General features: G+C 66.4%; 92 protein-coding genes and 3 pseudogenes. 51 read left to right on the forward strand and 44 right to left on the reverse strand.

The features are described 5' to 3' along the window. From CXZ05_RS23540 to CXZ05_RS23180, 3 genes and pseudogenes are all read left to right on the forward strand, one after another. Nucleotides 1-92 (forward strand): annotated as a pseudogene (locus CXZ05_RS23540) (gluconate 5-dehydrogenase); the annotation flags it as partial. Beyond that, on the forward strand, nt 92-1,201 hold the full coding sequence (locus CXZ05_RS19075; protein ID WP_102974091.1) for an L-idonate 5-dehydrogenase: 1,110 nt from the start codon (nt 92-94) through the stop codon (nt 1,199-1,201). The pseudogene CXZ05_RS23540 and the gene CXZ05_RS19075, both read left to right, overlap by 1 nt. Nucleotides 1,202-1,312: 111 nt before the next feature. Continuing rightward, entirely contained in the window at nt 1,313-1,450 is a 138-nt protein-coding gene (locus CXZ05_RS23180) for a hypothetical protein (RefSeq protein WP_180987463.1), read from the forward strand. Between the two features lie 2 nt (nt 1,451-1,452). On the opposite strand, the gene CXZ05_RS19085 is transcribed toward CXZ05_RS23180, so the two are convergent. The 9 genes from CXZ05_RS19085 to CXZ05_RS19125 all read right to left on the reverse strand — a co-directional run bounded on the left by CXZ05_RS19085 (nt 1,453) and on the right by CXZ05_RS19125 (nt 9,914). Next, complete coding sequence (locus tag CXZ05_RS19085; protein WP_102974092.1) at nt 1,453-1,905, reverse strand: hypothetical protein; 453 nt, start codon at nt 1,903-1,905, stop codon at nt 1,453-1,455. Between the two features lie 289 nt (nt 1,906-2,194). Further along, the gene (locus tag CXZ05_RS19090) at nt 2,195-3,094 is read right to left on the reverse strand and encodes a tagatose-bisphosphate aldolase (protein WP_102974093.1); all 900 of its coding nucleotides are present in this window, start codon (nt 3,092-3,094) and stop codon (nt 2,195-2,197) included. A 150-nt stretch (nt 3,095-3,244) separates the two neighbouring features. Then, the gene (locus tag CXZ05_RS19095; RefSeq protein ID WP_180987464.1) at nt 3,245-3,829 is read right to left on the reverse strand and encodes an ATP-binding protein; all 585 of its coding nucleotides are present in this window, start codon (nt 3,827-3,829) and stop codon (nt 3,245-3,247) included. Nucleotides 3,830-3,889: 60 nt separating this feature from the next. After that, a complete protein-coding gene (locus CXZ05_RS19100) occupies nt 3,890-4,666 on the reverse strand; it encodes an SDR family oxidoreductase (protein ID WP_219726567.1) in 777 nt (258 codons plus the stop codon). Next, entirely contained in the window at nt 4,663-6,162 is a 1,500-nt protein-coding gene (locus CXZ05_RS19105) for a mannitol dehydrogenase family protein (RefSeq protein WP_102974095.1), read from the reverse strand. Before CXZ05_RS19105 ends, CXZ05_RS19100 begins: the two co-directional genes overlap by 4 nt. A gap of 74 nt (nt 6,163-6,236) precedes the next feature. After that, the gene (locus CXZ05_RS19110; protein ID WP_102974096.1) at nt 6,237-7,217 is read right to left on the reverse strand and encodes an ABC transporter substrate-binding protein; all 981 of its coding nucleotides are present in this window, start codon (nt 7,215-7,217) and stop codon (nt 6,237-6,239) included. A gap of 48 nt (nt 7,218-7,265) precedes the next feature. Then, nucleotides 7,266-8,351, reverse strand: a complete 1,086-nt coding sequence (locus CXZ05_RS19115) for an ABC transporter permease (RefSeq protein WP_102974097.1) — start codon at nt 8,349-8,351, stop codon at nt 7,266-7,268. Beyond that, on the reverse strand, nt 8,348-9,112 hold the full coding sequence (locus CXZ05_RS19120) for an ATP-binding cassette domain-containing protein (protein ID WP_102974098.1): 765 nt from the start codon (nt 9,110-9,112) through the stop codon (nt 8,348-8,350). Before CXZ05_RS19120 ends, CXZ05_RS19115 begins: the two co-directional genes overlap by 4 nt. Before the next feature lie 97 nt (nt 9,113-9,209). Further along, nucleotides 9,210-9,914 (reverse strand): nucleoside/nucleotide kinase family protein, encoded by a 705-nt coding sequence (locus CXZ05_RS19125; RefSeq protein ID WP_102974099.1) that lies wholly within the window; start codon nt 9,912-9,914, stop codon nt 9,210-9,212. A gap of 351 nt (nt 9,915-10,265) precedes the next feature. Between CXZ05_RS19125 and CXZ05_RS19130 the strand changes: the two genes are divergently transcribed. Next, nucleotides 10,266-11,285: a LacI family DNA-binding transcriptional regulator gene (locus tag CXZ05_RS19130; protein ID WP_102974100.1), complete on the forward strand. Its 1,020-nt coding sequence runs from the start codon at nt 10,266-10,268 to the stop codon at nt 11,283-11,285. 49 nt (nt 11,286-11,334) lie between these two features. Further along, the gene (locus CXZ05_RS19135) at nt 11,335-12,531 is read left to right on the forward strand and encodes an AGE family epimerase/isomerase (RefSeq protein ID WP_180987465.1); all 1,197 of its coding nucleotides are present in this window, start codon (nt 11,335-11,337) and stop codon (nt 12,529-12,531) included. Between the two features lie 117 nt (nt 12,532-12,648). On the opposite strand, the gene CXZ05_RS19140 is transcribed toward CXZ05_RS19135, so the two are convergent. From CXZ05_RS19140 to CXZ05_RS19160, 5 genes are all read right to left on the reverse strand, one after another. Then, nucleotides 12,649-14,079 (reverse strand): DUF3100 domain-containing protein, encoded by a 1,431-nt coding sequence (locus tag CXZ05_RS19140; RefSeq protein ID WP_102974102.1) that lies wholly within the window; start codon nt 14,077-14,079, stop codon nt 12,649-12,651. Then, on the reverse strand, nt 14,076-15,308 hold the full coding sequence (locus CXZ05_RS19145) for an amidohydrolase (protein ID WP_374754677.1): 1,233 nt from the start codon (nt 15,306-15,308) through the stop codon (nt 14,076-14,078). Before CXZ05_RS19145 ends, CXZ05_RS19140 begins: the two co-directional genes overlap by 4 nt. A gap of 7 nt (nt 15,309-15,315) precedes the next feature. Continuing rightward, nucleotides 15,316-16,863 carry an aldehyde dehydrogenase gene (locus CXZ05_RS19150; protein WP_102974104.1) on the reverse strand — a complete coding sequence of 516 codons (1,548 nt, stop codon included), beginning with the start codon at nt 16,861-16,863 and terminating at the stop codon, nt 15,316-15,318. Between the two features lie 42 nt (nt 16,864-16,905). Beyond that, on the reverse strand, nt 16,906-17,841 hold the full coding sequence (locus CXZ05_RS19155) for an NAD(P)-dependent oxidoreductase (protein WP_102974105.1): 936 nt from the start codon (nt 17,839-17,841) through the stop codon (nt 16,906-16,908). Nucleotides 17,842-17,903: 62 nt separating this feature from the next. After that, nucleotides 17,904-18,776, reverse strand: a complete 873-nt coding sequence (locus CXZ05_RS19160; RefSeq protein ID WP_258006651.1) for a MurR/RpiR family transcriptional regulator — start codon at nt 18,774-18,776, stop codon at nt 17,904-17,906. A gap of 179 nt (nt 18,777-18,955) precedes the next feature. On the opposite strand from CXZ05_RS19160, the gene CXZ05_RS19165 reads away from it, so the two are divergent. The 4 genes from CXZ05_RS19165 (at nt 18,956) to CXZ05_RS19180 (ending at nt 23,992) form a co-directional block, all read left to right on the forward strand. Next, a complete protein-coding gene (locus CXZ05_RS19165) occupies nt 18,956-19,594 on the forward strand; it encodes a GPP34 family phosphoprotein (RefSeq protein WP_102974107.1) in 639 nt (212 codons plus the stop codon). A gap of 145 nt (nt 19,595-19,739) precedes the next feature. Further along, nucleotides 19,740-22,184: an EAL domain-containing protein gene (locus tag CXZ05_RS19170; RefSeq protein WP_258006644.1), complete on the forward strand. Its 2,445-nt coding sequence runs from the start codon at nt 19,740-19,742 to the stop codon at nt 22,182-22,184. Nucleotides 22,185-22,292: 108 nt separating this feature from the next. Beyond that, nucleotides 22,293-22,853, forward strand: coding sequence for a DM13 domain-containing protein (locus CXZ05_RS19175; RefSeq protein WP_102974109.1), 561 nt, complete (start codon nt 22,293-22,295; stop codon nt 22,851-22,853). A gap of 197 nt (nt 22,854-23,050) precedes the next feature. Continuing rightward, on the forward strand, nt 23,051-23,992 hold the full coding sequence (locus tag CXZ05_RS19180) for a sugar phosphate isomerase/epimerase (RefSeq protein WP_102974110.1): 942 nt from the start codon (nt 23,051-23,053) through the stop codon (nt 23,990-23,992). A gap of 146 nt (nt 23,993-24,138) precedes the next feature. On the opposite strand, the gene CXZ05_RS19185 is transcribed toward CXZ05_RS19180, so the two are convergent. The 5 genes from CXZ05_RS19185 to CXZ05_RS19205 all read right to left on the reverse strand — a co-directional run bounded on the left by CXZ05_RS19185 (nt 24,139) and on the right by CXZ05_RS19205 (nt 29,722). Continuing rightward, nucleotides 24,139-25,794 carry an FAD-dependent oxidoreductase gene (locus CXZ05_RS19185; RefSeq protein ID WP_219726568.1) on the reverse strand — a complete coding sequence of 552 codons (1,656 nt, stop codon included), beginning with the start codon at nt 25,792-25,794 and terminating at the stop codon, nt 24,139-24,141. A 14-nt stretch (nt 25,795-25,808) separates the two neighbouring features. Next, nucleotides 25,809-26,894 carry an alcohol dehydrogenase catalytic domain-containing protein gene (locus CXZ05_RS19190; protein ID WP_102974111.1) on the reverse strand — a complete coding sequence of 362 codons (1,086 nt, stop codon included), beginning with the start codon at nt 26,892-26,894 and terminating at the stop codon, nt 25,809-25,811. Between the two features lie 9 nt (nt 26,895-26,903). Continuing rightward, nucleotides 26,904-27,212 carry a YciI family protein gene (locus CXZ05_RS19195; protein ID WP_102974112.1) on the reverse strand — a complete coding sequence of 103 codons (309 nt, stop codon included), beginning with the start codon at nt 27,210-27,212 and terminating at the stop codon, nt 26,904-26,906. 174 nt (nt 27,213-27,386) lie between these two features. Further along, the gene (locus tag CXZ05_RS19200; RefSeq protein WP_102974113.1) at nt 27,387-28,283 is read right to left on the reverse strand and encodes a LysR family transcriptional regulator; all 897 of its coding nucleotides are present in this window, start codon (nt 28,281-28,283) and stop codon (nt 27,387-27,389) included. A 110-nt stretch (nt 28,284-28,393) separates the two neighbouring features. Beyond that, complete coding sequence (locus CXZ05_RS19205; protein ID WP_102974114.1) at nt 28,394-29,722, reverse strand: MFS transporter; 1,329 nt, start codon at nt 29,720-29,722, stop codon at nt 28,394-28,396. A gap of 242 nt (nt 29,723-29,964) precedes the next feature. Between CXZ05_RS19205 and CXZ05_RS19210 the strand changes: the two genes are divergently transcribed. The 10 genes from CXZ05_RS19210 to CXZ05_RS19255 all read left to right on the forward strand — a co-directional run bounded on the left by CXZ05_RS19210 (nt 29,965) and on the right by CXZ05_RS19255 (nt 40,919). Next, the gene (locus CXZ05_RS19210) at nt 29,965-30,750 is read left to right on the forward strand and encodes an IclR family transcriptional regulator C-terminal domain-containing protein (RefSeq protein WP_102974115.1); all 786 of its coding nucleotides are present in this window, start codon (nt 29,965-29,967) and stop codon (nt 30,748-30,750) included. After that, nucleotides 30,750-31,547, forward strand: coding sequence for an IclR family transcriptional regulator (locus CXZ05_RS19215; RefSeq protein ID WP_102974116.1), 798 nt, complete (start codon nt 30,750-30,752; stop codon nt 31,545-31,547). Before CXZ05_RS19210 ends, CXZ05_RS19215 begins: the two co-directional genes overlap by 1 nt. Nucleotides 31,548-31,738: 191 nt before the next feature. Beyond that, on the forward strand, nt 31,739-33,097 hold the full coding sequence (locus CXZ05_RS19220) for an MFS transporter (RefSeq protein ID WP_102974117.1): 1,359 nt from the start codon (nt 31,739-31,741) through the stop codon (nt 33,095-33,097). A 76-nt stretch (nt 33,098-33,173) separates the two neighbouring features. After that, nucleotides 33,174-34,337, forward strand: coding sequence for a Gfo/Idh/MocA family protein (locus CXZ05_RS19225; protein WP_102974175.1), 1,164 nt, complete (start codon nt 33,174-33,176; stop codon nt 34,335-34,337). A gap of 3 nt (nt 34,338-34,340) precedes the next feature. Further along, entirely contained in the window at nt 34,341-36,461 is a 2,121-nt protein-coding gene (locus CXZ05_RS19230; RefSeq protein WP_102974118.1) for an FAD-dependent oxidoreductase, read from the forward strand. Further along, nucleotides 36,458-37,306: a sugar phosphate isomerase/epimerase gene (locus tag CXZ05_RS19235; protein ID WP_102974119.1), complete on the forward strand. Its 849-nt coding sequence runs from the start codon at nt 36,458-36,460 to the stop codon at nt 37,304-37,306. The genes CXZ05_RS19230 and CXZ05_RS19235 overlap by 4 nt, the downstream gene beginning before the upstream one ends. Beyond that, nucleotides 37,303-38,178: an aldo/keto reductase gene (locus CXZ05_RS19240; RefSeq protein ID WP_180987466.1), complete on the forward strand. Its 876-nt coding sequence runs from the start codon at nt 37,303-37,305 to the stop codon at nt 38,176-38,178. The genes CXZ05_RS19235 and CXZ05_RS19240 overlap by 4 nt, the downstream gene beginning before the upstream one ends. Before the next feature lie 20 nt (nt 38,179-38,198). After that, entirely contained in the window at nt 38,199-40,019 is a 1,821-nt protein-coding gene (locus CXZ05_RS19245; RefSeq protein ID WP_102974120.1) for an FAD-dependent oxidoreductase, read from the forward strand. Between the two features lie 56 nt (nt 40,020-40,075). Then, entirely contained in the window at nt 40,076-40,408 is a 333-nt protein-coding gene (locus tag CXZ05_RS19250) for a metalloregulator ArsR/SmtB family transcription factor (protein WP_102974121.1), read from the forward strand. Between the two features lie 13 nt (nt 40,409-40,421). Continuing rightward, nucleotides 40,422-40,919 carry an SRPBCC domain-containing protein gene (locus CXZ05_RS19255; RefSeq protein WP_102974122.1) on the forward strand — a complete coding sequence of 166 codons (498 nt, stop codon included), beginning with the start codon at nt 40,422-40,424 and terminating at the stop codon, nt 40,917-40,919. Nucleotides 40,920-41,010: 91 nt separating this feature from the next. Here CXZ05_RS19255 and CXZ05_RS19260 read toward each other — a convergent pair whose 3' ends face one another. From CXZ05_RS19260 to CXZ05_RS19275, 4 genes are all read right to left on the reverse strand, one after another. Then, nucleotides 41,011-41,199 (reverse strand): hypothetical protein, encoded by a 189-nt coding sequence (locus CXZ05_RS19260; RefSeq protein ID WP_102974123.1) that lies wholly within the window; start codon nt 41,197-41,199, stop codon nt 41,011-41,013. Nucleotides 41,200-41,634: 435 nt separating this feature from the next. Beyond that, the gene (locus tag CXZ05_RS19265; protein ID WP_102974124.1) at nt 41,635-43,398 is read right to left on the reverse strand and encodes a biotin carboxylase N-terminal domain-containing protein; all 1,764 of its coding nucleotides are present in this window, start codon (nt 43,396-43,398) and stop codon (nt 41,635-41,637) included. After that, entirely contained in the window at nt 43,398-45,179 is a 1,782-nt protein-coding gene (locus tag CXZ05_RS19270; RefSeq protein WP_258006645.1) for a carboxyltransferase domain-containing protein, read from the reverse strand. Before CXZ05_RS19270 ends, CXZ05_RS19265 begins: the two co-directional genes overlap by 1 nt. A gap of 1 nt (nt 45,180) precedes the next feature. Continuing rightward, nucleotides 45,181-45,939, reverse strand: coding sequence for a LamB/YcsF family protein (locus tag CXZ05_RS19275; RefSeq protein ID WP_102974125.1), 759 nt, complete (start codon nt 45,937-45,939; stop codon nt 45,181-45,183). Nucleotides 45,940-46,043: 104 nt separating this feature from the next. On the opposite strand from CXZ05_RS19275, the gene CXZ05_RS19280 reads away from it, so the two are divergent. The 3 genes from CXZ05_RS19280 (at nt 46,044) to CXZ05_RS19290 (ending at nt 49,205) form a co-directional block, all read left to right on the forward strand. After that, nucleotides 46,044-46,718 carry a GntR family transcriptional regulator gene (locus CXZ05_RS19280; protein WP_102974126.1) on the forward strand — a complete coding sequence of 225 codons (675 nt, stop codon included), beginning with the start codon at nt 46,044-46,046 and terminating at the stop codon, nt 46,716-46,718. Nucleotides 46,719-47,049: 331 nt separating this feature from the next. Then, complete coding sequence (locus CXZ05_RS19285; RefSeq protein WP_102974127.1) at nt 47,050-48,411, forward strand: MFS transporter; 1,362 nt, start codon at nt 47,050-47,052, stop codon at nt 48,409-48,411. Continuing rightward, nucleotides 48,408-49,205 (forward strand): putative hydro-lyase, encoded by a 798-nt coding sequence (locus tag CXZ05_RS19290; protein WP_102974128.1) that lies wholly within the window; start codon nt 48,408-48,410, stop codon nt 49,203-49,205. Before CXZ05_RS19285 ends, CXZ05_RS19290 begins: the two co-directional genes overlap by 4 nt. A gap of 99 nt (nt 49,206-49,304) precedes the next feature. Here CXZ05_RS19290 and CXZ05_RS19295 read toward each other — a convergent pair whose 3' ends face one another. Further along, nucleotides 49,305-50,099 (reverse strand): carbon-nitrogen hydrolase family protein, encoded by a 795-nt coding sequence (locus CXZ05_RS19295; RefSeq protein ID WP_102974129.1) that lies wholly within the window; start codon nt 50,097-50,099, stop codon nt 49,305-49,307. A 32-nt stretch (nt 50,100-50,131) separates the two neighbouring features. Here CXZ05_RS19295 and CXZ05_RS19300 point away from each other — a divergent pair, with 32 nt between their 5' ends. Then, nucleotides 50,132-50,788, forward strand: a complete 657-nt coding sequence (locus CXZ05_RS19300) for a GntR family transcriptional regulator (protein ID WP_102974130.1) — start codon at nt 50,132-50,134, stop codon at nt 50,786-50,788. 82 nt (nt 50,789-50,870) lie between these two features. On the opposite strand, the gene CXZ05_RS19305 is transcribed toward CXZ05_RS19300, so the two are convergent. Next, nucleotides 50,871-52,265, reverse strand: a complete 1,395-nt coding sequence (locus tag CXZ05_RS19305) for an MFS transporter (RefSeq protein WP_258006646.1) — start codon at nt 52,263-52,265, stop codon at nt 50,871-50,873. Nucleotides 52,266-52,413: 148 nt separating this feature from the next. On the opposite strand from CXZ05_RS19305, the gene CXZ05_RS19310 reads away from it, so the two are divergent. Then, nucleotides 52,414-53,100: a DUF2848 domain-containing protein gene (locus tag CXZ05_RS19310; RefSeq protein ID WP_102974131.1), complete on the forward strand. Its 687-nt coding sequence runs from the start codon at nt 52,414-52,416 to the stop codon at nt 53,098-53,100. Between the two features lie 76 nt (nt 53,101-53,176). On the opposite strand, the gene CXZ05_RS19315 is transcribed toward CXZ05_RS19310, so the two are convergent. Beyond that, on the reverse strand, nt 53,177-54,094 hold the full coding sequence (locus tag CXZ05_RS19315; RefSeq protein WP_258006647.1) for a phosphatase PAP2 family protein: 918 nt from the start codon (nt 54,092-54,094) through the stop codon (nt 53,177-53,179). Nucleotides 54,095-54,218: 124 nt separating this feature from the next. After that, a complete protein-coding gene (locus tag CXZ05_RS19320; protein WP_102974132.1) occupies nt 54,219-55,496 on the reverse strand; it encodes a pyridoxal phosphate-dependent aminotransferase in 1,278 nt (425 codons plus the stop codon). 131 nt (nt 55,497-55,627) lie between these two features. Between CXZ05_RS19320 and CXZ05_RS19325 the strand changes: the two genes are divergently transcribed. From CXZ05_RS19325 to CXZ05_RS19340, 4 genes and pseudogenes are all read left to right on the forward strand, one after another. Further along, complete coding sequence (locus CXZ05_RS19325) at nt 55,628-56,095, forward strand: hypothetical protein (protein WP_102974133.1); 468 nt, start codon at nt 55,628-55,630, stop codon at nt 56,093-56,095. Then, entirely contained in the window at nt 56,096-56,983 is an 888-nt protein-coding gene (locus CXZ05_RS19330; protein WP_102974134.1) for an LssY C-terminal domain-containing protein, read from the forward strand. Between the two features lie 105 nt (nt 56,984-57,088). Next, a complete protein-coding gene (gene trxA, locus CXZ05_RS19335; protein ID WP_102974135.1) occupies nt 57,089-57,514 on the forward strand; it encodes a thioredoxin in 426 nt (141 codons plus the stop codon). Beyond that, nucleotides 57,511-58,021, forward strand: a pseudogene (locus tag CXZ05_RS19340) (ASCH domain-containing protein). The gene trxA and the pseudogene CXZ05_RS19340 overlap by 4 nt, the downstream one beginning before the upstream one ends. Nucleotides 58,022-58,048: 27 nt before the next feature. Here CXZ05_RS19340 and CXZ05_RS19345 read toward each other — a convergent pair. Beyond that, complete coding sequence (locus CXZ05_RS19345; protein WP_102974136.1) at nt 58,049-58,690, reverse strand: NADPH-dependent F420 reductase; 642 nt, start codon at nt 58,688-58,690, stop codon at nt 58,049-58,051. Nucleotides 58,691-59,087: 397 nt separating this feature from the next. On the opposite strand from CXZ05_RS19345, the gene CXZ05_RS19350 reads away from it, so the two are divergent. From CXZ05_RS19350 to CXZ05_RS19360, 3 genes are all read left to right on the forward strand, one after another. After that, nucleotides 59,088-59,279, forward strand: a complete 192-nt coding sequence (locus tag CXZ05_RS19350) for a hypothetical protein (RefSeq protein ID WP_102974137.1) — start codon at nt 59,088-59,090, stop codon at nt 59,277-59,279. A 128-nt stretch (nt 59,280-59,407) separates the two neighbouring features. Then, nucleotides 59,408-60,034: a DUF1992 domain-containing protein gene (locus CXZ05_RS19355; RefSeq protein ID WP_102974138.1), complete on the forward strand. Its 627-nt coding sequence runs from the start codon at nt 59,408-59,410 to the stop codon at nt 60,032-60,034. 27 nt (nt 60,035-60,061) lie between these two features. Further along, nucleotides 60,062-60,916: an HNH endonuclease gene (locus tag CXZ05_RS19360; protein WP_102974139.1), complete on the forward strand. Its 855-nt coding sequence runs from the start codon at nt 60,062-60,064 to the stop codon at nt 60,914-60,916. A 38-nt stretch (nt 60,917-60,954) separates the two neighbouring features. On the opposite strand, the gene CXZ05_RS19365 is transcribed toward CXZ05_RS19360, so the two are convergent. Genes CXZ05_RS19365 through CXZ05_RS19375 form a run of 3 tightly spaced genes read right to left on the reverse strand, consistent with a single transcriptional unit; the run spans nt 60,955 to nt 64,115 of the window. Continuing rightward, nucleotides 60,955-61,278: a DUF6221 family protein gene (locus CXZ05_RS19365; protein ID WP_258006648.1), complete on the reverse strand. Its 324-nt coding sequence runs from the start codon at nt 61,276-61,278 to the stop codon at nt 60,955-60,957. A gap of 39 nt (nt 61,279-61,317) precedes the next feature. Continuing rightward, the gene (locus CXZ05_RS19370; protein ID WP_102974141.1) at nt 61,318-62,277 is read right to left on the reverse strand and encodes an NUDIX hydrolase; all 960 of its coding nucleotides are present in this window, start codon (nt 62,275-62,277) and stop codon (nt 61,318-61,320) included. After that, the gene (locus CXZ05_RS19375) at nt 62,274-64,115 is read right to left on the reverse strand and encodes an ABC transporter ATP-binding protein (protein WP_102974142.1); all 1,842 of its coding nucleotides are present in this window, start codon (nt 64,113-64,115) and stop codon (nt 62,274-62,276) included. Before CXZ05_RS19375 ends, CXZ05_RS19370 begins: the two co-directional genes overlap by 4 nt. 266 nt (nt 64,116-64,381) lie before the next feature. Between CXZ05_RS19375 and CXZ05_RS19380 the strand changes: the two genes are divergently transcribed. Further along, a complete protein-coding gene (locus CXZ05_RS19380) occupies nt 64,382-64,741 on the forward strand; it encodes a hypothetical protein (RefSeq protein WP_102974143.1) in 360 nt (119 codons plus the stop codon). 23 nt (nt 64,742-64,764) lie between these two features. Here the strand turns inward: CXZ05_RS19380 and CXZ05_RS19385 are convergent, their stop codons facing one another. After that, nucleotides 64,765-66,630 carry a Na+/H+ antiporter gene (locus tag CXZ05_RS19385; protein ID WP_102974144.1) on the reverse strand — a complete coding sequence of 622 codons (1,866 nt, stop codon included), beginning with the start codon at nt 66,628-66,630 and terminating at the stop codon, nt 64,765-64,767. A 66-nt stretch (nt 66,631-66,696) separates the two neighbouring features. Beyond that, nucleotides 66,697-66,858, reverse strand: a complete 162-nt coding sequence (locus CXZ05_RS23185; protein WP_180987467.1) for a hypothetical protein — start codon at nt 66,856-66,858, stop codon at nt 66,697-66,699. Nucleotides 66,859-67,112: 254 nt separating this feature from the next. Between CXZ05_RS23185 and CXZ05_RS19390 the strand changes: the two genes are divergently transcribed. Next, on the forward strand, nt 67,113-67,724 hold the full coding sequence (locus CXZ05_RS19390; RefSeq protein ID WP_102974145.1) for an NADPH-dependent FMN reductase: 612 nt from the start codon (nt 67,113-67,115) through the stop codon (nt 67,722-67,724). Nucleotides 67,725-67,829: 105 nt separating this feature from the next. Here the strand turns inward: CXZ05_RS19390 and CXZ05_RS19395 are convergent, their stop codons facing one another. The 3 genes from CXZ05_RS19395 to CXZ05_RS19405 are packed head-to-tail and all read right to left on the reverse strand — an operon-like array spanning nt 67,830 to nt 72,056. Continuing rightward, nucleotides 67,830-69,353: a carboxyl transferase domain-containing protein gene (locus CXZ05_RS19395; protein WP_102974146.1), complete on the reverse strand. Its 1,524-nt coding sequence runs from the start codon at nt 69,351-69,353 to the stop codon at nt 67,830-67,832. Between the two features lie 20 nt (nt 69,354-69,373). Next, nucleotides 69,374-70,615 carry a CaiB/BaiF CoA-transferase family protein gene (locus CXZ05_RS19400; protein ID WP_102974147.1) on the reverse strand — a complete coding sequence of 414 codons (1,242 nt, stop codon included), beginning with the start codon at nt 70,613-70,615 and terminating at the stop codon, nt 69,374-69,376. A 52-nt stretch (nt 70,616-70,667) separates the two neighbouring features. Beyond that, nucleotides 70,668-72,056, reverse strand: coding sequence for an SLC13 family permease (locus tag CXZ05_RS19405; protein WP_102974148.1), 1,389 nt, complete (start codon nt 72,054-72,056; stop codon nt 70,668-70,670). A 128-nt stretch (nt 72,057-72,184) separates the two neighbouring features. Between CXZ05_RS19405 and CXZ05_RS19410 the strand changes: the two genes are divergently transcribed. The 5 genes from CXZ05_RS19410 (at nt 72,185) to CXZ05_RS19430 (ending at nt 78,118) form a co-directional block, all read left to right on the forward strand. Next, the gene (locus CXZ05_RS19410) at nt 72,185-72,886 is read left to right on the forward strand and encodes a FadR/GntR family transcriptional regulator (RefSeq protein ID WP_102974149.1); all 702 of its coding nucleotides are present in this window, start codon (nt 72,185-72,187) and stop codon (nt 72,884-72,886) included. 4 nt (nt 72,887-72,890) lie between these two features. Next, nucleotides 72,891-73,622 (forward strand): glutamine amidotransferase, encoded by a 732-nt coding sequence (locus tag CXZ05_RS19415; RefSeq protein WP_102974150.1) that lies wholly within the window; start codon nt 72,891-72,893, stop codon nt 73,620-73,622. A 333-nt stretch (nt 73,623-73,955) separates the two neighbouring features. After that, the gene (locus CXZ05_RS19420; RefSeq protein ID WP_102974151.1) at nt 73,956-74,354 is read left to right on the forward strand and encodes a cupin domain-containing protein; all 399 of its coding nucleotides are present in this window, start codon (nt 73,956-73,958) and stop codon (nt 74,352-74,354) included. Between the two features lie 176 nt (nt 74,355-74,530). Continuing rightward, on the forward strand, nt 74,531-75,547 hold the full coding sequence (locus tag CXZ05_RS19425) for a magnesium and cobalt transport protein CorA (RefSeq protein WP_102974152.1): 1,017 nt from the start codon (nt 74,531-74,533) through the stop codon (nt 75,545-75,547). 507 nt (nt 75,548-76,054) lie between these two features. Next, entirely contained in the window at nt 76,055-78,118 is a 2,064-nt protein-coding gene (locus CXZ05_RS19430; RefSeq protein WP_258006649.1) for an Ig-like domain-containing protein, read from the forward strand. A 96-nt stretch (nt 78,119-78,214) separates the two neighbouring features. On the opposite strand, the gene CXZ05_RS19435 is transcribed toward CXZ05_RS19430, so the two are convergent. Both CXZ05_RS19435 and CXZ05_RS19440 read right to left on the reverse strand, forming a co-directional pair. Further along, complete coding sequence (locus CXZ05_RS19435) at nt 78,215-78,754, reverse strand: hypothetical protein (protein WP_146033121.1); 540 nt, start codon at nt 78,752-78,754, stop codon at nt 78,215-78,217. A gap of 307 nt (nt 78,755-79,061) precedes the next feature. Next, the gene (locus CXZ05_RS19440) at nt 79,062-79,898 is read right to left on the reverse strand and encodes an alpha/beta fold hydrolase (protein WP_102974155.1); all 837 of its coding nucleotides are present in this window, start codon (nt 79,896-79,898) and stop codon (nt 79,062-79,064) included. A gap of 142 nt (nt 79,899-80,040) precedes the next feature. On the opposite strand from CXZ05_RS19440, the gene CXZ05_RS19445 reads away from it, so the two are divergent. The 3 genes from CXZ05_RS19445 to CXZ05_RS19455 are packed head-to-tail and all read left to right on the forward strand — an operon-like array spanning nt 80,041 to nt 81,718. Next, nucleotides 80,041-81,075 carry an LLM class flavin-dependent oxidoreductase gene (locus CXZ05_RS19445; RefSeq protein WP_102974156.1) on the forward strand — a complete coding sequence of 345 codons (1,035 nt, stop codon included), beginning with the start codon at nt 80,041-80,043 and terminating at the stop codon, nt 81,073-81,075. A 41-nt stretch (nt 81,076-81,116) separates the two neighbouring features. Beyond that, a complete protein-coding gene (locus CXZ05_RS19450) occupies nt 81,117-81,419 on the forward strand; it encodes a hypothetical protein (RefSeq protein ID WP_102974157.1) in 303 nt (100 codons plus the stop codon). Between the two features lie 53 nt (nt 81,420-81,472). Continuing rightward, entirely contained in the window at nt 81,473-81,718 is a 246-nt protein-coding gene (locus tag CXZ05_RS19455) for a hypothetical protein (protein ID WP_102974158.1), read from the forward strand. Here the strand turns inward: CXZ05_RS19455 and CXZ05_RS19460 are convergent, their stop codons facing one another. The 3 genes from CXZ05_RS19460 to CXZ05_RS19470 all read right to left on the reverse strand — a co-directional run bounded on the left by CXZ05_RS19460 (nt 81,719) and on the right by CXZ05_RS19470 (nt 83,300). Further along, a complete protein-coding gene (locus CXZ05_RS19460; RefSeq protein WP_102974159.1) occupies nt 81,719-82,384 on the reverse strand; it encodes a nucleoside/nucleotide kinase family protein in 666 nt (221 codons plus the stop codon). It abuts the gene before it with no gap. Nucleotides 82,385-82,436: 52 nt separating this feature from the next. Beyond that, on the reverse strand, nt 82,437-82,910 hold the full coding sequence (locus CXZ05_RS19465) for a sensor histidine kinase (RefSeq protein ID WP_102974160.1): 474 nt from the start codon (nt 82,908-82,910) through the stop codon (nt 82,437-82,439). 153 nt (nt 82,911-83,063) lie between these two features. Next, the gene (locus tag CXZ05_RS19470; RefSeq protein WP_102974161.1) at nt 83,064-83,300 is read right to left on the reverse strand and encodes a hypothetical protein; all 237 of its coding nucleotides are present in this window, start codon (nt 83,298-83,300) and stop codon (nt 83,064-83,066) included. 97 nt (nt 83,301-83,397) lie between these two features. On the opposite strand from CXZ05_RS19470, the gene CXZ05_RS19475 reads away from it, so the two are divergent. Then, a complete protein-coding gene (locus CXZ05_RS19475; RefSeq protein ID WP_102974162.1) occupies nt 83,398-84,012 on the forward strand; it encodes a TetR/AcrR family transcriptional regulator in 615 nt (204 codons plus the stop codon). Between the two features lie 50 nt (nt 84,013-84,062). Here CXZ05_RS19475 and CXZ05_RS19480 read toward each other — a convergent pair whose 3' ends face one another. Next, entirely contained in the window at nt 84,063-84,530 is a 468-nt protein-coding gene (locus CXZ05_RS19480; RefSeq protein WP_146033122.1) for a hypothetical protein, read from the reverse strand. Nucleotides 84,531-85,071: 541 nt separating this feature from the next. On the opposite strand from CXZ05_RS19480, the gene CXZ05_RS19485 reads away from it, so the two are divergent. Further along, nucleotides 85,072-85,578 (forward strand): Hsp20/alpha crystallin family protein, encoded by a 507-nt coding sequence (locus tag CXZ05_RS19485; RefSeq protein ID WP_102974164.1) that lies wholly within the window; start codon nt 85,072-85,074, stop codon nt 85,576-85,578. A 9-nt stretch (nt 85,579-85,587) separates the two neighbouring features. Here CXZ05_RS19485 and CXZ05_RS19490 read toward each other — a convergent pair whose 3' ends face one another. Then, nucleotides 85,588-86,331, reverse strand: coding sequence for a GAF and ANTAR domain-containing protein (locus CXZ05_RS19490; protein ID WP_102974165.1), 744 nt, complete (start codon nt 86,329-86,331; stop codon nt 85,588-85,590). 288 nt (nt 86,332-86,619) lie between these two features. Between CXZ05_RS19490 and CXZ05_RS19495 the strand changes: the two genes are divergently transcribed. Next, a complete protein-coding gene (locus CXZ05_RS19495) occupies nt 86,620-87,492 on the forward strand; it encodes an NAD(P)-dependent oxidoreductase (protein ID WP_102974166.1) in 873 nt (290 codons plus the stop codon). A 78-nt stretch (nt 87,493-87,570) separates the two neighbouring features. Here the strand turns inward: CXZ05_RS19495 and CXZ05_RS19500 are convergent, their stop codons facing one another. Then, nucleotides 87,571-88,338: a FadR/GntR family transcriptional regulator gene (locus CXZ05_RS19500; RefSeq protein ID WP_102974167.1), complete on the reverse strand. Its 768-nt coding sequence runs from the start codon at nt 88,336-88,338 to the stop codon at nt 87,571-87,573. 131 nt (nt 88,339-88,469) lie between these two features. On the opposite strand from CXZ05_RS19500, the gene CXZ05_RS19505 reads away from it, so the two are divergent. From CXZ05_RS19505 to CXZ05_RS19535, 7 genes and pseudogenes are all read left to right on the forward strand, one after another. Beyond that, nucleotides 88,470-89,756 carry an ABC transporter substrate-binding protein gene (locus tag CXZ05_RS19505; RefSeq protein WP_102974168.1) on the forward strand — a complete coding sequence of 429 codons (1,287 nt, stop codon included), beginning with the start codon at nt 88,470-88,472 and terminating at the stop codon, nt 89,754-89,756. 85 nt (nt 89,757-89,841) lie between these two features. Then, a complete protein-coding gene (locus tag CXZ05_RS19510; RefSeq protein ID WP_102974169.1) occupies nt 89,842-90,780 on the forward strand; it encodes a carbohydrate ABC transporter permease in 939 nt (312 codons plus the stop codon). Then, nucleotides 90,777-91,658, forward strand: coding sequence for a carbohydrate ABC transporter permease (locus tag CXZ05_RS19515; RefSeq protein ID WP_102974170.1), 882 nt, complete (start codon nt 90,777-90,779; stop codon nt 91,656-91,658). Before CXZ05_RS19510 ends, CXZ05_RS19515 begins: the two co-directional genes overlap by 4 nt. 10 nt (nt 91,659-91,668) lie before the next feature. Beyond that, nucleotides 91,669-92,817 (forward strand): galactonate dehydratase, encoded by a 1,149-nt coding sequence (dgoD, locus tag CXZ05_RS19520; protein WP_102974171.1) that lies wholly within the window; start codon nt 91,669-91,671, stop codon nt 92,815-92,817. 26 nt (nt 92,818-92,843) lie between these two features. Continuing rightward, a complete protein-coding gene (locus tag CXZ05_RS19525; RefSeq protein ID WP_180987469.1) occupies nt 92,844-93,503 on the forward strand; it encodes a bifunctional 4-hydroxy-2-oxoglutarate aldolase/2-dehydro-3-deoxy-phosphogluconate aldolase in 660 nt (219 codons plus the stop codon). Next, on the forward strand, nt 93,500-94,492 hold the full coding sequence (locus tag CXZ05_RS19530) for a sugar kinase (RefSeq protein ID WP_258006650.1): 993 nt from the start codon (nt 93,500-93,502) through the stop codon (nt 94,490-94,492). Before CXZ05_RS19525 ends, CXZ05_RS19530 begins: the two co-directional genes overlap by 4 nt. A gap of 70 nt (nt 94,493-94,562) precedes the next feature. After that, a pseudogene (locus tag CXZ05_RS19535) lies at nt 94,563-94,720 on the forward strand (bifunctional D-altronate/D-mannonate dehydratase); the annotation flags it as partial.

A 94,720-nucleotide genomic window follows, 5' to 3' on the forward strand; every position in this document is an offset into this window, starting at 1 on the left:
CCGGCCCGGCTGTGTGGCTGGCCTCGTCCGGGTCTGATTTTGTGAACGGGCAAACGATCTTTATCGACGGCGGAATGACGGTGGTGGTCTGATGACACACACAGAAACTTCAACAACGACAGCAGCAGCAACGGAATTGCCGGTGTCCGGTCCGGCGGTGGTCGCGCACGCGAAGGGGGACCTGCGGGTCGATGAGGTCCCGCTGCCGGCCCCGGCCCCGGATGAGGCCGTGATCGAGGTGCTGTACGGCGGGATTTGCGGGTCGGACCTGCATTACTGGCTGCACGGCGCGGCGGGCGAGTCGATCCTGAAGGCGCCCCTGGTGCTGGGACATGAGATTTCCGGCCGGGTGGTCAGGGCCGCGACGGACGGGACCGGCCCGGGAGCCGGGACCCCGGTGGCGGTGCACCCGGCCACCCCGGGACCGGGCACGGGCCCGGACGCGCCGCGGTACCCGGCGGAACGGCCGAACCTGTCCCCGGGCTGCACGTACCTGGGTTCCGCGGCGAGGTTCCCGCATACGGACGGGGCGTTCAGCCGGTACGTGAACCTGCCGGTCCGGATGCTCCGGGCCCTGCCCGAAAGCCTGGACCTGCGCACCGCGGCGTTGATTGAACCGGCGTCCGTGGCCTGGCATGCGGTGTCCAGGGCCGGGGACGTGGCCGGCAAAACCGTGCTCGTCATCGGGTCCGGCCCGATCGGGGCTTTGACGGTCGCGGTCCTCAAACGCGCCGGCGCGGCCCGGATCGTCGCGGTGGACATGCACGCCAAACCGTTGGAGATCGCGTCGGCGGTGGGCGCGGACGAGGTCCTCAACGCCGCCGACGCGGAGGCGATCGCCAAGGTGCAGGCCGACGTCGTGATTGAATCCTCCGGGAACCACCACGGCCTGGCCTCCGCGATCCAGGGCGCGGCCCGGGGCGGGACCGTGGTCATGGTCGGGCTGCTGCCCACCGGCCCGCAGCCGGTCCTGATCTCCCTGGCCATCACCCGGGAACTGGACCTGCGCGGCTCGTTCCGGTTCAACGACGAAATCGACGAGGTCATCACCGCCCTCGCCGACAGCACCCTGAACATCGAACCCGTCATCACCCACGACTACCCCGTCACCGACGCCCTCGCAGCCTTCGACATCGCCCGCAACTCCGCCCAATCCGGCAAAGTCCTCCTCAACTTCGCCGGCTTGCCTGCTCGGCGCTGAAGCGGAGCTTCCGGGACCTGCTGCGCAGCTACGCACCTGACCTGGTGTTCATCCACCTTTCCGGCGAGGCGCCACCATTCGGGCCGGATCAGCGGCCGGGCGCACGAATACATGCCCAGCAGCCTCCTGGCTTCGCAGCTTGCGACGCTGGAGCCGCTGGGAACCGATGAGGCGCATATTCCCGTAAATATCCTCGGTGATCCGGCATCGCTGGTGGACGGCATAGTCCGCGAGCTGGAAGATTCCTAGCCCTACCTCTGGGGCAGGATCCCGGAGGCCGTGCCCTTGGCGAGTTTCACCTCGGTGTTGATGATCTTTACGGAGCACTGAAACTGCGCGTTACAGCTTTGCAGAACGACGGTGGCCGCGGCCGTGCCTTCGTTGAATGCCATCACGTTGGGAACCACCCGGAGGGTGACGGTCTGGGCCTGCCTGGTGCAGCTGAGCTGTTCGTTTCCGATCCCGCCGGCTATCCGTCCGTCGCTGGCTCTTTGCGTGAGCTGGATGACGGGTACCGCGATGAGCAGGGTGGGATCGGTGTCGCAGACAAAGGTCACCGGAATATCGACGGCGGCGCCGTCGGCGACGAGGATTCCGGGTCCCGCGCTAACGAGCGTCGCGGGGGCTGCATGGGCGGGGGCGGCGATGCCCATGAGGCCGGCGGCGAGAGCGACGGCGGCGAGGCGGCTTGTGGTGCCTAACATCAGGTTCTCCCTTTATCGGAAGCGTGGCGTCCTGCGTCGCCCGTGGCCGTGCCACCGCGGTGAGCGGGCGCCTGGATTTACGGGGCCGTGATTGCGCGCGTCGTGGCCCCTGACGGCGGCGCCGTTTGGGGCGCCGCGCTGTACCGCCAGGCTTCCGGGACTGCCAATCATCCGGCGCGGCCGAAAGTCCGGCTGGCCGCACCATACTCACGTACCGGTTGCGCTGACAAGAGCCAAAACAAAGGAAGCGGACGACGGCGGGAGGGCCCGCCGTCGTCCGCTCCGATTCCTAGGAAGCTACCAGAGTGCGGTCCACTACGGCTTCGAGTTCCCGCAGGCGTGGGAGCGCCCTGGTGGTGAGGAGTTGCTCACGGATTTCTGCTGAGACGGCGAGACTGTCCTTCCACAGCGAGCGGCCGGCCATGGCGCCGCCGGCGCCGTTCGCAACCGCGGTTTCGACCTGTTTGATGAAGGTTTCGTGGTCAACGCCGGCGGACAGGACTGCCCAGGGAACGCCGGCGGCGGCCTCGGTGACGGCGGCGCTGGCCTCGGCGGATCCGGGGTACTGCAGTTTGAGCACCTTTGCGCCACACTCGACCGAGAGGCGTGCGGACTCGGCGACTAGACCGGGGAACGCGGCGGCGTAAACCTCCTCGCTTTCGTCTTCGAGGCGGTAGACCAGGATCTCGACGATGAGGAGGAGGCCCTCCTTGGAACATGCGTCGACGAGTTCGCGGATCTCGTCTGCAACGCGGGAACCGGCATCCTGAAGGTCCGGCCGCATGTACCAGAGCATCTTGGCGACGTCACCGCCGAGATCACGCACTTTTCGCGGTGACATTCCGGGGACGAACTTTGTGTAGCGCAGGCCGTCAACCGTCTCGAAGCCGGAAGCGTCGAGACCGACGACGAGCGCGGTGTCGCGTGAGAGAACGCCCTCATCTGCGATGCGGGGGAGGGCGATTTCGGGGTCGAGCAGAATCGCCGGGGCGGCGTTGCCAAGGTGACGGACCAGGTCCGCCTTTGCATCGGCGAGCTGGTCAGCGGTGATCGAGTTCGGGCCGTCGGGTGCGTCATTCATGACGGCCTTCATGCCATTGCGCTGGTCGGCGGCGACGATGAGCATTTTGCCGCCGGGGGTCGAGATCGCTGCCATACCGCGGCGTTCGAGGGTCGTAAGTTCGTTCATTAGGTTCTCCTTATTAATGGTTTGGTTTGGACGGCCCAGGCGGGCGAAAGTGGCGAAACGACGTGATCGAGGCAGGCTGGATCGCACCTCGACCCGGATATCGGAGGCGTTAGCGTGATTTGATGGGGGCGCGGCAGTTAGCCGCAAGACTCAGCTCACGGGTTGCCGCACACCAAAGTCCTGCAGGAAGTGTTCGATCTGCTGCCGCGGGGCCAGCAGGCCGTCGATCCGGATGTGCTCGACACCGGGCGCGCACGTCACGTCGGGCGAGAGGAAGCGTTCGGGGTCCTTCACTTTCTCGAGGTCGCGTGCAGCGCCGCGGAGCACCATGCGGTTCACTACTTCCTCGGGCGGAGTGTCCATCCAGGCGAGGTGGACCCGGCCGGCAGGGATGGCCAGCCGTTCAATCAGCCGGTCCCAGGCCTCCGGGAAGGTGCGTTCCGATGTGAAGGGGGCGACGACGATGACGCTGTTGCCGAGGGCGAGATTTTCCTTCGTGGTGTCGAAGAGGCAGGTGTAGCGGATATCGTTCACGCTCGCGCGGACCGGTGGTTGCGCCGTTGGCACGTCCACCAGGAACTCGCCTCCCATGTGCTCGAACAGCGGGTTCGTGAGTGTGTCGAGGTCAAGGAAGGTCCAGCGGAGTTCACGGGCCAGATCATGCGCGAACGTTGTCTTGCCGCTTGCGGGCACCCCGCAGACGATGATCGCCTGGGAGGTCAGTTCTTCGGTCATGTGCATTCTCATTCATTCCAGATGTGCGGTCGGTTCGCGGCATCCCCGGTAGGGAGAGCGTCAACGGTTGGAGTATCCGCCGTCGATGGGCAGGGAGACGCCAGTGATCATGGCCGAGGCGTCGCTGAGCAGGAAGACGATGGGTGCGGCGACGTCGTCGACTGTGGCCCAGCGTCCAAGGGGCATTTGCTCGAGGAAGGGTCCGCCGATATCGGGCCGTCCCCAATAGAAGTTGGACATGTCGGTCATGACCACGGTCGGATTGACGCTGTTGACGCGAATGTTGTGCTTGCCGAGTTCCAGCGCGGAGACCCTAGTGATGTTGTCCAGGGCTGCTTTGGATGAGCCGTAGGAGATGTGGCCGGTGAGCGCCACGAGGCTGGCCTGGCTGGAGACGTTGACGATGGCGCCTCCATTGCCTGCCCGGATCATGGCGGGCACGGCGTACTTGATGACCAGGAGCGCACCGCGGGCGTTGATGCTAATGACCTTGTCGAAGATGTCGATGTCGGTCTCCTGCGGGGTGGCGATCTCGCCGCCGAAGCCGCCGCAGTTCACGACGCCCCACAAGTCGAGGCCCTCGATGGCGTCCTTGATGCCTTCTTCATCGGTGAGGTCGAAGGCCACAGGTTGGGCGCCGGTTTCGTCGCACAGTGGGGCCAATGATTCGAGCGTGCGCGCGCTGGCGATCACCTTTGCTCCGGCGGAGGTGAGCTGCCGGACCGTGGCAGCACCGATGCCGCCGCTGGCCCCGGTGACGAGGATAGTGCGTCCGTTGAAATCGGTCATTGCTGATCGCGTCTCGATGTCTGTGCTAGTTGTCTCTGACTGGTTCATGAAGGCTTCCTTGCAGATAGGCATAGATTGGTGAGGTCTTGAACGGCTGCTCGTGCGCCCGAGCGCTTCAGGGCTTCCCGGGCCTGGCAGTAGGCAGCCACGAAGCGGGCGTTCTGGCCGAGGTCACCGAAGACTTCGGGGAGGTTCAGGAATGAGCCGGGATCGTCTTGGTCCGTGCGAACGGCTGCTTGGAGTGCCTCCAGGCGCCGGTCCGTGATTTCGATCGGTTGGCCTTCTTCGTCGGTCCCTTCGAGGAACCGTGACCAGGCTGCGACAACGAGGGCGGCCCGGTCGATGGGTCCGCTGAGTTCGAGTTGTTCGCGGATAACCGGCAGAACGAACTTGGGTATCCGATCGGAGGCGTCAACCATTTGGCGGGCGAGGGTGTCCTGAATCGCGGGATTGGAGAAGCGCCGGATGAGTTCGGTCCGGTAGGCGCTCAGATCAATGCCGGGTACCGGGCGAAGTGTTGGTGTCGCTTCCTCTGCCATGTAGCGGAGGACGAAGTCGACGAACTGTGGATCGGTGCAGACCTCGTGGACGTATCGGTGTCCGGCGAGGTAGCCAAGGTAGCTCATGACTTGGTGGCTGGCGTTGAGCAGCCGAAGCTTCATGAGTTCGTAGGGTTCGACGTCCTCGACGATTTGCACCCCGACGTCTTCCAAGCGTGGGCGACCGGCCGTGAACTTGTCTTCCAGGACCCACTGCTCGAAGGGCTCGGCGATGACGGGCCATGCGTCGGTGAGCCCATAGCTATGGGAGACCGCGGCCCGGTCGGCGTCGGTAGTGACGGGCGTGATGCGGTCGACCATTGAGTTTGGAAAGGCAACGTTTTCGCTGATCCAGTCGGCGAGGGTCGGGTCTTTGAGCCGGGCGAAGGACACAAGGGACTTGCGGGCCACGTTGCCGTTGCCCTGGATGTTGTCGCAGGACATGATGGTGAATGGCCTGAGGCCATCCCGACGACGTCGTTCGAGGGCGGCGGTGATGAAGCCGAACACGGACTGGGGAACCGTGTTGGGCTCCAGGTCATGGAGGATGTCCCGGGCCCGGGGATCGAATTCTCCGGTGCTGCCGTTGATGCTGTACCCGCCCTCAGTGACGGACAGGGATACGATGCGGGTGGCGGGGTCGGCCAGTTTGCCGATGACGGCGGCCGGATCGTCGGGAGCGTACAGGTACTCGTTGATCGAGCCAATGATTCTGGCGTCGTCGCCGCCTGCGTGGTTCTTAAGGACCAGGGTGTAGAGACCGTCCTGGGTTTGGAGGATGTCCCGCATACGGGCGTCGGAGGGAAGAACGCCGACGCCGCAGATTCCCCAATCATTGGAGCCCCCGCGGTTCAGGAGCCTGTCAATAAACATGGCTTCGTGGGAGCGGTGAAATCCTCCAACGCCGAAGTGGACGATGCCGGTGCTGACTGCTGAGCGGTCGTAATTCGGTACCGAGAGGCGGCCGGCCAGTTCTGGAAGGGCCGCATCATTCAGGGAGGTCATTTCTTCTCCTTCAGGGGAGGTTGATGGTGCTGCGCCCGTCTGGAAGGGCGGGCACAGCACCGACAGGCCAGCTGTTAGCAGGAAGACTTGTAGACGTACTGCGAACCTTCGCCGCTGATGTTGTCAGCGGTGATCTGCTTGAATCCCGTCTGAATTTCCTTCTGCGTGGTCTCGCCCTTGATGGCCTTGATTGCCTGTTCTACGCCCTGAGTGCCAATGGAGGCCGGCTCCTGGGCAATCAGCGCCTGAACGACGCCGTCCTTGAGCTGCTTGACCTGTGCCGGTCCAGCGTCGAACCCGACGATCTTCACCTGGTTCTGTTTTCCTGCCTGGCGGATGCCGGTCGCCGTTCCTTCTGCCGCGAAGGTGTTTGCTGCGAATACACCGACAATGTCGGGGTCTTTGGCCAGCGCCGCGGAAACGAGCTTGGCTGCTTCGGCCGGGTCATTGTGGCTGTACTGCACGCCGAGGTACTGGAATGCCGGATCAGCTTTGGCTCCCTCTTCGAAGCCCGCAACGCGGGCATCCGCCGTGGATACGCCCGGATCTGTGGAGATCACGAGCACTTTTCCGCCGTCGGGGTTGAGGTTCTTGATTGCCTTGAAGGCCTCAAGGCCGCCACCCTTGTTGTCAGACGCGACAGACGACGAGGCAAACGATGGGTCCTGGACCGTCGTGTCAACCAGGACGACCTTGATGCCGGCGGCAGTGGCTGCCTTCAAGGGGGCCTGCATGGCCGCCACGTCGGTTGGTGCGATGAGAATAGCGTCGGGCTTCGAAGCCACTATGGAATCCACGATGGGCTTCTGCAGCGTCGGGTCGAACTTGGCTGGCCCCTGAGTGTTGATGGTTGCTCCGGCCGCCTTGGCAGCGGCGTCGATCCCGCACTGCATGCTGACGTAGAACTCATCCCCGGCAACGCCTTGGATGAACGCGAGCTTGGGCTGTGAGCCGGCGGAGCTCCCGGCGGACGCGGTGCCCCCGGCGCAGGCCGTAAGGGACGTTGCGGCAAGCATGCCTGCAGTGAGCAGGGTGATCTTAGGGGTCAACTTCATTGTCTAGCTCCTCTTTTGCTTTGGTCTGTATCGGGGTGGTGGGGAGAATCAGCTGGATCGACGCGTGAAGAGCCTTTTCTTGCCCTCTTCTTTGGTTGAATGTCCTCGTGCCGCTGCTGCCCGGCGCCGCTGGTCGACGTACACGGCGGCGACGAGCACGGCGCCGACGGCGACCTGCTGCCAGAACGGCTGGACTCCGACGATCACGAAGCCGTTTTGCAGCACAGCGGGGATGAAGAGGCCGACGACGGTTCCGAAGATGGTGCCGACTCCGCCGAACAGCGAGGTTCCGCCGATCACGACGGCGGCGATCACGTTGAGATTGGTGGCCGACTGCCCGGCGATAGCCGTGGTGCCGTACTGAGACAGTGAAAGGATGCCTGCGACCCCCGCGAGCCCGCCGGAAAGTGCATAGATGGAAATGAGCTGGCGGTCGACTTTGACCCCCACCCGGCGGGCAGATTCCTCATTTGACCCGACGGCGAAGGTGTAAAGACCGAATTTGGTCCGGTGGAGCACGACCCCGAAGACCAGGATCAGGAGCATCGCAATCAAGGAAATCGTGGGCAGAGTTGTACCGGGAACGTTGCCATAACCGATGGTGTCCTGCAGCACGGCGGGAACTTCGCGGATGTCGACGCCTCCGGTAATTACCTGTGCCAGTCCCAAGGCTCCTCCAAGTGTGCCCAGGGTGACGATCAGCGGCGGCACTTTGGCTTTCGCGATGAGGATGCCATTGAGAAGGCCCCACGCGAGTCCGCAACCGACGGAAACGAAGATGCCAACAAGCGCCGTTCCCCAGCCTGCATCGCCCACAGCCTGCATGACCTTAGCGGCCACGACGCCCGAGAAGACGAGGTTGGATCCAACAGACAGATCAATGCCGGAGGTGACAATGACGAAGGTCATGCCGATACCCAAGACGCCCAGTATGGAGACATTCTGGATGATCTGGCGGACGTTGCCCCAAGTCGGGAAAACGTCCGGTGCCATGGCTGCGAAGATCAGAAAGATGACCAGCAGGACGAGCAGGATCTGGAACGACTGCACCCGCAGAACCTGGTGAAAGGAATAGGTGCGTGTAAGGATGCTGGCCGTCCCGGCGGTCCGGGGGGTTGCCTCTGTCGTGGTCATGATTGAGCTCCATCGAGTGCGCCGGTCATTGCGCCGACTAGTTCTTCCACAGTCGTTTTCTTTGCTTCATAAGTGGCCACGCGCCGTCCGAGTCGGAGTACCTGAACCCGATCGGCGACATCGATGACGTGCGGCATCGAGTGGCTGATGAATACAACGCCCACGCCCTTGTCGCGGACGCGGCGGATGGTGTCCAGCACGTTCCTTGTCTGTACGACGCCCAAGGCCGCTGTCGGTTCATCCAGGAAGATGACCCCCTTGGCCCAGGCAACGGCCCGTGCAATGGCGATCGCTTGCTTCTGGCCGCCCGACATGCTGCCGACGGGATCGGACAGGCTGCGTACAGTGGCGCCAAGTTCGTCAAAAGCTTCCCGGGACTTCAGCCGCATGGCCCTGTTGTCCATGAATCCCAGCCGGCCCTGGAGTCCGGGTTTGGAGATCTCACGGCCGAGAAACATGTTTTGGGCGGCGTTCAGGTGTGGTGCCAGGGCCAGGTCCTGATAAACGGTTTCGATGCCCAGCCTGCTGGCGTGGGTCGGGGAGGTGAGCTCGACCTCGCCGCCGGCGAAGAGGATCTGGCCCGAGTCGAGGGCGAGATTCCCCGAGAGCGCTTTTACGAGGGTGGATTTGCCAGCGCCGTTGTCACCAATGAGGGCAACGACTTCGCCTGCATTGACATCAAAGTCTGCCCCATCAAGGGCGCGGACGTTGCCGAAGCTGCGGGTCAGTCCGCGGGCTTCAAGAACCGGGATGGTTGTCATGGTGTGGCACCTGTCAGCTGGTGGGGGATGGTGTTCGCCGTCCCGGCCGGTTGGCCGGAGACACTTCGTTGTGCTGTCACTTCTGCCTTCCTGTTGTTCACACTCGCGCCTTGGTTACCGGCCTGCAGGTGCCGGTCAGGTTGATGATCAGATCCGCACGCTCACGGGTGGCTTCGACGATGTCGGCATTGCGTTGGTCGCTGCCCAGCGCCCAGGCTGTGGCTTCTGAAGGCGGTTTTCCAAACGCCTGATGGCGGCGCACCAGCCTCATCTGCCGTTCGTCATCCTTCGTTGCCAGGTACCAGACCTGGTCAATCAGTTGCCGGCCCGCCTGCCAGCCCTCACTGTCCAGAAGAAGGTAATTTCCTTCCGTGATGATCAGCGGGATGTCCCGGCCCACGGGAACAGCGCTGCCGATGGATTCCTCAAGTCCGCGGTCGAATACCGGGGCGTAAACTACCGGTGCGCGGTCGGACTTGAGCCGGTGCAAAAGATTCGCGTAACCCCAAGGATCAAACGTGTCCGGAGCGCCCTTGCGGTTGCGTGAACCCTGGGAGTCAAGGACCCTGTTTGCCAAGTGGAATGCGTCCATCCCGACCAGGGCCGCCTTGCCCTCCATGGCCCCGGCGATAGCCTCAGCCACGGTGGATTTGCCGGCGCCCGGTGCCCCCGTGATCCCCAGGATCCGCCGCGTCCCGGAAGCAGCGAGAGCGCGGGCCCGCTCCACCAGTTCGTCCAGCGTGCAGTTCAGCCGCTCGGCTCCCCGTCCCGGTGCTGATGCCAGATCTTCAGCGGTGTTCATCGGTGTCTCCTCCGTTGGTCATGCCACGGTGAAGAAGCCCTGCTGCCGCACCCTTGAAGCCCTGCCTAAGTGAATTGCTGGGCCTGAAACGGGGGACCCAACACCCTTCGTGAGAGTCCCTTGTGACCTGCCTTACAGCAATCTAGAGCCGCCATGTCATCGATGTCAAGGAAAGCGACGAAAATGATGTCATCGATGACATGTGAGTCCTTGAAGTTCCTGTAGACATGCGGCAGGATGGGGCCTGTGGGCGATTGTCACCGATGACATTAGGCTGGTGGAGTGTCGGTTCTCGGACCCGCTTAGTCGAGCCCCAAGGTTGTTTCCAGCAGACGGTGAAGGAGTCGAAGAATGACTACCATGCAGGACGTGGCCACCCGCGCTGGAGTGAGCGCCAAGACGGTTTCCAGGGTATTCAATGACGATCCGCACGTCACGGAAGACACCCGCGAACGTGTGCAGTCTGCCATGCGCGAACTCAAATACGTCCCGAACATGCTGGCGCGCACCTTTCGTGAAGGCAAGTCCGCCGTTATCGGCATTGCCGTTCCAGACGTCGCCGACCCCTTCTTTGCTGCGGTCACGAAGGAAATCGAGCAGGCAGCGCGTGAGCAGGACATGGCGATAGTCGTGACCAGCCTCGGAGATGATCCATCCCTGGAGCAGAGCATCATTGAAACGACGGTCCGCCACCAAATCGGAGGCCTCATCATTGCCCCGATATCTGCGGATCAGTCCTACCTCGCGCGCTGGCAGGACAGCTTCCCGATCGTGTTCATCGACCGTACGCCCCTGAAGCTCAGCGCAGACTACTTCGTGGAAGACGACTTCGGTGGGGCCTTCGAGGCGACTCAGCACCTGATTGCTCACGGGCACACTCGGATCGCGATCGTCGGGGATTCCACAGAGGTTCCTACCACGCGGCTGCGCCTGGAGGGTTACCTCGCCGCCTTGGACAACGCCGGCTTGAGGAGGGATGAGGAGTTGGTTGTGCTCGGTTCCCGCAACGCGGACGGCGCCGCGCAAGCCTGTAAGACCCTACTTGCGCTGCCCTGTCCGCCCACCGCCATTTTTTCTTCCAACGCCCGGTTCTCAATAGGCGTTTTCCCGGCCCTTCAGGCGTTGGACCGAACTGATATCGCCCTTATCAGTTATGGCGATTTCACCATGGCAGATGTACTGCGGCCCTCGGTCTCAGTTATTGATCAGAACCCGCGATTGGTCGGGCGGGTCGCGGCAGAACGTATCCTTGCCCGGATTGCGACGCCAACCAAGAGGTTTAGGCGAAAAAACGTTCTGCCCGTCAGGCTGATCGAACGGCAATCGTGCCAGTCCGTACCGGCTGTCCCTGAAGACCAGATGGTGTCGTAATGTCCAGTCATCGGGTGAAAGGCCACTCTTGTTGATCCATCCCGGCCCCTTGAACAGCACCAGTCATGATGAACTCAGCCGTCTGGTCCAGTTTGCTAAAGGAGCGATTGTTCCTGACGGGTTTGGGTTCCTGAGTCGCTTCGGGCTCGTAGAGAAGAGCCGTTCTCCTGCATGCTTTGTGACTGCACGAATGACATATTGCTTTAGTATCGCCTCTTTGCTCGGGCTGCCGGATGCTAGGGACTATGCCGCGCGAGGGGTTGAAAGCCTCTCAGGGGCATTCACGGATAAACATTTTGGGGGCTATGTGGCTTCCCTGGACGGATCGCCGGCGTCCCATCGGAAGCGTTCGTACGAAACAAGCTTTGTGGTCTTGGCGGCTTCCACTGCAGCAACCGCCGGAGTCCCCGGCGCTGGTGACTTGACGGCGAATGCCGCCGAAGTAATGCAAAGCAGATTCTGGTCGGATGAAGCCGGAGCGCTTATCGAATCCTGGGACCGGGAGTTTACCGAACCTGAGCCTTATTGGGGTGCAAATGCCAACATGCACGGGCTTGAATCCCTACTCGCGCTCTATGGCCACACACGCGATGAACGTTGGCGGGACCTTGCGCTGCGGATCGCCGGCACGTTCATCAATGTACGTGCCCGTTCGGAGAACTGGTGGCTTAGCGAGCACTACGGGCCGGACTGGACCCCGCTGCCTGACTTCAATGCTGATAATCCACGCGATGAGTTCCGCCCCTACGGGATGACGATCGGCCACCTGTTCGAATGGAGCCGCCTCCTGCTCCAGCTTGAGTCGACGTGGGAACTGCCCCCGTCGTGGCTAAGGGAAGCAGCCTCCGGCCTTTATGAAACGGCGGTGACGCATGGATGGGCCGTGGACGGCGAGGAGGGTTTCGTCTACACCGTGGACTGGGACGGCCTGCCGGTCATCCGCGACCGCCCGCACTGGGTGGCTGCGGAAGCTATTTCCGCCGCAGCCACCTGGACGAACCTCACGGGCGACCCGCGATACGCGAAGCAGCTTCATACATGGACTGCCTATGCGCAAAGCCGGTTCGTGGACAGGGAACATGGCAGCTGGCACCACCTTTTGGATTCAGATAACTGCCCTAGCTACACCATGTGGTCTGGAAAGCCGGACATTTACCATGCGCTTCAGGCAGTTATCCTGCCCGATCTGCCCGTCGCGGAGAGTACGGCGCAGGCGGTCATTACAGCGTCTCGCCGGCAACTCTAATGAAGTACAGCAAGAGACTGCGCATCGATCGGAATCTGGGGTAGAGCAGCCCTTAACGCAAGCGGTCGACGGCGGGAGGGCCCGCCGTCGTCCGCTTCCCTTTTGTGCGTTAGGGCGTTAGTGCCACAACCCGAGGGCGAACTCCGCAATCACCGTGGACAGCAGGAACGATGCGGTGACGGCGACCAGGCCCACCGGGATGATCTTCCAGCCGATGTTTTTCAGCAGCGGAATGTCCTTGCCCAGGGACAGGCCGGCGAGGGTCAGCATGACGGTGGCGATGGACAGGAAGTCGACCGACTTGATGGGCCCGGCGAGTGCTGCGGCGCCGAAGAACCACGGGCTGGAGATGTAGGCGCCGATGGTGGTGATGTAGACGATCGCCGAGATCTTCTTGGTGAGCTTGGCCAGGGCAATGCTGACCAGAACGAGGGCGAGCATGATGGCGTACCCGGCGACGATGGTCAGGCTGAATCCCTTGGCCGCGATCGAGGCCGTGCCGATGCCGAGGACCGTCAGGACCAAGAGCGACAGCCACAGCGGAAGGTGCATGGCCGCCGACGATTCGGCAACCCGTTCGCGGAAGCGGCGGTTTTCCTCCGCCTGGGCTGCTTCCCGGGCGGTGTCTGCGTCGCCGGGCTCCGTCGCAGCGCCGCTGCCTTGCGTGCCGGCTTCGCCACGCAGAGTGTCCGCGTGCTGTGGCGGGGTGCCGGCCGTGACTGCAGCCTCCTCGCGGGTCTGCCTGCGGGTGAGGACCCGGTAGAAACGGTCCGCCAGCGGCAGAGCGAGGTAGATGCCGACGTAGACGCCCAGGATGGTGGTGATCAGGTTGGAGATGGCCGCCATGCCGAGGATCGCCTCCTGGTCGCCGGGGTACGCGGCGATGATGCTGGCGGAGGACGCCGCCATCATGGACCCGGAACCCACGCCTGCGCCCATTGCCAGGGCCAGGGGATCGAAGATCTTCCAGTTGGACACTAGCGAGGTCAGCAGCGTGATGTAGACGGCGCCGAACAGGGTGCCGAAAACGTACATGGCCAGGACGCCGCGGTACTGGTCGGAGTCGGGGCCGTACTTTTCGGAGACCATGGCGAAGGACGGTTCGCGGTCAAGGGAGAACGTTGCCCCGACCGTGGCCTTGCCCATGCGGAGCAGCACGGCCAGCGGGAGGGCGAGTGCAATGGTGCCTAGCAGGTGGCCCACCTCCTGCAGCAGCAGCGCCGGCCCTGCCTTGAGCAGGGTGGGAAGGCTGGGCCCGATGTTGAACGCCAGCCTGGCCACCAGGAGCAGCACGGCAACACCGACCAGCGCGGCGGCGACCCGCTGCAGGCCCAGGCCCAGGGGCTTGAACTTCTGGACCGAGACCAACAGGCCGAGGATGAGGCCCCAGACCATGGGGAAGATGACGATCGCGCCGATGCCGACGTCGATCTTGGCCTGGCCGATCAGCTGGACCGCCAGGGCAATGACAAAGGCCAGTGCGGCGATGGGAAGGGTGAGCCGGGTACCAGCCCTGTCCGTCCGCGCGGGTGTTGTGCTGGTGCTCATGATGTGCCTTCCTGTGTGAGCGTCTGACGGAGGTAAGCCGCTTTGACCAGGCGTGCCCTTTCGGTGGGGTTGGTGGCCGCGGCGGCGACCGTCCAGGCCAGCGCGGTGGCGGCCTCGGACATCACGGCGTAGGCCGCGGGGGAGTCTGCAAGTGCTGCGAAGCTGTGCGAGTGGATGGGTACGTCCGCGCCGGGAATGCTGAGCCAGGGATGCAGGCTGGGGATGACTTGGGAGATGTTGCCCATGTCCGTGGAGCCGCCGCTGATGCCGGCCGAGGGGGAGATGTCCTTGCCAAACACCACCATGGCCTCGGTCCAGTGCGCCGCCAATGCGTCATCCTGGATCAGCGGCTCGTAGAGCGGTTCCGTGTCCTCGATGGCCAGCGTGGTGCCGGTGGCCAGGGCGGCCCCTTCGAAGCAGCGGCGGACACGCTCCAGCAGTGCCTCGTATTCCTTCAGTGTGAAGGCCCTGCATTCAAACTCCACCACTGCCCGTTCCGGAATGATGTTGGTGACGTGGCCGGCCTCTGCGACGTACATCGCGATGCGGTGGTCGCCGGGGATTTGCTGGCGCAGCAGCCCGACGGCCACCTGGCTCAGCACGGCGGCGTCCGCGGCGTTCACGCCCTGGTGCGGGGCTGCCGCCGCGTGGGCTGCCTGTCCGGTGAACGTCGCCCGGTACCGGCCCACGGCCTGGGCGCTGGTGCCCGCGGGGTTGTAAGTCACCCCGTCCTGGACCGGATGGACCATCAGGGCGAGGCTGACGCCGTCGAACGCGCCGCGTTCCAGCAACAGCGCCTTGCCGCCGCCGTGTTCCTCCGCCGGCGTCCCGATGGCCTTCAGGGTGATGCCTAATTCATCCACGAAGGGCTGCAGCGCCAGGGCGGCACCCACGGAGGCACCCGCGATCAGGTTGTGCCCGCACGCGTGTCCGATGTCCGGGAGGGCGTCGTATTCCACGCACAGCGCAACCGTCAGGTCACCGCTGCCGGCGGTGGCGGTGAAGGCGGTGGGCAGGCCGCCCGTGCCGCGTTCCACCTCGAAGCCGCCCTCGGCCAGCAGGGCTGCAACCGCTTCGGCCGAGCGGACCTCCTCGAAGGACACCTCCTTGTGGGCGTGGATCTGGTGCGCCATTTCCTGCACGCGCGGTTTCCACCTGCTGACCGCCTCGGCAAGGGCAGTGCGGAGGGCCTGCAAGGCAGGCGTTGGTTCCTTCGGTTCCATAAACATGCCTGCCCTAGTAGGAGAGGGACGGGAAGGGGGCACCCGCTGCGCGGGTCGGCACCCAGATGGCCTTGGTCTGCGTGTACTCGTCCAGGACGCCCGGACCGGAGGAGCGGCCGTGGCCGGAGTCCCCGAAGCCGCCGAACGGAACGGCCACGTGGATGGTCTTGTAGGAGTTGATCCAGAATGTGCCGGCCTTCACCTGGCGTGCCACGTGGTGGGCGCGGGAAACGTCCGAGGTCCACACCGCGCCGGCCAGGCCGAAGTTCGTGTTATTGGCCCGGGCGATCGCCTCGGCCTCCGTGTCGAAGGCGTCAGCCCCGACGACGGGTCCGAAGACTTCCGTGGTTTCGAGCCGGTTCTGCGGCGTCACGCCGTCGAGCAGCGTGGGCATCACCCAGTGGCCCCGGGCCAGGGCTGAATCGGCCAGAGCGTCAGGGAGCGTTCCGCCCGTGACCCGGCGTCCGCCGTCGTTCATACCGACCTCGATGAGCGAGGTGACGGTGGCGAACTGCTGCGCCGTGATGATGGGTCCCACCTCGGTGTCCGCCCTCAGCGGGTCACCGACCCGCAGCCGAGCGGCGCGGTCCGCCACCAGCTCCACGAACTGGGCGTGCACACTGCGTTCCACCAGGAGCCGCGACCCGGCCACACATGACTGGCCGGCGCCGGAGAAGATCGCCGCGATGGCGCCGTCGGCGGCCCGTTCCAGGTCGGCGTCCGCGAAGACGATGTTGGCGCTCTTGCCGCCGAGTTCCAGCAGCGCGGGAATGCCGGCCTGCGCGGCCGCGACGGCCACCCGGCGGCCGGTGGGGACGGAACCAATGAAGCTGACCTTGCCGACGCGCCGGTCGCTGGTCAGGGCCGCGCCCACGGTCTGGCCCAGCCCCGCGGCCACGTTGAACACGCCGTCCGGCAGGCCGGCCTCATGTGCCAGCTGGGCGAGGCGGATGGTGGAAGCCGGCGTGAATTCGCTGGGCTTGATGATCACGGCGTTGCCCGCAGCCAGCGGCGCGGCGGAGTTCCAGCCGGCGGTGAACAGCGGAGCGTTCCACGGCGTGATGGCGACGACGACGCCCCAGGGGACGCGTTCGGTGTAGGTGTGCCAGGGGCCCGGAACGGGGATGGTCTGGCCGGTCAGTTTGTCCGCCCATCCCGCGTAGTAGCCGAACATCTCGGCGACCTTGGCGGCTTCCACCCTGGCGTCGCGGATGGGCTTCCCGGTTGTGGCCGACTCGAGGATGGCCAGTTCCTCAGCGTGCGCTTCCACGGCGCGGCTGACGTTGCGCAGGATGGCTGCCCGTTCGAACCCGTTCATTTCGCCCCAGGTTGTGGCCCCCGCCACCGAACTCTCCAGGATGGCGTTGGCGCCCTCGGTGCCGGGGTCGGCGTAGGTGGCGAACGGTTCACCCGTTGCCGCGGCGGTCAGCGTAATGGCCTCGCCGCTGCCGGTGACTGTCCTGCCGTCAAGGAATGCCCCCAGGCCGGCCGGGAACGCCGCGTCCAGGACGGCCCTGGCGGTGGCCGCCGAGGAGGAGGTGGGTGCTGTGGTGGTGCTCAATGTGGTGGTCCTCTTTGTTGGGGTCGCTGTGCTCAGGAGCCGTCAGGCGACGGCGGTGGTGTCGTTTGTGCTGCCCTTTGTGCTGCCCGGCGCTCCGGCGGGGGTGATGGCCGGGGCGACGGTCCGTGCGATCTCGGTGAAATCCGCGCGCGGCCCGAGGGCGGCCAGGGCTTCCTGCCATTGGCCGGCGACGGCGGCCAGCAGCGCCGGGTTTTCGCCGATCTGGGCAGCGACGTCGACGGCGAGGGATGCGTCGCGTGCCATGAGCCCCAGCGAAAAACCGGAATCGTGGGTTCCGGAGAGCACCCAGTTGGGGTACATGTTCGCGGAGACCTTGCTGCCGCCGGAGGCTTCGCTGATGCTTGCTGCCGCCTTCGCCGGATCGATGCCGTACGCCTTGGCGACACCGAGGGCTTCGCCGACCGAGACCAGGTTGGCCGCCGCCAGGACGTTGTTGAGGAGCTTGACGACGTTGCCGCTGCCGGGTCCGCCGATGTGGTTGTACTTGCCGCCGGTGAGTGCCAACAGGACAGGTTCGGCGGCGGCAAGGGCCGCGTCCGTTGCCCCGACGAAGGCGCTCAGTGTTCCGGTTGATGCGCCGTCGCGGCCGCCAGAGACGGGGGCATCGACGAACGCTGCGCCTTGCGCTTCGGCGAGTTTGGCCATCTGCTTGCTCGTTGCCGGTTCGGACGTGGTGGTGTCGATGATTGCGACGGTTCCCGGTGATGCCAGGAGTTGGGGAACGGTGGACTCCACGACGCTGGCCGCGGGCAGCGAGAGCACCGCGTAGGGGCTGCCGGCCAGATCTTCCACGCTGGCGGTGGTGGCGATGCCGGCGTCGGTCGCGGCGGTCCGTGCTGCCTCGGAGGGGTCGAATCCGGTGACCTTCCAGCCGGCCTTGTGGAGCGTGGCTGCCATCGCCCCGCCCATGGAGCCGAGGCCGATGACGGCGACGCGGCGTTCGGTGCTGGTGTTCATGAAGCTGCTCCTGGAAGAAGGTATGTGGGGTTTCAGTTGGGGTGCGGTCAGTGCACTGCTGGTCAGTCGAGGTAGATGTCGAGGTCTTTCCACAGCTGCTGCGTGCGGCGGATGGCCGCGCGGCTGCGCTCGGGGTGCGCGGCCTCCATGCCTGCGAGCAGGCCGTAGACCAGTGAGTTTGCGGCGGTGACGGACTGGAAGAAGGAGATTCCCTCGGAGGCCACCACCAGGAGGTGGTCCGCGACGGCTGCCAGGCGGCCGCGGCGCATGTCGCTGATGGCGATGACCTTGGCGCCCGCCTGTTTTGCGGCTTCGGCGGTGACGATGATCTGCCGCATGGACCGCCACATGTTGATGACCACCAGGACGTCGCCGGGCCCAAGGGCGTTGGCGCTGGAGGCTAGGTGAACCGCGCCGCGGTTCTCGAGCGTGATGGGATACCCCATGGTTGAGCCCAGATGGGCCATCACGCTGGCAGGGCCGGCGAACGAACCCAGCCCCAGGACGATGATGGACTTGGCCGCCGCCATGGTGGCGATGGCTGCCTCCGCGTCGTCGGCCGTGTTGGAGTCCAGGGTCAGGCGCAGGTTTTCGATGTCGTGGCTGAGCGCGTCATGCAGGGGACTGCGGTGCTCCCCGTGCTCGGTCAGGGTGTCCTCGGTGGAGATCATCACCAGGTAGCGGGACCGCAGTTCCCGCTGGAGGTCCGGCCAGCCCCGGTAGCCCAGGTGCTGGGCCGCGCGGACCACCGTCGAATTGTTGACGTCGGCCCGCTGGGCGATCTCCGCGATGTCTGCGTACGAGCAAAGCTGCGGGTTACGCGCAATCACATCCACCACCCGGCTCTGTGCCTTGGACAGCGGTACGTCCGGAAGCGCGTCACCGAGCCACGCGTGGAAAGCGGGGGCGGGGCCGGTTCCTGTGCTGGCTTCCAGGCCGGCGGTATCGGGGTTCAAGCCAGACCTCCTTCTGTGACTCAGATCACTCTGCAAGATTGATTGCATCAAATGTACTCTGCAATTCTCTTTGCGTGAAGTGCTTTCGGGTTTCCGGCTTGAAAATCCCGGTTCGATCGTCCATTGCAGCGGTGGCGTGACCGCGCCACCATGAAGGTATGACCACCGAAAATCCGGGCGCCGGAGAGCTGAACCTGCCGCAGGCGTTTCTTCTTCTAGCGACGAATGACAAGGACGGCGAGCCGGAAGTGCCGCAGAGCGTGCTCAGAGCAGGCCTGTCCGGCGCAATCCTGGCGGAGCTGGACCTGCTGGGCGCAATCCAGCTGCAGGGGAAATACGTGCGTGCCACTGGCGCCCCGCCGCAATCTGACTTCCAGCATCAGTGGGAGCTGATCCACGACAAGTCCCGCCCGCACAGCGCGCGGCGGTGGATTGTCATGCTGGAAAGCCGGACCGAACTGCACCGCGTCTATGAGGGCATGGCGGCTCTCGGCGTCGTAACCCATGTGGGCGAAAAGCATCTTGGCGTCTTCAGGACCACCCGCTATCCGGAAAAGGACCATGCTCCGGAGGCGGCACTTTTGGCGAGGATCGAAGGCGTACTCAACGGATCGGCGTCGGACGCCAGAACCGCTGCATTGATTGGACTGCTGCATGCAGCAGGGATGATGGACAAGCTTTTTCCGGGGGCCGGTCCCGGCCGGCTCAGGGAATTGACCGGGGACCATTGGCCTTCCCGTGCGCTGCGGGATGAGCTTCGCATGATCCGGCTCGCGGAGGCCGAGGCCGCCACGTAGCGGATACCCTTGCGGAAAAACCCAGCCTACTGATTAACTGCCAGCACGGTTCCCTAAGCAAACGGGTCCGAGCGCATAACGCGCTGCCATTGGGGGAGCACCTGTCGGAGGGGTTATGGCTGGGGAACATCGTGACGATTTAGTCATGCAGTCGCTGCTGCTGGACGAGATCGGCCAATCGGTTATTGGCATGGACGGCGACTGGCGCATTACGTACTGGAACCGCGCGTCGGAGCGGTTGTACGGTTTGGGCCCGGACAAGGCGGTGGGGCTGAAAATCACGGACCTGGGCATCATCGGCGGTGCCGAGGGCCGGGCAGGAGGCGCCACCGACCGGGAAATCGCGCACAGGGTGGCCCGCGGCGGGGACTGGGCCGGCGAACTGTGGGTCCGCCACAGCACCGGCCGGGAGTTCCCGGTCCACGCGACCGTCAGCCGGATCAGGGGCCGGCACACCGTGCCCGTGGCCGTCGTCGCGATCTCAAAGGACATCACCGACCGAAAGCATACCGAGGCCATCCTGCGCAGACTCTCGGCCATGGTCGAGTCCTCCGGCGATGCCATTATCGGAGCTGACCTCACGGGGAAGATCACCAGCTGGAATGCGGGTGCGGCGAGGATGCTCGGCTGGAGCTCCTGGGAAGCTGTGGGACAAAGCCACCGGCTGCTGACCGCCGACGACGGTGCATACTTCGGCACGGAAGTCACCGCCCGCTCGGGGAACGGGGCGTTCGTCACCGGTGTGGCGGCCCGGTGGCGCTGCAAGGACGGGTCGGTGATCGACGTCGAACTGACCGTTTCCCCCGTCTACGACCAGGACGGCATCCGGGTGGGGGCCTCCGCCATTGCCAGGGACATCACGGAGATTCAGCGACTGAAGGCCGTCGCCGAGGCGGAACGCGAGCGGCTCCTGGCCGCCCAGGAAATGGCCCACGTGGGAAGCGTCGAACACACTGTTGCCACCGGCGAAACGTGGCACTCGGAGGAATTCGACCGGATCCTGGGTATGTCCGGCGCGGACCGCAAGGACCGGGAAACCATCCTGGCGCGGACGCACCCCGAGGACCGGGACCGCGTTCGCGAAGTCTGGGAGCGCCTGGACCACGGCCTCGGTTTCGCCGACTTCGAATACCGGATCATTCGGCCCACCGGCGAACAGCGGTGGCTTCACTCACGCATCAGGAGCATGAAGAGTGCCGACGGCAGGCCGATCCGGTTCCTCGACACCGTCCTGGACATCACCGACCGGAAGAACGCTGAACAGATCCTGGAGTGGCAGGCGCGCCATGACGCGCTGACCGGCCTGCCGAACAGGTACATGGTCACCGAGGTTTTGCAGGCTTTCCTGGACCGGGCCGCCCGGCCGGTGGTGATGTTCGTCGACGTCGACCGGTTCAAACTGATCAATGACGGCATCGGCCATGGCGCCGGGGACACGATCCTGGTGCTGCTGGGGGAGAGGCTGAAGAACTCCGTCCGGGCCGCCGACACCGTGGGCCGGTTCGGCGGCGACGAATTCGTGGTGATTTGCGAGAATCTGCAGATGAGCGGGGCCCAGGCCGTGGCCGAAAGGATTCGGGATGCAACCCGGCAGCCGTTCGATGTGGATGGCCGGCAGATTTACCTTAATGTCAGCGTGGGCATCGCGTTGGCGGACGTGGAGGACACCGCAGAATCGATGCTGCAGGGGGCCGACGCCGCCATGTACCGGGCCAAATCCGCTGGCGGGGATTCGTCAGCGATCTACGACGTCCGCATGACCGGACGGGCCACCGGTCGTTTGGACCTCGAGTCCGACCTGCGGCTGGCGCTGGAACGTAATGAGCTCTCACTGAACTACCAGCCGATCATTGACGTTTCCAGCGAGGAGGCTGTTGGGTTTGAGGCATTGCTGCGCTGGCACCACCACGAGCACGGTCCGATCATGCCGGATGCCTTCATCCCCATTGCCGAGGAGACGGGCCTGATCCTGCCAATCGGCGCCTGGGTGCTCCGCGAGGCGCTGCGCCAGGTGCAGCAGTGGCGCACACAGGTTCCAGGGGCGGAGAACTTCACGGCGGCAGTGAACATCTCCGGCCGCCAGCTCGTGGCCTGCGACTTTCCCGATATCGTGGAAGCGGCCATCCGCGACACCGGTATCGACCCGGCCGCCGTCCAACTGGAGATCACCGAAACCGTCCTCATGGACCAGCCGGACCTGCCCAAGGAAACCCTGCAGCGGCTGACCCGCCTGGGCGTGGGCCTGTCCATCGACGACTTCGGCACCGGCTACTCGTCGCTCAGCTACCTCAAGTGGCTCTCGGCCCGCACGCTGAAGATCGACCGCACCTTCGTCGAGGAGCTGGGCACCGATCCGCACGGGGCCACGATTATCGAACTGGTCCTCGGCATGGCGGAAAGCCTGCGGCTTGACGTGGTGGCCGAGGGCGTGGAGACGGCCGTCCAGCTGGGCGAACTCCGCCGGCTGGGTGTGCGCCTCGCGCAGGGTTACCTGTGGAGCAGGCCCCTGCCCGCCGAGCGGATCCCTGGATGGCTGCAGTCCCACCCGGCCAAGCGCCCCGCACGGGTATCCCTGCCCCAGGTCCGCTAGCCCCCGTTTTGGTTCCGAGTTTTTGTGCAGATATTGGCCGCTAAACGCCCTTTAGGTCCCGACAAGTGGACAAAAACTCGCCCGCGACGTCGGGTGTAGATTTGCAGCATGGAGGCCCGCACTCGCAAGCGCCGCTGGTTGATCGCCGCCGCTGTGGGTGCCGTAGTGCTGGCGTTGGGTCTGGCCTTGTTCAAGCCGTGGCTTCTGTTTGTCGACGTACGGGTGGATGAGCAGCTGCCCACAGTTGTACCGTCACCGGCTGCCCCTTCCGCCACCGCGAAGCCGCCCGCCGGAACACCAACCACGTCGCCTGCAGGTCCGGTCCAACTTGCCGAGGGTTCCCTCATTAGCCACGAACACGCCACCACAGGAACTGTCCGGATTATTCAGCAGCCCGGCGGGAAGCGTGTTCTGACTTTGGCGAACCTCGATACGTCCAACGGCCCGGATGTGCACGTATGGCTCAGCGCCGCCGACGTGGTCGAGGGAACAGCGGGCTGGTTCACGGCCGGCTCCGCCGAACACTTCGACTTGGGCATGATCAAGGGAAACCAGGGCAACCAGGTCTACGCGCTCCCCGACGAACTTGACCTGGCCAGGTTCAAGTCGGTGGATCTGTGGTGCGTCCAGTTCAGTGTTTCCTTCGGAGCGGCCCAGCTCGCTCAGTGACTGGCACGCGCGTTCGTTTGGAGTTTTTGTCCAGATAATGGCCGCTAGACGCCCCCGAAGTCGCGACAAATGGACAAAAACTCATAGAAAGCCCAACCGGTTGCGCCCGCGGAAGCATGGGGCCTTTCCCGCTGATCGTATTTCCTATATGATTATCGCCATGCAGTAGGAGCTGCCCGACGGTATTGGAGCCGAAAATGTCCGAAGCCTCGTACGAATTCACACGTGATGGCTGGCCCATCGCCACCTGCCTGCACGGGATACCGACAATCGACAAGAACGGGACGCCTTTCCACGACGCAAAGCCGGAGGTCTGGGAGGACGCCCTGTCCCAGGTTCGGGATGTCGGGTTTTCCCTGGCCGAGCTAGCTGACAGCCACATCCGTCCAGCTGATCTTGAACCTTCCCGGCGCGATGAGTTCCTCGCCATCGCGGCAGCCAACGGCGTGCGCATTCCCAGCATCCATGTGCAGCGGCAGAGCATCATTTGGCCCGGGCGCGAAGAGCAGAACCTTGCCTACGCGCACCGCTCAATTGACGCCGCGGCAGAGTGGGGCATGGAGGTGTTCTCAACTGGCCTGCACCAGCCGTTCAGCGATGCGCAGCGTCGGGCGTTGTGGTTCTGGACCGCGGAAGGGCCCAAGGATCCCGACGAACCCGAAGTATGGTCCGCCGCCGTCGAACGCCTGCGCGAGCTCGGCAGGCATGCTGCCGACGTGGGTCTGAAAATGTCCCTCGAGATGTATGAAGATACGTATCTGGGAACCGCCGACAGTGCTGTGCGGCTCGTCGAGGACATCGGCCTCGACAACGTCGGACTGAACCCCGACGTCGGAAACCTCGTCCGGCTCCACCGTCCCATCGAGGACTGGCGGGAGATGTATGCGAAGACGCTGCCCTACGCGAATTACTGGCACGTGAAGAACTACATGCGCGACGAGAACGCAGACGGAACGTCGTGGACAGCCTTCCCGACAAGCCTCGAACTCGGCCTCATCAACTACCGCCAGGTGGTCCGCGATGCCGTAGAACTCGGCTTCCGCGGCATCTTCCTGATGGAGCAGTACGGCGGCGACTCGCTTGGCGTCTGCGCCACGAACGCGCGCTACCTGCGCACCCTGCTGCCCGCTTCCGAGTAGCGCACTGCCGGACTAGCCAGCCAAGAAGGACGACGGCGGATGGTCCCGCCGTCGTCCTTCGTTTGGTTGGAGTTTTTGTGCAGATAATGGCCGCTAAACACCCTTAAAGTCGCGACAAATGGACAAAAACTCCATCAGCAGGCGGCTTAGAGATTCGCGGCGAGGTGCTCTCCGACTGCGAAGGCCCGGGTGATGGCCGAGCCCAGGGTTGCGCCGCCGCCGGGGTAGTTGTTGCGGAAAACCCCCGCAGAGACGTTGCCCGCCGCGTAGAGTCCCGGGATGGGCTGCCGGTGCCGGTCCAGGACGCGGCCGTTGAAGTCGGTGTCCAGGCCGCCGGAGGTCCCCAGCACGCCGGCGGAAATCCGGACCGCGTAAAACGGAGCCGAACTGAGCGGGGCCAGGCACGGGTTGGGGGTGTTGGCCGCGTCGCCGAGGAAACGGTCCTGCGGGGTGGCGCCGCGGTGGAACTCCGCGTCCACTCCCGTCGACGCATCGGCGTTGAACCTGGAAACCGTGGTGGCCAGCCCGGCGGGATCGATCCCCACTTTGCCCGCCAGCTCCTCCAGCGAATCCGCGGACGTCATCCAGTCAGCCGGAGCGCCCGCGGCCGAGCCGGCCACCGGGTACTTCGACAGGTATGCCGCATCGAACACGAGCCATGCCGGGTTGTTCTGCTGGTGGCCGGTCAGCGGGTCAACGGAGGCGAAGACCCGGCAGGCATCGTGGTAGTTCAGGGCCTCATTCACGAAGCGCTTCCCGGCCGCATTCACGGTGATCGAGCCGGGAAGGGTCATTTCCACGTTTCCCATCCGGCCGGACCGCACGCCGTCGTACTCGTGCGCGGCCTCCGAAATCACCGGCACTCCCCATATGGCGGTCATGTCCGCCACTGCGGCGCCGGCCTTCAAGCCCAGCTCCAGGCCGTCGCCCTCGTTGGACGGCGCGCTGATGGGGGTCACCGGAAACGGGAGGAATGCTTGGCGGAGCCGCGGGTTCCACTCGAACCCGCCGGAAGCGAGCACGACGGCGGCCGCTGAGACGGTTCTGCCGGCTGCGGCGCCGCCGAGGGTCACCGTCCACTTGTCACCATCGCGGCCCAGATCCTCGACCGGCGCGGAGACCGCTATTTCCACACCGCGGTCCAGCGCGCTCGCCAGCAGCGACGCCACCAGGGCGCCGCCCATGGTCCGCACGCCCGTGGCGGCACGCCGGGACAGCAGCTCCGGATCCGCCGCGCGGCCGTTGAGCTGGTCGCGCTCCGTCATGGTCAGGAGCGGAAAGTACGACGACGGCCGGATCGCCTCCGCGAGGCCCGGGTACCCCGCCGGGTCGAAGGCGTCGTTGTCGAGGCCGCGTCCGCCGTCGGCCGCGCCGGACCACTCCATGCGGTAGTCCGGGCGGGCGATCGGCGTCAGCGAAAGCCGGGTTTCGGCGTCGAGATACGCGACGGCGCGGGGAGCAGTGCTGACGTACCACTCCACCTCCTCGCGGGTCAGCACCTGCCCGGTGGCTTCGGTGAGGTACGCGACGCCGTCCTCATGGCTGTCCCGGTAACCGGCCTGCCGGGCGAGGTGGTTGTTCGGTGCCCACATCACGCCGCCCCCGGCGGCCGTGGTGCCGCCGAGCAGCGGGGCCTTCTCGGCCACCAGCACCCTGAGCCCGGCGTCGGCCGCCCGGATCGCCGCGACCAGGCCGGCCGCACCGCTGCCCGCGACCACCACGTCATAGGTGCCCGAGATGTTCCCGGCGGGGGTGAGCAGCGGGCTTGGCGCCGGCCTGCTCATTCCTTCGCTGCCGCTCACGCCGGCACTCCCGCTCACGCCCGCACTCCCCCGAGCGCGTCAGTTCCCGCCGGGTGAGCGGACTGTGAGGCAGGCATGTCCACTACGATCTTGCCCACCGGTTCAGTCCGGCTGCGCATCAATTCGAAGGCCTGCTGCAGGTCCCCGAAGCCAAACCGGTGCGTCATCAGCGCGCGGGCCTGGTCCCGGTGCCGGGCCAGCAGCTCCAGCCCTGCCGGTATCAGGTTCAGGCTGTTCCGGCTGCCCAGCAGGTCGATCTCCTTGAAAGGAATGGCATTCATGGGGACGGTCGCGGTCCGCGCCGAAATCCCCACCTGCACGATCCGTCCGGCGCTCGCCACCAGATGGATGGCGGTCTCCAGTGAGGACGGAACACCCGTGGCCTCAATGACCAGCTCCGGGCCGGAGGAGTCCGTCAGCGCATCAAGCCGGGCGGCCTGGTCAGCGCCGGGGAAGTCCGAACGGGGTTCGACCAGCAGGGTGTCCACGGCCCCGAACACGGAAGCCAGCACCAGCCGGTCCGGCTCGGTGTCGGCGCATATGACCCTCACTCCGAGGTCCGTCAGGTACAGCGTGGCGAGCAGCCCGATCGGACCGCTGCCCAGCACCAGGGCCGTTTCGCCAGGGGACGGCCGCCCCCGGTTCACCGCCTGCATGGCGATGGACGAGGGCTCCGCCATGGCCGCGAGATTCAGTTCCAGGCCGTCCGGCACGGGGCACAGCTTTTCCACCGGCACGCTGAGCAGCTCCACGAGCGCGCCGTCCGAATAGCAGCCGATGCAGCCGATGTTCTCGCAGACGTTGAACCGGCCCAGCCGGCACGGGCGGCACTGTCCGCAGTAGATCATCGGGCTGACGGCAACGCGGTCACCGGTGCGGATGCCGGCGTCGTTGTTTCCGATGGCCTCCACGGCGCCGGCGAATTCATGGCCCTGGATGACGGGCAGCCCGGCCGGGTAGTCGTCCTCCCAGATGTGCAGGTCGGTCCCGCACAGGGTGACGTTGTGGACGCGGACCAGGGCATGGCCGGGCTCGAGGGCCGGCTCCGGAACGTCCTCGTACCGGATGGTCTCCTTGGCGACGGTGCGCGCGATCAGCATGACGCGCTCCTAGTTCCGCGTGCCGTCGGCGGCTGCATGAGCACCAAAGACAATGTTCCATTGCCGGATGGTGCGCTGCTCCACGAGGCCGTTGAGATAGAACGGGTCCTGGTTCATCAGTGCCTCGACGTCGGCCTTCGAGCCAGCCTCGATGATCAGCAGCGCGCCCGGATCCTCCTCCGGCCCGAACGGACCGCTCTTCACCAGCGTGCCGACGTCGAACTGCTCCTGCAGGAATTCCACGTGGCGGGGGCGGTGTTCGTCCCGGCCGGTGGACGAGTTGGCGGCGTAGGCGTAGGTGACGGCGAAGGTTCCCATGGGTGTGTCCTCATCATTGAGCTGGTGGATGTTCCCTCCATCGTGGCCATCGGGATTGTGCCGCGTCCAACACTTATTTGGTCAATGAGTATGTGCGGGAAACACATAATGTACGACGGCGAAAGGCGGGGTTGGCTGCCTCAGCCGGCCTGGGTACAGCCAGTGGAGACAGGCTCAGCCGGCCGGTGTCGGGAGGACTTCCTCGGCAACGGCGAGGGCGAGTGCCAGGGCGGGGGAGATGCCGGCCGGGTTCCATGCGAGGCCCGATTCCAGCAGCGGTGCGGTGCCGGTCAGCGGGATGAACAGGGTGCCGCCCGGCATGATGCTCGCGACGGACGAGGGCATCAGGCTCACCCCGACGCCGCCGGCAACGAGCGACAGCGCGGTGTACGGATCCGTGACTTCCTGTGCCACCCTCGGCCGGAACCCGGCGGCCGCGCAGGCGGAGAAGGTGGCCTCGCGGAGCGTGGATCCCTGCGCGGCGCGCATGGTGACAAAACCGTCGTCGGACAGTTCGGCGAGCCCGACCGCCGGCCGTCCGGCCAACGGGTGGTCCACAGGCACGGTGGCGCCCAGCTGTTCGAGGGCGATGGTGCGGGTGGCCAGCGCGCCCGCATCGAGCGGCAGCCCCACAAACGCGAGGTCCAGCGAACCGTTGCGGAGCTGCTGCAGGGCGTCCTGGGTCAGCAGGCCACCGGTGAGGGTCAGGTCCAGGGACGGGTAGCGGTTGCGGAGCGCCCGGGTCAGCGGGGGAAGGGTCCGGTGGTTCAGCGCCCCGGAAAAGCCGATGCTGAGCCGCCCGTAGAACGTGCCCGGTTCGGTGACGGCGGAACGGCGGGCGAGATCAAGCTCGTCGATGATCCGGCGGGCGTGGGGAAGGAAGGCGACACCCGCCGTCGTCAGGGCGACAGAGCGGGTGTTGCGCTCAAACAGATCCGAGCCGAGTTCCTTCTCGAGCTTCCTGATGGTCTGGCTTAAGGGCGACTGGGCCATGCGGACACGGTGCGCTGCCCGGCCGAAATGCAGTTCCTCGGCCACGGCAAGGAACGCCTCGATCTGGCGAAGCTCCATGCAGTTCCTCCTCTGCCGCGAACTCGCAGATAATGCCCTCAAATCCGAGGATTGAGGGCATTATCTGCTCGTTCGCGCTGAAAGCTGTGCCGATTCGGCTGGGGCCGGGGCTAGCGGACCGGGTTGCCCAGCTGCCGCAGCGGGGTCTTGTGGGTTTCGCGCGCCCAGTACGCGCCGGCCACAGCCAGCAGGGACGACGCCGCGACGATCCAGGCTGCCGGGCCCCAGTTGGCCTTGTCGGCGCCGACCAGCGCGGTGCCCAGCAGGGGAGTGAAGCCGGCGCAGAGGATGCCGACCTGCAGGCCGATGGCCATACCCGAGTAGCGGACCTTGACGTTGAACAGTTCGGAGAACCAGGCCGGGTAGATGGCGTTGGACATCGCGTAGGTGCCCGCGGTGATAAGTGTGCTGGTGAGGAAGATCATCGGGATGTTGCCGGTGGAGATGACGGAGAAGTAGACGAAGATCATCAGTCCGGACCCCAGGACACCGGTGATGAACACCGGGCGCCGTCCGAAGCGGTCCGAGAGCCTGGCCATCAGCGGCTGGCTGAACATGGCGATGACGTTGCCCAGGATGCTCACCCACAGCATGGTCGATGTCGGGACGCCGACGGACACGGCATACGCGAGGCCGAAGGACTGCATGAACGTGTTGGTGACGGTTTCGAAGGACATCAGCGCCACCTGGAAGAACTGCGCCGGGTGCGTCTTGAACATCTTGGCAAACGGAAGCTTGACCAGTTCGCCGTGGTCGTGCTTTTCCTCGAAGACCTCGGGCTCCTCGAGGGAGCGCCGGACCAGGTACGCGACCACCAGCACCACGAGGGAGAGCCAGAACGGAATGCGCCAGCCCCAGGCGAGGCGGTCGGCTTCGCTCATGGCGGCCACGGGAAGGAACGCGAGGGAGGCCAGGACGATGCCGGCGGAGATGCCGCTCATGGCGAAGCTGGCGAAGAAGCCGCGGCGGCCTTCCGGAGCCTCCTCCGTGGACAGGGCGGAGGCGCCGGCGGTTTCGGCGCCGGCGGAGAGTCCCTGCATGAGGCGCAGGAGCACCAGCAGGGCAGGTGCCCAGTAGCCGACGGTGTTGAAGTCCGGCAGCGCGCCGATCAGGAAGGTGGCCGATCCCATCAGCACCAGCGTCAGGACGAGGGTGTTCTTGCGGCCGATCTTGTCCCCCAGGTGGCCAAAGACGACGGCGCCGAAGGGGCGGGCCACGTAGGCCACGCCGAAGGTGGCAAACGAGGCGATGAGGGCGACGGTGGGATCGCCCGCCGGGAAGAAGATCTTGGAGAAGACCAGCGACGCCGCGGTGGCGTAGATGAAGAAGTCGTAGTACTCCAGCGCGCCGCCAAGGAAGGCGGCCAGGGCGGCCTTCTTGGCGCGCTTGAGCTGGTACTGCTTCGCCTCAGCGGTCTGAGTAGGGGCGAGATCGGTCATTGCAGGGGGTCCTTCCGCACTGAAAGACGGGGTCCGAATTGATGATTTGTGCGTATCGCGAACAGGCGTGCGACATGCGACTAGAAAAAGCATAGCGCAGAGTGAAGTGACTCACAATCCGTTCTTGATGGCCTGCGCCGTGCCGGACGGCGGACCGTATTCTTGGTACGTCAGAAAAAGCGTGCAGCTTCCACACGTCTTGGCGGTTTCCGCTGGGAGTTGCCGGAAGGTGCAGGGAGCTCATGGACGAACAGCCGGCCTACTTTGTGAAATCGGTCGAGAAGGCGTTCGACGTGCTCCGGGCCTTCACACCGGGCACTCCCCGGCTGACAGTGTCCCAGGTGGCCGCGGCTGCGGATACCACCAGGGCTTCCGCCCGGCGGTTCCTCCTCACCCTTGCCGACCTCGGGTACCTGCGGGCGGACGGGGCGCACTTCGAGCTGACCGTCCGCTCCCTGGACATCGGACGGTCCTTCCTGGCCAACCTCGAGCTTCCGGCCATCGCGGACCGGCACTTGAAGGCGCTTGCTGCCGAGCTGAACGAAACCACGTCCCTCTGCATACTGGACGGCGCCGACGTCGTGTATGTCGCCTGTGTGCCCTCGCCCCGGCTGCTCAGCGTGACGATCACCGTGGGCACCAGGTTCCCGGCCTGGGCCACCTCCATGGGGCGCGTGCTGCTGGGAGGCCTGAACGAGGCGGAACTGCAGGCCTACTTCGAAACCGTCCGGCTGCAGAAGCTGACAGAACGCTCGATCGCAAGCCTCGACCAGCTGCGGACGGAAATTGACCGTGCCAGGTCAAGGGGGTGGGCCATGGTGTCGCAGGAACTGGAAGAGGGGCTGCGCGGCGTGGCTGTACCGGTGTGCCGCGGCCATGACGTGGTGGCGGCCGTCAACGTCTCCCTGCAGACGCACCGGTCACCTGCCGAGGACATTGAAAAGTCCGTGGTGCCGCGCCTGCAGGAAGCTGCCCGGCAGATCGGCCTGGACTACGGCGGGGATGCGTCCGGGCTGCGGCGGGCCTGATGGCCAACTCGCCCTCGGGCGAATCCGTCATCCAGCGCGTGGTGAAGATCCTGGATGCCTTTTCGAAGGGCCGGCCGCGGATGTCGCTGAGCGAACTGGTCCGCGCCACGGGCATGTCCAGCAGCACCGCCCACCGGCTGGCCAACGATCTGGTGGACAGCGGGCTGCTGAACCGCGGCGAGGCAGGCGACTACGGCGTCGGCATGAAGATGTGGGAACTGGCATCCCGCAGCAATCCGCTTGAGGAATTCCGACGCCGGGGCCTTCCGTTCCTCGAGGGCGTCCACGCCGCCGTCCGGGAACAGGTTTCGCTCTCCATTCCCGACGTCGGTTCCGGCACCGTGCTGTACCTGGAGCAGCTGGACCGGCACGGTACCGCCACCAATCTTGCCGCCGTGGCCGGGCGGCTCCTGATCCACAACACGTCGTCCGGCATGGCCATGATGGCGCACATGCCGCGCGACGTGCAGGAACGGTTCCTGGCCGGCCCGCTGGAGAAAACCACGGCGGCCACGGAGACCGACCCGGTGCGCCTGCGTGCCCAGCTCGCCCTGATCCGCGAACGCGGCTACGTCCGCATGGCGGGCGTCCTGGTGGAAGAAAACACCGCCTACGCCGTCCCCGTCTTTGGCGAGGGCAACACCGTGATCGGAGCGATCGCCGTCGTAATTCCGACGGCGGACGAGGACCCCAAGGTGGTTCTTCCCGTCCTGGTGGCCGCAGCGCGTGGCCTGTCCCGGATGATGGGCGCTGAGCGCCGTCCGTACGGCACGCGGCCCTGGCTCCAGGGAACCTGACCCAGGCAAGCGCCCATTTCCATCGGCGTCCAAAGCCAACGTCCCGTTGAACGGGAAGTTCTGCCGCGGCGCTTTTCCCTGCTCCTAATGTTTTCCTCCAGAGCGGCAGTCACCGGACACGGTGCACGCTTACCACTTTGGCCCCACCAACTTCGGTGGCGGCCGCCCTGGAAACTCAATGAGGAGAACCTATGGGACACGTCCAGCCCCCAACCCCCGCCGCGGAGACCGCCGTCCTGGAACGCGCGGACAGCCTCCCGGCGAAGACCCCACGGAAAGCCGCTCTGGCTTCCTTCCTTGGATCCACGCTGGAGTACTACGACTTCTTCATTTACGGCACGGCAGCAGCGCTGGTCTTCCCGAGGATCTTCTTCCCCGGCGGAGACCCGGTGGTTGCCCTGCTCGGTGCGATGGCCACGTTCGGCGTCGGTTATCTGGCACGGCCGCTGGGCGGCGTCATCATGAGCCACTTCGGCGACAGGATCGGCCGCAAGCAGGCGCTGATGATCACGCTGGTGATCATGGGCGTTGCCTCCATCGGCATCGGCTTCCTGCCCACCTATGACCAGATCGGCTACTGGGCCACGGCGCTCCTGCTGGCGGGCCGTCTGGCGCAGGGATTCTCCGCCGGAGCCGAGGCCGCGGGCGCCTCAACCCTGACCATGGAACACTCCCCGGAGGGACGCCGCGGCTTCTTCACCAGCTTCGTCATGACCGGCTACGCGTCCGGCATGGTGCTCTCCACGGTCGTGTTCATTCCCCTCGCTGCCCTCCCCGAGGAGCAACTGCTGGGCTGGGGCTGGCGCGTCCCGTTCTGGCTGTCCGCCGTGGTGCTGCTGGTCGCCTACTGGATCCGCACCCGGCTGGAGGAGCCGCCCGTGTTCGAAGAGACCGTGGAAGCGAAGACGCCCAAGGGCATCCCGGCCGCTGAGGTGCTGAAAACCCAGTGGCGCGATGTCCTGCGCGTGGCCCTGGTCATGCTCTTCTCCGTCATGCAGACCACCTTCACCGTGTACGCCCTGGCCTATGCCACCGGCAAGGGCATCGGCCTGGACCGGACCCTGATGCTCACGGTCAACGCACTCACCATCGGCCTGTCCATGTTCACCATCCCGCTGGCCGGCATCATCTCGGACCGCATCGGCCGCAAGAAGGTGCTCCTGGTGGGCTCCCTCGGCTGCGCCGTCACCTCGTTCGGTTACTTCTGGGCCATCAGCGAGCACAACGTCGCCCTGATCTTCGTCTTCGGGTTCCTGAACATGTCCGTCTTCTACTCCTGCTGGAACGGCGTCTGGACGGTCTTCTTCCCCGAGATGTTCCCGGCACCGGTCCGCTACTCCGGGATGGCCATCGGCAGCCAAGTGGGCCTGATCCTCACCGGCTTCGCCCCCGCCATCGCCACCCTGCTGGCCCAGCCGGGCCCCGGTGGCTGGATCCCGGTGGCGGTCTTCACCGTGGCCTGCCTGGCTGTCTCCGCGATCGCCATCGCCACGGCCCGGGAAACCCACAGGACCCCGCTCGAGGAACTTGGCCGGCCGCGCCAGCGCTGAATTCCCACTGAAACCCGCCCCGTCTCCCACTGAAACCCGGCCCCGCCCCGCCCCGCTCAGAATGAAAGTTGGAACCATGACCCCGTCAGCAACCGCCCCCCACACGTACCGAGCCGGAATTGTGGGCTGCGGCGCCATCTCCCGCAACCACCTCGAGGCGTTCGGCGCCCTGGACAACGTCCAAGTGGTGGGGGTGTGCGACATCGACCTGGACCGGGCACGCGCCACCGCCCGGGCGTGGGATGTGCCGAATGCGGTGACCACGGTGGACGAGATCCTGGCGCTGGGCGTGGACATCGTGTCTGTCTGCACGCCCCACCCCACCCATGAAGAGGTGGTGCTCAAGGCCGCGGCAGCCGGGGTGCACGTGCTGTGCGAAAAGCCGATCGCCACCCGGCTTGACTCGGCGCAGCGCATGGTGGAGGCGTGCGAGGAGGCCGGGGTGCAGTTCGGAGCACTGTTCCAGCGCCGCTTCTGGCCGGCCGCGCAGCGGATCCGCTCCGCCATCGACGACGGGACGCTGGGCCGCCCGCTTCTGGCCCAGTGTTCGGTGATGCTGTACCGCGTGCCGGAATACTACAACCGGGACGCGTGGCGCGGCACCTGGCAGAACGACGGCGGCGGCGTGCTCATGACGCAGGCCATCCACCAGATCGACCTGCTGCAGTGGTACCTCGGCGACGTGGCAGAGGTCTACGGGAAGGTCAACAGCTACCGGCACGGCGACTACATCGAGGTGGAGGACTCCGCCACCGCCGTCATCACCTTCACCTCCGGCGCCATGGCTACGCTGGAGGCGTCGACGGCGGTGTCCCCCAACCTGGGCATCCAGCTCCGGATCACGGGCGAAACGGGAGCTTCGGCATCGCTGACGGAGTTCCCCGAGGGCAGCGACGGCCGGCTGGACCTGTGGGCCGTGGGGGAGAGGATCGCCGTGGAGCCCGTCCATCCCGAGGGCGTGGAGCCGAACGTTGACCTCTCCACCATCAACGGCCAGCTGATTCCGCACCACACCAGCCAGGTCCGCGACTTCGTGCTGGCGCTGGACGCCGGCACCGAGCCCGCCATCACCGGCAAGGATGCGCTGAAATCGCTGCGGATCCTGCTGGCGGTCTACGAAAGCGCACGCACCGGAGTTCCCGTCCGCTTCGCTGACGTCGAAGTTCCGGTCCGCGTTCAGGTTCCGGCCGACGTCGTGGTTTCAGCCGAAACCCGTGTTCCGGCGGAAGCGGCAGGCTAGGCCATGACGGAGCACAACACCCGCCACGCCGGCCGCCCGCTCACCCTGGGCCGGAACGGCCGCACGCCGCGGACCCTCCACAACCGGCTCGCCTCCGCTCCGATGGAACGGAACTACGGGACGACCGATGGGCACATCACGGAGCAGTACATCGACTACCTCGTCACCCGCGCTAGCGCCGGCCTCGGGCTGGTGACCACCGAAGCCACGTACGTCCGGGCCGACGGCAAGGGCCGCACGCACCAGCTGGGCCTGCACACCGACGCGATGGTTCCCGGGCTGCGCAGGCTCACCGACGCGCTGCACGCCGAAGGTGCGCTGGCCGCCGTCGAACTTAACCACGGGGGCCGGACCGCGCAGGCGGCGGTGTCCGGCCACAAAAACGTGGCACCGTCGCCGGTACCGTGCGACGTGGCTGGCGGCGAAGTGCCGCTGGAACTGACCGCGGGGGAATGCCACGCCCTCGTGGCGTCCTATGGCGCGGCGGCCCGCCGGGCCGTGGCCGCCGGCTTTGACGTGATCAACATCCACGGCGCCCACGGCTACCTTATCCACCAGTTCATGTCCCCCATCTCCAACCACCGCACTGACGAGTTCGCCGCGCCGGAGCACTTCCTGAACCTCGTCATCGACGCCGTCCGAACGGCTGCGCCGGACGCCATCGTCGGGGTGCGGGTGTCTGTCGTCGAGGGCCCGGCGGACGGCATCAGCGCCGCGGAACAGGTGGCCATCATGGCCAAGGCGAACCTGGACCAGCTGGACTTCCTCGACCTGTCAGCAGGCAGCTACGACGCCGGCGAATGGATCGTGCAGCCCGGCGAATGGAAGCCCGGCCTGCTCCGGGACTACGCCGCGGCGTACCGGCAGTTCGGGCTTCCGCTGGGAATGGCTGGGAGGCTGAATTCGCCAGCCGTCATCGAGGAGGTCCTCGGCACCGGCGTCTGCGACTTCGTCAGCCTGGCCCGCGCCATCCACGCGGACCCGGCTTTTGTGGGCGGTGTGCTGCTGGGCGAGCCGTACCGCCCCTGCATCGCCTGCAACGTCTGCATCGATACCCTTGGCCAGGGGCAGGTGACCTGCACCGTCAACCCTGCGGTCGGGCGCTCGCGGATTCCCCTTCCGACGCCGGGGGTGCGGGCGGGTGCCCGGGTGACCGTGGTGGGTGCCGGGCCCGCGGGCCTCACCTCCGCCCGGGAACTTGCCCTGGCAGGTGCGCAGGTCACCGTGCTCGACGACGGCGCCCGGCTTGGCGGGCAGTTCGCCCTCGCCGAACAGATGAAGTCCGCCCCGGATTTCCACCGGTTCACCGACTGGTCCGCGGCCGAGAATGAACGGTTGGGCATCGACGTCCGCCTGGGCATGCGGGTGGATCCGCGCGACGTGGGGGCGCTAGCGCGGGAAACCGCCGCCGACGCCGTCGTGCTCGCCACCGGCGGGACCCGCCCCGGGGCAGGCTTCCCCGGCGCGGACCTGCCCGGCGTGGCCGACGTGCGGGACTGGCTCGCCGCCCACCCCGAGGTGCTGCACCCCGATGGTCCGGCCGGCGGCGACATCCCGGAAGCCGTGACCATCTGGGGTGCGGACTCGGTGGCGATGAGCCTGGCCGACACCCTCGCGGACCGCGGCACCGCCGTGCTGCTGGTGGGGCCGCAGGAGGTCCTCGCCCCAGAATCCGGGCGGCGGGCAAAGATCCTTGCCGTGCCCCGGCTCGAACAGAATCCCCGGGTCCGGATCCGGCTGGGTGCCACGATCGAGGAATACGACGGCGGCCGGATCCGGATCTCTGTCCCGTCCCGGGACGGGACAGGACGGGACGGGACCGTTTCCGAGTGGCTGGACGCGCCGGGGAGCCTGCTGGTGTCCCGTTCGGTGCTGCCGCTGGACGGTTCCGTCCCCGCGGAAGACCGCGAGGCGGGACTGTCCGGCGAGGCAGGTGTGCCCGTGACGTTCGCCGGAACGGTGGTGGACCAGACCCCCGCCATCGCCTCCGACGCGGTGAAGAGCGGGTACGACGCAGCGCAGCGCATCGCCGCGGCGCTTGCCGCCGGGACCGCGGCATTTACCGAACCCGCAGCTCCCGCCCCCGAACCTTTCGAACTCAGCATGAACGGAGCAGCATCATGAGCGCACCCCGCCGCCCACTGGGCCTGGCCCAGCTGTCCCTCCTCAACACCGCCCCGCCGCAGCTGGTGGCCGTCGCCGCGGAGGCAGGCTTCGACTTCATTGGTGCGCGCGTCCGCCCCGTCACTTCAGCCGAGCGCCCGTACGACCTGCAGCCGGGTTCGCCGATGCTGAAGGAGACCCTGGCCCGGATGGCCGACACCGGGGTCACGGTCCGCGACATCGAGTTCCTGCTGCTGGACGGCACCGACCAGCGCGACGCGTGGCTGGCCATGATGGAGGCGGGGCAGGCCCTCGGCGCGGCATCCCTGACGGTGGCCGCATCCGACCCCGACACCGCACGCCTCGCAGACACCCTGGCGCGCATGACGGAGGACGGACGCAACTACGGCATCATCCCCACCCTCGAGCCCATCTCCTACCAGGCGGTGCACTCCATCCCGGACGCGGTGGCCCTGGCCCGCGCCGCGGGCTGCAGCATCGTAGTGGACGCGCTCCACCAGAACCGCTTCGGGGCTGTTCCCGGGTCCGCGCAGTGGCGGGACCTCCAGGCGAACCTTGACCTGGTGCCGCTGCTGCAGCTGTGCGACGGTCCCGTGGCGCGTCCGGCCGACCGTGAAGCGCTGGTGACGGAGTCCCGCTCGGAACGCGGTGTTCCGGGCGGGGGCGGCTTCGACCTGGCGGCACTTGTCAACGCCTTCCCCGCCGATGTTCCGGTGAGCGTCGAGGTGCCGTCGGACAGCACGGTTGCCCGGCTGGGAGAGCTGGGCTGGGCACGGAAGCTCAAAGCCGCAACCGACGCCGTGCTGCAGGCGGCAGACAACCTCCAGAAAGCAGGAAGCAAATGAGCAGGGAAGCACAGGCAAGCCAAGCAGTACAGGAAAGCCACACAGTAGAGAAAAGCACGACGGCGGAACTGGCGCCCGGCGTCGTAATTCCCCTGATCGGCCTGGGCACCTGGCCGATGACCGGCGAGGAGGCCACCGACGCCGTGGCCCGCGCCATCACCAACGGGTACCGGCACATCGATACGGCCGAAAACTACGGCAACGAAGAGGCCGTGGGGGAGGGGATCCGCCGCAGCGGCATCACCCGCGGGGAGCTGTTCCTCACCACCAAATTCAACAGGCAGTGGCATGGCAGAGCCGGTGTGCGCGAGGCCTTCGATGCAGCGGCCCGGCGGCTCGGCACCGAGTACCTGGACCTCTTCCTGATCCACTGGCCCAATCCTGCCCAGGGCCGGTTTGTCGAGGCCGCGGAGGGGCTCACCCGGCTGGCCGAGGAGGGGCTGATCACGTGCTGGGGCGTTTCTAACTTCAAGCCGGCCCATCTGCGGGAACTGCAGGCGGCGGGCCTGGAAATACCCGTCAACCAGGTGCAGATCGATCCCGAACACCAGCAGCTTGACCAGCTGGCTTTCCACCGCGAGCACGGCATCGCCACCGCGGCCTACAGTCCGCTGGGCCGCAATGGCAGCTTCCTCTCGGCCCCCGCCGTCACCGGTCCCGCCGAGGAATACGGCAAGACGCCGGCGCAGATGGTGCTCCGCTGGCAGGTCCAGTCCGGCCGGGTGGCCATCCCCAAGTCTGCCGACGACCGGCGGCAGCGCGAAAACCTCGATGTCTTCGGCTTTGCCCTCACGGAGGCGGAAATGGCCGGCATCGATGCCCTGGAAACGGGTGCGCCGCCGCGGCTGGACTCGGACGAATTCGGACACTGAGAGAACCACTGGAGTAAGAGATGACTTTCCCGACTGATTCAACAACGCCTTCCGGGGCCGGAGCCGGTGCGCCCGGAGCAAGCCCTGACACCCTAGACTGTGACGTCCTGGTGGTGGGCTCCGGCGCGGGCGGCCTGGCAGCCGCCGTGACGGCCGCCTACCACGGGCTGAAGGTTGTGGTGGTGGAAAAGGCAGACATGTGCGGCGGTGCCACGGCGTGGTCGGGCGGCTGGGCCTGGGCGCCGGGCAATCCGCTGGCCAGGGCCGCCGGCGTCAGCGAGGACAAGGAGACCATCCGCACCTACCTGCGCGCTGTCCTGGGGACCGACTACCAGGCCGACAGGGTGGACGCATTTCTGGAAGCCGTGCCGCACATGGTGGGCTTCTTCCACCAGAGGACGTCACTGCAGTTCGTCCCGGGCGCCAGGATCAACGACATCTACGGCGGGCTTCCCGGCGCCGGGACCGGGCACCGCTCGGTTGGGCCCAAGCCCCTGAACGCCCGGCGGATCCGTCCCGAGGTGCGCGCCAAGCTGCGGCACCAGCTGTATGAAACCTCGTTCCTGGGAATGGGCATCATGGCCGGACCGGACCTGGCCAAATTCCTGTCCGCCTCCCGGGGCAATCCCCGCGGGCTCCTCCATGCAGGCTGGCGCTTCGGCCTGCACATCCTGGATCTGCTGACACACCGCCGCAACATGCAGCTGGTCAACGGCACGGCCCTGACCGGCCGGCTGCTGCAGTCCGCAGACAGCTTCGGCGTGGACATCCGCGTCTCCACGCCGGCCCGCCGCCTGCTGACCGACGGGGCAGGCAAGGTCACCGGCGCCGTCGTCGGAACCCCCGAAGGGGAGCTGCAGATCAATGCATCACGCGGCGTGGTCCTGGCCGCCGGCGGCTTCCCGCAGGACCTGGAGCGCCGGAAGGAGCTGTTCCCGCACACCCCCACCGGACGTGAACACTGGACGCTGGCGCCTGCCGAAGCCAGCGGCGATGGCATCAGCCTGGGCCAGCAGGCGGGTGCGCGCTTCCGCACCGACGTGAAATACGCGGCCGCGTGGTGCCCGGTGTCGCTGGTGCCGTACCGCAGCGGACGCACCGGCACGTTTCCGCACATCATGGACCGCGCCAAGCCCGGCAGCATCGGCGTCCTGCGGAGCGGCAAGCGGTTCGTCAACGAGGCGAACGGGTACTACGACTACGTGGCGGCAATGCTGGAGGCCACGCCGGCCGGGGAGGAGGCGGAGGCCTGGCAGATCGCAGATTCCCGCTTTGTGCGCCGTTTCCCGCTGGGCATGGCCAAACCGCTGCCCGTGCCGCTCTTCCCCTACCTGCGCTCCGGCTACCTGAAGAAAGGCGGCACCCTCGAGGAACTCGCGGAGCGGTGCGGCATCGATCCCGCCGGGCTGAAGGAGACGGTGGAGCGGTTTAACCGGCATGCCGCCGTCGGCGCAGACCCGGACTTCGGCCGGGGCTCCACGCCCTTCAACCGCTACGGCGGAGACGCATCGGTGAAGCCGAATCCGTCGCTGGGCCCCATCGAGAAGGGTCCGTTCTATGCCGTGCGCGTGGTGCCGGGCAGCTTTGGCACGTTCGCCGGGCTGGATGTGGACGGCCGCTCGCGGGCCCTGGACGACGGCGGCCGGCCCATTCCGGGGCTGTACGTCGCCGGCAATGACCAGGCCAGCGTGATGGGCGGGCATTACCCGGCCGGCGGCATCAACCTCGGCCCGGCTCTGGCGTTCGGGTATGTCGCGGGCCGCGACCTGGCCGGCGCCGTGGAGTACGAGGACGACGGGACCGTGCCCGCGGACTCCGGGGCCGGGGTTGGGGCAGCCTGAGCGGGGACAGGACAGCCCATTGACACCCTTCCCCGGCAGTCATATCCTACAACCAAATGGTTGTAGATCAGCTTAGCGATGCCGAACTCGACCGCCTCTTCCAGGCGTTTGCGGACACCACCCGGCGGGACATCATGCGCCGGGTGACGGTGGGCGAGTACTCGGTGACCGGCCTGGCGGCCCTCTACGCCATGAGTTTTGCCGCCGTTCAGAAGCACGTGGCGGTGTTGGAGCGCGCCTCCCTGGTTACCAAGGAGAAGCGCGGAAGGGAGCAGATCGTGCGGGGCAACCATGACGGCCTGGAGAAGGCCCGCCGGCTGCTTGATGAGTACGAGGCGATCTGGCGGCAGCGCGTCGCCCGGATCGCAGACATCCTCGCTGAAGAATAGGAAGGGTCCGGCAATGACGGTTATCAGTTCCACCAAGAATCCCGAGGCACTCAGCTTCACCCTCGTGGCGGAGTTCGACGCCGACGTAAAGCGCGTATGGCAGATCTGGGAAGACCCGCGGCAGCTCGAGCGCTGGTGGGGCCCGCCCACCTACCCGGCCACGTTCAGCCAGTACGAGTTCACGCCCGGCGGAGAGGCGTCCTACTACATGACCGGCCCCGAGGGTGAGAAGCCCCGCGGCTGGTGGCGGATCACCGACATCCAGGCGCCGAACCTGCTCGAGTTCGACGACGGGTTCGCCGACGACAACGGTGCGCCCGTCCAGGAGATGGGCAGCGCGCACGCCACCGTCACGCTGGAGGACATAGGCGGGCGCACCCGGATGACCGTCCAGTCCGTCTTCGAGTCCGAAGAGCAGATGAAGAAGATGATGGAGATGGGCATGGAAGAGGGCATGAAGGAGGCCGCCGGCCAGATCGACGCCCTCCTGGCCGAGCACTCCCGCGCCTAGCACGCTGCTCGGGCCGGCCAGCCAGCCAGACGCAAAAGCAAGAGGACGACGGCGGGAAAGTCCCGCCGTCGTCCTCCTTAGTTTGTGCTGGCTAGAGTGCAGCGCCTGCGGTGTTCAGGCTGAGCGTGAAGGTGTTCGGGCCGCTAAGGGTGACGGCGACGTCGCTCTTCTGTGCGTTGGCCCGGCTCGAAAAATCGTGCACCAGCGTCTCCAGCGTGTGGTTCACTGCAGAACGGTCCCAGATCTTGATCGTCATTGATTCGGCGGTGTCAAAGGTCATTTTTCAGTGCTTTCGTGTCTGGGCATGGCGCCAATGCGATGCCGCGGAACAGGTCAGCCCAGGAACGCTCGGAGGCCTTAGGCAGCTCGACGAGCTCACCGGTTTGGCCTCATTGCGTCCACCAGGATTTGGTTGTGTTTGAACTTCTAAGCCCGCATTTGGAAAGCGTATTCCTACCGGGCTTCACTCTATGATGCACAGGCGGCGGCGGGCATTTCAACCGATTTCGCCCCAAACGGCGGGTGAGGTTTGCCACATGCAGTCGGGGCGGTGCAGGGCGGGCGTGAGCGCCCCCACATTCAGCGCGAACGTACACTTGAGGCCCTCAGGAAGCGATTCCCAAGGGCCCCAAGTGTACGTTCGCGTAGGGTGGTGGAGCCGGAGACCGCCGTCGTCCTTCCGTCGCCTTCCCTATCAAGCGAGCGAGCTGCTGGTTTATCCGATAAGCGCCAGGACCGAGCCGGACGTGACCACGTCGCCGGCCCCGGCGGCGACGCCGGAGAGGACACCGCCGCGGTGGGCAGGCACGCTGGTCTCCATCTTCATTGCCTCCAGTACCACCACGGGGTCACCCGCCGCCACCTCTGCCCCCGGCTCCACGAGCCACTTGACCACGGTGCCGCTCATGGCGGCGCGGAGCTCGGCCGGATCCGAGATGCCGGACCCGCCGTCGCGAGAGCCGGCGACCGAAGAGGCCCCCAGTCCGCCGGGAAGTGCCTGGCCTGAACGCGCCCAGCCGTCCAGCAGGTCAGCCGGAAGGCCGACGGCGAGCCGGCGGCCGTCCAGGTCCACGGTGATGGTGCGCCGGCGGCCTTCGGGCCCAGCAGGGTTGAAGCCGGGATCGGCCGGCACCTGGTCGGCGAAGTCCGTCTCGATCCAGCGGGTGTGGACGTCCAGACCGGTCTCGGACGTGAAGTCCGCTGCCTCCACCACGGCGCGGTGGAACGGCAGGACTGTGGCCACACCGCCGATGCTGATCTCGGCGAGTGCGCGGCGTGCCCGGCGCAGCGCCTGCTGGCGGTCGGCGCCGGTGACAATCAGCTTCGCCAGGAGCGAGTCGAACTGCGGGGCCACGAAGGAGCCGGAACGGACGCCGGTGTCCAGCCGGATGCCGGGGCCGGTTGGTGCCGTGAACTCGGTGACGGTGCCGGGGGAGGGCAGGAAGCCGCGCCCCACGTCCTCGGCGTTGATCCTGAATTCAAATGCGTGGCCGCGGGGAGCGGGGTCCTCGGTGAGGGACAGCCGTTCCCCGGCGGCGATCCGGAACTGCTCCTGGACCAGGTCGATCCCGGTGGTTTCCTCGGTGATGGGGTGTTCCACCTGCAGCCGCGTGTTCACCTCAAGGAAGGCGACGGTCCCGTCGGCGGCCACCAGGAACTCCACCGTCCCCGCACCCGAGTAGTTGGCTTCCCGGCAAACTGCCTTGGCGGCGTCGTAAATCTGGGTCCGCTGACCGTCACTGAGGAACGGCGCGGGAGCCTCCTCCACCAGCTTCTGGTGGCGGCGCTGGAGCGAGCAGTCCCGGGTTCCGACGACGATGACGTTGCCGTGCGTGTCGGCCAGCACCTGGGCTTCGACGTGCCGCGGCCTGTCCAGGTAACGTTCCACGAAGCATTCGCCGCGGCCGAACGCGGCCACCGCCTCACGCACCGCGGAGTCGAAGGCCTCCTCGACCTCGTCCATGTTCCGGACCACCTTCAGGCCGCGGCCGCCGCCGCCGAAGGCAGCCTTGATGGCGATGGGGAGCCCGTGTTCCTCCGCGAAGGCGCGGGCCTCGGCGGCGGATTCCACCGGCCCGTCGCTGCCCGCCACGAGCGGGGCGCCGGCGCGGACGGCGATCTCGCGGGCCGTGATCTTGTTGCCGAGCTGGCGGATGGCCTCCGGCGACGGCCCGATCCAGGCGAGTCCGGCATCCAGCACCGCCTGGGCAAAATCCGCATTCTCGGACAGGAAGCCATATCCGGGATGGACCGCGTCCGCTCCCGCCTTGGCTGCCACGCCGAGCAGCTTGGGGATGTTCAGGTAAGTGTCGGCGGGGGAGTTGCCGCCGAGGCTGAAGGCCTCGTCCGCGGCGGCGACGTGCATGGCGTCCGCGTCGATGTCCGCGTACACAGCCGCGGAGGCCAGCTGGGCGTCGTCGCAGGCCCGGGCGATGCGGACGGCGATTTCACCGCGGTTGGCTATGAGGACCTTGTGCATCAGTTGCTCGCTTTTCGTTGTGAAGACTTTTCGGAGGAGCCGGCGGGGGCGGCAGTTTCGGGGGCGATGCGGAAGCGGATGCTGCCGCCGATCGGAACCTGGGCAGCCAGATCGAGCTGGTGGTCCACCACCACTCCGATCACCGGGTACCCGCCTGTGATCGGATGGTCGGCGAGGAAGAGCACAGGCAGGCCTTCAGGCGGCATCTGGATGGCGCCGGCCACCGTTCCTTCGCTGGGAAGCTCACCGGTGCGGCTCCGCTCCAGGGGTGTTCCCTGCAGCCTCATGCCCACGCGGTTTGACTCCGGCTTGACCGTCCAGTCCTGGGCACAGAGGGAGTCGATCGCGGCCTGGTCGAACCAGTCCGCGCGCGGTCCGAGGATGATGTCCAGCAGGGTGACGCCCTCCCCGGGATACTCAGGCTGGATTTCCGGGCTGCCCACGACGCCGGACTCGGCCGCGCCACCGGACGGCAGCACCTGGCCGGCCGCCAGCGGCTTCGGTCCTATCCCGGACATCGTGTCCGTGGAGCGACTGCCCAGCACCGGCGGTGCGTCGACGCCTCCCCGGACAGCGACGTAACTGCGGAAGCCGGCGTCGGGAACTCCGATGGTGAGGATTTCGCCGTCGAGGAGGGCGAACGGTGCGGCCACCGGGACGGTGCGCTGCCGCGCCTCTGCAGTCTTCTGTGCGTCGCCGTTCTGTGGATCGCCGGTTTCCGTTTCGCTGGGGGTGGCCGACGGCGTCACGACGGTGAGTGCCGACGGCGCCCCGGCAACGGCCAGGACCTGGTCCCCGATGGCCTGGACTCTGAGCCCTCCGGCTACCGTCTCGATGGCGGCGGCTGATGGCGCGTTCCCGACCAGGCGGTTGGCCCGGCGGAGCGACGCCCGGTCCAGCGCACCGGCGGCTGAGACGCCAAGGGCCGAATGCCCCTGCCGGCCAAGGTCCTGGATGAGGCTGTGGATTCCGGGCGACAGGACGCGGAGTCCGGAGGTGGTTGCGGTGGCTGTCTGCTGGCCGCTGTCCTGGGATCCTTGGGGAGCCAACTGAACCACTTCGCGGACGGCGCGGAACTGCACCCGGTGCCCGGGGCTGGCCAGCGCGGGTTCGGGACGGTCGAGGTCCCACATTTTGGCTCCCGTGCGGCCGATCAGCTGCCAGCCACCCGGCGACTTGCGCGGGTAGACGGCGGAATAGTTGCCGGCCAGCGCCACCGATCCCGCCGGGACGGCGGTGCGAGGGGAACTCCGGCGCGGAACCTCCAGCGACTGGTTCTCACCCACCATGTACCCAAAGCCTGGCGCGAAGCCCGCGAAGGCAACGGTCCAGACCTGGCCGGTGTGGGCTGCGATCACACCGTCGGCACCGAGGCCGGTGAGCTTCCCCACTTCGGCGAGATCCTCGCCGTCGTACACAGTGTCAATGACCACAAGGCCACCGGCCTGCTCCGCCGGTGCCGTGAGGTCCAGCTGAAGGAGGGCCTGGCCGATGCGCCGTGCGGCCGCGGGGGATTCGGCCCTGACCATGACGGTCTCGGCGGCGGCCAGGACATCCTGCTGGCCCGAAAACGGAGCCTCGAGGAGCGCGGCCTGCAGGGCGAGCACGTCCTGCGTTCCGGATAATTCGGCGAGAACGGTGCGCGTTCCCACCGGCCGTACCGCGCGCACCCTGCCGGGGCGGGCGGTGCTTGGGCGGGCGTCCGCGGCCGGCTGGCCGGATGATGCAGAGGGCACGTCCACGTTGGTGTTTGCCATCGGGTCCTGGATCCGTCGCTTCATGCTAGACGAAGGCTTTGATGTTGATGCCGGAGGCGTCGAGCGCCCTCTTCACGGCGACAGCCATGGCCACTGCGCCGGGAAAATCCCCGTGGACGCACACCGATTCCGCGCTGATCCTCAGGTCCGAACCGTCGATCGCGCTGATGGCCTGCCCGGTGGTCATTTGCAGGACCCGGGCGGCAACCGCCTCAGGGTCCTCCAGGACGGAGCCCGGCTGGGAGCGAGACGTCAGCGTGCCGTCCGGGTTGTAGGCGCGGTCCGCGAACGCCTCGGAGACGGCACGGAGGCCGGCTGCTTCCGCTAGCCGCAGCACTTCGGAACCGGGCAGGCCAAGGATGGGCAGGCTGGGATCCACCGACTTCACCGCGTCCACCACGGCGCGTGCCTGGGCGGTGTTGTGGACGATGGCGTTGTAGAGGCCACCATGCGGCTTCACGTAGCGGACCCGGGTGCCGGCCGTCGCTGCCAGGGCCTGCAGCGCTCCGATCTGGTAGACGACGTCGTCGGCCAGCTCAAGGGGGTCGACGTCCATGTACCGGCGGCCGAATCCGGCCAGATCGCGGTAGCCCACATGGGCCCCGACGACGACGCCGGCCTTCGCCGCCGCCTCGCAGGTGGACCGGATGACGCTGGGATCGCCGGCGTGGAATCCGCAGGCCACGTTGGCGCTCGACACGGAGGCCATCATGGCGGCGTCGTCTCCCAGGCTCCATCGCCCGAAGGATTCACCGACGTCACTGTTCAAATCTATTGCATGCATTGTGACCCTCATCTCAACTCGTCCTTACACAAGGATGCACCCTCCGGCAAAAATGTTCAACAATTCAACAATCTGATTGTGGGTGATTCGTGTAAATTCGGTGTATGGCCACAGTCAATCCGAGTTCAGGCGTAGCCCGGCTGCGCGTTGCCGTGCCCGCGGTGGCCACCCGTGTTGCCAGTGAGCTCCGGCTCCAGATCGCCGAAGGCGCGCTCCTTCCCGGGGCGAAGCTGAAGGAAGAGGCACTTTCCGAGGAGCTGGGCGTCTCCCGCAATACGGTTCGCGAGGCGTTTGCCGAGCTCGCCAGCGAGCGCCTGGTGGTCCGCCAGCCGAACCGTGGCGTCTTTGTCGCCAGCCTCGAGGCCAACGACATCCATGACGTCTACGTGGTGCGGCGCGCCATCGAAATCAGTGCGGTCCGCGGCGGCGGAAGTGCCGAAAGCATCGCGGCCGTGCGCGCGGCCGTGGAGGAAGGGAAGCGGGCTGCCGAGGCCGGAGACAGCGAGGGGCTGGGCAGCGCGAACGCGCACTTCCATGGTGCCCTGGTGGCGATGGCCGGCAGTGAACGCCTGAATGTCATCATGTCGCAGGTGCTTGCCGAGATGCGCCTGTTCTTCCACAAGGCCTCCATTGATGGGGGCTTCTACCAGGATTACCTGGCTGACAATGATCAGATCTGCAAGGCCCTCGAAGCCGGGGACAACGACCTAGCGGCCGAGCGCCTCCTTGCCTATCTCGCCCGGTCCGAAGAGCACCAGACGGCAGTCCACACGTCCTAGCTGGCGCTTTCCACTACCCCCACACAGCGCGAACGGACACTTGTGGCCCCTGAGAAACGCTTCCCGGGGGCCACAAGTGTCCGTTCGCGCTTAATCAGCGCAGCCCACCCCGCCCTTGACGGTGTGATCCAGGTCGCGTACATTGTTCAACAAGTTTGGATTGTTCTACATTTCCACAATCCAACAGAATGTTCGCTTTCGGCGGCTATCCGGAGGAAGCCGCCACCAGCCTCGGTGCCGCGCCCTGTCGATGTCGCAGGGCCGGACAGACTGGCGCACCCGTGCATCCGTAGCAAGACGGATGGCATCCACACTTCTCATGGAGGAACAAATGGCCAATCAATCCGCAATGGCCTCCGCAGGTTCCAGGCCCGCCGTCGGGCGCAAGGACATGTACAAAGCGTTCGCGGCCAGCCTCACCGGGACCGCGCTGGAGTTCTACGACTTCGCTGTCTACTCCGCCGCGGCGGCCATCGTTTTCCCGCTGATCTTCTTCCCGGCCTCGGACCCGGTGACGGGTACCCTGCTGGCATTCTCGACCTACGCGGTGGGCTACATTTCCCGGCCCGTCGGCGGCATCATTTTCGGCCGGCTCGGCGACGAGATCGGCCGCAAGAAGATCCTGGTCATCACGCTGATGCTAATCGGCGTCGCCACCTTCCTCATCGGCCTGCTGCCTACCTATGGCAACATCGGCATCCTGGCCCCGGCCATCCTCGTCTTCCTGCGGTTCGCGCAGGGTGTGGGCGTGGGCGGCGAGTGGGGCGGTGCTGTCCTGCTGTCGAGCGAATTTGGGGAACCCAGCCGGCGCGGCTTCTGGGCCTCCGCGGCGCAGATCGGCCCGCCTGCCGGCAACCTGATGGCCAACGGTGCCCTCGCCGTCCTCACGCTCACACTGTCCGAACAGGCTTTCCTGGACTACGGCTGGCGCATTGCGTTCCTGATCTCGGCTGTTCTGGTGGCCTTCGGGCTGTGGATCCGCCTCAAGCTCGAGGACACCCCCATCTTCAAGGCCATGGAAGCCCGCGGCGACCAGCCCAAGGCCCCGATCAGGGAAGTCCTCACCACGCAGCGCCGTCCCCTGCTTGCCGCCATGCTCAGCCGCATCGGCCCGGACGTCACCTACGCCCTGTGCACCGTCTTCACCCTGACCTACGGCATCCAGGAACTCGGCTTTGACCGCGGGCAGGTGCTCGTGGCGGTGCTGGTCGGTTCGGGCCTGCAGCTCTTCACGATGCCGCTCGCGGGCGCCATCTCCGACCGGATCAACCGCCGCCTCGTCTACGGCATCGCGGCAGGCGCTGCGGCCGTCTGGGGCTTCCTGTTCTTCATCGTGCTGGAAGGCCGCTCCCCGGTGATGCTCGTGGTGGGCACCGTGCTGGGCCTGCTCTGCCACTCCTTCATGTACGGACCGCAGGCCGCGTTCGTCGTCGAGCAGTTCTCGCCGCGGCTCCGCTCCACGGGCAGCTCCCTGGCCTACACGTTCGCGGGCATCATCGGCGGTGCCATCGCACCGTTCATGTTCACCCTGCTGCAGAGCACTTTCCACAGCTGGGTCCCGGTGGCCATCTACCTCAGCGTTGCCTGCCTGCTGACAGTGGTGGGCCTTGCCCTCGGCCGCGACTCGAATGTGGCCGAGGACGAGGAATACCTGCGGGCGTCAGCAGACGTAGCCGAAAGGACAGCCCGATGACAACGGCGAACGCCCTCCTGTCCCCGGCCGAGGCCCGCCGGCAGTTCCGCGACGGCCTGGTCACACCCACCTCCGGCTGGAGCGACGGCTATACCCAGGCCAACCTGATCGCCGTGACCGCGGACTACGCAGACGAGTTTCTCGAATTCTGCCGGCTCAATCCCAAACCCTGCCCCGTCATCGACGTCATTCCCGCGGGAACGTACGAAAGTTCCCTCGCCGCGGGCTCAGACATCCGCACCGACATCTCCTCCTACCGGGTGTGGAAGGACGGCGTCCTGGCCGCCGAGGTCCCCGATGTCCGCTCGCTCTGGCGCGACGACATGGTGGGGGTGCTCATCGGCTGCAGCTTCACCTTCGAGGCTGCACTTGCCGCCGAGGGCATCCCGCTCCGCCACACCGAGACGGGGCGGAACGTCCCCATGTATCGCACGAACGTCGAGTGCACCCCGGTAGGGCGCATTCACGGTCCCATGGTCGTCTCGATGCGGCCCATGCCTGCTGAAATGGTGGACACGGCTGTCAGGGTGACCGCGGAGGTGCCGAAGGTCCACGGCGCGCCGGTCCACGTCGGATCACCCCAGGAGCTCGGCATTGCCGACCTTGCGCGCCCCGACTTCGGGGACGCCGTGGACATCCGGCCCGGCGAGGTCCCGGTGTTCTGGGCCTGCGGCGTAACGCCGCAGAGCGCCGTGATGGCATCCCGGCCGGCCTTCGCTATCAGCCACGCTCCCGGGCACATGTTCATTACGGATGTTCCGGAGAGCACGTACCGGGTGCCGGCGGCTAACTAGTCGTGCCGGCAGGGAACTAGTCAAAGAAAAAGGCGGGACGTGGCCACCAAAGGTGGCCACGCCCCGCCGTCGTACTTCCCGGAAAACTGTCCGGCGAGCCTAGAAACTCCGGGCGTTCGCCAGCACGGGCAGCTTTCCGCGGACGTCCGCAATGATGGCCGGATCGATGTCCACCACGGCAAGTTCGGGTTCGCCGCCCAGCATCACCAGCGGGGAACCCAGCGGGGAAATCACTGCGCTGTGGCCGATCCCCGTGGGCGCAGCGCCGGCGGACGGAAGCCCGAGGCTGGCCGGATCGCCCTGCCCGCACGCCACCACAAAGGTGGTGCTGTCCACGGCCCGGGCGCGGACCAGCAGGTCCCACTGCTCCGCCTTTCCTTCCCCGGCACCCCATGACGCGCAGACGATGTTGATGGCGGCGCTGGCCCTCGCGTTGGCCGTGAAAAGCGCCGGGAAGCGCACGTCGTAGCAGGTGGCGAGGCCGATGGTCGTGCCGTTGAGTTCGAAGGTCACCGGCGATGTTCCCGCATCCACCGAATCGGACTCGGCGTAGCCGAACGCGTCGAAGAGGTGGATCTTGTCGTAGGAGGTCTCGAGCCCCGGGCCGGTCACCAGCAGGGTGTTCCGCACCCGTCCGCCCTCCCCAGGCGTGAACATGCCGACGACGACGGCGATGTCCAGTTCCGCGGCAATGGCCCGGACCGCGGCGGCCCACGGCCCGTCCAGCGGTTCGGCGATATCTGCCAGCGGATTGCCGAAGGCACACATGGAGGCCTCGGGGAACACCACCAGTTCGGCCCCGGCATCCTTGGCGCGCGTGGCGTATTCTCGGACCAGCTCCAGATTGGCCGTGAGGTCGGCGCTGCTGACGATCTGGGCGACTGCTAAACGCATGAATCTGCTCTTCTCTGTTGTATACCTAATGTATGCGAAAAAGTTCGGGGACGGCTGCGTCCGGCCGGGAGAAGGCGTACGAGTACCTGCGCGAGAACATCCTGACCGACCCGGAGATGCAGGGGCGCTTCCTCAACGAGCAGGAGCTGGCGGCCCAAATCGGTGTCTCGCGCACCCCGGTCCGGGAGGCCCTCCTGCTGCTGGTCTCCGACGGGCTGGTGGAGCTGATCCCGCAGCGCGGGGCCTATGTTCCCCCGGTGACCGGCCGCGAAATCTCGGAACTGATGGAGCTGCGCGGCGTGCTGGAAAGCCACGCCGCCCGCCTTGTGATCGAACACCGGAGCGTGCCGGCCGACAAGATGCGGGACACCCTGGACCAGCAGGCCAGGCTGCCGGAAGACCAGGGTGCCGAGACCGCGCAGGAGTTCATCCGCCTCGACACGCTCTTCCACCAGCAGCTCATCGACGCCGCCGGCAACGAGCTGATCTCGCGGACCTACAGCAAGCTGCACGTCCGGCAGATCGTCGTCGGGGTTTCGGCCCTGTTCCGGACCGGCGGCCGGCGCGAGCAGGTGTGCTCCGAACACGAGGACATCCTCGACGCCCTGGCGTCCGGAGACGCCGCGAAGGCGCAGGAGGCCATCGACCATCACCTGGCCGTCACCCGCGAGATCCTCCTCCGCACCTGATGGAGTTTTTGTCCAGATATTGGGGCTTCGGAGGCCTTTTGCGCCCAATATCTGGACAAAAACTCGGAACCGCTAGAAAGGGTCAGACCGCGCCGGACTGCTGGCGCGCCGAGGCGGAGCCTTCGAGGAGCAGCCGGTAGTCGAGGTCCTCGATGGTGTCGTTGTCCCGGCCGAGTGCCAGTCCCACCAGGGTCACGGCTGCTGCCACCGCCACGTAGATGGCCACCGGAATCCAGGTTCCGAACTGGGCGAGCAGCAGGGTGAACAGCAGGGGCGCGATGGCACCGCCGATCACACCGGCGAACGTGTAGGCCAGGGAACTGCCCGTGGACCGGAGCCGCGGGGAGAACTGCTCCACAATGAAGGCGGCCTGCGGGCCGTACATGAAGGAGTGGGCCATGAGGCCGAGGACGATGCCGATGATGAGCATCGGCTGGTTGTTTCCGCCGAGGACGCCGAAGAAGATGAACGTCCAGACTGCGCCCACCACCGCGCCGACGCTGTAGACCAGGCGGCGGTTGAAGCGGTCGGAGACGGCGCCGGCCAGCGGGATCATGAACAGCTGGAAGGCGGAGCCGATCAGAACTGCGGTCAGTACCTGGTTGCGCTCGTAGCCGAGAACCTGGATGCCGTAGGTGAGCGTGAAGACCGTGAACAGCGCATACAGCACGTCCGGGCCCACGCGGCAGAGAATGGCGGCGATGAGCGGGCGGAGTTCCTTGCTGAAGACCTCACGGACGGGGGCGTTAGGCTGCTCGCCGTGGGCCTCGATGGCCTTGAAGATCGGGGTGTCCTCAAGCCGCAATCGGATCCAGAGGCCAAAGCCAACCAGCACGGCGGAGACCAGGAACGCAATCCGCCAGCCGAAGCTCAGGAACTGCTCCTCGGTGAGGGTGACGGTCAGGACGGCGAGTGCGCCGTTTGCCAGCAGGTTACCGGCGGGCGGTCCCACCTGCGCGGCGGAAGCCCAGAATCCGCGGCGGTGCGGGTCGCCGTACTCACTGGAGAGCAGGACGGCGCCGCCCCATTCGCCGCCTACGCCCACGCCCTGCGCGAACCGCAGCAGGACCAGGAGGATTCCGGCCGTGGCGCCGATGTTTGCGTAGCCGGGCAGCACGCCGATGAGCACCGTGGCCACGCCAATGATCATCAGCGTGGTCACCAGGACCTTTTTGCGGCCGATGCGGTCCCCGAGCCGGCCGAAGATGATGCCGCCCACCGGGCGGGACACGTAGCCGACGGCGTAGGTGGAGAAGGCGAGGATGGTCCCGGTCAGTGGATCGGTCGCCGGGAAAAAGACGACAGGAAATACCACCGCGGCGGCCGCCGAGTAGACGGCGAAGTCGTACCACTCGAGTGCCGTGCCGGTGAGGCTGGCGGCAAAGGCCTTGTACAGGCCCTTCGGGTGAATCGTCGGGTGCGGGGTGGCGTGCGGATGCGGCGTTGTGCCCGGATCCGGAACTGGAGCGTTGGCCATGGTGTTGTCCTCCACGAGGTTCTTATAGTGACGCCTGTCACGCTGGCGTTAAATGTATACATTACGCATACTGGATGTACATTGGCGACCGTTTCCGGTTTCCGATCTGTAAATTTCCGCAGCAGCACATGCAAAGGATGGATTCACGATGACGACTCTGAGCTTTGAACTACCCGATGGCCGCACGCAGGACGTGGAGGTTAAGCACCTCCTGAATGCCGGCTACGCGGGGCGTGAGCAGGATGAGGTCCAGGCCCACATTGCTGAGCTCGCTGAACTCGGTGTTCCGGGGCCCACCACGACTCCCGCCCTGTATCCAGTGTCCCCCTATCTGGCCCAGCAGGTATCGGAAGTTCGGGTCCAGCATGGGCGGACTTCCGGTGAGGCCGAATGGGCGATGGTCATCACCGGGGACGGTGTGCTGCTCACCGTCGCCTGCGACCATACGGACCGGGCGCTGGAGGTGCACGGCGTGGCCTGGAGCAAGAACGCCAGCCCGGATGTGCTGGGGCGCAAGGCCTGGAAGCTGGATGATGTGCGGGAGCACCTGGACCAGATCACGCTCAAGGCCTGGGTGGGGGAAGGGGGCACCCCTGACACCCTCATCCAGGACAGCTCCCTCGAGGCCCTGCTGACCCCGGACTACTGGCTGGACGTCCTGACAGAACGCGGCCTGAACGCTCCCGGGACCGTCCTCATCTCCGGCACTGTGGCCATGACCAGCGGCGTGGACCAGTTTGCCCGCAGCTGGAAGGTGGAAATGTCCGATCCGGTGACCGGAAACTCCGTCGACGTCCAGTATGTCGTGGAACAGATGGCTGAACCGATCGGCTAAACGTTGCCTGCAGCAAAAGGCGGACGACGACGGCGGGAGCCTCCCGCCGTCGTCGTCCGCCTGTCACGTGGGGTGCTCAGGCGCGCTCTGCCTTAGGGGCGCTGGTCCCGGGGGCCGTTCCTGCCGGCACTTCCCCGCGGGCCCGACGCTTGCGAACCGTCAGGTAGAGCCGGTGGGCGGTGACGACCAGTGCCAGCCAGGCTGCGCCGAGTGCCCACGCGGCGAGGACGTCGGTGAGCCAATGGTGGCCGAGGTACACCCTGCTCAAACCCATGGCCGCGGCGAAGAGCGCGGCGGCCGCGCCGGCGAGAACGCGGCCGCGGGCCGTCTTCAGCCGCAGGATGATCAGGTAGGCGACGATCCCCGCGATCACCACCGCATTCAGGGAATGGCCGCTGGGGAACGAGGCCGAGTGTTCGTAGGGCGGAACGGCGTCGCTGAGATCGGGACGGGTCCGGCCGATCAGCCGCTTGCCCGCAATGGTCATCAGCAGGGAGCCCAGGCCCGCGGTGACAATGAGGATGACGGGGGTCCAGGATCGCCGCCGATATGCCAGGGCGCCCATGACTGCCAAGGCCAGGATGGGCATGCCGATAGTTCCGCCCACGTCGGTGAAAGCCGTGACGGCGATATCCAGGCCGGGGGAGCGCAGGCTCTTGCCGGCCGCCAGCACCGGGTGGTCCAAACCGGCCACCCCGTCGGCCTGGACCACCGACTCATACACCTCGGCAAAGGCCGCGGTGAGGGCGGCTGCAGTGACCGCCCCCAGCATCAGGGTCAGGACCAGGGCACCGTGCGGCCCCAGGGTCTGGCTGATCCGCTGGACCGCTCCCACCAGAAGGCGGCCGACCCTGCTCTGCCAGCGGGTGAGGTCCCTGCCTCCAACAGTTGTGTCCTGGCGGAGCTCGCCGCGCACGCCAGTTTGCGGTATCCCCTGTTTATCGGTCAGCGGTCCATAGGGCAACGGCTTGTCAGTCAACGGTTCGTCAGGCAATTCGGGGTCCTGTCTCTCGTCGTTCGCAGCGAACTCAGCAGCAAGGCATTTAGTAAGCAACCTTACTTGTTATCGCCCGCGACCGTCCACGGACACAGTCCACGGGAATGGAAAGCGGCTATGCTCAGGCGCTCAGTTCGTCCGGGCCGTGGTGGGCGTTGCCGGACATGGCGCGGGCACGGCCGGCCTTGGCGCGGTACGAGGCCAGGAAGGTGGAAATGCGGCGCACGGCCTCGCGGATGTCGTCCACGGCGGGCAGGATGACGAACCTGAAGTGGTCCGTGGCGTGCCAATGGAACGCCGTCCCGTGTGAGACCAGGATTTTCTGGTCCTGCAGCAGGTCAAGGACAAACTGCTCATCGTCCACGAACGGGTACATCTCCGGATCCAGCTTCGGGAACAGGTACATCGCGCCGGCCGCCGGCACGCAGCTCACGCCGGGGATCTCGTTGAGCAGCCGGCAGGCAAGGTCGCGCTGTTCCCGCAGCCGCCCGCCGGGCCGGATCAGGTCCGTGATGCTCTGGTAGCCGCCCAGCGAGGTCTGGATCGCGTGCTGCGCGGGAACATTGGGGCAGAGCCGGAGCGAAGCCAGCAGTTCGAGGGACTCCCGATAGGCCGCAGTGGCCCAGCGCGGACCGGAAACGGCCACCCAGCCGGCCCGGTAGCCCGGCATCCGGTACGCCTTGGACAGCCCGGAGAAGGTCAGCACGGGAATGTCCCGGGCCACGGAGGCGGTGTGGATGTGGACGTTGTCCTCGAACAGGATCTTCTCGTAGATCTCATCGGAAAACAGCACCAGGTCATGGCGCCGGGCCAGATCGGCGAATCCCTCCAGGATGTGGCGGGGATAGACGGCCCCAGTCGGGTTGTTGGGGTTGATGAGCACGATGGCACGTGTGCGGTCGGTGATCTTCGCTTCGACGTCGGCCATGTCCGGCCACCAGTTGTTCTCTTCATCGCACGCATAGTGCACGGCGCTGCCGCCGCAGAGCACGGTGGCAGCAGTCCACAGCGGATAGTCCGGTGACGGGATGAGAACCTCGTCCCCGACCTCCAGGAACGCCTGAAGCGTCATGGAGATGAGCTCGCTGACCCCATTGCCGATGAAGATGTCCTCGACGCCGATCTCCATCAGGCCCTTGGTCTCGTAGTACTGCGAGATGGCGGTCCGGGCGGAGAAGATGCCCTTCGAGTCGCTGTAGCCCTGGGCTTCGCGCAGGTGGTGGATCATGTCCACCACGATGGACTCCGGCGCATGCAGGCCGAACGGCGCCGGATCCCCGAGGTTCATGCGCAGTATGCTGTGGCCTTCCGACTCCATTTTCTTCGCCGCATGCTGTACCGGACCCCTGAGGTCGTACCGGACATCTTGCAATCGGCTGGAATTCTGCATGGCGCGCATGAGGCATGTTTTCACAGCTGCGCCGCTCCGGACAACGTGAAGCTGTGACCGCTGGCGTTGCCGCGATCAGGGGGCAACGCGTAAGTTTCAGCATAGAACTGCCCAGCACACGGCCAGAAGGAGAGTCGAGGATGTCCCTGTTCAAAGGACTCGTGAACGGAGCGCTCGCCGGCGCCGCGGGAACCACGGCGCTGAATGCCGTCAGCTACCTGGATATGGTGTGGCGGGGCCGGGCGGCGAGCACGACGCCCTCCGATTCAGTGGAGCGGCTGGCGGAACGGGCAGGCGTGACGATCCCGGGAAGCGAAGCCGAGCGTGGGAACCGGGTGGAGGCCCTTGGACCCCTGCTCGGGATCGCGACGGGCATGGGCCTCGGCGCTGTGCTGGGGGCAGCCGGGGCACTGGGGGTGCGCACCGGGCCAGCCCGGTCGGTGGCGGTGGCCTCCTTAGCCGCGCTGCTCGTCTCGAACGTGCCCATGACAGCCCTGGGCGTGACTGATCCGCGGACCTGGAGTGCCGCGGACTGGGTCAGCGACATCGTGCCGCACGTTGCGTACGGCGCGGTCACGGGGCACCTGCTGGAGCACCTTCCCAAGTAGGTGGCGAGCCAAACGATTCAGGAGCCGGAGCACTCCCGGCCGGACAGCCGGAAGGCGCGCTGGGGCACCCGCTGGGCCACCGTCGTCGCCGTCCTCCAGCGCCTGCTGTACGTGGCCATCACCGGCGCCGTGGGCTGGGCCGTCTATTTCTTCCTGCTCGCCCGGCTGGCCAGGGGACCGGAGCAGGTGTGGGTATTCCTCCCCGTCTGGCTGATTGCGGCCTACGCCTTCCTGCCCCGCGTCCACAAGATCCTCAGCAGCCTGTACCTGCCGAATTACTTCATTGGTCGCACCCGCACCGGCGACGGCGTGCTGGGCGATCCGGTCAACCTCGCGGTCATCGGCCCGGCGGATGAGCTCCGCAGTGCGATGGTCACGGCGGGGTGGATTGAGGCCGACCCCGTCACCCCGGCCACCGCCTGGCGCACCCTCACCGCGACCCTTCTGGGCAGGAGCTACCCAAAGTCGCCGGTCAGCGCCCTGTACGTGTTCGGCAACAAGCAGGACATGGCGTTCCAGCGGGAAATCGATGGCAACCCGCGCAAGCGGCACCACGTGCGGTTCTGGAAATGCCCGGACGGCTGGATGCTTCCCGGCGGGTTCGCTGTCGACTGGGTGGGCGCCGGAACATACGACAAAAGCGTTGGCCTCTCGCTCTTCACGTTCCAAATTACCCACAAGATCGCCGACGGGACCGATGAGGAGCGCGACTTCATCATCGGCACGCTGCAAACGGCAAAGGCCGTGGAATCCGTCCACGTGATAAGGCATTTCTCCTCCGGATACCACCACCGCAACGGCGGCGGGGACAGCATCCGCACGGACGGGCACCTTCCGATCATCGACCTCCGGCCGCCCGGCCAGGCGGACCCGGTCCGGCCATTTTGACCGGCTCGGACAACGTAAAGAGGACGACGCCGGGACGCGCCCGCCGTCGTCCTCGTCCTTTGGCACAATTGCCTTGAAGATTGGGCAACGGAGGACAAGGACGGCATGAACAAGGCGATCATCAAATGCCCCCACTGCGGCCAGGCCAACCGCGTGCCGGCTGCCGCCGAGGGCCGGCCGCGGTGCGGAAAATGCCGCCGCGACCTGCCCTGGGTGGTGGAAGCCGGCGACGACGACTTCGCTGTCATCGCCGAACAGTCCCGCGTCCCGGTGCTGGTGGACTTCTGGGCGGCCTGGTGCGGACCCTGCCGCATGGTGAGCCCCGTACTGGACCAGCTGGCTCATGAGCGGGCGGGAGAGGTGAAGCTGGTGAAAGTGGATGTGGACAACGCGCCCCGCCTGTCAGCCCGCTTCGCCATCCAGGCGGTCCCGACTCTGATGGTGATGGTGGATGGGAAGATCGTGGCCCGCCAGGCAGGCGCGGCGCCGGCCCCTGTTCTGGACCGCTGGCTGAAGGAGGCGCTGGCGTGAGTGATGCCGGTCTTCCCGCCGTGGACACTGCTGCGGCCGAACTTTTCTGGTCCGAATATGCCGCCGCCCGCTCCGACGCTGTCCGGCTCTGTTCTGACTACACCGTCGAGCGGTTCGGGGATTCCGCGGCACTGGCCGATGAGCTGCTGCGGGCAGTGATGGAGGGGGCCCAAGCGGGCCACCTCCGAACTCGCCGACGAATTCCTTGCGGCCGGGGACAGCCTGCCCCGCATCGGGTCGCACTGGATAGCTTGCGACGGTGCCGGTGTCCCGCGCGTCGTGCTGCGTACCGTCGAGCTGCGACTCGGCCCGTTCACGGGTGCCGATGAGGCGTTCGCCCGCGATGAGGGGGAGGATGACCGGTCGCTGACGAGCTGGCAGGCGGAGCACCGGAAGTACTGGACCCGCGTCCGGGGCCGCCGCGGGCGGGAATGGACGGAAGGCGACGAGATTGTTTTTGAGCGGTTCCAGGTGGTCTGGCCGCCCGAGCTGGCGGACCCGGCCTAGGGGTCGGGTCCGCGGTTAGAACTGGTCTCAGATGGTCCGCGGAGCCTTCGCCAGGTTCTCGGCAAGCTCTGCGGCGTTCTGCCGGACGACATAGGCCGGACGGTCCCGCTCGACGCGCCAGCTGTCGGACAGGGGACCGATGTTGACGGTGTCGAACCCGAACTCGTCGTAGAGCTTTGTCACCAGCTCACTTGCCTCGGGATAGTCGCTGGCGGTGGCCAGAGCGCGGCGGTTCTCCGTGCCCGGCGGGGTGCCGTCCGAGGTGATCTGCTTGGCCATGATGTGGTTGAAGCCTTTGGCCACCTTGGACTCCGGAAGGTGTTCCTGCAGCAGGCCGGACGTGGTGGCTTCCCCGTTGTCCAGCGCCGGAAAGCGGCCGTCCCGCTCCCAGTAGTAATTGTTGGTATCGATCACGATCTTTCCGGCCAGGGGCTCCGCGGGGATATACCGATAGCTCTTGAGCGGAACGGTGACGACGGCGAAGGCGGCCACGGCCGCAGCCTCTGCTGCCGTGGCCGCCTTAGCCCGCGGCCCCAGTTCCGCAACGAGCGCGGCCAGGGTTTCCGGTCCCCGCGAATTGCTGATGACCACGTCATAGCCGAGCTCCACAGCCTTACGGGCAACCTGGCTTCCAATGTGTCCTGCACCGATGATTCCGATTGTTGTCATGTCCGGCGCAACAGCGCGCAGCCTGCAGGTATTTCGCTCATTACGCCGGACGACCTACACCAGACGACGGCGGGGGGCGGAGGCCAGCGAGTGCCCAAGTAGCGGCCGCTGCGCAAATTCGAGTACCTGCTACGGATGCCGGTCCACGCTGTGGCACATAGGGTTGAATTATTGGGTGGTGGAAAGTGTGCCGGTGCCACCAATTGCCGGCACACACCGGGCTGGGAAGGCCGCCACGGTTGTTGCCGGACCGGCCGGTTCCCCCGGCTGATTCGGCACGTCAATGATCGCCGGTTCAGTCGGACATAGGGCTCGGAAAAGCCTCGTCGGACGGCGGGCAATCATGGTTGAGTACCCAGCCGGCCTTAAGTTGCCGCCCCACCTGCGAGGACCCCCCATGAAGATTCCGAGGTCTGAACTTCCCGTCATCACGACGGCTGTGAACACGGCACCTGCGAAGGCGGTCCCCGACCAACCTGCCGGTCCGGCCGCAGCGGGCCCGGGCGGCGCCGGCACGCGGCCGCAGGGCGACGAAAACGCCGCCGTTCCGGCGCGCGCGAATATCGGCAACTGGCCCGACCCCATGTAAGCGGGCTCTCACTGCAACGGACGACGGCGGGAGGTCCCGCCGTCGTTGTTCTGGCCGGTGTCTGCCTGGTGCCGCTCAACGCTCCGTTGAAGAGTCCGGCACGCGCCGGAATACTGGAAACGGAACAAATGTCCGGCGGCAAGGGCGGTGACAAGGTGACGGGTGCAGCAGGCGGCGACTTCAGGCGGAAGATGGAGCGTGCGGCCGAACTCCGTGCCCTTCGGTCCTCCGGCGGAACAGCGGAGGACGACGCGGAGCTTTCCGCCGCGGAGTCCGAACTGCGGGAAAAGCGCCGGAAGGTCAGCGACGCGGCCCGGGCCGAGTATCTGATCCGGGACGCGATGGCTCAGGGAAAGTTCGACAACCTGGAATACGCAGGCAAACCGATTCCAGGACTCGGGGAGGGATATGACCCGGACTGGTGGGTCAAGGGCCTCATCCAGCGCGAGCACCTTAGCGGCCTGGGACCAAAAGCGATCCTGCTGCGCACCGAGGACGCCGAACTGGACGCCAGACTGGACGCCCAATACACGGAAAAGCAGGTGCGCGACATCGTGGAGGATTTCAATGCCAGCGTCATCGACGCCCGCCGCCAGCTGCAGGGCGGGCCGCCGGTAGTCACGAAAACCCGGGACGCCGACGCCGAGGTGCAGCGGTGGCGGGAACGGCGCGCTGCGGCGGCCGCGGCGGAGCCGGAACCTGTCACGGAAGCCAAACCCACGTGGTGGCGGCGTCTGCGCAACCGCTCCTCCTGAAGCCCCACCAGGTGGCACGATAAAGGAATGGTGGCTGTTCTGTTGGGATGGAACCCGGGCGTAGGCGATACCTGGCCGGGCTATTCGCGGGTCGTGGATGAGCTGGGTGCTTCAGGCGTGTACCGGCGGGCGTGGCCCACCGGAACCGGCACCCAGCCGGGGCCTGGAGCGGATGCCTGGCTCCTGCTGCATGGAAAGACAGGAAGCGGGCTGCTTGGCCACGGCGTGGTCGCCTCCGCACCTCATCATGCTGGGGATCTTGTCGGGGCCGCACCCTGGGTTGACGTGGACTTTGACGTGCTGCTGCCGCTCGGAGACCAGATTCCGGTGGACATCCTGGCCGCCCGTGCGCCGCTGACGGACTGGGCTGCTGCCGCGACGGGCCCGTGCCGGCCGGTTCCGGAGGAGCAGGCACGCGCCATCCGGGAGCTCTGGGCCGAGTGCCGGCCGGCAGATGAGATCGATCCGGTCCTTCCGGTGCCCGGCACCCTGCCGCAGGACGCCCTGGCCCGGGTGTGCGTGAACCGGTACGAACGCAACCCGCACGCCAGACGCGTCTGCCTGGCGCACCACGGAACCTCATGTGCCGTTTGTGGGTTTTCCTTCGAAGCCGCGTACGGCCCGGAGGGCGCAGGCTTCATCCATGTCCATCATCTGGTGCCGGCTGCCCAGTTGGGGCCGGGCTACGAGCTGGATCCTGTTGGTGACCTTGTTCCGCTGTGCCCCAACTGCCACACCATGGCGCACCGGCGCCGGATCCCCTACAGTGTGGCGGAACTCCGGGCCATGAGGTCCCGCGCGGGGTACATCAGCGGATCAGTCGTGTCCCAGCAGGAGCTGGACGCCCAGGCCGATGCCCGCCGCATCCTGGGCAGCACCTGAACCGCGCCCTGGCTGCGTTCTGCCTGGCTGCGTTCTGCCTACGGCGTCCAGAGCCAGTCCCGGTTGAAGTCGGGATGGTCGCTGTAGGGGACCGCCAGCGCGTTGAGCGACAGAGTGGTCCACTCCAGGGCCTGCGGAATCCACTCGGTCTCTTCGCCGAAGGGATCGCTCACAAGCGTGGCCAGCGCGGTCTGCCTGGCCGCCTCAACGATGCCGATCAGGCGCCGCTTGGCTTCACACTCCAGCAGCAGGCGGCGTTCGTACCACTTGCCCGATTCCGACGTCGTGCGGTCGCGGAGCAGCTTGCGCGCTACGGCCTCGTCTTCGGCTATGCGCGCGGACAGGAACTCCACAATGTCCACTGTCTGAGCGTACGCCCGCCGCAATGCCGGCACACGATGCTAGACAGCGGTGCGAAGGTCCGCAGCAGGGCTGAGGTCCAATGCCGTGCTGAGGTCCGCCGGGGACAGCGGCAGGTAGTAGGCGGAACGGTAGCGGGTGCGGTCCCCGGTCACCACCCAGGCCGACCCTTTCCGGACGCGAAAGCGCTTGGTCAGGACCGTCCGGTCGTGATGGATGAGGTGGGTCAGAACATTTGCCATGACATCCTCATGCGTGCATAGGACGGTTCCTGTCCCGCGGGCCTGGGCCACGAGGTCCAGCGTTGCCGCCAGCCCGCCGCCGGTCAGGTGGTCTGAACGCTCCACTTCGAGGGATTCCTGCCGCGCAAGTTCCGCGACAGTTTCGACACAGCGGTCCGAAGGTGCGGCGAGAATGCGTTCGATTGCAAACATGGCTCCCAGCGCGGCCAGCGACTTGGCGGCCTGCTCGCCGGCCGGCGCCAGCGGCCGGCTGCCCGCTGCCGGGTCCCACTCGTCCCGTTTCATCATTTCTGCCCCGCGCACCAGCAGTAGCATTTTTTCCTGACTCGGCGCCGGACGGACGCCCAGCTCAAGCTGGAGCAGGCTGCCCAGGGCAATGATGGCGGGCCTGTCCCGCGGCTCGGTCACCGTGCGCAAGGCCTCCGGCAGCGAAAGCCACCTGACGGCGTCGACCTCCTCATTGGCGGTGAAGCGGCCTGACTCCGCCGCGGCAGCCCAGTAACGGATGGTCTTAATCCTGTGCTTGCTGTCCTCGTAGCGGATGCTGGGCAGTTCCGCGCCCAGGCGGCAGTGCAGTCCCGTTTCCTCGCGGACCTCGCGCTCCGCGCATTCGCGGCCGGTTTCCCCCGGATCCGCCTTGCCTTTGGGGATGGACCAGTCGCCGTGGGCGGGCCGGTGGATCAGGAGCACTTCAAGGGCGCCCTTTTTTCCGATCCGCCAGGGCAGTGCACCGTACGTGGGTGGTTTCGTCTTGCTCATGCGCTTGTCTCCGTCCGAAGGCTACCGCTCTCGGCAGGAACCAAGGCGAGGGCCGGGGCGTCTTTGGCATGCTGCAGACTGTCCAGCCGGCTGTACAGACCCCCGGACGCGGCGAGTTCGTCGTGCCTGCCGCTTTCTACGATCCGCCCGTGGTCCAGCACGTAGATGCAGTCGGCCCGTTTGAGCGTCGAGAGCCGGTGCGCGATGACGATCACCGTGCGCCCTGCCATCAGCCTCTCCAGGCCACGCATGACGTACTGCTCCGAGATCGCGTCCAGGCCGGACGTCGGTTCGTCGAGGATGACGATGGGGGTGTTCCGGACCAGCGCCCGGGCAATGGCGATGCGCTGGCGCTGGCCGCCCGAAAGTGTGACGCCCCGCTCGGCAACGGGGGTGTCGTATCCCAGGGGCAGGTTGCGGACGAACTCATCCACGTGGGCTGCCTCGGCCGCGGCCAGAACCTGCTCCCTGCTGGCGCCTTCCGAGCCGTAGGCGATGTTGTCGTAGATGGTCCCGCGGAACAGGATCGATTCCTGCAGCACGATGGATATCTGCCTGCGCACGGTTGCCACCTGCAGGTCCCGCACATCGATGCCGTCAAGCAGAACTTCGCCCTCGTCCGCATCGTAGAGCCGCGGAATCAGGCTGACGACGGAGGACTTGCCGGCGCCTGTCGGGCCCGTGATCGCCACGACGCTGCCCGGCTCGGCCCTGAGGTCAATCCCGTGCAGGACATGCCGGTCCCCCTGGTAGCCGAAGCTCACGGAGCGCAGTTCCACTGAACCGGCCAGCGGCGGGGCCGGCCGTGCGCCGGGTAGGTCCGAGATGGCCGGTGCGGTGTCCAGGATTTCCTGGATGCGCTCGGCGCTTGCCTGGCCGCGGCTGATGACGGTGGTGAGCTTGGCCAGGGCCTTCATTGGGGAATACATGGCCTTCAGGTAGGCGATGAAGACGAGGAGCAGGCCCAGCGTCAGGGTCCCGTCCATCACCCGCTGGGCGCCGATCCAAAGGACCAGCACAGTGCCCAGGGTCGCGATGACATCCACCAAGGGCGAGAACAGGGACTGCAGCCGGATGACCCTCAGGCCGGCGTCCCGCCGACCGTCGTTCCGGGTGCGGAAGTCCTCCTCGTGGCGCGCCTCGCTGGTGTAGGTCTGCATCACCCGGACCGAGGAGAACGTCTCCGACATTGTGGCCGCGATGTCGCTGTCCCTTTTGCGGGCTTCCTTCGACGCGCCCTTGATGCGGCGCCGGTAGAAGAGGACCGTGATGAACAGCAGCGGTGCCACCGCCAGGCCGATCAGTGCAAAGGTCGGGTCGATCAGCACGCAGATCGTGATGACAAACCCCAGAATGAAGATGTTGGGCAGCAGCACGGACAGGATCGACACAATGAGCGCCCGCACGTAGTCGACGTCCGTGGTGGTGCGGGTAACCAGGTCGCCCAGCCGCTGCTTGTCGTGGAAAGCCAGCGACAGCCGCTGCAGATGGGTGAAGACTTCGGCCCGGATGGTGGCCATGGCCCTCTCGCCAACGCCGTTGAGCAGGCGGGTGCCGAGGTAATCCGCTCCCGCGTTGAGCACTGTCATGGCGAGGAGGGCCGAGGCGGCGAGCAGGAGCAGCTGGAGCTGGCCCAGGCCGGCCAGTCCGAGGAAGGCGGGCATCTCGTGGACCCGGGAGCTGCCTGTCGGCTGCAGCACGTCGTCGACGATGACCTTCATGGGCCAGGGCAATGCCACTTCCATGGCGGCGACGAACACCACCAGCAGCGCGCCACCGGCCAGCGCCCAGACATGCGGAGCTAGGGCTCCGCGGAACCGCCAAAATGTTTGAAACATCTCTTCCCCTAAGAACCGGCGGTCGCGGACATCGCCGAACGCTGTGTGTTGGGCGATGCTCTGAGACAGCCCAGGGACAATCCCTGGTCCCGTTCACTATTTCCTAAGAGCTTTGGGAAAAACCCTGCCGGAGCTTGGGGAAAACCTGCTGGCGGGATGGAGCCCGACGGCGGCTGCGCCGTTTGGGGGGCTTACAACTGGGCTGACACGGACTACCGTTTGCAAGTAGAGGCATTTCCAGCCCGCACGGCAGCAAAGGAGTGGCCATGGGTGACGTGTGGATCCGCACGATCAGCCATAGCCTGGTGCGGGCTGACAAGGTAACGGAGATCGCCTCTTCCCGCGGTTCGGTTCATGAGGAGCGCGGGTACTCGATCAAGGCGGTGGCCGAGGGCAAGGCCTATATTCTCGTCGACAACAGCGACTTCGAGGGCACGGCGAACGCCAGGTTCGGGCATGCCAGCCGCATGCAGGCGGCACTGCTGCTCGCCATAGACGCGGCCAGCACTGCCGCCGCGGCCATGGTAATCAGTTACGACGAGCGCGGGGAACGCTGGATCCTCACCCCGGCGTCGGACATTGCAGGCGTGTCTGTGCCGACCGCGCCAATGGCGGCCAGCACCTAGACGGATACGACGCCGGTAGGCGGCTACCCGAGCAGGTCGTCCTCGTAGCACCACCGCCAGTCCTCGCCCGGTTCGATGCTGCGCATGACCGGGTGTCCGGTCGCCTTGAAATGCCGGGACGCGTGGGTTGCGGGCGAGGAGTCACAGCAGGCCACATTCCCGCACTCCAGGCACATCCGCAGATGGACCGTGACGGTGCCTTCGCGGACACACGCGTCACAGCGTGCGTCGCGGGGAACCTCGGGATCGGGTGCGGACTCCAGATGCCCGCAGTCGCCGCCCGGCCTGGCGACGGCGCGGGAGCCGGAAACATCGGCCTCCTCGATGACGGAGTCAAGCATCGACTCTTCGACGTCGAGCCTCTCCAGGACGTTGCTCAGCACGTCGTGAGCATAGTTGCCGCCGCTCCTGAGTTCGAGGACCTTCGCCCGCTCCGCCTCGAGCATGGCGAGCCGCAGCTGGGCATAGCGCTGGCTGGGGGTGGCAGCCTCCGCCGTCGGCCTGCCCAGACGTTCCCACGCTGCCAGCCCGCGCTCCAGCGTCCGCCGCTTGAGCATGGCCACCACCTCGGGAGGGTCATCGTCGGTCCGCAGTTCGTGCAGCCGCTCGACTCCGGCCGCCGTGGCCTGCTGCGTCAGCGAGGCCTGGGCCAGCGCGTCCTCGCCCGCATCGGGTCCCTGCACGCGGAGCAGCCGCACCAGGGCAGGCAGCGTGAACCCCTGCAGCGCCAGGGTGCCGGCCACCACCACCATCGCCGCGAGGATCAGCACGGTGCGGTGCTCCAGGTCCTTGGGCAGCGTGAGGGCAGCGGCGAGCGTCACCACGCCGCGCATGCCGGCCCAAGAGATGATGGCTGGGTACTGCCAGGGCGGCGAAGGGTCCTTCCGGGCCACGGCCGGGATAAGCCTGGGCAGGTAGGTGGCCGGAAACACCCAGACCGGCCGCAGCAGCAGCACGGCCAGCAGGATCACCGCGCAGCCCGCCCAGATTCTGGCAGCGCCCAGGGAGTCGTCCTGGACGCCCTCGATGATGGTCCGCACCTGCAGGCCAATGAGGAGGAACACCGAGTTTTCCAGCAGGAACTGCACCGTCTCCCAGTTGCTGCGCTGGCTCTGCCGGGCGGCCCCGTTGGGCATGGAAGGTGCCTTGGTGCCCATGATCAGGCCGGTGACCACCACGGCCAGGACGCCCGACGCGTGGATTGCCTCCGCGGGCAGGTACGCCACGAAGGGCGCCATCAATGACGTTGAGGTGTTGATGGCAACGTTGCGGATCCGCAGTCGCAACTGGGTGAGGGCGTAGGCCGCGGCCAGTCCCACCACCAGCCCGCCGCCGGCAGCCAGCAGGAAGTCGGCGCCGATCTCCACCACGGAAACGGCGCCAGCGAGGGCGGCGACGGCTGCGCGCAGGCACACCAGGGCGGTTGCATCGTTGACCAGCGATTCGCCTTCCAGGATGCTGACGATCCTGCGCGGCATCCCGACTTTGCGGGCAATGGCCGTGGCGGCCACCGCATCCGGTGGCGCCACCACGGCAGCGAGCGCGATGGCTGCGGCGAGCGGTATCTCCGGGAACAGCCGCCAGACCACCAGGCCGACGACGATGGTGCCAAAGATGACGTAGCCCACCGAGAGCAGCCCGATGGCCCGCCGGTTGGAGCGGAAGTCGAACAGTGAGGTCCGCAGGGCGGCGGCGTAAAGGAGGGGCGGCAGCAGCCCCACGAGGACGAGCTCAGGGTTGAGGTCGACGCGGGGCACGAACGGGAGGAAGGAGCCGGCCACCCCGGCGAGCACCAGGAGCAGCGGGACCGACACGTCAAGCTTGCGGCCCAGCGCGCTGACCGCGCAGACCACTGCGGCGAGCGCCAGCAACGCCAGAGCGACTTCCATGCGGCTATTCTCTCAACCGATTCTCTCAACCGAAGCAGGCTGCCCGACGGCGGGCGGGAATTTCCGTCAGGATGTCTCGGCAGCCTTGGGCGCAGGTTCTGCGACGTTGTCAGCACCTTCCGCCGGATCCTGCGAATGCATGCGGATGTCGGTGGGGTCTGCCGTTTCATCCCCTTCGGCGGGGGCCTCACTGTGGATGCGCTGCAGTGGCTCCGGGATCTCGCTCATGACTGCCGCTCCTCTGTTGCGGTTGTGTGGTGTGGCCATCGCTTAACGTTCATCTAGCTACCGCACCTGTCTGGCTGTCAAGGACCGGCCGCCCGCTCTGGCCGGGGATGCTGTTCTGTGCTGAACTGTGGGGATCGCCTGGTTGAACTGCTGGGGTTGCACCCCGAAATGCCCCTGCGGCTGCCAGCCGCAGCACTGCCCTTTGCACCGTCTACCCAGCCGGTCCGCGCCGGCTGTTGGGAAGGAACACCACTATGGCTACGCACAAGATTGGCTATTTCGTAGGGAGCCTGGCCAGCGGCTCCATCAACCGGACGCTCTCCCAGGCACTCATCAAGCTTGCCCCCGGGGATCTTGAATTCACCGAGATCCCCATCAAGGACCTGCCGTTGTACAGCTACGACTACGACGCCGATTTCCCGCCCGAAGGCCGTGCCCTCAAAGAGGCCATCGAAGGCTCCGACGGCATCCTCTTTGTCTCCCCGGAATACAACCGCTCAATCCCCGGTGCGCTGAAGAACGCCATCGACTGGGGCTCCCGTCCCTGGGGCACCAACTCCTTCGCCCGCAAGCCCACCGGCATCATCGGCGCCTCGCCCGGGAGCATCGGCACAGCGGTGATGCAGTCCTCCATGCGCGCCGTGCTGAGCTTCCTCGACGCCCCGCAGCTCAATGCCCCCGAGGCCTACGTGAAGTTCAACCCGGACGTGTTCGGCAGCGACGGCGAGGTCAAGGACGAATCCACCGCGGCCTTCCTGCGCCACTACATGGAGGAGTACTGCGCCTTCGTCCAGCGTGTCCTGGCGGCCAATGCGCCGGGCCACATCGGCGATCCGGAACCCGACACCCAGAAGCTGTCCCGCTGAGTCCCGAGTTTTTGTCCAGATAATGGCCGCTCGGAGGCTCCGAAGCCCCATTATCTGGACAAAAACTCCATGTGGAGGCGGCTGCTAGAGGAGGGGAGGCGGCTCCTAGAGGGGGAGGGGGACCAGACCGCCGAGGTTGCGGTACTTTTCGAGCCGCTGCGGGAGGAGTTCGGCCACCCCTGCCGCCGAGAGCGCCGCCAGTTCGTACTCGATCGCCTGCCCCAGACGCTGGCAGAACGCCCTACCCTCGTGTGCGGCGTCGGGCCGTTCGTCCACGATGTGCTCCACCATGCCGTGGGCGTGAAGCGAGGCGACGTTGACGCCCTGTGCCTCGGACATGGCCGGGGCACACTCCGTGCTGCGGTGCACGATGGCGCTCGCGCCCTCGGGCGGCAGCGGGGAAAGCCAGGCATGCTGGGCCGCGATGGTGCGGTCGGCCGGGAACAGCGCCAGCGCCCCGCCGCCGGTGCCCTGGCCCATCAGGACCGAAACCGTGGGGGAGTTGAGTCCGATGAGGTCGTGGAGGGACCGCGCGATTTCGCCGGCGAGCCCGCCTTCTTCCGCTTCCTTGGACAGTGCCGCGCCACCGGTGTCGATCACCGTCACCAGGGGCAGCCCGAGCTCCTCGGCCAGCCGCATGCCGCGGCGGGCTTCGCGCAGCGATGCCGGCCCCATTGCGGTCTGTTGGGAGGGCCGGGGCCGTGTGTGCCCGATCACCACGCAGGACTTCCGGCCGAAGCGGGCCAGAGCCAGCAGCAGCCCCGGGTCCTTTTCGCCTTGGCCGGTGCCGTTGAGTGGAAGCACATCGCGGGCGCCGTAGGCCAGCAGCTGCCGCAGGTCCGGGCGGCGCGGGTTCCGGGAGATTTCAACCGATTCCCAGGCTCCGGCGTCGGACGGTTTTACGGACAGTGTCCGCGGCGGCCGTACCTGAGCATGGGGCCCGGCGACCAGGATACTCAGGGCGCGGTCGACGACGTCGGACAGCTGCCACGGCGGGACCACCGCGTCAATGAGGCCCTTGTCGAAGAGGTTCTCGGCCACCTGGACGTTCTCCGGAAACGGTTCACCGTAGAGGGCCTCGTAGACCCGCGGCCCCAGGAACCCGAGGAGGGAGCCAGGCTCGGCCACGGTGATGTGCCCGAGGGAGCCCCAGGAGGCCATGACGCCTCCGGTGGTGGGGTGCCGGAGGTAGACGAGGTAAGGCAGGCCGGCCTGCCGGTGTGCCCGGACGGCCGCGCTGATCTTCACCATGGACAGGAACGCGATGGTGCCCTCCTGCATGCGGGTGCCGCCCGACGCCGGACCGGCCAGGAGCGGAAGCCCCTCCTGGGTGGCCCGTTCGACGGCGTTCACGATTCGTTCCGCTGCGGCGAGGCCGATGGAGCCGGCCAGGAAGCGGAACTCGCTGACAATGACGGCCACGCGCCGGCCGCGGATGAGGCCTTCACCGGTGAGGACGGATTCGTCGACGCCTGTCTTCTCCCGGGCCGCCGCCAGCTCCTGCCGGTATTCGGGGCTGGGGTCCGGGTCCACCACGGGCGAGTCCCAGGACTGGTAGGAGCCGGGATCGAGCACGGCGGCGATGAGTTCGGCGGCATCCAGATGCCGGACCTTCTGACCTGTGCCCATATTCTGACCTGGCCCCATGCTCAGCGGCCTTCCCCGGCAGAGGCGGCGCCGGCGGAGGCGTCGGCCGGGATAAGGCCCAGCCACTGCCGGATCTGATCGCCGTCCTGGTCCAGCAGCGGCGGCGCAGTGTGGGCCTTCAGCGTGGTTTCCGCGGTGTCCGCGGCGCTGAAGAAGCGCAGCGGCGGACCCGGCAGGGTGACGTTGCCGAGGATTTTGTGGTCGACGTCGATCACCAGGCCCTGGGAGTGGACCTGCTCCCACTCATAGACCTCGTCCAGGGTGCGGACCTTGCCGGCCGGGATCCCGGCGTCGTTCAGCTTCGCGAGCAGCGGCTCCGCCTCGTAATCGGCGAACACGCGCTCCACCTCCTCGATGACCTTTTCCCGGTTCCGGACGCGCTCTGCGTTGGACGCGAACTCCGGACGGTTCGCGTCAACGCCGAACGTGGATGCGAACGTGCGCCACAGCTTCTCGCTGCCCACGCTGATCTGCACGCGGCCCTGCCGGCAGTGGAACAGGCCGTACGGCGCGATGGACGGATGGTGGTTGCCCTGCGCCTTGGGGACCTCGCCCGCAACGGTGGCGCGAGTGCCCTGGAATGCGTGCACACCGATCAGCGCGGCGAGCAGCGAGGTCCGCACGATCTGCCCCTGGCCGGTCCGTTCACGCTGCAGCAGCGCGGCGAGGGTGCCGAAGGCCCCGTACATGCCGGAGAGCAGGTCCGCGATGGGAACGCCCACCCGCTGCGGATCATCCGGACCGGAACCGGTCAGGGACATCAGCCCGGCCTCACCCTGCAGGATCTGGTCGTAGCCGCTGCGGCGTGACTCGGGGCCGTCGTGGCCAAAACCGGTGATGGACAGGACCACCAGGGCAGGGTTCAGCGCGTGCATCTCCGCGGCGGAGAAGCCGAGCCGGTCCAGCACGCCGGGGCGGAAGTTTTCGATGACGACGTCGGCGCGTTCCAGCAGCTCACGCAGCACCGTCCGCCCGTCGTCGCTCTTCAGGTCCAGGGCGATCGATTCCTTGTTGCGGTTGCAGGAGAGGAAGTACGTGGCCTGGGGATCGTCCTCGGGGCCGACAAAGGGCGGCCCCCAGCCGCGCGTATCGTCTCCGGTGCCGGGGTTCTCAACCTTGATGACCCGTGCGCCGAGGTCCGCGAGCATCATGCCGGCGTGGGGTCCGGCCAGTGCGCGGCTCAGGTCCACCACTAGGTAGCCGGCGAGTGGCCCTTCGGGCTGGGGCGTGGATTCATGGCTCATGCTGGGTGTTCCTTCTCTTGCTTGGAGGGGCTGCTGGTGCTGTTCGGGCCGGCTACATCCAGCCGGGGAGGACCATGACCAGCCAGGCGATGGCGGGGCCGGCGACGACGACGATGCCGCTGTAGGCGAGGATCTGCTTGTAGAACTTGTCCTTGTCCACGTCCTCCGGGGCGTTGGCGAGTACCAGGGCTCCGTTGGTGGAGAACGGCGAGACGTCCACGATGGTGGCGGCGACAGCAAGGGCGGCGATCACACCGACGGCACCGATTTCGCCGCTGGACAGGAACGGGACGGCCAGCGGGATGAGCGCGGCGAGGATGGCCGTGGAGGAGGCGAAGGCCGAGACAATGGCGCCGATGTAGCAGATCAGCAGGGCCGCGAGCAGGGGCATCCCGAGGTGGGCGACGCCGTCGGACACGAACTTGATGGTGCCGGCTTCCTCGAGGACGCCCACGAAGGTGAGCATGCCGCAGATGAGGAGGACGGTGGACCAGCTGATCTTGTTGATGGCGCCCTTCTGGGCGGCCGGTGAGACGAGGGCCAGGACCATGGCGATGGTGATGGAGACGAAGCCGACGTCCACCTTGAAGCCCAGCGAGATGACGGCCAGCGCGATCAGGCCGGCGATGGTGACCAGCTGCGGAACAGTGGCGCGGGCACCGCCGGCATCGGCGGACTTGGCGGCAGAAGAGGAGCCGGAGGTTCCTTTGGCTGCGACGCCGGATGAGGAGATGTCGGTGCCGGAGCCCCTCAGGGTGGCACCGGCGGCGCGGGCGCCGACGCTGACGGCCATCCTGGACTCGGCGGCCTGTTCAACGAGCCGGCCGGTCTTGGTGGAGAGCAGTTTGCTGCCACCCAGGACGATGAAGAGCACCACGGCGATGGCGAGGTTGAAGATGAAGCTGGCGAGGAAGATGGCCATCGGGCTGGCTTCCAGATCCGTCTTGGCGATGATGCCGTTGACCGTGACGCCGTAGACGGCGATCGGGGAGAAGCCACCGGCCTGCGCGCCGTGGATGACCATCATGCCCATCATCAGCGGGTTGATCTTGTGCTTCGCGGCGAAGCTCAGCGCGATCGGCGCGATGATCGCGACGGCGGCCGGGGAGAGGGCGCCGACGGCGGTGATGACCGCCGTGATGGCGAACATGACCCAGGGGATGAGCGCCACCTTGCTGCCCACCAGCCGGACCGCGCCGCGGACCAGCAGGTCGATGGTGCCGTTGTTCTGGGCGATTGCAAACAGATAGGTGACCCCGACAATCGTCAGGAACAGGCCGCCGGGGAAGTTGGCGAGAATATCGCTGGTGGACATTCCGAGCACCACCGAGCCCAGCAGGAACGCGCCCACAAAAGCCAGGGCGCCCATGTTGAGGGGCAGCACCGTGGCCAGCAGGAACATCACCGCCAGGATGATGATGGAGAGGACGGGAGCGGACATCGTTGTGCCTCCGGGGTGAGAGTTGATGTGATGTGGCTTACAAGCTCACTGGCCTAGCCTCCTAGACACTAGGTGACTTTGTCAATATTCCTCCGCTAAGCTGGACCCAGATCGCCGGAAGGACGCGCATGCCCAGGAAGACAGCAACGCAACAGATTTCCCGTGTCGCCCGGCCCCGGCTCTACGAACAGCTCGTGGAGCAGCTCATGGATTTCATCGAGTCCGCGCAGCTGGGGCCCGGCGACACCCTTCCCGCCGAGCGGGACCTGGCGGAGCGGCTGGGTGTTTCCCGGGCCACGCTTGCCCAGGCGCTGGTGGCGCTGGAAGTCCTGGGCGTGATCGACGTCCAGCACGGGACCGGGGCGGTGCTTGTCTACCGGCCCAACGTTCCCTCCGTGCTCAAGGGACTACGTGAGCACCGCAGCCGCCTTCCCGAGATCGTCGAAGCCCGCAGCACGCTCGAGGTCAAGCTGGCCGAGCTTGCCGCGGAGCGCCGCACCGACGAGGACATGCGGGCGATCGACAAAGCCCTGGACGTCATGGCGGAAGAGGTGGCCTCGGGCGCCAAAGGGGCCCACGGCGACGAGCTGTTCCATCAGGCCATCACCGCCGCCGCGCACTCCGGCGTGCTTGCCCAACTCATGACCTTCATCGCCGAGATGATCCTCGAAACGCGGCTCGAATCGCTGGGACAGCCCGGCCGGCCGGAGCAGTCACTGGCATCCCACCGCAAAATCGCGGACGCCATCCGGGTCCAGGACTCGGATGCCGCCGCGGCGGCGATGCTGGACCACATCACCCTCGTGTCCGACGTCGCCCTGCTGAAGTAAGCACGTGAAGCCGTTTCTGCTGCTTGCCTCGCGGGCCGAGGACGTCGCCGCGGACGATGAATACGAGTCGTATCTGCGCTTTTGCGGGCTGGAACCGCACCAGCTGAAGCGGATCCGGATGGAGCGCGCACCCCTGCCGAAGCTGGACCTGGATGACTATTCCGGCGTCATCGTGGGCGGCAGCCCGTTCACCTCGAGCGACCCTCCCGAAAAGAAGACCGAAGCCCAGCACCGTGTGGAGCGCGAACTGTCCGGGCTGCTGGACCGGATCGTGGCGGAGGACTTCCCGTTCCTGGGCGCCTGCTACGGGGTCGGTACCCTTGGCCTGCACCAGGGCGCCGTGATCGACCGGACCTACGGCGAGCAGCTGGGCGGCGTAACCATCAGCCTGAGCCCGGAGGGCCTGCAGGATCCGCTGCTGGCCGGCCTTCCCGCACAGTTCACCGCGTTCACGGGCCACAAGGAAGGGTGCACGGTGCTGCCCGCGCACGCGGTGCTGCTGGCGAGCTCCGCCGCCTGCCCCGTGCACATGTTCCGGATCAAGCAGAACCTGTATGCCACGCAGTTCCACCCCGAACTCGACGCCGAAGGCCTGGTGACCAGGATCGACATCTACCGCCACGCCGGATACTTCCCGCCCGAATCCGCCGAGGAGCTGATGGCGGAAGCCAGGACGTACACGGCCACCGAACCCATGAAGATCCTGCGGAACTTCGTGAAGCTCTACGGCCGGTAGCCTCGGGCCGGGCCCCCGTCACGGGCAACTGAATTTCATATGCCGGCGACTCGATGGCATCGTTCGCACTCCGGATCTCTGGCTGGCCGACTACCAATAGGACCTGCCGGCCGCCGCCGGATTCCCATTGACTTCGGCCCGCAGAGGTCTACGGTTGGACTACGTCAACATGTGATCTGTTGCGTGCGCGTGTGTGGCGAGGGGAAGCCACACCAAAAAGATGCGGCTGTTGTACCGTCACGTTCGGCGGCAGCCCGCATCTTGCCAGCGTGGCCGTTTCGCCCGGAAACCGCCTTCAAATTTCAGGTCTCAACCAATCTGCAGGTAACCTACATGACCGCCAATTTCATTACAGCCCTTGCCGTCAAATCCTTCGATGAACCGGACAAGAAGAGGTGCCCGGACAAAGCCGAGGTGGACTTGGTCAGCGTCAACGACTTCTCCGTTGCCCGGCTGATCCTCGCCCCCGGCTGGCGCTGGTCGGAATGCACCAAGCCCACGGAAAAAACGCCCTTCTGCCAGCACAACCACCTCGGCTTCTGCCTCTCCGGTGTCATGGAGGTTGAGGCGCCTGAGGGTGCCCGCTCCTTCATCCGCGCCAATGACACGTATGCGATTCCTCCGGGGCACGATGAATGGGTGGTGGGTTCCGAGCCGTTCGTGGCCGTTGAGTTCCTCGGCGCGGCATCGTTCGGGCGGCCGGTCAGCCGCGGCCTCCACGCCCTAATCTGACCCGGCCACTCTGAACCCCAGCACTTGGGCCGCCAGCAGCAGAGCCGGCGGCCCCTTGTTGCGCTGACAAGGCTGGTGCGCGGGCACGGCTTGTTGCGCGGCCCCTTATTGGCACGGCGTTCTGCAAGGGATAACGTCACTGCATGGGATGCCGTTCCAGCTGAGGAGGCGCCGCTGTGGCCATCATCGACAACGCGGTGTACGTGGATGGGCGCCGGACGGCGGATCCGGAAGGGCTGGAGGAAACATACTTCCTGCTGCGGCAACGCGAGGGCATGGCCTGGATCGGGCTCTACCGGCCGGACCCGCGCGAACTGCGGTCAGTGGCGGACGAATTCGACCTGAGCCCACTTGCGGTTGAAGACGCGCTGACCGGGCACCAGCGCGCCAAGCTTGAGCATTACGGTGAAATGCTCTTCCTGGTCCTGCGCCCGGCGCGGTACCTCGACGAGGTCGAAAAGGTGGAGTTCGGTGAGATCCACGTCTTCGCCGGCCCGGACTTCGTTGTCACCGTACGGCACGCGGAATCACCGGACCTGGCACGGGTGCGCCGCCGCATGGAATCCCAGCCGGAGTTCCTTGCCCTGGGTCCCGACGCCGTGCTGTACGCCATCCTGGACCAGGTGGTCGACGAGTACGAACCGGTTGCGGCCGGCCTGGAAAACGACATCGACGAGATCGAGGACGAACTGTTCGGCGCGGACCCGGAGGTGTCCCGCCGCATCTACGAACTGTCCCGCCAGGTCATCACCGTGCAGCGCGCCACCGGGCCGCTGGCCGGGATCCTGCAGGCACTGGTCACCGGAACGCCGGACCACCACCCCGGCCCCGAGCTCCAGGACCACCTCCGCGATGTGCTGGACCACGTCCTGCGGCTCAACGACCGGATCGCGTCCTTCCGGGCACTGCTGCAGAACGCGCTCGCGGTTAACGCGGCCCTCGTTGCCCAGCGCCAGAATGACGAGATGCGCCGCCTCACGGAGTCCAGCTTTGCGCAGAGCGAGCAGGTCAAGAGGATCTCTTCCTGGGCGGCCATCCTCTTCGCGCCCACGCTCATCGGCACCATCTACGGGATGAACTTCCATACGATGCCTGAACTGGACTGGATCTTCGGCTATCCCATGGCGCTGGGGCTGATGATCGGCATGGGGCTGGTCCTGTACGCCACGTTCAAGCACAACAACTGGATATAGAACCGACGGAGCACTTGTCGACACCCCATTTGGGTGGGAACAGCAGCAGGCGGGCAACTTTTCCAAGGTTTCCAGAAGCAGCCGGCCCAACAATTGCAGTGTTCCACTCCCGTTGCGGCAGGGGAGCGGAACCCTGAACTTGCTCGTGGGCGCGGGGCCGGTAGTCCGGCAGCCCAGAAAGTTCGGGGTTCCGCGTCCCTGGGGATGAGCAGACCTGCGGCTCCGGCCGCAGGTCTGCACCAACAGTGCAGCATGTGGGGCCGGGCAGGAGTTCAGGCAAGCGCAGGATTTCGCCGGTTTTAGCGCAGCTTTCGAAGCTTCGCCGAAGGTTCGAGCCAGCAACGGGGTTGCGGCGGACCGCGGAAAATACACTGGAAGCAGCCTTCCTCTGGCTTTCCCCGCCGGCCCTCAGCTCGTTCGAAGGAACCCAAAATTCGCGCTTCGTCTGTTCTCCGTCCTGCCCTGGCCTCGCTGCTGCTGACGGCCCTGGCCGCTCCCACCGCCGGAGTGTCAGCCGGTGCTGCCGCCTCGGAAACCGGGGCTGCGTCGGCGGCTGCCCGCTACATCGTGCGCTACTCCGCCGGGACCGACGTTTCCTCGGCTGTGCGGAACCTGCGCTCGCGGAACATCGCCGTCGGTCGCACGTTCGCCAAAGCCATCAGGGGCGCCGTGGTCACGGCAACGCCCGGGCAGGCGGCGGAACTGATGCGCTCGGCGGGCGTTGCCGCCGTCGAACTCGATGCTCCGGTGACGGCTGCCGACACCCAGCAGTCCGCAGCGTGGGGCCTGGACCGCGTTGACCAGCGCGCCCTGCCGCTGTCCGGCACTTACACCTCGGCGTCTTCAGGCGCAGGCGTGAGCGCTTACGTGGTTGACTCCGGCGTGCTGTCTGCGCACGCGGAGCTTACCGGCCGCGTTGCCTCGGGGTGGTCGGCGATTTCCGACGGGCTGGGCACCGGGGACTGCAACGGCCACGGCACGCACGTTGCCGGCACTATCGCGGGAAAGACTTACGGCGTGGCCAAGGCGGCCACGGTAGTTTCCGTCCGCGTGCTGGACTGCAATGGGTCAGGCTTCAACTCGGATGTGATTGCCGGGCTGGAGTGGGTCGCCTCCCACCACCAGGCCGGTACCCCGGCCGTGGCCAACCTGAGCCTCGGCAGCACCACCAGCGCCATGGTGGACGCCGCGGTGCAGGGCATCATCGACGACGGCGTCACCGCAGTGGTCGCCGCCGGGAACTCCGCCGTCGATGCGTGCAACAGTTCCCCGGCCCGGGTTGCCGGCGCGCTGACCGTTGCCGCGAGCGATTCCGCGGACAAGCAGGCGGGCTTCTCCAACTACGGCAGCTGCGTTGACCTGTACGCGCCGGGCGTGGGCATCAAGTCAGCTTCCTCCAGCTCGACCACGGCCACGGCCCTGATGAGCGGCACCTCGATGGCGTCCCCGCACGTTGCGGGCGCCGCAGCTGTGATGCTGTCCCGGTCGCCCGGGCTGGTGCCGGCGGACGTGGCGGCGAAGCTGCTTTCCGCCGCCACCTCCGGTGCGGTCTCGGGCGCCACCACCGGGACGCCGAACCGGCTGCTGTTCTCCGACCCTTCCGCCGTGGTCCTCACCGCGCCGTCCGTGTCCGCGCTCAGCCCGGCGGCCAATTCTTCCGGTGCCGCCGTGGGATCCAACGTTACCGCCACCTTCAGCACTGCTGTCCAGGGCGTGAACGGTTCCACCTTCGTCCTCCGGAGCGCCTCAGGAGCAACAGTGCCCGCGGCGGTCAGCTACGACGCCGCCACGCGCACCGCAACGCTGAACCCCGAGAGCCTGCTCGACCCGTCGCAGAAGTACACGGTGACCCTGACCGGCGGATCCTCTGCCATCAGGGACGCCGCGGGCACGCCCTTTGTGACGGGCAGCTGGTCCTTCACCACCGCCGCGGCCCCCACGGTCACGGCTCGCACGCCCGGCGTGAGCGGCACCGCCGTTGCCGCCGGAAGCAACATCACGGCCACCTTCAGCACGGCTGTCCAAGGAGTTACTGGCAGCAGCTTCCTCCTGAAGAACGCGGCCGGGACCGTGGTGCCGGCGGCCGTCACGTACAACTCCACCGCCCGCACCGCCACGCTGAACCCGGGGGCCAACCTCGCCAACGACGCCAAGTACACGGTGACTCTCACAGGCGGAGCCGCCGCCATCCGCGACACCGCAGGCACCCCGCTGGCCACCGCCAGCTGGACGTTTACCACCGGCCCGGCCCCGGTCATCACGGCCACGACGCCGCGCCCGGGCGCCACACTGGTGCGCCGCGCCGGCAACATCGCGGTGACCTTCAGCGAGGCTGTCCAGGGTGCCGGTGCGGGCACCGTCGCGCTGAAGAACTCCGCCACCGGTGCCAAGGTGGCGGCCACCGTTTCCCGCAACGGCACAACGAACCAGTGGATCTTGAATCCCTCGGCGACCCTCGCCGCAAGGACCACTTACACGGTCAGCGTGACCGGCGGAACCGCCGCGGTCCGCGACCTGGCGGGCAACCCGCTGAAATCCACCAGCTGGACGTTCACCACTGGTTCTCTTTGAGCGAGAGTAAACAAAGGACGACGGCGGCACGTAAGTGCCGCCGTCGTGCTTCGGTTCAGTTGCTAGGACTCAAATTGGGCTCTACTGGCGACTGCGCTAGTAGCCTCGATGCCCCTTGTCGAGGTCAATCCGAGCGGAGGCGCGGTCGGAATCCGACTTCCAATTGTCGTGGCCGTGCCCGTTCCTTTCCTTGAAAACGATCCTGACAGTGTGGGACACCTTGACATCCTTGTCGCCACGGTCGGCGTGTACTTTGGCCTTATCGCTGAAGTACTTATCTCCGTGGACCCAGACCCAACCGTGGTCACGCCCGAGGTCCTTGTCGTTCCTTCCGTGACCCTGGAACATCTTGTGGTCGAAGTAAACCATGGTGCGCTTGTCGCAGTGGATCTTGAACTTGAACTCGACCTTAACGGACTTGCCGTAGTCCCGATCCCTGTTGCCGTAGTCAGCCTTCTTTGGGGTGTAAGCCGTAACGGAACAGCTGTCCTTCTTGCCGTAGTCATACGACGGCGCTGCGCTGGCGGCGCCGGCGAAGGCCAAGGGACCACCTAACAGTCCCAGAGAAACAGTCGAAGCCAAAGCGAGTCTGGCTGCCAATGGGCGGCGCTGCCGTGTTGGCGAGGTGATGGTCATAACTTTTTGCTCCTGCCTAGGGATGCACCTACATATTTGTTCGGGCAGGACTAGAAGATCACGGGGCGCGTGGAGACCTATCAACCACTTCTGCCGCTTTATGATCGTCCACCGGGAATTGTCGGGTGGACTCGGAGCCGGGTCCTCCTCAAGGGAAGCGTCCGGATCCGGTATTCCGAGTGTACCTCCGGAAGTGCGTGTCAACACTGATTTACGGAAACTGTCAACCAAGAGCGGTTGTTTCCGACAATGAAGGGCAGTCGACGACGGATCCTCCCGGCGCCGACTGCCCTCCCTTTCCGCCGTGCTACTTGCGCAGGAAGCCGAGCAGGGCCTCGTTGACCTCTGCTCCGTGGGTCCAGAGCAGGCCGTGCGGGGCGCCATCGATTTCCACGTAGTCGGCCTCCGGCAGAGCCTTACTGAATTCCCGGCCGGTGGCGTCAATCGGCAGGATGTTGTCCGCGGTGCCGTGCACGATCAGGGCCGGGACGTCGATCTTCGGGATGTCGGCGCGGAAATCGGTGATCCAGGTGGGCTGGGCGGCCACCGAGGCGAATGCGCCGGAGCTGGCGGCGAGGTTCCAGCTGGCCCTGACGGACTCCTCGCTGAGGCGTGGCGTGCCCAGGAAGGTGTCGCTGTTGTAGAAGTTCTTGAAGAACTCGGTGAAGAAGGCGTAGCGGTCAGCTTTAACTGCCTCTGCAAGGCCATCGAAGACCGACTGCGGCACCCCGGTGGGGTTGTCGTCGGTCTGCAGGAGGTAGGGCTCAAGCGATCCCAGGAAAACAGCCTTGGACACGCGGGCCGATCCGAACGTGGAGAGGTAGCGGGCTACCTCGCCTGTTCCCATCGAGAAGCCCACCAGCACTGCGTCGTTGAGGTCCAGGGTGGTGAGGATGGCGTTGAGGTCGCCCGCGAAGGTGTCGTAATCGTAGCCGGTAGTGGGCTTGCTGGACTTGCCGAAGCCGCGGCGGTCGTACGTGATGACGCGGTAGCCGGCCTCGAGCAGGGCTGCGGTCTGCTTCTCCCAGGAGGATCCGTCCAGGGGATAGCCGTGGATGAGGACAACAGCCTGTCCGGTTCCGTGGTCTTCATAGTAGAGCTCGATGTCGGTGCTGTTTTCCTGTCCAACGGTGATGAAAGCCATGTCTACATTCCCTTCGGTCTCGCGAGAACGGACGTCCTCAAGCGGTGGTACCAACCTATCGGGATCGCAGCCCGGTGCGCGTGGCCTGTCACGGGGCGTAGCCTGCAGGAATGGCAGCGGAGACTGGGATGTTGAGGACGGCATGAAACGAATTGGCTTCCTGTCCTTCGGCCACTGGGGACCGGTGCAGGGTTCCCGCACAAGGACTGCGCGGCATGCGCTGCTGCAGGGGATTGAGCTGGCCGTGGCCGCGGAGGAGCTTGGGATTGATGGCGCGTTTTTCCGCGTGCACCATTTCGCGCGCCAGCAGGCGTCTCCGTTCCCGCTGCTCGCGGCGGCCGCAGCCCGCACCAGCCGTATTGAGCTCGGCACCGCGGTCATCGACATGCGTTACGAGAACCCGCTGTACATGGCGGAGGAGGCAGCGGCCACGGACCTCATCAGCGGCGGCCGGCTCCAGCTCGGCATCAGCCGCGGTTCACCCGAACCCGCACGGAACGGGGCGGGGGCCTTCGGCTATGTGCCGCGGAACGGTGAGACGGATGCCGACATGGCGCGCCGCCATGCCGAGGAGTTCCGGCGGGCCATAGCCGGCGCCGGCGTGGTGGAGGCCGACCCGCGGTACGCCGGGGGAGCCACCGGGCTGTTGCCGGTCCAGCCCCGGTCCGAGGGGCTGCCCGAGCGGATCTGGTGGGGCGCCGGGACACGGAAAACGGCGGTCTGGGCGGCTGAGCAGGGGATGAACCTGATGAGCTCCACCCTGCTGACCGAGGACACCGGGGTGCCGTTCCACGAGCTCCAGGCAGAGCAGATCGCGATGTTCCGTGGGGCGTGGGCGGCGGCCGGGCATGGCCATGAGCCGCGCGTTTCGGTCAGCCGCAGCGTCCTGCCCCTGGCCGACGACGAGGACCGGCAGTACTTCGGCTTGAGCGCCCTCCGCGAAGGCAGGGACCAGGTGGGCGCCCTCGACGGTACCCTTTCCCGCTTCGGCAAAAGCTATATCGGGGAGCCGGACGTCATAGCCCAGGAACTCGCCGCCGACACCGCGGTGCAGGCAGCGGACACGCTCCTGCTCACCGTCCCCAACCAGCTCGGCGTGGAGTACAACGCCAAGCTGCTGGGAAACATCGCCCGCCATGTGGCCCCGGCGCTGGGATGGGCACCCGTGCGGGCGTAGTCTACTGACATCGGACGGTTCCTCCCGAAGGAGTGGCTGCCATGGACACGCGTCACGTTCCTACAGGCCAGAATCACGACGACGGCCCGAGCCCCCGGCGGCTGGCCGCGGTCCTGCTCGTGGCCGGCGTCGTGCTGTCCTTCGCCGCCGGAGCCCTGCATCCCGAAGGGGCGAATGCGAACGACCACGCCGCGGCCTTCGCCGAGTACGCCCGCAGCGACCTTTGGATCGGCGTGCACCTGGGGCAGTTGGTGGGTATGGCAGCCCTGATTGCCGGACTGCTGGTGCTGGGGTCCGTGGCCGGCGCCGTGCCCGGACGTGCAAGCTCGCTGCGCAGATCCTAGGCCCGGTGCCTAGACTGGGACGCGACCGGCATTTCCCAGTGAGAGGCAGTGGCATGACCGACAGCAAGCACAACGCGGGAGAGCCAAGCGACCTTCGGGGCCCCGGCGACCCGGACGCCGTCGAACAGGAGCAGCCCCATCCCGAAGCAGGCACGGCACACAATATTCGTGAGGAACAGATGACACAGCCGGGCGGAACAGTGCCCGCCAGCTACGTGGGCAGTGGAGCGCCGGAGAGCGAACACAAGCCGGAAGAGGCCGCGGAGGAATCCGGGCTGTGGGACGCCGAGGACAGGTAGCTAAAACCAGGGGATGATCCTGTCGGCGCGGGAACGCGTGGCTTCGATCAGGCGCGCATTGGCTGCGTCCGGCCCGTTGGCCCAGGCCTCGGCCGCAGCGCGGTCCATGCCATAGCGCATGTGCCGTTCAACCAGGCGGGCAAGGCGCAGTTCATGCGGTGTGTCGACGAACCACACCTCGTCCAGCTGCGCCCGCACCTGCTGCCAGCGCGGATCGTCGCTGAGCAGATAGTTGCCCTCAGTGACGATGACGGGGAGGGCGGCCGGGACGGCCAGTGATGCGGCGACGGGTTCATCGATCGTCCGCCGGAAGTCCGGCGCATACACGACGTCCTCGTCCCGGCGCGCAAGCCGCTGCAGCAGCGAAAGGTAACCGCCGACGTCGAACGTGTCCGGCGCGCCCTTGCGCTGCCGCAGGGGAGTGCCGTCAATGATGGCGTTGCCCAGGTGGAAACCGTCCATGGGCAACACCAGGGCGGAATCGGGGCCGAGGGCGTCGGCCAGGCAGGCCGAGAAGGTGGATTTGCCGGACCCCGGGGAACCGGCCACGCCGAGGAGAATCCGCCTTCCGGCGTTCAGCCGGCCGCGCAGTCCGGCGACGGCCTGCTGGATTTCTACGGATTCGAAAGCCCGGACGGCGGGGGGCTCAACGTTCGGAAGGGTCATGCACAGCATCCTAGGCGAGGCACGGGATGCAGGCGTGCTGCGATGCATGCGGTCAGTCGAGCGGAATGGTGATGGTGATGGCCGTGCCGGTGCCCGGAGCCGAGGTGATGTCCACGGTCCCGCCCGCTTCCTCGACCGCCTGTGAAATGGTCCTGAGTCCGTGGCCGTCGACGTGTTCCGCGGCCGGCGGAACCAATGCGAAGCCGGTGCCGTTGTCAGCGACCATGAGGCGGATGCCGTGGAACACGGCGGCAAGCCGGACAGTGACATCGGTGGCGTGCGCGTGCTTGAACGTGTTGCTCAGCGCCTCCTGCGCGGACTGGTACAGCAGGGACGCGCAGCCGGACGAGATCTCAACGCCGTGGTGGGGAGTCTCCCAGCGGACGCAGGTGCCCTGGCGGCGCAGGGGGACGGTGAGCCTGTCGATGCAGCCGGCGAGCCCCAGCCGGTAAAAGTCCAGCGGCTGACGGTCGGTGATGACACCGCCGACTTCGACGACTTCCTCGAGAGCTACTGACTGGTTCATGGCGCCTCCCGCTTCCTAGCGGTCCTAGTTGCATGCTTTCCCTGGAAGGATCGCTCCTCCAGGGGCTGACGCTTAAGGGTCGCGCGGGCCGATCAGGCTTGCCGCAGGTTTAACTCGGGATCCAATCAAGTTTGCGCAAGGTCTAGCGCGCAGCTACTGGGCGAGCATCCAGGGCTGCATCGCCTGCTGGGGATATGCGACGGCATCGGCGGCGTCAAGGACCTCCAGCGCTGTCATGTGCGCGGCCGCGGCTATTTCACGGATCGGCTTGCCGTGGGTGACGGCCGCGGCGACTGCGTTCTGCAGGGTTGCCGCTGCCGGGTCGTGCTCTACTACTGCAGATTCCAGCGTCGCCACGGCCTCTTCCACCGCGCGAATGTCTTCGTCCATCGGTACCCTCCTGTTTCTGCCCCATTGCAGTGATGTTCCTAAAACAATAAGACAGACAGGTCTGTCTCTGCCAGTACCAAGGTACACTGATTCTCTAATGACTGCTCCTGATGCAACCGGGGATGCCTTGCTGCCTGCCGAGGTGCGCACCGGACATAGTGAACCGGTGGACCGGATCCTCGCCACTGCCTACGAGCTGTTCTCCCACCGCGGTGTCCGCGACGTCGGAATCAATGAGCTGATCGAACGGTCCGGCGTGGCTAAATCCACTTTTTACCGCCACTTCCCGTCCAAGGATGCACTGGTCCTGGCATTCCTGGCACTCCGTGACCAAGTCTGGACGGTGGACCTGATTGTCTCCGAGGCGAGGCGCCGGGGGACCACTCCCGAAGGGCGCCTGCTGGCCATCTTCGACGTCTTCGGCGACTGGTTCCAGCGCGATGATTTCGAAGCGTGCACCTTCATCAATGTCCTCCTCGAGATGGGCCCGGAACATCCGCTTGGCGAGGCCAGCATCGGCTACCTCGCCAGAATCCGCGGCCACATCCAGGCGCTCGCAGAGGAGGCGGGACTCGAACGCCCTGACGAATTCGCCCGCTCCTGGCACATCCTGATGAAGGGCTCCATCATTTCCGCAACGGAAGGCGACTTCCTCGCTTCCAAGCGGGCGCAGCAGATGGCCGGCTGGCTGATCGGGCATCACCGGAGCTGACGCCGCCGGTGGACGGCCGCCCGTCGGCCCTCTTCAGCGGCCGGTCCGAATCAGTCGCGCCGCAACAGGTTCCGCAGTTGGGTCGGGAGCCACCTCGGCTTCGATCCTTCACCCGAGTCCCCGCTGCCTTGCTCCGGCCGGTCCGCCGCCCCGGCTGCGACGTAGTCTCCGCCCGCCGGAAGGGTATCGGCGCCCGCAGCCAGGCTGTCGGCGCCCGCAGCCGGCGGAAGGCAGGCGTTCTCGCTCAGGTGGCACAGGAGCGCCTGCTCGGGGGATCCCGGATGCAAGGCCAGGTGCTGCAGCAGACGGTGCCGGGCTTCCGATTGCACATCAGTGGTGGCGAGGATATCCAGGATGAGTTCGATGACTTGGGCGCGCATCACCGTCTTGTCGATCGACCTCAGGGATTCGCTGCAGAAGTCCTCCAACTCATCCGCTGCATCCTCGGAGCATCTCCCGCGCTCGGAGGGGACGTTTAGCCGGTTCGGCTCGCCAGGGGTGGCAGTGTTAGCGTCCACCAGGACCTCCGTGAATGGTCGCATTTCCCACCAGGAATTCTGCATCGGCTGGCGTCGAGACCTCCGCGACCACTATGCCGGGCCCCTGAACGGGCGCGGGCTCCGCAACCGCCTGGTTCCAGACGTCGAGTGCTGCGAAAGTAACCACCGGAATGCACAGCAGTAACAGCGTCTTCACTGGGGCTCCTCCCTTGGCTGCCTGACCCCTTGCATGGTGCCAATCTGCACCATGTCTCCTGTGAAAAGCTCGGTGCCCGCACCCCTTGATAGAAGGTTCCGTGCGGAATTTGGGGGGTCCGGGCGGCGAAAACGTGCGCTTTGGCGCAGGGGCCGGAGCTGCTGCCGGAAACTTCCCGGGTTTTCACAAGGAAACTCTCAGGATTCCTGTTGGCAGAGCCGGAGGCTGCATGGGCAGCCCGTGGCAAGCGTTCCTACTGCGCCTTAACAAGCGCTCCGCAAGGGCGTAGTTTTGTGGTGTTGGGACCGGTTCCGGTCCTCCGCATCCTGCATTGGGGCCGGAAGCTGACAGGAGGTAACAGCGATGACCAACATATTCAGGCGGGCCGGCGTGGATATCCCGGAACCCTTCCGCCGTTTCCTGGAGGGGGATCTGGACGCGTGGCTCCGGGTGGAGGAATACCGGGAGGCTGGCTCCCTAGTGGTAAAGGCTGAAGCACCGGGCATCGATCCTGACAATGATGTCGACATTACCCTGGCCGGCAGCCAGCTGCAGATCACAGTCCGCCGTGAAGAAAAATCGGAACACAAGGACAAGGAAGGGTACCGCTCGGAATTCCGGTTCGGCACGTTCTCGCGAACGGTAAGCCTTCCCGCCCCGGTGAACCACGAGGACATCCGCGCCTCGTACACCGACGGCGTTCTGGAAGTCCGCGTTCCGCTGCCCGAAGAGCCTGCTGCGGGTGCCCGGAAGGTCCGCGTCTCCCGCAGTGCCGGAACCGGCGGCTTCGGAACTAGCGGTGCGGGAACTGGCGGCTCTTCACGGGACATGGGGCAGGATCCCGAGGGCCAGAGTTTCGGTGGCCCCTAGGACGGCAGCTCAGCCCTCGTAGTGGGTCTTTGCCGGGCCCTGGCCGAGCGAGTCAACGATCGACGTCGCAACGCTGTGCAGCTTGATGTTGCGGGTGCTGGACGCCGCCTTGAGCAGCTCGAAGGCTTCCTCCTGGCTGCACCTGTTCTGCGCCATGATCACGCCGACGGCGACGTCGATCACTGTCCGGGTTTCCAGCGTTGCCTTGAGGTTGGCCGCTGCGTCGCTGTAGTGGGCGAAGCGCACGGCCAGCCTGAGCGCCATCGACGTCTGGCTGACGAAGTCCTGCGCCAGCTCCAGCACCCGGCCCTCGAAACGGCCAGGACGGTGTGAGTAAAGGTTCAGTGCGGCCCGGGTTTCGCCCTCGAGCACGAACGGGAGGGCGAGGATGGAGCGGACTCCCTGCCCCAGCACCGTCTCGGCGTAGCTTTTCCAGCGGTCGTGGTTCTCAAGGTCCGTGATGTGGATGGTCACCTGCTCACGCGAGGCCGTCATGCAGGGACCGTCGCCGAAAGCGTACTGGATCTCGTCCATGGCCTGCGCCTCGGGGCTGCTGCTTGCCACGGTTGCTGCCTTGCGGTGCCGCAGCAGGGTCACGCCGCAGAGGACTTCGTCCCCGGGCTCGGACAGGCTGCGTGCAGAGATCCGGGCAAGCTCACGGAGGAATTCGCCCACGTCGGAGCTTGTGAGGACAAGCTCGTTGAGGTGCTCCGTGATTGAGGTTTCAGGTTTTGCGGTCGACTCGCTGGCCACGATCTTTCGGTACCGTTTCGCTCAGGTCTAGACGAACCGGCGGGCGCAGCGCGGGGGACCCCGTGGCCGGGGCGGTAGCAGCAAGCAAGGTGCCGGATCGAACAACAATCCAACGGCCCTCTGCTAAACCGTACCGAGAAAATATACACCAGTTCCGCATGTGCCATGGCCGCGGTTACAGCCGCGGGCCCTAGGCTGGGGGAAAGGTGCCGGGCGGCGACAGCCGCTGCGGCCATCGGAGCACGGCCGCCCGGACCAGGGCCGGCCAGCGAACAGGAGGAGGCCGCGGTGAGAATTGCCGTAACGGGAGGCAGCGGAAAGCTTGGACGGAACGTGGTCCGCAGGCTTGTGGCGGACGGGCATTCGGTCCTCAACCTGGACCGGACGGGCAACCGGAGCCCACAGTTCGCCGCCGTGGATCTGCGTAATTACGGGCAGGTTCTTGACGTCATCATGGGCCTCGATGACCGGCACCAGGGCTTCGACGCGATAGTCCATCTGGGAGCCATTCCGGCTCCGGGCCTGGTGCCCGACGCCGCCACCTTCGAAAACAACATGCTGTCCACCTATAACGTCTTCCAGGCGGCGCGCAGGGCCGGCGTCAAGAAAATCGTGTACGCCTCCAGTGAGACGGTGCTGGGACTGCCGTTCGACGTCGACCCTCCCTACATCCCGGTGGACGAGGAGTATCCGGCCCGGCCGGAGAGCACCTACTCACTGGTGAAGCATCTGGAGGAGCAGATGGCCATCCAGATGACGCGGTGGGACCCGGAGCTGAGCATCGTTGGCCTCCGGTTCTCCAACGTCATGGATCCGGAGGACTACGAGGAGTTTCCGTCCTTTGACCGGGACACCGCCCTGCGGAAGTGGAACCTCTGGGGCTACATCGACGCGCGCGACGGCGCGCAGGCGGTGGCACGCGCGCTGGAATACCGCACGCCGGGGTTCGAGGCCTTCATCATCGCCAACGAGGACACCGTCATGAGCCGCTCCAGTGCCAGCCTGGCGGCGGAGGTGTTCCCGCGGGTGCAGGTGACGAAGGAGCTGGGCGAGCACGAGACCTTGCTGTCCATCGACAAGGCCAAGCGGCTCCTCGGCTTCGCGCCCGAGCACAGCTGGCGGAACTACCACTCGACCCGCACGACGCCCACCGAGGACTGACCACCCACGGGACTGGCTACCCACCGGACTGAGCGCGAACGGACACTTGAGGCCCCGGCTGCGGCTGTGGAATGGGCCCTAAATGTCCGTTCGCGCTTTCCCGGGGGAAGGCGGTGCGGGCTCCGCCTGGTGCCGGGACCAGATGTCGCCCATTTCCTGGGTGGACTGCTCAACGATCCTGCTCATGGCCGCGTGTGCCGCCTCGGCTTCACCGCGCTGGATTGCGCTGGCCACGTCCACGTGCAGCTGCAGGGCCTCGTGGTGCGGAAGGTGCGGCACCAGGCCGTGTTCGGTGCGGCCGGAGAGAACTTCCCGGACCAGGTTGTGCAGCTGGGAGAACATGGGATTGCCCGATGTCCTGAGCACCGCAGCGTGAAACTCTATGTCCAAGGTGAGGAACTGCTCCTGTTTGTCGCCCTGCCCGGCCGCCCACAGCCGGGCTGCGAGCGACACGAGTTCGCTGCCGTCCTCCAGCGAGATGCGGTCCGCCGCGAGCCGTGCCGCTTGCGGCTCTATCGCGCCGCGGAGTTCGTTCAGTGCGCGCAGCTGGTCAAGCCGTCCCGGGGAGGCCAAACGCCACCGGATGACCTGGGGATCGTAGAGATTCCAGCATTCTTCTTCCTGGACTACAGTTCCGAGCCGCCGCCTGGACTCCAGCATGCCCATGGAACAAAGCACTTTCGTCGCTTCCCGGACCACTGACCGGGCCACCTTGTGCTCGGCTTCCAGCTCATCGATCCGGAGGACGGTGCGCGGCGCGAGCGTGCCGTCGGCAATCGCCAGGCCGAGCCGTTCCAAAAACGACCTGGGCGAATCTCTGGAGTGCTCCGCCTTTGGAGTTTGCATAAATAAAGCATACGGGAAGCAAACAAAGGGTTGTTTAAGTCCGCCTTATTTGCCATGATCGCAGCCTGAGCAAGTGCAATGATGCGTTTGGAGCGGCCGGAGGATCTCCGGTCCTGAGTCAAGGAGTCGTAATGAAGCGACGTTCAGTAGTAAAGTACGCGGCCGTTGCCGCGGCCCTCTCCATGGGGCTGACCGCCTGCGGCGGGGGCGGAGGCGGCGACTCGAAGGGGTCGGACACGGTCCGGGTCACCCTCGCCAACCATGTCTGGACCGAGGGCATCAAGGCTGCGATCCCCGAATTCGAAAAGTCCACCGGCCTCAAAGTGGAACTGACCCAGCTCGGTGAAGACCAGCTGTCCGACCAGTACAACGTCAAGCTCAACGCGGGCAGCGACGAAATCGACGTCATGATGTACCGGCCTCTTCAGGAGGGCAAGGCCTTCGGCAAGAACGGCTACCTGGCGGACCTGACCAGCAAGGTCGCCGAAGACGCGGACTGGAACTGGAAGGACTACCAGGACGGCCCTGTCAAGGCTTCGACGTATGAAGACAAGGTCATGGGCGTTCCGATCATCACCGAACGCGAGGTGCTCTACTACCGCAAGGACCTGCTGAAGGCCGCCGGCCTTGAGGTGCCCAAGACCATGGAGGAACTCGAGGCGGCAGCCAAGAAGATCGCCTCCGCGGACACCGCCGGATTCGTTGCCCGCACCGGCAAGTCCACCGCGGTCACCCAGTTCTCCAGCTTCCTGTACAGCTTCGGCGGCGACTTTACTGACGCAAGCGGCAAGTCCGCCGTCGGCAGCGAGGAAGCCAAGAAGGCCTACGCCTTCTACGGCGGGCTCATCAAGAACTACGGCCCCAAGAACGTCAGCACCGACATGAGCTGGCCGGAAGCCATGGCAATCTTCACCCAGGGCAAGGCCGCCTTCTACACGGAGGCGGACTCCCTCTACAAGAACGCCACGGACCCGGCCAAGTCCAAGGTGGCCGAAACCGTTGGCTTCGCGCCGCTTCCGGCCGGACCGGCGGGCTCCAAGCCGTACAACATCCCGTCGTGGGGCCTCGCGATCAACCAGTCCTCGGGCAACCAGGACAACGCCTGGAAGTTCATCAAGTGGGCCACCAGCAAGGATCGGACGCTCGAAGCACAGAAGGCCGGCGTCCCCGGCCCCCGGGCCTCCGTCTGGTCTGATCCGGCCGGCACGTCCACTTACCCGAAGGACCTTGCGGCCGCCATCGCAGTCAGCGCTGAAAAGGGCGTAGGCCACGACCGTCCGCTGGTCATCACCGTCGGCAAGGCCCGCGAAATCGTGGGTGAGCCCATCGTCGCTTCCATCACGGGCGCTGACGCTTCCGCCGCGGCCGACCAGGCCAACACCGCCTTCCAGAAGTTCCTGGACGACGAAAACAAGTAAGTAAAGTGCGACGGCGGGACAACAGCCCCGCTGTTGTCCCGCCGTCGCACTTGAAACGCCTTCACCCCCAACTCTTAGGTGAACCATGTCTGTACTGACCCCCGCCCGGACCTCTGGACAATCGGCGCGCAGCCGGGATAATTTCTCCGCCTGGGCGAACCGGCACCGGAAATGGCTGTTTGCAGCGCCCGCAATGATCTTCGTCGGTCTCCTGATCGTCTTTCCGCTTGCCTGGACCCTCTACCTGAGCCTGACCGACTCCCAGGGATCGGTCCGCGCGGCCTCCGATTTCGTCGGGTTCGAAAACTACCTCACCGTGCTGACGGACACCGAAAGGTTCTGGCCGGCCGTAGGCCGCACGGTGTCCTTCACCCTGGTGGCGCTGGTTTGCGAAGTCGTCCTCGGCATGTGCATCGCCCTGCTCCTGTGGCGTCCGTTCCGCGGCGAGAAATGGGTCCGCGTGGCCATTCTGCTGCCGCTCGTTGCCACCCCCGTGGCAGTAGGCATGATGTGGCGACTGATCTTTGACCCGAACATCGGCTTCGCCAACCAGCTGCTGGGGCTCGTTGGCATTCCGCCCCAGCCGTGGCTCTCCGGCCAGGACTCGGCCCTGCCCACCACCATCTTCATGGACGTTTGGCAGTGGACCCCCATGGTGGTGCTCATCCTCCTTGCGGGGCTGACCTCGCTGTCCGAGGAGCCGGATGAGGCCGCCCGGATGGACGGTGCCAACGCGTTCCAGCGCTTCTTCTTCGTCACCCTGCCCCTCATGATGCCCACCGTGATCGTGGCCATCCTGCTGCGCGGCATCGACGCGCTCAAGACGTTCGACATCCTCTACGCCACCAAGGGCAAGGGTGGCGGTTCATTCCACGAGGTGGAAACGCTGAACGTGTATGCCTACGGGCTCAGCTTTGACTACAACCAGTACGGGCTCTCCTCCGCCGTGTTGATCCTGTTCTTCATGATCATCATTGGCTCCATGTGGCTGCTGACCATGCGCAAGAAAGCGGTAAGCAAATGACCCTCATGACCGAATCCCAAACGTCGGCAGGCCAGCGGCGCGGAACGGCCCGCCGCAGGAAGCCGCTGCGCAGCAGCGGGTACAAGGTGTTCCGTGTCATTGCCCTGGTGGCGGTGGTGCTGTTCCTGATTGCGCCGCTGTTCTGGATGCTGCTCGCTTCCTTCAAGACCAACGTGGACATCTACGATGCGGGGAAGTCGTTCCTGTTCACGCCGACCGCCGAGAACTACGCCAACGTCCTGCAGCGGAACAACTACTTCGTCTTCATCTTCAACAGCTTCTGGGTGGCTTTCGTCTCCACCGCGCTGTCACTGGTCCTGGGCGTCCCGGCCGCCTACGCCATGAGCCGGTTCACCATGCACCGCTCGGCGCTTGTGGTGCTCATGGCCCGCGTCATCCCGGGCGTTTCCCTGCTGGTGCCGTGGTACTACGTCTTTTCCAACCTGAAGATGGTGGGCGGCTTCGAAGTCCTGATCCTCAGCCACATGTTCGTCGCCCTGCCGCTGATCGTGTACATCATGATGAGCTACTTCGACTCGCTGCCGGTCGAACTGGAGGAATCGGCGCAGGTGGACGGGCTCACCCCGATCGGCGCCTTCCGCCACATCACCCTCCCGCTGTCCGTGGCCGGCATGGCCACCGCGGGCATCCTGGCCTTTATCTTCTCGTGGAACAACTTCATGTTCGCCCTGGTCCTGTCCGGCTCGAAGACGAAGACGCTGCCCGTGGCCATCTTCGACTTCGTCTCCTACGCCAGCATCGACTGGGGCGGGCTGATGGCGGCCGCCACCGTGGTGACCATCCCGATCATGATCATTGCGTTGTTCACGCAGAAGTACATCGTCTCCGGTCTGACCGCCGGCGCCACCAAGGGCTAGGGGCTCGGAAATGACACGAATCAGCAGGATAGAAACCTTCCTGGTGCCGCCGCGCTGGCTGTTTGTCCGCATCGAGACCGACAGCGGGATTGTGGGCTGGGGCGAGGCGAGCTGCGAAGGCCGCAGCGAGACGGTGCGCACCGCCGTCGACCAGCTCGCCGAGCTGCTCATCGGCCAGGACGCCCTCCGGATCGAGGACCACTGGCAGGTCATGACCAAGGGGTCGTTCTACCGGGGCGGCCCCATCCTGGCAAGCGCCGTGTCCGGGCTTGACCAGGCACTGTGGGACATCGCCGGCAAGCACTTCAATGCACCGGTGCACCAGCTGTTGGGCGGCCCCGTCCGTGACCGGATCCGCATGTACGGCTGGGTGGGCGGCGACGAACCCAACGAAGTGGCTGACCAGATCAACGCCCAGCTGGAAGTGGGGCTCACCGCCGTCAAGATGAACGCCAGCGGCAGGATGAGTCCGGTGGCCTCCGTTGCGGAGCTCGACGGCGTGGTCCGCCGGGTTGCGGCCGCCCGCGAAGTCCTGGGGGAGCACCGGGACGTCGCTGTGGATTTCCACGGCCGCTTCAGCCTGGCCAACGCCCGGCGGGTGGCGCCGCTGCTGGAACCGTTCCGGCCGTTCTTCCTGGAGGAACCCGTCGTTCCCGAGAACACCCACCTGCTGCGGGAATTCACCTCCTCCACCACAACACCGGTGTCCACCGGCGAGCGGCTTTACAGCCGGCAGGAGTTCCTCCCCGCACTGCAGGCGGGGATCGCCGTGGCGCAGCCGGACCTCTCCCATGCCGGCGGCATCACAGAGACACGCAAGATCGCCTCGCTGGCCGAGGTCTACGAAGTGCAGCTGGCCCCGCACTGCCCGCTGGGTCCGCTCGCGCTCGCGGCATGCCTGCAGGTTGGCTTCGCGACGCCCAACTTCCTCATCCAGGAACAAAGCATTGGCATCCATTACAACCAGGGTGCCGAGGTCCTGGACTACGTGGTGGACAAGACCCCGCTCAAGTTCGTGGACGGGCACATCGAGCGGCTGACCGGGCCGGGCCTGGGCATCGAAATTGACGAAGCCGTGGTCCGCGCGGCAGACAAGCAGGGCCACGCATGGCGCGGACCGGTCTGGCGGCACCCCGACGGCTCCTTCGCGGAATGGTGACGGACAGAGTGGAAAGCACAGGAACTATGAATCCGGAACTGCTGCTCAACGGCGTCAGGGACAGCCGGCTGGTCGCCATCGTGCGCGGCTCGGACGGACGGGCAGCCGCGAAGGCAGCACTCGTTGCGATGGAGGAGGGATTCCGGTACGTCGAAATCGCCCTCACTACCCCCGGTGCGCTGCAGGCCATCAGCGAAGTGCGGGCGGCGGCTCCGGCCGGCTGCTTCGTCGGGGCGGGAACAGTCCTGACCGTGCGCGACGTGGACAACGTCGTTGAGGCTGGCGGGCAGTTCACCGTGACCCCCGCGCTGGCCGAATCGGTGGATGAGTCCGCCCGGCAGGGGATACCGGTTCTGGCCGGTGCGATGACGCCCAGCGAGGCCTACGAGGCCATGAACCGCGGGGCAACTGCCGTCAAGCTTTTCCCGGCCTCCATCGGCGGACCGCAGTACCTCAAGGCATTGCGTGACCCATTTCCGGACATTCCCTTCATCGCGGTGGGAGGCGTCGGCCTCGAACAGGCCGCAGCGTACTGGGATGCGGGCGCCATTGCGGTCGGCCTTGGCGGGCCGCTCTTCGGGGATGCCGGCTCCGGCGGGGACCTGGCGCCGGTACGGTCGCGGGCACGCAGCTTCGTGGACCTGGCCGCCGGTTTCGGGCGCACTGCCGTGGAGAGCCCGCGGTGACTCCCGCCGTCGACCTCCTTACGCTGGGCGAATCCATGGTGTCGCTCAGGACCGGCGGCCCGATCTCTGCCGGTGGTTGCCTGTCGATGCATGTGGCCGGGGCCGAGTCGAACGTCGCCGTGGGCGCTGCCCGGCTGGGGCACAGGGTGCGCTGGGCCGGCGTCATCGGCAGCGACCCGCACGGTGAATTCATCCTGCGCCAGTTGCGGGGTGAAGGCATCGACGTGCTTCACCGGGAGGATGCCGCCCGCAGCACCGGCGTGATGTTCCTGGAACAGCGCACGGCCGACGTCACCCGTGCCTACTATTACCGCTCCGCGTCAGCCGGATCCACGCTCAACCGCGACGACGTCGACGGGGCTCTCGCCGGCGGCGCCCGGGTGCTGCACCTGACCGGAATCACCGCCGCCCTCAGCCCGCAGGCGCAGGAAGCAGTTGAATATGCCGCCAGCCGGGCCAAAAGCGCGGGGATCCTCGTCTCGCTGGACGTCAACTACCGCAGCAAGCTCTGGACCCGTGACGAGGCCAGGGCCGCGTTGGCCCGGGTCGTGCCGTATGCGAGCATCCTGATCGCGTCCGACGACGAGCTCGGACTGGTGTCGCCGGATCTGGAACGCGCAGATCCTGACGCTGAGCGGGATTCCTCGGAGGCCGCGGAGGTCCTCGCGGCAAAGCAGCTCCTTGACCTGGGCGTGCAGGAAGTGGTGGTCAAACGCGGAGCCGCCGGCGCCGGCGTCCACACCGCCGTCGGACGCCATGAGGCGCCTGCTGTGCCGGTGACAAGCATCGACACCGTCGGTGCCGGAGATGCCTTCACCGCCGGATACCTGTCGGCCCTGCTCGACGGCGAGAACGTAACCGGACGCCTCAGCCGCGGCGCGCTTGCGGGCGCTTTCGCCGTCAGCACAGCGGGCGACTGGGAAGGCCTGCCGCGAACCGGTGAACTCGCACTGCTGGGCAACCATGTTGCAGGCAGCACCCAGCGCTGACTGTAACGCCCATCGGGCCGCCCGGCCCGGAATCTTGAAATTTTTCTGATGTGAAGGAAGGCCTGGACCTGTGAAAATCGTTGCCGCGGAAGTCTTCGTGACAAGCCCGTCCCGTAATTTCGTGACCCTCCGGATCACCACGGAGGACGGGGTGACCGGCATCGGTGACGCGACCCTGAACGGGCGTGAGCTCGCCGTGGCTGCTTATTTGAAGGAGCATGTCGCGCA

The sequence above is a fragment of the Arthrobacter sp. AFG20 genome, assembly GCF_002892795.1.
GTDB lineage: Bacteria > Actinomycetota > Actinomycetes > Actinomycetales > Micrococcaceae > Arthrobacter.

Coding starts and splice junctions, on each gene's coding strand:
- CXZ05_RS19075 (WP_102974091.1), top strand. CDS start 92: ATGACACACACAGAAACTTCAACAACGACAGCAGCAGCAACGGAATTG.
- CXZ05_RS23180 (WP_180987463.1), top strand. CDS start 1,313: ATGCCCAGCAGCCTCCTGGCTTCGCAGCTTGCGACGCTGGAGCCGCTG.
- CXZ05_RS19085 (WP_102974092.1), bottom strand. CDS start 1,905: ATGTTAGGCACCACAAGCCGCCTCGCCGCCGTCGCTCTCGCCGCCGGC.
- CXZ05_RS19090 (WP_102974093.1), bottom strand. CDS start 3,094: ATGAACGAACTTACGACCCTCGAACGCCGCGGTATGGCAGCGATCTCG.
- CXZ05_RS19095 (WP_180987464.1), bottom strand. CDS start 3,829: ATGACCGAAGAACTGACCTCCCAGGCGATCATCGTCTGCGGGGTGCCC.
- CXZ05_RS19100 (WP_219726567.1), bottom strand. CDS start 4,666: ATGAACCAGTCAGAGACAACTAGCACAGACATCGAGACGCGATCAGCA.
- CXZ05_RS19105 (WP_102974095.1), bottom strand. CDS start 6,162: ATGACCTCCCTGAATGATGCGGCCCTTCCAGAACTGGCCGGCCGCCTC.
- CXZ05_RS19110 (WP_102974096.1), bottom strand. CDS start 7,217: ATGAAGTTGACCCCTAAGATCACCCTGCTCACTGCAGGCATGCTTGCC.
- CXZ05_RS19115 (WP_102974097.1), bottom strand. CDS start 8,351: ATGACCACGACAGAGGCAACCCCCCGGACCGCCGGGACGGCCAGCATC.
- CXZ05_RS19120 (WP_102974098.1), bottom strand. CDS start 9,112: ATGACAACCATCCCGGTTCTTGAAGCCCGCGGACTGACCCGCAGCTTC.
- CXZ05_RS19125 (WP_102974099.1), bottom strand. CDS start 9,914: ATGAACACCGCTGAAGATCTGGCATCAGCACCGGGACGGGGAGCCGAG.
- CXZ05_RS19130 (WP_102974100.1), top strand. CDS start 10,266: ATGACTACCATGCAGGACGTGGCCACCCGCGCTGGAGTGAGCGCCAAG.
- CXZ05_RS19140 (WP_102974102.1), bottom strand. CDS start 14,079: ATGAGCACCAGCACAACACCCGCGCGGACGGACAGGGCTGGTACCCGG.
- CXZ05_RS19145 (WP_374754677.1), bottom strand. CDS start 15,308: ATGTTTATGGAACCGAAGGAACCAACGCCTGCCTTGCAGGCCCTCCGC.
- CXZ05_RS19155 (WP_102974105.1), bottom strand. CDS start 17,841: ATGAACACCAGCACCGAACGCCGCGTCGCCGTCATCGGCCTCGGCTCC.
- CXZ05_RS19165 (WP_102974107.1), top strand. CDS start 18,956: ATGACCACCGAAAATCCGGGCGCCGGAGAGCTGAACCTGCCGCAGGCG.
- CXZ05_RS19170 (WP_258006644.1), top strand. CDS start 19,740: ATGCAGTCGCTGCTGCTGGACGAGATCGGCCAATCGGTTATTGGCATG.
- CXZ05_RS19175 (WP_102974109.1), top strand. CDS start 22,293: ATGGAGGCCCGCACTCGCAAGCGCCGCTGGTTGATCGCCGCCGCTGTG.
- CXZ05_RS19180 (WP_102974110.1), top strand. CDS start 23,051: ATGTCCGAAGCCTCGTACGAATTCACACGTGATGGCTGGCCCATCGCC.
- CXZ05_RS19190 (WP_102974111.1), bottom strand. CDS start 26,894: ATGCTGATCGCGCGCACCGTCGCCAAGGAGACCATCCGGTACGAGGAC.
- CXZ05_RS19195 (WP_102974112.1), bottom strand. CDS start 27,212: ATGGGAACCTTCGCCGTCACCTACGCCTACGCCGCCAACTCGTCCACC.
- CXZ05_RS19200 (WP_102974113.1), bottom strand. CDS start 28,283: ATGGAGCTTCGCCAGATCGAGGCGTTCCTTGCCGTGGCCGAGGAACTG.
- CXZ05_RS19205 (WP_102974114.1), bottom strand. CDS start 29,722: ATGACCGATCTCGCCCCTACTCAGACCGCTGAGGCGAAGCAGTACCAG.
- CXZ05_RS19210 (WP_102974115.1), top strand. CDS start 29,965: ATGGACGAACAGCCGGCCTACTTTGTGAAATCGGTCGAGAAGGCGTTC.
- CXZ05_RS19215 (WP_102974116.1), top strand. CDS start 30,750: ATGGCCAACTCGCCCTCGGGCGAATCCGTCATCCAGCGCGTGGTGAAG.
- CXZ05_RS19220 (WP_102974117.1), top strand. CDS start 31,739: ATGGGACACGTCCAGCCCCCAACCCCCGCCGCGGAGACCGCCGTCCTG.
- CXZ05_RS19225 (WP_102974175.1), top strand. CDS start 33,174: ATGACCCCGTCAGCAACCGCCCCCCACACGTACCGAGCCGGAATTGTG.
- CXZ05_RS19230 (WP_102974118.1), top strand. CDS start 34,341: ATGACGGAGCACAACACCCGCCACGCCGGCCGCCCGCTCACCCTGGGC.
- CXZ05_RS19235 (WP_102974119.1), top strand. CDS start 36,458: ATGAGCGCACCCCGCCGCCCACTGGGCCTGGCCCAGCTGTCCCTCCTC.
- CXZ05_RS19240 (WP_180987466.1), top strand. CDS start 37,303: ATGAGCAGGGAAGCACAGGCAAGCCAAGCAGTACAGGAAAGCCACACA.
- CXZ05_RS19245 (WP_102974120.1), top strand. CDS start 38,199: ATGACTTTCCCGACTGATTCAACAACGCCTTCCGGGGCCGGAGCCGGT.
- CXZ05_RS19250 (WP_102974121.1), top strand. CDS start 40,076: ATGGTTGTAGATCAGCTTAGCGATGCCGAACTCGACCGCCTCTTCCAG.
- CXZ05_RS19255 (WP_102974122.1), top strand. CDS start 40,422: ATGACGGTTATCAGTTCCACCAAGAATCCCGAGGCACTCAGCTTCACC.
- CXZ05_RS19260 (WP_102974123.1), bottom strand. CDS start 41,199: ATGACCTTTGACACCGCCGAATCAATGACGATCAAGATCTGGGACCGT.
- CXZ05_RS19265 (WP_102974124.1), bottom strand. CDS start 43,398: ATGCACAAGGTCCTCATAGCCAACCGCGGTGAAATCGCCGTCCGCATC.
- CXZ05_RS19270 (WP_258006645.1), bottom strand. CDS start 45,179: ATGAAGCGACGGATCCAGGACCCGATGGCAAACACCAACGTGGACGTG.
- CXZ05_RS19275 (WP_102974125.1), bottom strand. CDS start 45,939: ATGCATGCAATAGATTTGAACAGTGACGTCGGTGAATCCTTCGGGCGA.
- CXZ05_RS19280 (WP_102974126.1), top strand. CDS start 46,044: ATGGCCACAGTCAATCCGAGTTCAGGCGTAGCCCGGCTGCGCGTTGCC.
- CXZ05_RS19285 (WP_102974127.1), top strand. CDS start 47,050: ATGGCCAATCAATCCGCAATGGCCTCCGCAGGTTCCAGGCCCGCCGTC.
- CXZ05_RS19290 (WP_102974128.1), top strand. CDS start 48,408: ATGACAACGGCGAACGCCCTCCTGTCCCCGGCCGAGGCCCGCCGGCAG.
- CXZ05_RS19295 (WP_102974129.1), bottom strand. CDS start 50,099: ATGCGTTTAGCAGTCGCCCAGATCGTCAGCAGCGCCGACCTCACGGCC.
- CXZ05_RS19300 (WP_102974130.1), top strand. CDS start 50,132: ATGCGAAAAAGTTCGGGGACGGCTGCGTCCGGCCGGGAGAAGGCGTAC.
- CXZ05_RS19305 (WP_258006646.1), bottom strand. CDS start 52,265: ATGGCCAACGCTCCAGTTCCGGATCCGGGCACAACGCCGCATCCGCAC.
- CXZ05_RS19310 (WP_102974131.1), top strand. CDS start 52,414: ATGACGACTCTGAGCTTTGAACTACCCGATGGCCGCACGCAGGACGTG.
- CXZ05_RS19320 (WP_102974132.1), bottom strand. CDS start 55,496: ATGCGCGCCATGCAGAATTCCAGCCGATTGCAAGATGTCCGGTACGAC.
- CXZ05_RS19325 (WP_102974133.1), top strand. CDS start 55,628: ATGTCCCTGTTCAAAGGACTCGTGAACGGAGCGCTCGCCGGCGCCGCG.
- trxA (WP_102974135.1), top strand. CDS start 57,089: ATGAACAAGGCGATCATCAAATGCCCCCACTGCGGCCAGGCCAACCGC.
- CXZ05_RS19345 (WP_102974136.1), bottom strand. CDS start 58,690: ATGACAACAATCGGAATCATCGGTGCAGGACACATTGGAAGCCAGGTT.
- CXZ05_RS19350 (WP_102974137.1), top strand. CDS start 59,088: ATGAAGATTCCGAGGTCTGAACTTCCCGTCATCACGACGGCTGTGAAC.
- CXZ05_RS19355 (WP_102974138.1), top strand. CDS start 59,408: ATGTCCGGCGGCAAGGGCGGTGACAAGGTGACGGGTGCAGCAGGCGGC.
- CXZ05_RS19360 (WP_102974139.1), top strand. CDS start 60,062: ATGGTGGCTGTTCTGTTGGGATGGAACCCGGGCGTAGGCGATACCTGG.
- CXZ05_RS19370 (WP_102974141.1), bottom strand. CDS start 62,277: ATGAGCAAGACGAAACCACCCACGTACGGTGCACTGCCCTGGCGGATC.
- CXZ05_RS19375 (WP_102974142.1), bottom strand. CDS start 64,115: ATGTTTCAAACATTTTGGCGGTTCCGCGGAGCCCTAGCTCCGCATGTC.
- CXZ05_RS19380 (WP_102974143.1), top strand. CDS start 64,382: ATGGGTGACGTGTGGATCCGCACGATCAGCCATAGCCTGGTGCGGGCT.
- CXZ05_RS19385 (WP_102974144.1), bottom strand. CDS start 66,630: ATGGAAGTCGCTCTGGCGTTGCTGGCGCTCGCCGCAGTGGTCTGCGCG.
- CXZ05_RS23185 (WP_180987467.1), bottom strand. CDS start 66,858: ATGAGCGAGATCCCGGAGCCACTGCAGCGCATCCACAGTGAGGCCCCC.
- CXZ05_RS19390 (WP_102974145.1), top strand. CDS start 67,113: ATGGCTACGCACAAGATTGGCTATTTCGTAGGGAGCCTGGCCAGCGGC.
- CXZ05_RS19395 (WP_102974146.1), bottom strand. CDS start 69,353: ATGGGCACAGGTCAGAAGGTCCGGCATCTGGATGCCGCCGAACTCATC.
- CXZ05_RS19400 (WP_102974147.1), bottom strand. CDS start 70,615: ATGAGCCATGAATCCACGCCCCAGCCCGAAGGGCCACTCGCCGGCTAC.
- CXZ05_RS19405 (WP_102974148.1), bottom strand. CDS start 72,056: ATGTCCGCTCCCGTCCTCTCCATCATCATCCTGGCGGTGATGTTCCTG.
- CXZ05_RS19410 (WP_102974149.1), top strand. CDS start 72,185: ATGCCCAGGAAGACAGCAACGCAACAGATTTCCCGTGTCGCCCGGCCC.
- CXZ05_RS19420 (WP_102974151.1), top strand. CDS start 73,956: ATGACCGCCAATTTCATTACAGCCCTTGCCGTCAAATCCTTCGATGAA.
- CXZ05_RS19435 (WP_146033121.1), bottom strand. CDS start 78,754: ATGACCATCACCTCGCCAACACGGCAGCGCCGCCCATTGGCAGCCAGA.
- CXZ05_RS19440 (WP_102974155.1), bottom strand. CDS start 79,898: ATGGCTTTCATCACCGTTGGACAGGAAAACAGCACCGACATCGAGCTC.
- CXZ05_RS19445 (WP_102974156.1), top strand. CDS start 80,041: ATGAAACGAATTGGCTTCCTGTCCTTCGGCCACTGGGGACCGGTGCAG.
- CXZ05_RS19450 (WP_102974157.1), top strand. CDS start 81,117: ATGGACACGCGTCACGTTCCTACAGGCCAGAATCACGACGACGGCCCG.
- CXZ05_RS19455 (WP_102974158.1), top strand. CDS start 81,473: ATGACCGACAGCAAGCACAACGCGGGAGAGCCAAGCGACCTTCGGGGC.
- CXZ05_RS19460 (WP_102974159.1), bottom strand. CDS start 82,384: ATGACCCTTCCGAACGTTGAGCCCCCCGCCGTCCGGGCTTTCGAATCC.
- CXZ05_RS19465 (WP_102974160.1), bottom strand. CDS start 82,910: ATGAACCAGTCAGTAGCTCTCGAGGAAGTCGTCGAAGTCGGCGGTGTC.
- CXZ05_RS19470 (WP_102974161.1), bottom strand. CDS start 83,300: ATGGACGAAGACATTCGCGCGGTGGAAGAGGCCGTGGCGACGCTGGAA.
- CXZ05_RS19475 (WP_102974162.1), top strand. CDS start 83,398: ATGACTGCTCCTGATGCAACCGGGGATGCCTTGCTGCCTGCCGAGGTG.
- CXZ05_RS19485 (WP_102974164.1), top strand. CDS start 85,072: ATGACCAACATATTCAGGCGGGCCGGCGTGGATATCCCGGAACCCTTC.
- CXZ05_RS19500 (WP_102974167.1), bottom strand. CDS start 88,338: ATGCAAACTCCAAAGGCGGAGCACTCCAGAGATTCGCCCAGGTCGTTT.
- CXZ05_RS19505 (WP_102974168.1), top strand. CDS start 88,470: ATGAAGCGACGTTCAGTAGTAAAGTACGCGGCCGTTGCCGCGGCCCTC.
- CXZ05_RS19510 (WP_102974169.1), top strand. CDS start 89,842: ATGTCTGTACTGACCCCCGCCCGGACCTCTGGACAATCGGCGCGCAGC.
- CXZ05_RS19515 (WP_102974170.1), top strand. CDS start 90,777: ATGACCCTCATGACCGAATCCCAAACGTCGGCAGGCCAGCGGCGCGGA.
- dgoD (WP_102974171.1), top strand. CDS start 91,669: ATGACACGAATCAGCAGGATAGAAACCTTCCTGGTGCCGCCGCGCTGG.
- CXZ05_RS19525 (WP_180987469.1), top strand. CDS start 92,844: ATGAATCCGGAACTGCTGCTCAACGGCGTCAGGGACAGCCGGCTGGTC.